This is a genomic window from Flavobacterium sp. F52 (genome assembly GCF_000278705.1).
Taxonomy (GTDB): domain Bacteria; phylum Bacteroidota; class Bacteroidia; order Flavobacteriales; family Flavobacteriaceae; genus Flavobacterium; species Flavobacterium anhuiense.
This window is the reverse complement of the sequence record NZ_AKZQ01000038.1, coordinates 1-115,343: the sequence shown is the minus strand read 5'-3', so window position 1 is coordinate 115,343 and position 115,343 is coordinate 1. Positions and strand designations below refer to the sequence as shown.

The following is a 115,343-nucleotide window of genomic DNA, read 5'->3' as shown; positions in this document are numbered from 1 at the left end:
TATCTATTTCATGAATATCCCATTCGTGCCAAGCGCCTCTATAAAGCCACAACCAGCAATCATCCATGTATGGTTCTGATTTAAGTTCTTTTAACGCGGCAAAAATGGCATTTAAACAAACCTCATGAGTTCCGTGAGGATCTGCAAGATCTCCAGCAGCAAAAACCTGATGTGGTTTTATTTTAGCAATGATATCTTTTACAATAGCAATATCTTCTGGTCCTAACGGATTCTTTTTAACTTGTCCTGTTTCATAAAAAGGAAGATCTAAAAAGTGGGTATTCTCATCTTTTAATCCGATGTATCTTGTTGCTCCGTAAGACTCTCTTCTTCTAATTAATCCTTTTAGTTTTCTTACTTCTAAAGAATCAATCTGATTTTCGGATTTATTATTTAAAAATTCGATAACCGATTTGAAATTGATATCAGCTTGACCTTCTCCGATAAAATCACTGGCAACTTCTGCAAATTTTAGTGCTTCATCATCTGAAACGGCAATATTTCCTGAAGTTTGGTACACCACATGAACATCGTGTCCTTGCTTGATTAATTTTGAAAATGTTCCTCCCATAGAAATCACATCATCATCAGGGTGCGGACTAAAAAGGATTACTCTCTTTCTTGCCGGATTTGCCCTTTCTGGACGAAATGAATCATCTGTGTTTGGTTTTCCTCCTGGCCATCCAGTAATAGTGTGCTGCAAAATATTAAACATGTTAATGTTCATATCATAAGCAGAACCTTCCTGAGCCAATAGGTCAGACATTCCGTTATTGTTGTAATCACGATCTGTCAATTTTAAGATAGACTGTTTTGTTTTTTGGCAAAGCCAAACAATCGCTTTACTTTTTAATTCAGGTGTCCAAAGACATTCGCCAACTAACCAAGGTGTTTTGAAACGGGTTAATTCTGAAGCGGCAGACTGGTCTAAAACAAAAGTTGCATTTGGATGATTTTGCAAAAATGTAGCCGGAACTTCTGAACTGATATCTCCTTGAACAGTTCTTTTGATAATATCTGCCTTATTTTGCCCCCAAGCCATCAAAACAATACGTTTTGATCTCATGATGGTTGAAACCCCCATGGTAATGGCGCGTTTCGGCACATTATCAATACCATTAAAAGCTGATGATGCATCGACTCTTGTGATATGATCTAAAGTGATAATTCTTGTTCCTGAATTAATATGCGAACCAGGCTCATTAAATCCAACGTGTCCTGTACGTCCAATTCCTAACAACTGAAAATCAAGACCTCCAGCGTTTTTAATATTCATTTCATAATCGATACAGTATTGATTAATTTCATCAATTGCCACTGTACCATCAGGAATATTAATATTTTCAGGTTTAATATCAATATGATTAAAAAGGTGCTCATGCATGAAATAATGATAGCTCTGATTATTCTCTTTAGTCATCGGATAATATTCATCCAGATTAAAAGTGATTACATTGCTAAAACTAAGTCCTTCTTCTCTGTGCATTCGCACTAGCTCCTCATAAACTTTGATCGGAGAAGAACCTGTTGCCAAACCTAAAACACAAGATTTATTTTTTTCCTGCTTAGATCTAATAAGCTGCGCAATTTCCTGTGCTACAATTACAGAAGCTTCAATAGAACTTTTGAAAATTTCGTTATGAATTTTTTCAAAACGAGTTTCTTCAAATTTCCCAGCGCTTTTATAACTGATATCAGGTTTTATTTCTAAAGCACTTTTCATTTTTTTCTTTTTTTGTAGTAATTACCCTTTTGGTCTTAAGATATGGTATAGACAGCTTTCACCATCTATACCATACTACTAACCAAACTTAATATTCTTTTTTTTTAGAAGTTTGGAGCTGTTGTGTCCCACCACAACCTTGTTCCTCCATTATCAGGACCATTTAATTTAGCAACTCCTGTTGCCACTCCTCCAGCATTACCAGCTTTCTCAGACTGAACAAAATTGATTCTTCTTACACCTAATTCAGTTGAGATTGTTCCTCCACTATAATTTTTAATAACTGGGAATAGTTTAGGGTATCCTGTTCTCCTATAATCAGACCAAGCTTCTTGTCCTTCTGGAAATCCAGCAATCCATTTTTGAGTAATAATCTTTTGAAGTTTTACCTCATTTGTAGCCGCAGCATCCCATGCAACAGTAACATTATTTACAGCTGGTGAATTGTTTTCTGGAAAATTAGGATCTACATATGCTATTGGAGTCTTAACATTATCAGTAATATAATTTGCAGCACCCGAAACACCTCTTTGCTCAAACGACACTTTAATACCTGTTTCATATAATTCCTGAGCAGTGCCACCCATATTCCAACCTCTTAATGCTCCTTCAGCTCTTAAGAAGTAAGCTTCTGCAGCATTCATAAGGTAGATTTCTTTTGATCTTACAACAGCACCAATTCCAGAAAAATCTTGATGATCTGATTTTCCAATAATATTAATACCTGTACGAACACCTTTGTATTCTCCTGGAAATTGTTTAGAAACATCAAAATAAGAAGCAATTCTAGGATCTTGGTAACCTTTTAGAATAGACTCCATATCAGCAGACATACGAATGTCTAGCCATGCACCACTAATTGTTGAAATTGGATTTGTGTAAACCGGTGAAACGATTTTAAACGAATCGTCATTAACTTTCATTACTCCAAACTTTTGTGCAATAGCTTTTTCTGCTTCTGCCTTAGCTAAAGACGGTTTAACTTTTACAATACGCATCGCTAATCTCAGACGCAAAGTATTAGCAAACCTAACCCATGATTCATACTTTCCTTTGTAACCTGACATATCTGTCGATTCAAATGTAGAAGCCTCTCCAGCATCAATTCTTTTTGTCAATTCAGCTACTGCAGTATCTAATTCAGCAAACATTTGAGTGTAAACTTCCTCTTGAGAATCGTAAGGAATAGTTGCGTCATTAGAACCGAATTTAGAATAAATAATTGGCCCAAAAGTATCGGTCATTCTATGCATTCCCTCCACTTTCAAAATCAATGACAGCGCATAAAATTGATCGTATTTCCCTTTAGATTTATTAGCTATATCATATGCATTAAACATCACATTTTTATAACCATAATCCCAGATAAATCCATTCCATCCATCAACTAATGAATAAGTAGTATTATTAATTCCCCCAGCAAATCCCGTTGGAGTTGACATATAACCAGACCAAATATCGCTATTTAATCCTTGTTGTAATTGGTATACCCACTCAGGACTTAAAACCTGAATATTATTAAACATCGGTGCAAATCCTCCTTTGATATGATTAAAATCTTGCTCAAAATCAGGAAGTGTAATACCATTTGGATTAGTATTAATGTCTTCAAAATTATCTGTACACCCTGCTGCAGTGAGTAACAAGGCACAAATAGTCGCTTTTGTTATATTATTTAGTTTCATGTTTTTAGAATTAGAATGTTACATTTAAATTAAGACCAATACTTCTGGTAGAAGGCAAACCATAAATATCTACCCCTTGTAAACCTTGACCTGTACTTAATGCAATATTTGGATCGAAAGGAGCATCTTTATAAATAAAGAATAAGTTTCTAGCTATAAATGAAATACTCGCTGTTTGAATAAATGGTAGTGTTTTAGGATTAAAATTGTAACCAATAGAAATCTCTCTTAAACTTACATTTGTTGCATCGTAAATATATTCTCCTGTAACTCCTGCTCTTCCCCCAACGGTTGTGTAGTAAGACTGAGCATCCATAGTTGTTACTGGTGTACCATCAGGCATTACTGCATTTATTTTAACACCGCCTGCATTTCTTGCATCACCTGTAGCTTTAGAAACACCAAACGCATCATTTTGCGCTTGAGTTAAACTCATTACTTCTCCTCCAAAACGTCCATCAATTAAAACATTTGCGAAGAAAGATCCCAATTTGAAAGAGTTAGAAAAACCTAACATAAAATCAGGATTTGAATTTCCTAATTCAACAAATTCAGTTTTTTGAATTTTTCCATCGCTATTCAATAAAATTCTTCCTTGATCATCTTTCAACATTTTGTAACCTTCGATAACACCATAAGGTCTTCCCTCTGTCAAAGTATATTTATAACCGTTAACTCCAGGATCTGTTAAATTTACTTTTCCTCCTAATTCTTCAGGAATTTCTTTTACTTTATTCTTGTTTTGTGAGAAGTTAATAGTCGAATCCCAAGTGAATTTATCTCCTCTAATAATTCCTGCATTTAATACAACCTCAAAACCTTTATTTTCTATACTTCCAGCATTTATTCCATAAAAATCAGCGCCTGCACTATTTCCAACTGGAGCAACAACTTGTAAATATTGGTTTTTAGTTTCTGAATTGTAGTAAGATACTTCAAAACCTAATCTATTATTAAACATTCTCCATTCTGTACCAAACTCAAACTCTGATTTAAGCTCTGGTTTTAATGTAGTTCCTGGTTTTGGTGCAACTAAAGGATTGTATTTTGATCCACTTCCGTTAGGATAGTAATTTGTTGGAGTAGAAATGAAAGGATAGATATCATTACCAACTTGAGCATAAGTTCCACGAACTTTACCATAATTAATCCATTCAGGTAAAGTTGCCATCTCGCTGATGATAGCAGTTAAACCTACAGATGGATAAAAATAGCTTGATGTACCTGTATTTACTAAAGTAGATGACCAGTCATTTCTTCCTGTAAGGTCTAAGAATAACATCTCTTTGTAACCAAATGTAGTAGCGGCAAATATAGATTGCACTTCTCTTCTTGAATCGATTGTTTGGTAGTTCCCATCATTATTATTGAAATTATGCAAAGTAAACCAGTTAGCATATTTCAATCCTCCCCCAATACCAGAATCTAATATTGTTTTTTGATTCGTTAAAGTATTCGTTACGCTTGTCCCAATGTTTGCATTGAAACTAAAATCAGATCCGATTTTTGTATTGATCGTTGCAATCAAATCAGCATAACGTTGGGTGCTTAGCGCATTTTCGCTAATATATCGCCCATTAGCATGAGATAATGTTCCTTGTGTAGTAGCAAATATTCTCTTATCGAATAAACTTGTAACTCTATTATAGCTATATCTAGAAGCAATAGATAACCAATTAGTTGCTTTATACGTTAAAGACAAAGCTCCGTTGAAGAAATCATTTTTATCTTCAGATTTGTTTCTGTTGATTGACCAGTATGGATTTTGCATAATATCTCTATTAGTCATCCAATTTTGAGCCATTAAATTTCTTGATGGATCAAACTGCTCATAATTATCTTTATAGTAATTAAAATCATTTCCTCTTGGCATCAAATAAACACCTGTAAGTGGGTTAAAATAAAATCCATTAACTGGCTTGTTTGCAATATTTTGACTTGTATAGTTTGCATTTGCAGCAAATACAAGTTTATCATCAAAGAACTTAGCAGTTTGACGAATACCAAAGTTGTTTTTCTTCAAATTATTTCCAGGAATAATACCGCTTGCAGAAGTATTTGCATAAGAAAATGCTGTAGAAGAATTTTCAGAACCTATTGAATATCCTAAAGAAGTAATTTGTGTTGTTCCTGTAGTAAAAAAGTCTTTTACATGATCTTTAGATTGTCCTTTTGCTCCCCAAGACTCATCAGCACCGTCAGCAGCAAGATAATCTGTTTGGAATTTAGGAAGATAAGCAGCTGTTTCAAAAGTTGTTACAGATGAAAGAGTAATATTTGCTTTTCCTGTTTTTGCTTTTTTAGATGATAATAAAATTACACCATTTGCACCTTGGCTACCATATAATACAGAAGCTGCTGCACCTTTAAGAACTGTCATTCCTTCATAATCATCAGGATTTACCAAAGAAATTACATCTCCTCCATCACGGTTACCTCCTGCTAAACTACCAAATGTATCGTTTGGCTGGCCAGAACCTGAATTCAACATAGGAATACCATCAATTACATACAAAGGCTGGCTATTGGAAACAGAAGAATTTCCACGAATTACAACTTTAGTAGATCCCCCTGTTCCACCAGCACTCTTAGTTACAGCAACACCGGCAATCTTACCTGCAATTGTATTGATAACGTTGGCATCTTTTACACGTACTAACTCATCTCCTTTAAGTTCTTGAGCAGCATAAGTTAAAGATTTTCTTGTCTTTTTAATACCTAAAGAAGTAACCACCACTTCGCTTAAAGCATTAGAGGCAGCCGTTAACATTTTAACATTAATTGTAGCAGCATCTCCTACAACTATCGTCTGAGTTTCTAGTCCTACATAAGTAAATACTAAGCTCTGACCTTTTTGAACTTCAATAGTATACAATCCGTCAAAATCGGTAGTTGTTCCCTTTTGACCTCCTTGTACAGCAACAGAAGCTCCAGGTAATGGCATACCGTCAGAATCTGTAATCACACCTTTGACACTTTTTACTTGTGCAAGCGAAACTTGCGCCGTAAAAACAATCATAAAGATTAAGAAAATTTTTTTCATGTTTATTTTTATTTTGTTAGTTATGAAGTAAAATTATTCTTAAGGCATTGTTAAAAAAAATAAATTAAACCAACAGCAATAAAATTTAAACGAACGACATAAATCATTCAATAATACGCTTTACGAAAACGTTCTAATACAAAAATTAAGCACCAATATCCTTTTTTTGCGAAATTTTATTCAAAAAAATTGGCTCTTTGCAGTTAATTGTTTAAAGTTGCACAATATTTCAATATTGTTAAGAAAAACCAAAAAAACCGTAAAGAACTTAAAGCCAGTTGAAAGAAATTCGAAAAGTTAAATTTGATATTAAACTGCAAAATCATATCTGGTTTTGGGGAGTATACTTTACTTTAAACTTTTTAAGATGGGGCGCTTACTTTAATGATTATCCTTATGCATTCAAATCAAACTTAATCGAATTTTCTCTGGTTATACCTTTAGTATATCTGAATTTATTTGTTTTGGTTCCGAAGTATGTATTGAAGCAAAAATATATTATGTATACATTTTTATTGCTTCTGAGTCTATTTGGAATTTATTTGGCTAAAACTGCGCTTACTTACTACATTATATCTGAAAACATCTGGCCAGAAGCAAATCGAGAATATCATCCTTTTGAAATTAATCATATCGTTGCCGTTTGCATTGGAGAGTTGTATGTACTAGCAATGGCATCATCAGTTTATCTGACGCTGACATGGTTACGAGAAAGAGAAAGAAACAGATCGCTTAGAGAAAACCAATTTAAGATTAAACTTAAATACCTCGAAAATCAAATTCAGCCACATTTTTTCTTTAATACATTAAACAACTTATACGCATTATCATTAGAATCATCCAAAAAAGTTCCTGATGTAATCATAAAACTTTCCAATTTGATGGAATATGTTTTATATGATGTAAAGGGAACTAAATTCGTTCCGTTAATAAAGGAAATCGATTATATCCAGAATTATATCGAAATAGAAAAGCTTCGCTTTGAAAATGTTGAAGTGACCATAAATTTAGAATCAAACATAGATGACGTAGTTGTACCTCCTCTAATTTTTATTTCATTGGTAGAAAATGCATTCAAGCATGGCGGTCTAAACAACAAAAACTTAAAAATAAAAATCAATTGCAGAGTCATCGAAAACAAAACGCTCGATTTTGAAATCTTAAATAATTTTGTACTTTCACAAAATCATAATCCAAAAAGAGGAATTGGTTTAGTTAATACAAAAAAGAGACTGAAACTGATTTACAAAAACAATTTTAGCCTGAAGCATAGCACTAAACTAAATTTCTACATAATCCGATTACAAATACCTACTCAGAATGAAGATTAAATGCGTGTTAATTGATGATGAGCCTTTAGCTATTAAAGTCCTGGAAAATTATTTTACCAATTTTACAGACTTTGAAGTTATAGCAACATTCACTAACTCACTGGAAGCGCTCGATTTTATTAATAGCACTACTGTCGATGCTGTCTTTTTAGATATTAACATGCCCATGATGACTGGTTTTGAACTTATCAGCCTCATCGAAAATAAAACTAAAGTTATCATTACCACTGCTTTTAGAGAATTTGCTGCCGAAAGTTATGATTTGGATGTTCTAGATTATTTGGTCAAGCCGATTCCGCTGCCAAGATTTATAAAATGCATCAATAAAATAACCACCGAATACAATCTAAAAAACAATATTAAGGTCGAAACCGCAAAAGGCGATTCTCATATTTTTATCAAAGTCGATAAAAAAATGATGAAGATTAATATTGAAGAAATTCTATTTGTTGAAGGAATGAAAGAATATATAAAAGTTGTCACGCCAGACAAAACTTATATTACACATAAATCTCTTACATCGCTCTCAGAAGAATTACCTCAAGATCGCTTCCTTAGAATACATAAATCTTATGTAATTGCTCTAAATAAGGTAAAATCTATAGAAGGAAACCGCGTTCAAATTCAATCTTACAACATTCCAATAGGCAGAAACTACAGTAAAGAGGTTAAAAACAAGATATTGGAATAAAATATAATTACGAATTACATTTTCTAAGTGGGTTAAAATTAACACTTTGTTGAAAAAACACAGTCGTTGGTTTAAATTTAACATTATTTATACCTTTTTATTTTTTTTTGATAATCCTAACAAATATATTTACGGTCTTCAAAAAACAATAAAATAAAAAATTAACCTTATTATTATGAGTTCAGAAAATGTGCAAACCAAATGGGGGCAATTTATCTCTTTGATAATTGTCTTCTTCTTTTGGGGTTTTGTTGGTTCAGCCAATGACATCCTGATTCCAGTATTCAAAAAAGTATTTACGTTATCGCAAGTACAATCTCAATTAGTAGCTTGGGCTTTCTATGCTGCTTATTTTGTTGGATCAATCATATTCTTTATCGTTTCTTTAAAAGTAGACGTTTTACAAAAATACGGGTACAAAAGAACACTATCCGCAGGTTTAGTTTTATCTGCCGTAGGTTCGTTTTTATTCGTTCCAGCGGCTACAATTCAAAGTTTCCCTTTCTTCTTAACAGCTTTATTTACAGTAGGATTAGGATTTTCAATTCAGCAGATTGTAGCAAACCCTTTAGCCATTAAAATGGGAAGTCCTGAGACAGGAGCGCACCGTTTAACGCTTGCAGGAGGAATCAACTCTTTTGGAACAACAATCGGAGCTATCTTGTTAGGTATCGCTTTATTCGGAATGGGAGACAACAAAAAAACAGCGCTTTCATTAGAAGATATTAAATTGCCATTCATCATTTTAGGTCTTGCATTTATTGCTGTTGCGGTATTTATGAACTTTTCTAAAATTGAAGATCCTGTAAAAGAGGAAGAAGCAATCATCAAAGACAAACACAGCAGTTTTAACATTCTTGACTATCCGCAATTATACTTGGGGATGTTAGGGATTTTTATTTATGTTGGAACTGAGGTAACTATCATCAGTAACTTGCCTGCTTTATTGCACACACACGAATTCGGAAACGTTCTAGAAGATGCCGTTGCACCATTTATTGCGCTTTACTGGGGTAGTTTAATGATCGGCCGTTGGAATGGTGGAGTAAATGTTTTCAATACTTCTAACTTGGTAAATACAGCTCTTAAATTTATTGTGCCTGCTGCTGCATTTGGAGTAATTATCGGGGCAAATATCTTTGCTGCTCACGATGTTTCTTCATTCTACATCTATCCAATCTGGATTTTACTATTTATTGCTGTAAGTTTTGTTGGTGGTAAAAACGCTGGAAAAACATTAATGCTTTTCGGAATTTCGGGATTAACGATGATGGTTTTAGGATTGGCTTGGCCAGATCCAGAAATCGCAAAATTCTTCTTTATTTCTGGAGGATTGTTCTTATCTATCATGTGGCCTTCAATCTTCGATTTAGCGATTGCAGGATTAGGAAAAAACACAGGAAAAGCATCTTCTTTCTTAATTATGATGATTCTTGGTGGTGGAGTAATTCCATTATTACAAGGAAGCATCTGTGATTTAGACGCTACAAATCCAAACGGAATTTTTGGAATCACATATACACATTTCTCATACATCGTACCACTTATCGGTTTTGCTTATTTAGGATTCTATGGTTTCTATTGCCCTAAAATCTTGAAAAAACAAGGAATCAGCCATATTGAAAGCGCTGGAGGAGGACACTAAAAATTAAAAAATTCCAATATATAAAAAATCCAAATTCCAATTTTACTAATAGGAATTTGGATTTTTTTTACTTCCAAAAAAGAAAAAACTTAGAATCTCAGCATCTCAGAAACTTAGCCTCTTTTACTTCGCATTAATGATATTACTCAAATTCTTCTTAAAAATAGCTTTATTCTGAGCCGATAAAGGATAAACGACATCTTTGTCCGCATGGACGATTATCTTATCAATATCAGCATTTAAAAGCGCTTTCGGATCTTTTATTTTTAAGGTGCAAGCTCCATCAAAGAAACCATCATCTTCTATCGTTTTTCTAGCTTCTATTTTTGTGCCATCGCTTAAAACTGCCGAGATTGTCATTTCACTGTTTAGCGTTTTTGAATAAAATCCGTCCATAACTAATAAAAGGCGATAAGTATTCTTTAATTCTGGGCCTTTAAATTCATGCCTAGTAATATTATACCGAAGACCTTTGGCAAGAGTTTGAAATTTAACCGAACAATCCAGCTCGTAAGTAGCAACATCTCCCGCTTCATTCACCGAAGTAATAACTTTAGCGGCTTGGGCGTTTATCGAAAAACTCGCTGCAAAAAATGACAACATAAATAAGATAACTTTCATATTTAACTATTTAAGATTCAATATAAAAGTAAAAAAAATCGCCTCTTCTCGTTAGAAAAAAGACGATTTTTATTTTATAAGTATCTGAGAATTACTTGTTCCCTTTTTCAAAATCAGCTACGAATTGAGCTAAACCGATATCTGTCAATGGATGTTTCAATAAACCGTAAATTGCAGAAAGTGGTCCAGTCATAACATCAGCACCAATTTTAGCACAGTTAACAATATGCATTGTGTGACGCACTGAAGCTGCTAAAATTTGAGTTTCGTAACCGTAGTTATCATAAACCTCTCTAATCTCTTGAATCAAGTTCAAACCATCAGTAGAAATATCATCCAAACGTCCAACAAATGGAGAAACATAAGTAGCTCCAGCTTTAGCCGCTAAGATTGCTTGTCCTACAGAGAAAACAAGAGTTACGTTAGTTTTAATTCCTTTATCAGAAAAATATTTTGCTGCCATAACACCTTCCTTAGTCATAGGAAGTTTTACAACAATCTGCTCATGTAATTCAGCCAGCTCCTCACCTTCCTTAATCATACCTTCAAAATCAAGAGCATTAACTTCAGCACTTACATCACCTTCAACAAGATTACAGATGTCAACGTAATGCTTAAGAATATTGTTTTTCCCAGTGATTCCTTCTTTCGCCATCAAAGACGGGTTAGTAGTTACACCATCTAAAACACCCAATGCTTGTGCTTCTTTAATTTGAGCTAAATTAGCCGTGTCAATAAAAAATTTCATAATTTATATTATTTAAATTGTGTTGATATATTTTGCGCGTGACCAGATTTGCAAAAGGCGCACCAATCAAACCGCTTACAAGCGCCTTTTTCAAATCTGGTCGGGCTATCCGTACTACTTCGGTAGTTTACTTCTATCCCTCACGCAAACGCAGCTGCAAAATTACGAAATCAATGCCAATAACAATTTCAAAAATCAAATCAATTTGTGATTTAAATCTAAAAACAGGCAATTAATTCCGATTTATAACTTGTAATGATTCATTAACATTTTCTCATACACTTTATCCGGAAGAGCACGTTTTAACACAATCGAAAACTTTTGCATAAATGCACCAACTTTATAGTGTACATTCGGTTTTTTGGTCTGAATGATTTTGTATACCGCTTCTGCCATTTCATTTGGATTACTTCCCGCATCAACATGATCATTCATTGTTGCTAGAACTTCTCCATAAACCTTTTCGTAAGCAGAATCTTTTATAACTGGCGCATGATAACGGCCTGCTGCAATATTTGTAGCAAAATCTCCAGGAGCAACATTGGTAATCTCAATTCCAAAAGATTTTACTTCCATTCTTAAAGCTTCAGTAATTAATTCTAAAGCTCCTTTTGAAGCTGAATAAACACTTCTGTAAGGAAGTCCCATATAACCAGCAATTGATGTAATATTGATTATAAGTCCAGAATTCTGTTTACGCATCTGTGGAAGCGCAGCTTTCATCACTTCGATTGGTCCGAAAAAGTTTGTTTCAAAATTATTTCGAATTTCTTCCGTAGGAATTTCTTCTAATGGCCCAGTAATTCCAACTCCAGCATTATTAATTACAATATCCAATCTTCCAGAAGTTTCAATAATTCTGCTTACAGCATTTTTAATAGAATCCGCATTTCGAACATCTAAAGCCACCAAAGGAAAAATAGAATTGAGAACTTTCTCAGGATTTCTGCTCGTTCCGTAAACAACGAAACCTTTCTGATGTAAAAATTCACCAATAGATTTTCCAATTCCTGATGATCCTCCGGTAATTAAAACGACTTTGCTCATTTATTTAGTTATAAGTTATGAATTTTGAGTTATGAGTTTTGGAGAATGGTAATATTTTGAACATTACATAAAATGCTCAATATTTCACTTTTAACCAATAGCATCTAACTTCAGATTGGGTCAAAAATAAAAAAATCCTCCTGAAAGGAAGATTACAAACTAATTAAATTCTAAAAAAAAAATGGCAAGCGACCTACATCGCACCGCTCAACCACGTACCCTTGCTATGTTCCCATCCTGGGGGAGTCTGCAGGAGCTGGTCGTGTAGGACTTGCCGGTGCAAATATACAACCTTTTTATATTTTTGCAAGACCTTTGTTGCTATAAAAATAACGTCGTATATTGGCATATTGAAATTTTAAACTATGAAAAAATATAACTTCCTAGCTGTCATTTTATTAGGAATCACATTAATTGGATGTAAAGAAAAAAATAAAGGTGAAAATTCTTTATTTAATATCGATGATTCTGCTTTTCCGGCCCATTTTACGCAAAAAGAATCACTTTCAATCGGAGTTTTAAACCCAAATTCGAAAGAAATCGACAGCATTGCTTACTTTATAAACGATAAAAGAGTGGGAGGTACAAAAGGTGCCGAAAAATTTAAATTTGAATTAAAAGATCAAAAATTAGGCTACCAATACCTAAAAGCTACTGTTTATTTTGGAGGAGATTCTTCTGATGCTACTAAAAGAATTGAAGTTGTATCTGACATCGAACCTAAATTATTAAACTATAAAATTGTAAACACTTTTCCACATGATACAACAGCTTTTACTGAAGGTTTAGAATTTCATGACGGAAGACTTTTTGAAAGTACAGGACAAAAAGAAGATTCATACTTCAGAGAGGTAGATTATAAAAACGGAAAAGTAATCAAACAAGTTGATCTTCCGAAAGAATATTTTGGAGAAGGAATTACTTTCTTCAATGGGAAATTATATCAGCTTTCATGGCAGGAAAAAACCGGGTTTATTTATGATGCTAAAAATTTTAAACTGGAAAAAACATTCAAATACGATAAAGATATTGAAGGTTGGGGAATGACACATGATAACCAATACATTTATCATTCTGATGGAACAGAGAAAATCTGGAAAATGGATCCTTCTAATCAAAAACTAATTGATTACATTAATGTTTATTCTGGCAGTTCAAAAATTAAAGCATTAAATGAACTAGAATTGATCAATGGAAAATTTTATGCTAATGTTTGGCAAAAAGACGCCATTGCTGTTGTAGACCCAAAATCTGGTGCAGTTGAAGGAATTATCAATTTATCTGGACTACGTAAATTTGTAAAAAGCAAAAATGCTGAGGTTCTAAACGGTATAGCCTACAACCCTACTACTAAAACCATTTTTGTTACTGGTAAATATTGGGATAAAATATTCGAAATAACAGTTTCAGAATAATCTTTAGAGAAAAAACAATTTTACGAATTTCACAAGTTTTCACACATTAATCCGTGAAAATTTGTGAAATTTGTGTTTTATAACAATTCATATTAATGATCACTTTAATTACAAACATACAAGAGTTACTTCAGGTTCGCGAAACTTCTATTGCTAAAGTTTCAGGTTCTGAAATGGCTAATCTTCCAACAATTAAAAATGCTTTTTTAGTCTTAAAAGACAATCTCATTAAAGATTTCGGCTCAATGGATAATCTTCCAAAAATAAATGCCGACAAAACAATAGATGCAATAGGAAGAGTTGTGCTCCCATCTTGGTGTGACAGCCATACTCATATTGTTTATGCAGGAAATCGTGAGCAGGAATTTGTAGATCGCATTAATGGACTTTCTTATGAAGAAATCGCCAATCGCGGCGGCGGAATTTTAAATTCAGCTAAAAAACTAAACGAAACTTCCGAAGAAGAGATTTATGAACAGTCTAAAATTCGTTTAAAAGAAGTAATGCATTTAGGAACTGGAGCCGTCGAAATTAAATCAGGTTATGGTTTGACGGTTGATGGAGAATTAAAAATGCTTCGAGTAATTAAAAAACTGGCCGAAAACTATCCTATTGCCATAAAAGCTACATTTCTAGGCGCACATGCATTTCCTTTACATTACAAAGATGATAAAGCAGGTTATTTGGACGAAATTATAAACGAGATGCTTCCCGAAATCTCTAAAAATAAATTAGCAGATTATGTAGATGTTTTCTGCGAAAGCGGTTATTTCTCAGTAGAAGAAACCGAAAAAATTATGGAAGCAGGTTTGGCCTTTGGCTTAAAACCAAAAATCCACGTAAACCAATTCAACTCTATTGGCGGAATTCAGGCTGGAGTTAAATTTAATGCACTTTCTGTCGATCATTTAGAAATTATGAATCCAGAAGATATTGAAGCTTTAAAAGGAACAGAAACAATGCCTGTAGCTTTGCCTTCGTGTTCTTACTTTTTAAGCATTCCATATACGCCAGCACGCGAAATGATTAAAGCGGGCTTGCCTTTAGCATTGGCTACAGATTTTAATCCTGGCTCTACTCCATCAGGAAATATGAATTTTGTTGTAGCAACGGCCTGCATCAAAATGAAAATGACGCCAGAAGAAGCCATCAATGCCGCAACCATAAACGGCGCATATGCCATGGGACTCTCTGAAACTCACGGAAGTATTACAAAAGGCAAAAAAGCCAATTTAATCCTGACAAAACCAATTTCCTCTTACTACCAAATTCCTTACGCTTTTGGAAGCAATCTTATTGAATCTGTTTTTGTAGAAGGAAAAATTTTAGAATAATCATTTCAACGATTTAAATATTGCCAGTGGTTTCAACAACGGATAACGTATCGTTTTTCAAACAACAATAAAATTCAAATTTCATACATAAAAAAAGGTCTGTGAAAATCACAGACCTTTAATATCTTAGTGGTATTTTATTCCCTTCGGCAAAATTATCTTAAACTGAAACTAGTTTTAGAAACTAACTCATCATTATCAAAAATATTGATAAAATAAGTTCCTTTTGCAAAATCTTTTCCTGGAAGATCTTCACTAACTTGTACAGTTTTATTTTCATACTTTACTGTAGTCTTAAAGCTGTAAGTTAATGAGTTATCTCCAAAACTTTCTGTCTTTTTCTCGCCTAAAACATTGTTTTTAGCATCGATAACTTGAACATAATACGTTTTGTCACCAGATTTAGCAATTTGGTTTTCAGCAATTGTAAAACTAACTTTTAAAACGTCAGCACGGCTTGCTTTATCTGTTTCAATTTGTTTACCTGAGCTTTTCAATTTGTAAGCTGAAGTTTTAGTATTCAATACAGATAATTTAGAACCTTTTTCAACAGTTTTAGCTAGTTCTTCGTTTTGACCCACTAATACTTCATTATATTTTTTAGATTCTCCTAAAACTACAATAGTACTATCTCTTTGAGTAGTTAAAACACCATTTTGTTTTTTTAACTCATCGTTTTCAGCAACTAAAGTTTTCATTTTGCTTTGCATTGCTTGAACTTGAGATCTGTATTTAGAAACATCTCCTTTAGACTTGTTCAAATCATCCATTAAAGCCACTACTTTGTCTCTTTCTTGGATTAATTCGTCAGACATCGAAGTATTTTCAGCAATTGCAGCATCATAAGTCGCTTTTAACTCCTGTAAATCTTTCATTACAGATTCTTTTTCTGTCAAAGTTGTTGTAAGCTCCGTTTTAACTACTTCTGTATCAGAAGATAATTTAAAAATATACACTAAACTACCGATCAGTAGGACTGCTAAAACTGCGATTACCGCCTTTAGACTTGAATTGTTGTTCTTTGGGTTTTCCATATTTAAATAATTTTCTTTAATAACAAATTTAAGAATTAATATAAGGTAATAACGTAAGTTTCTACAATTATATTATTTTTGGAAAATAAATTTTTTTCATGGAAAAATTAATCCCTTTCACTATAAATGATTTAGCAAAAGTCACAAATCATAGAAGTGGTGAATTAAAGTTCGGAGAAAAGATGATTGTCATTCCGCCAGGAGCTGACAAAGTTACTTTTCTCAAAGAAAGTGAAGCAAAATATGTTCTTTTAGGAATTCCTGAAGATATTGGCGTGCGCGCCAATTACGGAAGACCTGGGGCAGCCTCGGCATGGCAATGTGCCATAAAAAGCATTGCAAACATTCAGCATAATAGGTTTTGTAAAGGAAGCAACATTATTGTTTTAGGGCAAATCAATGTTGCAAATGAAATGCGCGAAGTAGAAAACCTTGATTTTAATGATATAGATGATCGTTCAAAATTAAGTCAGCTAGTTGAAAAAATAGACAAAGAAGTTTCTCATATCATTTTTACTATTATCAAAGCCGGAAAAACTCCAATTATTATTGGCGGAGGCCATAACAATGCTTACGGAAATATTAAAGGCGCCGCTCTTGCGAAAGGAAAACCAGTAAACGCGATTAATTTTGATGCACATTCTGATTTTAGGATTTTAGAAGGCCGTCACAGCGGAAATGGATTTTCATACGCTTATGAAGAAGGCTTTTTAAAGAAATATTTCATTTTTGGGCTTCATGAAAATTACACTTCAAAAAGCGTTCTAGATATTATAAAAAAACTAGAAGACCGCGTTCGATACAATACTTACGACAGCGTCAATATCAGAAAAGAAAAAGATTTTAATCGTGAGATGATTACAGCTTTGGATTTTATTAAAAATGATTCTTTTGGAATTGAAATCGACCTTGATGCAATTCCAAACATTGCCAGCAGTGCCATGACAATCAGTGGTTTTTCTGTGGAAGAATTGAGACAATTTGTTTCTTTCTTCGGCGAACATAAAAACGCCACTTATCTGCATATTTGCGAAGGTGCTCCAGATTTAGACAATTCTCCAAACAATAATTTAATTGGCAAATTAATTGGTTATTTAGTGACTGATTTCATTAAAGCCAATATCGAAAAAGACTGATTTAAAAGTAAGTTCTAAATTCAAAACAAATTGGTTTTGCCAAATAAAAGCTAATTCAAACAAACGATTGACTGAATAAACCTATCTTTGCACGGCATTTTAGAATTAAAGCTAAAATAGTTAATCACTAAGATATGTTATTCGAAGATCTATCACTTTCAAAAAGTATACAAAAAGCCGTATTTGAAGAAGGCTATTTAAATCCCACTCCGATTCAGGAACAATCTATTCCGGTTGTTTTATCTGGAAGAGATTTAATTGGCTGTGCGCAGACAGGAACAGGAAAAACGGCGGCATTTGCCATTCCAATCATACATCAATTACATCGAATTGTTGGCTCATCAAAAAAAGCAAAACAAATTCGTGCGCTAGTTGTTACGCCAACTCGTGAGCTTGCTGTGCAAATTGGAGAAAGTTTTGACACTTATGGCAAATATACCAATCTAACACAATTAACAATTTTTGGAGGTGTTTCTCAAAATCCACAGGTTGAAACCTTAAAAAAAGGAGTCGATATTCTAATAGCCACCCCAGGGAGACTGCTTGACTTACATAAGCAAGGTTTTCTTGATTTGAATCATCTACATACTTTAGTGCTGGATGAAGCCGATCAGATGCTGGATATGGGCTTTATAAACGATGTGAAAAAGATCGTTAAATTAACTCCAAAAAACAGACAGACTTTACTTTTCTCTGCAACAATGCCAATTGCGATTCGTGAACTTGCTGAAATGTTTCTTCAAGATCCAGCAAAAGTTGAAGTTTCGCCCGTTTCATCAACAGCTGAAAATGTAGAACAGCGTGTTTATTTTGTTGATAAAACAGAAAAAAGAAACTTATTATACAGCTTGATTAAAGAGGAAAATTTATCGAACGTTCTTGTTTTTTCGAGAACAAAACATGGGGCTGATAATGTTGTGAAAGCACTTCGTAAGAAAGATATTCCTGCAGAAGCCATTCACGGAGATAAATCACAAAACGCTAGACAACGTGTTTTAGATGCTTTCAAAAACAAAGAAGTTGGCGTATTGGTTGCAACGGATATTGCGGCGCGAGGAATTGACATTGAACAATTGCCATATGTAATCAATTTTGATTTACCGAATATTCCTGAAACTTACGTTCACCGTATTGGCCGTACAGGTCGTGCCGGTAATGGTGGAATTGCGATTTCTTTCTGCGGAAAAGATGAGCTTCCTTATTGGAAAGATATTCAGAAATTAATCAAAGTGGACGTAAAAACAATTGCAGATCATCCGTACCAATGGCATTCTGGAAGTCCAGAAGCTGGGGAAAAACCTAAAAACTCAAACAGAAGCGGAGGCGCTCATAAATCGAGAAAATCAAATAACTCTAAGAAAAATAAAAAACGCTGGTATTAAACAGCGTTTTTTTCGTTTATAAGGAAATTGATTATTTTAAATAATTTAACTGGTTCGAAAGGTTTAATGATTATATCATTCATTCCAGACGAAATCGCTTCATCTGTAATCTCGTCTTTATCGAAAGCAGTTAAGGCCACAATTGGAGTTTCTATGCCGAGAAGACGTATCCTTTTTGTAGTTTCAAATCCGTTCATTAAAGGCATATTGATATCCATCAAAATCAAATCAAAGGTTTCGTTTTCTAAAATTTTAAGAGCCGCAAAACCATCGTCAACCACTTTGCAGGAATAATTATTTTTTTCGATAATCTTTTTCGTAACAAGCTGATTGATCAAATTATCTTCGACAACTAAAATTTTATAAATTTCGCTTGAAGTAAGATCAACTTCAATTTCATCAATAATGCTCTTCGTTTTCGCTAAATCATGTTCGAATGCAATTGTAAACGAAAATGCAGTTCCTTTTCCGAGATCACTATCCAATGTAATGGTACTTCCAAAAAGCCCTAGCAATCTTTTTACAATACTAAGCCCTAAACCTGTACCCTGATAATCTTCATCTCGTCTGCCAACTTGGACAAATTTTTCAAAAATCTTATTCTGATCTGCAACTGCGATTCCGATTCCGTTATCTTTAATTAAGAAATCTAAATAATACAACTTTCCTTCTACTTTATTTAGCTTTACGTTAATTTCAACTTGTCCGTCTTTAGTAAATTTCAATGCATTACTTACCAAATTCATTAAAATCTGAGCAAGACGAAGTTTATCACCAATCAAATATTCCGGAATATTTGAGTCAATATTGGTAGAAATTCTATTATTATTTTTCTGCGAAAGGAAAGAAAGAGAGTTTTTGATTACCGTAATTTCGTCTGAAATATTAAAAGTCAGGTTTTCAAGTACAATTTTGTTTTCTTCAATTTTATTAATCTGCAAAATATCATTTACTAGAGACAATAAATATCTGGCAGAAAATTTTAGAGAACTTAAATGCTGGCTTCTCGAAATTTCTTTATGTTCTTCGAGCAGCATGTTGGTAATTCCGACCACACCATAAAGTGGCGTACGTAATTCGTGGCTTATAGTCGATATAAATTGTGTTTTGAGCAAAGAAGCTTCTTCTGCGATTTCTTTTGCTTTAAGAAGCTCCAAATTGTGTTTCTTCTTATACCGGATATTCTTTATAAGTGTGACAATTAAAATTAAAAGAATGAGAGAAATCAAAATAAAAAGAATCACAATAATTTTTGATTTCCTTAAACTTTGAGACTGCTCTACTTTTTCGCCTTCAACTTTATCAATTTGCCTCTTATACTCATCCAATTCAAGACTTAAACCGGCCTGAGATGCCTTTTTAAGCTTCTTAACATCATATACCTTATCCGAAACTTTATAATGGTTAACCAGTGCATCATATGCTTCTTTGTGCTTGTTGATTTTATTTAAAAAATGCGAATATTCTAAATAAGCATTTGCCAGATCTGTTTTCTCCTGGCATTTTTTTCCTGTTTCAATAGCACTTAAAAAATAAGCATTTGCGGCCTTATTATCATTTATATGGCTAGAATAAATACCATTGAGCATATCAACAATAACTTCTGTTGAACCGTCATTATATTTTATTTTAGTGCTGTTAACATACTTTAAAAAAAGATTTCCCTGTTTATAATTTCCTATATCAAAATAAGCCCAAGCGATATTTACATTGGTAAAATAAACTTCTTTTAGATCATTAATCTTCAAAGCATAGGCTACCGCTTTTTTATAGTACCGAATTCCCTCATCAAACTGCTTTTTTTCAAAGCAGTACATATTCCCTAAATTATTATAGAGATTGCATTTTAAAGTATCGTTGCTGGTTTTATTGGCATAGTACAGTCCTTTTTTATAGAAAAAAATAGCTTTATCAAACTCCGTCAGCTCGTTGTAATTCGCAGCAATAATATTGTACGAACGAGCAATGAGACAATAATCTTTTACTGCTGTCGCCGCATTTAAAGCAGCTCTCGAATAGATAAGTGATTTTTCAAAATTAGATTCTCTAAAATTCAAAAGCGCTTTCTTTACAGTCTTATCAATTTTAGGATCGAGGTTACAATTAGATTGCCCGATTGCCGAATTGGCAAAGCAATTCAGAATTAAAAATAAAAGAAAAAGAATCCGTTTGTGGGGCATTAATCGGCTAATTTGATCAAATATACACTTTAAAATAAAAAAAAGCTGTATTTCATAAAAAAATACAGCTTGTCAAATATTATATCGATAACTAAGATAAAAAAATTAAAATCTCAGTACTATTATTATTCTTTATTGCTCTCCCATTGCCCAACAACAGAAGTAGCCAATGCATTTCCTAGCACGTTCGTAGCACTTCTAAACATATCGCAGAAATGGTCAATTGGAAGAATTAATGCGATTCCTTCAATTGGAATATCAAACATACCGCAAGTTGCTGCAACGACAACTAAGCTTGCTCTTGGTACACCTGCAATACCTTTACTGGTAAGCATTAAAACTAAAAGCATTGCCATTTGCGTTCCTAAATCTAAATGCACATTGTAGAATTGAGCAATAAAAATACTTGCAAAGGTCATATACATCATGCTTCCGTCTAGATTAAACGAATATCCAAGCGGCAACATAAAAGAAACAATTTTATCTTTTACTCCAAAGCCTTCCAATTCTTCTGTTAATTTTGGAAATACAGCTTCACTGCTTGTTGTTCCAAAAGCAATTGCCAAAGGTCCAGTAATGCGTCTTAACAATTCAGTCATTCTTCCTTTAAGGAAAATATATCCTATGGCAATTAAAATAATCCATAAAGTACTGATTCCAATTAAGAAGGAACCGAAAAATTTGAAGTAAGTAATCACCAATTCTTCTGCATCTCGTATGGCAAACACACCTGCAATAGCTCCAAAAACTCCAATTGGCGCAAACTTCATTACATAGTTTACCATTTTCAAAACAATGTGCGATAATTTATCGAAAGCACCAATAATTGGTTTAACAGTATCTCCAAGAGAAGCGGCTGCCAATCCGAAGAAGATTGAGAAAACTACAATCTGTAGAATCTCATTAGTTGCCATTGCTTCGACAATACTTTTTGGCACTATATGCTCAACGAAATTATCAAAAGACAGATTTTGCGTTTTGCCAGTAACTTCTGAAGCTGCTGCCATGTCAACGTGATCTAATTTTAGACCAACACCTGGCTGTAAAATATTGACATAAAACAATCCAATTAGAAGCGAAATAAATGAAGCTGTAAAAAACCATCCAATAGCTTTTCCTCCAATTCTTCCCACAGTTTTGATATCTCCCAATTTTGCAATTCCAACCACCAAAGTCGTAAAAACCAATGGGGAAATAATCATTTGCACCAAACGAATGAAGATGGTTGCCAGCATTTTTATTTTACTGCTAAATGCCTGTGCTGCTTCTGGCGAAATGGTATTGTGCAATATAATTCCTAAAATGGCTCCTAGAACCATTGCAATTATAATTTGCCCTGTTAATCCCGAAAGAAATGATGTTTTTTTAGTTTCTGTAACTTCTTGCATTAAATTATTTTTTGATTATTAAAATATAAGACCCTCACTGTCTTACCTTTTATTAATATGTTTTGTTGATTAAATAGAAATCTGCCAAAACAATTGCTGCCATCGCTTCTACGATAGGCACTGCGCGAGGCACTACACACGGATCATGACGTCCTTTTCCTGTCATGGGTGTAATGTTACCTTTATTATCTAAAGAATCTTGAGTCTGCATAATAGTTGCAACAGGTTTAAAAGCCACTCTGAAATAAATATCCATTCCGTTGCTTATACCGCCTTGAATTCCTCCTGAAAGATTTGTTTTTGTCGTTCCGTCTGGGTTGTATAAATCATTATGCTCACTTCCCTTCATTTCAGAACCAGAGAAACCGCTTCCGTATTCAAAACCTTTTACAGCATTAATAGAAAGCATTGCTTTTCCTAATTCTGCATGAAGTTTATCAAACACCGGTTCTCCTAAACCAACCGGAACATTCTGAATTACACAAGTTACAACACCTCCGACAGTATCTCCTTGTTTGCGGATATCGCGAATATATTCTTCCATAATCGCTGCAGATTTCTCATCTGGACAACGCACTGGATTGCTTTCAATTTTAGAAAAATCCAATTCCTGATAAGGTGTATCTAAATGAATTGGTCCAACAGAAGAAACATAAGCATTAATCTTAATTTCAGGCAACATTTGTTTTGCAATTGCACCCGCTACTACCCTACTTGCTGTTTCTCTAGCAGAACTTCTACCTCCACCTCGATAATCGCGAAAACCATATTTCTGATCGTAAACATAGTCGGCGTGGCTTGGCCTGTAGTTATCTTTTATATGCGAGTAATCGTCTGATTTTTGATTGGTATTTGGAATAATGAAACCAATTGGAGTTCCTGTTGTTTTTCCTTCAAATATTCCTGATAAGAACTGAACGCTATCTGGTTCTTTTCTTTGTGTAACAATTGCTGACTGACCTGGCTTTCTGCGAGCCATATCTACTTCAATTGCTTCAAAATCTAATTGTATTCCTGGAGGGCATCCGTCGATAATTCCGCCTAACGCTTCACCGTGAGATTCTCCAAATGTACTAACTTTATATAGTGTGCCGAAGCTGTTTCCTGCCATTGTGTTTTGTTTTGAGCAAATGTAAGTTTTATGAATTAAATTAAAAAATTTAAAACTGGTATTATTAACGAAACATTAAATGGAATAAAAATCACAATTTGGTAAAATTATCCTCTTTTTAATAACCTTTTAATAAAGTCAGATTTCACAAACTTTCTTTCATTTGTAAAACTTCAAATCAAGAAAAATTGAAAAAAAGAAATGTCGAATTGGTCATTCTTTCTGATGTCCATTTAGGAACTTACGGAAGTCACGCAAAAGAACTAAACAATTATCTTTCAAGCATTAAACCCAAAACTTTAGTTTTAAACGGCGATATAATCGATGCTTGGCAATTTCGTAAATCTTATTTTCCAAAAGCACACTTGCGAGTTATTCAGCGCATTATCGGAATGGCTTCTAAAGGAACAAAAGTGTATTATATTACTGGAAATCACGATGAAATACTTCGAAAATTCAGCGATATGAATATGGGAAATTTTGCTCTAGTCGATAAATTGGTTTTAGAATTAGATGATAAAAAGGCCTGGATTTTCCATGGAGACGTTTTTGACGCTTCTGTTCAGCACTCCAAATGGATTGCAAAATTGGGCGGACTGGGTTACGATTATTTAATTTTAATGAATCGTTTTGCGAACTGGTGTCTGGCAAAATTAGGACGCGAACCGTATTCTTTTTCTAAAAAAATAAAAGCAAGCGTTAAGAAAGCGGTAAAATTTATCTCAGATTTTGAAACCACTGCAACCGATCTGGCTATAGAAAAAAACTACGATTATGTCATTTGCGGGCACATTCATGAACCAAAAATCATGACGAAAGAAAACAAACATGGTTCTACTTTATATTTAAATTCAGGTGATTGGGTAGAAAATTTAACTGCTTTAGAATATCATAAAAAACGATGGAAATTATATTCTTATAAGGCTAGCAATTTTGCAGAAGAAGAAAATCTTTTAGAAATGGAAGACCTGATCACTTCTCAGCTAATTTCATCCATAATCCTAAAATAAACGCCTCAGAAACAGTTTTTTAAGAATTTTAACACGTCAAAATCTTAAAAATGTAAATTATGTAACAATTTTCAAAAATGTTATACGTTTTATATCTGACTGTAATAATACATTTGAAAAAAATTAATTTACCATTTTTATGAAAAAGATACTATTATCTGCCATTATGCTTCTTGGTTTAGCATTTACGGCTCAATCACAAGAAATTTCGAAACACGCTTTAGGATTACGTCTGGGTGACAATAACGGATTTGGGGGAGAAATATCATACCAACTAGGATTGAATCAAAAAAACAGACTTGAATTTGATTTAGGATGGAGAAACAGCAGAGATGTAGACGCAATAAAAGGAGTCGCTCTTTACCAATGGGTTTGGAACATCGACGGAGGTTTTAACTGGTATGCTGGTGTCGGTGGAGGACTAGCTGCTTGGGATCATGATTATTACAACAATAATTACAGATACAATGATAGCGGAACATATGTTTTTGCTGCTGGAGATATCGGTATAGAATATAGATTTAAAGAAGTGCCACTTACTTTATCATTGGACGCAAGACCAGAAATTGGTTCTGGATATTACGACGATGACAATTTTGGATTTGACGTTGGTTTAGGTGTCAAATTTAGATTCTAAAATAAAACTAAAAAATAATTGTAAGAAGAAGCCTGTCGTTTAAAAGCGACAGGCTTTTTTTATGGGTTTCAAAAGAAATTTAAAAAAGGGCTTCGATTCCGCTCAGCCTGACAACTTTGGAATCGTTTCCTAAAAACAATCGATGTCAGGCTGAGCGGAGTCGAAGTCCAGTCTTTATATAATTTTATTTAATAATAATTTCTTTCTTAGAATGGATTTTTACAACCGTATAAGGATATGAAATCACCTGCATAGTCATGGCGTCTTTTGCAGGACTGTTTTCTTTTACTGTTATAATGATGTTTTTATCGGTTTCTTCAACCTTTTCAACATCGATTGTATAACCGCTAGTGTTTTTCTCACCCATGTTAAGAATGACGTAATTATATTCTTGAACATCTGGATCTTTCATTTTATGTGCTAAATTCGGATCGTTTTCAAGCATTTTGATTTCATTTGGCTCGGTCAAAATTTCAAAAAATTTAATATTTCCACCGCCATCAGATTGTTTTGTCAAAACCTCATACAGCGACGCGTTTGAACTTTCAACCTTCTTCACTCCACATGAAATCAAAACAAAAACCGCTAAAACAGAAATTACTTTTTTCATTTTATCCTTTTAAATTAGTGTTTCTCCAACTTATAATCATCAACTGCTTTCTGATATAAAGCTTCATATTTAGGCAAAATGTTTTTAATATCAAATTTTCTTGCTACTTCTAATGCGTTTGCTTTAAATTGACTTAAAACAGCATCATCTTTTAAAATCTTCAATGCATTTTGCGCCATTTCTTCAACATTTCCAACATTGCTCAAGTAGCCAGAAAAACCATCATAATTCACTTCAGGCAGACCACCAGAATTACTCGAAATTACTGGAACTCCACATGCCATTGCTTCTAAAGCTGCCAAACCAAAACTTTCAGTTTCTGAAGGCAGTAAAAACAAATCGGTCATGCATAAGATTTTATCAATCTCATGACTATTCCCAAAGAAAATTACTTTATCTAAAATCCCTAATTCCTGACATAATATTTCTGCTTTTTCTTTTTCAGGTCCGTCACCAACCATCATCAATTTAGCCGGAATTTCTTTCTGAACATTGTAGAAAATCTTAATGATGTCTGGAATGCGTTTTACTTTTCTAAAGTTACTGATATGCGTAATAATGCGCTCATTTTCATTAGCCATTACATAACGATGGCAAGGCGCATTCGGGTCTTTCTTTACTTTGTCCAACTCAATAAAGTTAGGAATAACTTTTATTTTGTTTTTAATCTTGAACAATTTCAAAGTATCATCTTTCAAACTCTGCGAAACCGAAGTCACATAATCAGATTTATTGATACTAAATGTTACCGCAGGTTTATAAAAAGGATGGTTTCCGACAAGCGTAATATCTGTTCCGTGAAGTGTTGTAATCATCGGAAGATTAATTCCTTCATTTTTCAGCATTTGCTTTGCCATATAACCCGCATAAGCATGAGGAATAGCATAGTGGACATGCAGAAGCTCTATTTTGTACAATTTCACCATGTCTACCAATTTACTCGATAGCGCTAATTCGTACGGCTGATAGTGAAACAAAGGATATTCTGGAACATTTACCTCATGGTAATGAACATTAGGATTTAAAAGCGCCAATCTTACTGGCTGACTATATGTAATAAAATGTATTTCGTGTCCTCTTCTGGCTAATTCGAGACCTAACTCTGTGGCTACCACACCACTACCTCCAAAAGTAGGATAACAGACTATTGCTATTTTCATGGATTAAATTTAATTCTACGAAAATACTCAAAAATAGCGTCTAATTAACCGTTTAAATTGTTAGATTTTTGACAAAATTAGATTAATTCTAGTTGATAAATATTTCTAAAAATTGCAATATTTCAGACAAACCTAACATGTTTTAAAAACCTATTAGGTTTCAAACTTGAAACTTGAAATCTAAAACCATAAAAAAAGGCACAAATATAAATTTTATGCCTTTTTAATATTTTAATATTTTTCTCAGAAAAATCTGCTATGCCAGCTGTCGGCTGCAGGAACTTCCCAAGCTTCATTAAACTCTTCAATATTGGTAACCAAATTATTATATACAATTGTATTTGCTGTTACCGCTTTATCTTTAACCATTTTCTTGAAATCAATTAATGGTTTGTGTGCAATATGTTCTCCAAGCTTAAAAGTAACATTCATTTTATCTAATAAATCAACGTCATACTTTTTTTCTAAACTTTGAATAAACTCAACAGAACTATCTATTGAACATCCTGTAGCAGCTTGAACTTCTTGATTTACAGCCAATATAATAAATCGGTTGTATTTTAATAAATAAGAAGCTTCTAAACTTGTGCCATGTGCAGCCCACTGATCAACAAAAGCTTTTAAATCTGCTTCTATTTCAGAAAACTCTTCCTCAGAAAATTTTCTGTTAGATTGGTAAATCCAAACTCTAGATTCACCTGGTAAATTTTCGAAAGGTATATACATTATTAAATTTTGTTTATTTTGTTTGTTTTGTTCCAAGTTTCAAGTTAAAAACTTAGAACCTTAGCATATTAGTAACTTAGAACCTCAGATTACAAATCCTGTGCGTTTGCAATTAATTCAGCAATGTCTAAAACCTTAACCTGACCTTCTTTTTCTTTATTTTTAATTCCGTCTGTCAACATAGTATTGCAAAACGGACAGCCTGCCGCGATAATATCAGGCTGAGTTTCCAAAGCATCTTCTGTACGAAGCACATTTACTTCTTTGTTTCCAGGTTCAGCATCTTTAAACATTTGCGCCCCTCCTGCTCCACAGCATAATCCGTTTGCTTTAGAACGCTTCATTTCGACTAATTCAACGTCTAATTTCTGAATTAAATCTCTTGGCGCTTCGTAAACTTTATTTGCTCTTCCTAAATAACAAGGATCGTGGAAAGTAATTTTTTTCCCTTTAAACTGCCCGCCTTCTACAGTCAATCTCCCATCATCAATTAATGACTTCAAAAATTCTGTATGATGAATAACTTCATAGTTTCCACCTAATTCAGGATATTCATTTTTTAAAGTATTAAAACAGTGCGGACAAGCTGTAACAATTTTTTTTGCTTCATAAGCATTCAAAACCTCGATATTCATCATGGCTTGCATTTGAAACAAAAATTCATTTCCAGCTCTCTTTGCAGGATCGCCGGTACAACTCTCTTCTGTACCTAAAACCGCAAAAGAAACATTCGTACGGTTCAAAATTCGTACAAACGCTTTAGTAATTTTTTTTGCTCTATCATCAAAACTTCCTGCGCAACCTACCCAAAACAAAACCTCTGGTTGTTTTCCTTCGGCAAGCATTTCTGCCATTGTTGGCACTACTAAACTTTCTGACATTTCTCTCACTTTTGTTTAATCGGTAATCTATGAATTGTTTAATTGTCAAAGAAAAAAGACAATTCTATAAAACCCGAAATATTATTTTAAAATCGATTAAACGGTTAAACAACTAACCGATTAAACCATAAATCTTAATTCTCGTTTTTCCAATTTAAACGGTCTTGCTGGCTATACTGCCATGGAGCACCATTGTTTTCAATATTAGTCATCATGGCATTTAATGACATTGGCGCAGCACTTTGTTCCATAACCAAATAACGGCGCATATCCATAATAATAGACAACGGACTAATATTTACTGGACATTCTTCCACACAAGCGTTACAAGATGTACAAGCCCATAATTCTTCTGGTGTAATATAATCGTTTAAAAGTGATTTATTATCTGGAACAAAAACACCTTTATTGGCATCGATATTTTTACCAACTTCTGTCAAACGATCTCTTGTATCCATCATGATTTTACGAGGAGACAATTTTTTACCTGTTTGATTTGCTGGACAAGAAGAAGTGCAACGTCCGCACTCTGTACAAGTATAGGCATTCAACAGCTGAACCCAGTTTAAATCCTGAACATCACTTGCACCAAATTTAGCGGGATGTGCATTTTCATCAGCTGGAGCAGCCGCAAATGGATCTGCATTTGGATCCATCATTAATTTCACTTCTTTAGTAACCGAAGCTAAATTATCAAATTGACCTTCCGGTTTTAAATTGGCAAAATACGTATTTGGGAATGCCAAAAGAATGTGCAAATGTTTTGAAAAGTATAAATAGTTCATGAAAACTAAAATACCAGCAATATGCAGCCACCAAAAGATTTCAAATAATAGGCCCACAACTTCATTGGAAGTTCCATTAAAAATCGGCGCTATAAATTGGCTTATTGGGTAACTTCCCGCTTTATGAAAATGAGAATATCCTCCAGGCACATTTTGCAGATGATAATCTGAAGCATTCATCAACAAGAACAAAATCATTAAAACCGTTTCAAAATACAAAATGTAATTTGCATCACTTTTTGGAAATCCTGTTAAATCAGAATGTATGAAACGTTTTAATCGGATAAAGTTTCTTCTAAGCCAAAAAACTGTAACAGAAAAAATTACAAGTATGGCTAATATTTCAAAAGAGGCAATTAGAACATCATAAACTACGCCTAAATACGGAGCAAAAATTCTGTGCGTTCCAAATAATCCATCAATGATGATTTCGAGTAATTCGATATTAATGATAATGAAACCTGCATATACTATAATATGAAGGATACCTGCAACAGGGCGTCTCACCATTTTTGACTGCCCAAGAGCAATCAATGCCATGTTTTTCCAACGAGCTTTAGGATTATCTTTTCGATCTACATCGACTCCCAGATTAATATTTCGGATGATTTTTTTTACGCTCGCTGCAAAAAAACCGAAACCTGCTATAAGAAGTACTGCGAATAAAATATTATCTAAATAACTCATTTATCATTATTTTTTATCGGTTGAGTTTGTTTCTTCGGTTGGTGCTACGTATGGTTTATTTTTCTTTCCGAAAAGAGAAACGTTTACGTAACGAGTTGGATAAAGGCGAAGATCTTGCAATAACAATTCAAGTTCTTTCGAAGTTTTAGTCAGGTTGTTATATAAAGCCTCGTCGTTAAGTATTTTTCCTGCCGTACCTTTTCCAGAGTTCAGATTGCTCATTAAAACATCTACTTTAGCTAAAGTCTGGTTCAAGTTACGAACGGTTTTACCTAAATCTGCTTTGTTTAATGAATCTGAAATTTTATTGAAGTTACCAGACATTTTATTGAAGTTTGTTACCATTCCGTTAATCTGTCCTTTATTGGTATCCAAAATATTGTTTAGACTTCCTGAAGCTTTATGAAACTGTGTCATTGTCTGACTTAGTTCAGCAATTGTTTTCTTTAGATTTTCTTGAGTGTTTTTGTCTAAAGTATTATTTAATCCTGTAACCAAATTATCAATATTCAAAAGCATTTTATCAAGCTTTTGCTGAATTGGTTCAATTTTTCCTCCTAATGATTCTGTTAGCCCCAGTTCAACGTTCGAAGCCAATTTTTGTCCATCTTCTGCTAATTCTTTATCAGCAAAATTTGGAACAATTTTAATTTGCTTTCCTCCAATTAAACTCGGCGAATAAATATAAGCTGTACTTGTTTTAGAAATTGGAAAATCTGTTTTAAGCTGAAGTTCAACTAGTAATTTACCTGTAACTTCATCAATTGTAATTTTATTTACTTTACCAATCGCTAGTCCGTTAAGCGTTACTGGCGCTGAAGGTGATAAATCTTCAACATTATCATATTCAGCATATAATATTGTATAATTAGTAAAAAGGTCTCTTCCCTTTAAAAAACTATATCCCCAGATAAATAGTAGAATGGATGCGATGACTAAAATAGCCGTTTTAATTTCTCTTGTTAGTTTCAAAATTCTAAGTGTTTGTACAAAATTAATATAAATATTCGAACTTACGCTTATTATTTAATCGCGTCCTGAATACTGATTTTTTCGCCATCTTTAGTTGCCACTAAAAACGCAGCGCCATACCCTTTACTTTTAGCTTCTTGCAAATATTTTTGGGCTGTTTCATAACTCGGAGTTTCTTCGTAGAAATATTTATAAATATTATTTTCGTAGATCATCGTTACATTTTTAAGCCCTTTAAAGTTTTTAGGTTCTAAAGGTGTTTTTTTGATGCTTGCAATAAGCTGCACCTTAAAAAACGTTCCTTTTGGAGCACTTTTTGCCGCGGCAACTGGAGCGGTTGCTTTTGGTTTTGCCTTAGTTGAAGTATCTTTTATGGGCCGACTATCCTCTGACTCAGTTCCTGAACCAAAGTATTCTCTTTTATAACTTAAAATAGCTTCCGCAATTGCTCTTGCAATATCATCCTGACCTTCTTCCGAATTAAGAATATTTCCTTCTGTTGGATTAGACACAAATCCTGTTTCAACCAAAACCCTAGGCATATACGCTTTATGAAGTACCATAAAAGGCGCTTGTTTCACACCTCCATGACGAAGTTTTTTTCCTAATTTTTCAAAGTTCTCTTCGATTTTAGTAGCCAGAGTAATACTATTATCCAAATATTCTTCTTGCATCAAGGTCATACCAATCATAGATTCTGGAGAATTTGGATCGTAGCCTTCGTATTTACGCTTGTAATCTTTCTCTAATGTAATTACGGAGTTCTCTTTTTTTGCAGCCTCCAAGTTTGATGCTACTTTACTTAAACCCATTACGTAAGTTTCAGTTCCATCAGCCGCAGTATTTTTATTAGCGTTACAGTGAATTGAGACAAAAATATTTGAATTTGCTCTGTTGGCTATATTGGCTCTTTCTACCAAATCAACAAAAACATCCGTTTTACGAGTATAAATTACGTTAACATTTGGATTTAGCTCTAAAATCTTCCCCACTTTCAAAACAATAGCTAAAGCAATATTTTTTTCGATTCGCCCACTGTACACAGCTCCAAAGTCATGATCTCCATGTCCAGCGTCAAGTGTCACTTTAAATACATTTGACTGACTATGAGCATAAAAAGAAGATAGCATTAGAAATAAAGCAAATATTACTTTAAATTTGTTAATTCCATTCATAAATCTAAAAGTTAATTTTAATAAAACGCAGCTGTTATAATTTTTAGAATTGATTATTTTTGCCAAAAAATTATATGTAAGTTTGACGTGTCAAAAAACAAGCCATAATTTTACAAAAATAGCATTTAAACCTTTGCATACAAACTTATTTAATATCGTTTTAATATCATTTTTCCTAACTATAGGTTGTGGTAATTTATATTCGCAAGAAATAAAAAACAAAAAAAAGCCTTTACCTGCTGTAAAACAAACAGATAAAGAATCTGTTGCCATTAAAGACACCATAAAACTAGATACTGTTAAACCAAAAAAGACTTTTTTGGACGGAAAAGTTAGATATGTGGCCAAAGACTATGCTAAAATTGACCAGAAAAATAAGCTGATCACACTATATAATGAAGCAGAATTATACTATAAAGATGTAGAATTAAAATCGGGTATAATTGTACTTAATTATGAAAAAGATGAAGTTTATGCAGGAAGGATTAAAGATTCTGCCGGTGTTTTAACGCAATATCCTAATTTTAAACAGGGAGCAAGCGAAGTACAACCAGATTCTATCCGATTTAATTTTAAAACCAAAAAGGCCTTAATTTACAATTCTCGAACAGAACAAGGCGAATTTAAAATTAAGGCTGCAGTTACTAAAAAAGAAAACGATTCGGTTTACTTTTTAAAAGGTGCCCGTTTTACCACTTCAACAGATGTAGATCATCCTGAATACTATTTCCAGACTAGTAAAGTTAAGTTTATACCAGGGAAAAAAGTAATTACGGGTTTGACCAATATGGTAATTGCTGACGTTCCAACTCCTTTGGCATTGCCTTTCGCTTATTTTCCAATGAGTCAGGAAAAGAGCGTTTCGGGTATTATTATTCCAAGCTACAACGATTCTAACACAAGAGGTTTTTCATTGCAGAATGGAGGTTATTATTTTGCTCTTAGTGATAATTATGACTTAACCGTACTTGGCGATTATTACACCAACGGAAGTTACGCCATGCGATTTGAATCTGCGTATGCCAAACGATATAAGTATAGAGGAAATGTCAACATTCGTTTTGAAAATCTAATCAACAGCGAGCGTGGTTATCCTGATTACTCAAAACAAAGCATTTACAATATTCAGTGGTCGCATTCTAAAGACACCAAATCAAATCCAAATTCTACTTTCTCTGCTTCTGTAAACATGGGTAGTAGTAAGTACTTCAAACAATCTATCAACCAAGCCAACATTGGATCGAACTTAAACAACACCTTAAGCTCTTCGATTTCATATAATAAAACTTTTAATACAATTCCTGGCTCACGTATTTCATTATCTGCAACGCACAGCCAGAATACTCAGACAGAAGACATTATTATGACACTTCCATCTTTGCAGGGAAGTATTGATCGTATTTATCCATTTGTTGGGAAAAATGGGGTAAAAAAAGGATTAATTAAAAACATCAACTTACAATATAACGTAAGCGGTAAAAACTATTTCAAAACAAAAGATTCGTTGTTTTTCAAACCTCAAATGTTTAATGATGCACAGTTAGGATTACAACAGACTATACCATTGAGCACTAACTTTAAAATTTTTAAATATTTTAGTGCTGGAGCTTCAACAACTTATCAAGAAACATGGGTTAATAAAACCATCCAAAAAGTTTACGACCCTACTGCCGGACAAACTATTAATAAGACCGTAAATGGTTTTGATGCTTTTAGAACTTATAATTTCAGCACCAATTTAGGAACTACTATTTACGGAACTTTTAATTTTGGAGCTGATAAAAAAATCCAATCTATTCGACATGTCATGCGTCCAAGCATAACGTATGCTTATACGCCAAGTTTTGAGAAATATTACGACACATATGCCGTGGATGCTTCTGGAAGAATTACTTCTGAATACACAAGATTCGAGAACGGATTATACGGTGCTCCAGGAAAAGAGAATTCTAACATTGTTGGTTTTGCTCTGAGCAATACTTTTGAGGCAAAAGTAAGAGACCGAGACAGTACAAAAACAGAGCCTAAAAAAATAATGCTGCTGAACAACTTAAACTTCAGTACGAGCTATAACTTCAACGCTGACGGAAAAACAACATTTGGATGGCAGCCTGTATTGGTTAGTGGTGGAACCCAATTTTTTGATAATAAAATGAATATGAATTTTGGTGCCACATTAGACCCATATGCGATTGACAATGGAGGTAACAAAATTGATAAATTCAACATTGACAATGGCGGAAGTTTATTTAGAATGACAAGCGCAAACGTAACCGTAAACTACTCATTCTCGAATAAAGGAACCGGAAAGGAAAAAAACACGCAAAGCCAGAGGAACGGTGGACGTAGCGATGATTTATTTGGAACCAATACCGATTTAAATGACAGCCGCAACAGCCAATTTGCTAATGAACCTGAAAAAGAAGATGTGATAACAGAATTCTTTAATTCTAAAGTTCCTTGGGATATGACGCTTGCGTATTCGTTAACCTATTCAAACGTAAAACGAGAAAATACTATTTCCGGAAACTCTATCATGGTTTCTATCAATACGGACCTTACTCCTAAATGGAAAGCTGGGGTTTCAACTGGTTACGATTTTGTACAAAAAGGAGTTACCTTTACGCAATTCCGTTTTGAAAGAGATTTGTTAAGCTGGAGAATGGCCTTTAACTGGCAGCCTTTGGGAACAAATTCTAACTGGAACTTCTTCATCGGAATTAAATCTGGTATGCTTAGCGATATCAAATGGAACAAACGCAGCGTTTCTAACAGATAAACTACTTTCGAATCAAAATAATTTCATTATGAAAAAAATCATTTTTACCGAGAAAGCTCCGGCTCCAATCGGACCTTATAATCAAGCTGTATTATCTGGAAATACACTTTATGCTTCTGGACAGATCGCAATCAATCCTGAGTCAGGAGAATTGGTTACAGACAATATTAATGATGAAACTACTCAAGTTATGAAAAACATTGCAGCTATTCTTGAAGCAGCTAACATGACTTTTGAAAACGTTGTAAAGTCAACTATTTTCATCATGGACATGAACAATTTTGGCGCAATAAATGCTGTTTACGGTTCTTATTTTAACGAAAAAACCGCTCCAGCTCGTGAAACGGTTCAAGTGGCTTGTCTGCCAAAAAATGTTAATGTAGAAATATCTATAATTGCAGTGCAATAGCATCTAATAATAATTGTGCCGTTGCTTCATTGGTTGCCAGCGGCACATTATGCACATCACAAACACGAATAAGCATATTGATATCTGCTTCATGAGGATGGCTCGATAAAGGATCTTTGAAAAAGAATACCATATTCGTTATTCCTTCCGCGACTCTTCCTGCAATTTGCGCATCGCCACCCAACGGACCAGAAAGCATTCTCTGCGTTTTAAATCCAGCAGCTTCTGCTTTCCCTCCAGTAGTACCAGTACCGATAAGCCTTATTTTTTCATTGTGTAAAACAGCTTCATTTTTGATTAGGAAATCAATCAAATCTGCTTTTTTACCATCATGAGCAATAATGGCAATTTCCATAAAACCAGAACTATTGATTAGCGACATGGTAAGCAATTAATCCATCAATTGGTCTTCTTAAAACATTCCCTAATTGAAGTTCGTATTTGTTAAATGTCTCTTGTAATTCATCTTTCAAATAAAATGCAATAGAACCAACAAAATGTACTGGAACCTCTTTGCAGTTATCAAATTGTTTGATGTAATTCTTAACGAAAGATTTCATTCCTTTGAAAATGATTTTTCTGCAGAACTCTGTGTCTTTATGCTTAATCAAAAATTTAGCGTAAGTTGCTAAATAAGCATTCGGGTTTGGTTCTTTATATAATTTGTTTTTAATAAAATCAGGATCAACGTCGTACTCTTTTTCAAGTTCAACAGCCAATTCTTTAGGCATTTTATTAAAATAGTATTTTCTAATTAGTTCTTTTCCAAAAACATTACCACTGCAATCATCCATTACGATGTATCCTAAAGATTGAACTTTTTGGTGCAATGTTTTTCCATCGAAATAACTGCAGTTAGAACCTGTTCCTAAGATGCACACTATTGCTTCTTCTCCTTTTGGAGTTGTTGCATAAACAGCAGCATAAGTATCTTCTTGAACGTCTACAATTGCGTTAGAAAAATATTCTTGAAAAATTCTTTTCAGCCACTCTTTCATTCTATCCGTACCACAACCGGCACCATAAAAGAATAAATGCGTAGCATTTTTTTTATTTTGTAAGATATCAAAACGGTCATTCAATCTTTCAATGATTTCTGGCTCGTCTAGAATTTCAGGATTTAATCCTAAAGTTTGTGTTGTGAATAATACTTTTCCATTATCATCTATCGCAATCCAATCGGCTTTAGTAGATCCACTGTCAACTATTAATTTCATTTGTTTAGTTTTTGGAATTAGGTTTTTCTATTTTTAATTTAAAAGTGTGTTTTTTACATTAATTATAGAAGTAACAAAATAAGAAAATCCCGTTATTGTAAAAGTAACGGGATTTTGCAAAAATATATATTATTATTTTAAACCTGCAATATGTACAGATAAATCAATTAATTTGCTTGAGTATCCGTACTCATTGTCATACCAAGATACTAATTTGAAGAAAGTAGAGTTTAATCCGATTCCTGCACCAGCATCAACGATTGAAGTTCTTTTATCTGAGATAAAATCTTGAGATACAACTGCATCTTCAGTATATCCTAAAATACCTTTCATTTCATTTTCAGAAGCTTTTTTCAATACAGCTAAGATTTCTTCGTAAGTAGTTTCTTTTGCTACTTTTACAGTTAAATCTACTACAGAAACGTCAGCAGTAGGAACACGGAAAGACATTCCTGTTAATTTTCCATTCAAAGATGGGATAACTTTTCCAACCGCTTTAGCAGCACCTGTTGAAGAAGGAATGATGTTGATTGCAGCAGCACGTCCACCTCTCCAGTCTTTTCTAGAAGGTCCGTCAGCAGTCATTTGAGTTGAAGTAGTTGCGTGAACAGTTGTCATTAAACCTTCAACGATTTCGAAATTATCGTGGATAACTTTAGCTAAAGGAGCTAAACAGTTTGTAGTACAAGAAGCGTTAGAAACAACTAAATCAGAAGCTTTTGCAGTTTCGTGGTTAACTCCCATTACAAACATTGGAGCGTCAGCAGAAGGAGCAGAAATGATTACTTTTTTAGCTCCACCTTTTAAGTGCTCACTTGCAGTTTCGATAGTAGTGAAGATACCAGTACATTCAGCAACAACATCTACATCAACTTCGTTCCATTTTAAGTCAGCTGGATTTCTTTCAGCAGAGATACGGATATTTCTTCCGTTTACATATAATTTTCCTTCTTTAACTTCTACAGTTCCGTTGAAACGACCGTGAACTGAATCATATTTTAATAAATAAGCTAAGTGATCTACGTCTAACAAGTCGTTGATTGCAACAACTTCTACATTATCTCTATTGAAAGACTCTCTAAAAACGATTCTTCCGATACGTCCAAATCCGTTTATTCCTAATTTTACTTTTGACATTTTACTAAATTTTTTGCTTTTGTTTTTATTACACTATTTCAAAGTCTAATTTCCTCACAATAAACTTCTTTTCTTTTTTAAACTTTTATATTGATTATGTAGACATTATGTCTGACACTCTTAATAATTCTCTATCAATTTCTGATTTTCCTTTGATAGCTTGCTCAAGTGGAGTTAGAACCACTTTATCTTCACGAAGTCCAACCATATAATTAGATTTTCCTTCAATTAAAGATTCTACTGCTTTTACTCCTAAACGGCTTGCTAAAACACGGTCAAAACAAGATGGAGAACCACCACGCTGCATGTGTCCTAAAACAGAAACTCTTACGTCGTATTCAGGAAGGTTGGCTTCAACATAATCTTTTAATTCGAATACATTTTTACCAATTTTATCTCCCTCAGCAATAACCACTATACTTGATGATTTTCCTGACGCTTTACTTTTTTGAAGCGAATCTAAAAGACGATCTAAACCTAGATCTTCTTCAGGAATAAGGATTTCTTCTGCTCCTGCACCAATACCTGCATTAAGAGCAATATGACCAGCATCTCTACCCATAACCTCTACAAAGAAAAGACGGTTATGAGAACTCGCTGTGTCTCTAATTTTATCGATACAGTCTACAACAGTATTTAACGCTGTGTCATACCCTAAAGTAAAACTTGTACCATAAATATCATTATCAATTGTACCTGGAATTCCCATTACCGGGAAACCAAATTCTGAATTAAAAATTAATCCTCCGGTAAAACTTCCGTCACCACCAATAACAACCAAAGCATCAACACCAGCCTTAACAAGATTCTCGTGTGCTTTCTTTCTACCTTCAGGGGTTCTAAACTCAACTGAACGAGCCGATTTTAAGATCGTTCCACCTTTGTTTACAATATTATTTACGCTACGTGGTCCCATTTCTTTGAAGTCACCCTCAATCATTCCCTGGTATCCTCTATAAATTCCGATGCATTCTATATTATGATATGCACAAGTTCGAACAACTGATCGTATTGCAGCATTCATTCCAGGTGAATCTCCTCCTGAGGTAAGAACACCTACTTTTTTTATTGTTTTTGGCATTATTTAAGTATTAAAGTGTAAAATTAGCAAACATTCAGCACTTTTCGGGTTACGATTATCATAAATTAATAAAATCTGTTAAATTCAAACGTTTTCGTTAATAAGTTTTTTCTAGGAAAAAATTTCATTAAAAATAATAAAACGCTATTTTTTTAATTAAATCGTCAAAATTAACAATACCCTAATGAAGTGTTATAAAAATCAGAATTTCCCTCTCACATGGAAAATTTTAAAAGAGTGCCTAAATTTAGCACAAAAAAAACCATTATGAGAATAATGGTTTTATAAAAGGTTATTTTTAACAAAGTGTTAATAATCGTTGTCAGGAATTAATCCTTGATTATTGCTTGGTGTATGTTCCTGTTCTTTTTTCTTCTTTTCTTCCTCCTTTTTCTTTTTCTCTTCCTCTTCTTTTGCTTTTTTCTTGTTTTTTTCTGAATCTTTCTTACTTGAGAAATTCATATACTCAGGAAGATATGAGTCTTGAAGATCATCATGAGAAGAACTTTTTACAGCTTTTTCTATTTTATGGTTTTTAAACAGCTTATTTACAAGCTCACTAAAAGTATCAAAATCTACCTCATAAGAGATACCCACACCTTGCGTATAACCAATTCCTTGTCCTATATAATTAATATCATTTTCTTTATTGAATAAACGAAGGTTCATTGTTCCGTCCTCATTTACACGATACAAAATTTCTATATCTCCAACAATAGCAGATTCATTTACACCTCCAACCGGAACTCCTAGTTTTCCGTTGATGGTAATTCTTTCATTAATTTGAGACGATATATTAGCCACAAACTGACCGTCAACCTCCTGCCCTGTTCTTCTATCTGCAGCAATGTAGTTTAAGTCGATATTTACTTTATCATTATCTGACTTAATAATGCCTCCTAATAAACTTGAAGCGGTTTCTGTCAATGTTCCAGAGAAATCTCCCTGGCTAAATCCGTCGGTACTCATAAACGAACCAGTCGATAACAAATAAAGAGCTTGTGTTTGGCGAATATCTTTATCATCCAGTTTATATTGTATCTCCGATTTTAAAACGTTACTTACCGATGGAAACTGAATATCAAAATTAGGTTCTGGGCTTGCTAAATCTCCTCTTAAACCGATAACCACTTCTACAGGAACTTTTTTGTTGAATGACGAAGTATTATCTAAAAGTACTGCTGGATTGGCTTGCGTTTTATAAACTGCTTCCAAGTTCAGCTGGGCACGCATCGGGTTTCCTTCCCATATAATCGAACCTCCTTTTTTCACGGTAAACTTTTTATCGATAAGTCCACCGTATTTAAAATTATAAGTTCCTTCGTATGCTTGGAAATCTCCCCACATATTAAACTTACCTAAAGTATTGATTTTAAACAAAAGCGATCCATATCCTTTTCCTTTCATACCATGCCCCGAATTTCGATCTAGAATAACTTCAACTTCGGCATCTGGTGTAATGTCAAAATCAAACTCCAGTTCAAGTCCATTATAATCTCTTGTTTTTTCAACAATTCCGTTCTCAAGATTATACTTTTCTTTTGGTGTTACGAAATGGATCCAGCTGCTTTCTCCAACACTTTGCGCATTATTAATTGGGATCTTAACCTCGGTGCCTTTTTCAGATTTTGCATCTACCTTAATAAAAAGACTTTCTACGGGACCTTTTATGCTTGCTGTTCCATTTATAAAAGCTGTTCCGAAATAGGCGGCATCGTCACTGTCTTTTGTATCTAATGCCACCAAACGTTTAGAAGTAATATTTAAATCTAGCTTCCAATCGCCAAAATTATGATGTTCGATACTTCCATTCAGCAAACCTTTCGTACCGTATTTCGTATCCGTTAATTGATTATTTCTAAACAAGAACTTTTCATTCGTCAAATCAATAACCGTTCGATCGCTTAATTCGTAATCGGTATTTAGGTACGGAATTGTCATTCCGGCTTTTTCAACATACAAACGTCCGTTGATTTCGGGTTTCTTCAAATTTCCGATAACAGCAGCATTTCCAGAAACAGAACCTCGCACATTTGACAAAACATCTCCGCCAATCGTTCCTAAAGTAGCCAGATTAAAGCCTTCCAGTTTAAGACTCATGTCCATAATGGTTTCTTTATTCTCTATAGCAAAAGTTCCGTTAGCCCTAAACGACTCGGTAAAACCATTCTGGATTGAGGAGTTAACCGTGAATTTTCTAAAAGATTCATCTCCAGAAATATCAAAATTAAGCGTACCCAATTCTGTATTGTTCATGACAAGATGATCAATTTTTATGGATGCCGTGGGCTGATAAACATTTTTATTCTGCTTATAATTGACATTTCCATTCAAATTACCATTAAATACAAATTTGGAATTTGCGGGCGTAATTTTATTGATGTCAACATCTTCAAAAGTCAACACAAGATCTTTATAATCTTTTCCTTTTATAACTCCGTTTAAATCAATTTTCTGGCTTTCATGAGATAAAACAATATTATCAAATGTAAAGTTTTTAAAATACTGATCGATAACAATCTGATTGTCTTTTTCAGCATCTTCGTTTAAGTACCAGATATAATCCTTAAACTTCATTTCAGATTTCTTGATTCCGACAATATTGTTTTTGTTCTTATCAATTGTATGAAACAAATCGAGATTAAAATAATCTTCGCCTTTATCTCCACCTTTAAACTCCGAACGAACAAAAAGCGTATCTTTTGCCGTAACATTAATCAAATTAAAATCTCGTATCTTATAATAAGGAGTCTTGATGCTATCTAATTCAACATAAGCATTATAAAGCGGATTTTTATTATCAATGTTAATGCGTATATTATCAAATGTGTTTTTATCTGCCGTAATTTTTTTGGATCTGAAACGGAATTTAAACTCCTGCAAATCTGAATCTATTTTTCCTCGTACAACTGTCGACGAATCAATGTTTATTTCTGGATAAAGCATTTCGACTACTTTATCGTAAACACGGAAATTGAAATTCAGGAATTGCCCTTTTCTAACTTTATAAGGTTTATAATTGGTATACAAACTACCTACAGAATTCATAACCAATTTATCCAATTGATCAAATCTAAATTTACCGACAATTTTTCCGTCTACAACATCATTTGAACTAACTGTAATAGTCCTTAAACGGTCAGCATCAAAACTTGAGTTTAGATTGACTTGATCAAAAACATAAGTTGTTTTAGGATTTTGATATTCAGCATCGTTTATAAAAATATCTCCCTGAAGGTTTTCAATAGAATTTCCAGTTAATTGAACTACGACATCTCCTCTAAAATGTGAAATAGAATCGTTTATAAATTTAAGCTTTCTTAAATCTGAGTTTTCAACATTAATATGAAAATCGTAACGATTTTCTCTTTTGCTCAAATCCAACAAACCATCAAAATTTAAATTTAAATTCGGATCGTTTATCGCAATTTGTCCCTTATAATAAGGAAGTTTGAAATTTCCGTTTACTACTATATTATTATAGGTATATTTATTGTAATCTAGTTTCGAGATGTCTCCTTTAATAACGGTATTCAAATATTTCTCAGTAAAACCAACTCCATCTACATCAAGATTCAAAGTAGTTTTTCCAATATCTTTTCTATTTAAAACCGCGCCTACGTCAAAATTGTTTAAGATAATATTTCCAGAATAAGAAGCCTTATCAATAAAATCCATATTATTCAAATGAAGATCAACTTCTCCATTTCCGACATCTGTGGCAATTTTAAAAGCAGTTTCTAATGCTATAGTTGAAACTTTAGCTTTTCCTACAATATTAAATTTACCGATTCGCTTCATTTCTTTCGGAAGCCTTTTACCTAAAACTCCTGGAAGTAAAACCACCAAATCATCATAACTAGAAAGCAGTTTGCTAAACTTTCCATCCATAGAAAACTTCTGCTCTTTGCTGCCCAGAAGATTTCTGAAATTGATTGTTCCGTTAATTTTTGATCCGTTTGTGTCGCTTAGTCTCAATCCTCTAAGCGTCATATTGTTCAACGGCCCGTCTAACTTAGTTTTTAGTTTAAAATGTTGATTTTTACCCAAACCATCATAAAAATGGCGAATATCATTGGTAGCAATAGAAGATGAATCTATTAAAACATCAAATCGAACTTTATCTGTAAAATCAAGAAAATCTGAAGGTTTATAATTTAAAATGGCTACGCCGTAAATTGAAGATCTTTTGGTTTTTATAGCCAGATTTTCGACTTTAATCTGTTTTTTGGTATAACTGAATTTCCCTGCAAAATTGGAAACATACAAACCGCGATGATCCATAAATGAAAACCTATGAATGTTTGTATTTACATCTGGTCCATACAACTTGAACTCACTGATATACGCATTTAACTTTGTGAAATCCAGAAATTTGGGAGTCGTTTTATTTTCATCAACAACAGAAAATCTTCCTTTTTCGATGTAAGCGTTTTTGGCCGTCAACAAAAAATGCTTCGTTGATTTTTTCTTAGGCGTATTTTCTACCTCAAAAGCTTGGATAAACTTATTGATATTATTCTCGTCTTCACCTTTGTAGGTTTTTAAATTAAAAATCAAACCTGTCAAACGTAAATCTCCAAAAATTAAATCTCCGTCTAAAAGCCTACTAAAACTGGCAATATCGGTAGTGATGATATCCGAATAAATCATTGTTTTTTTATGATGATCTAAGATCGTCACTTTCTTCAATTTTACTCCACCAAAAATATTGATTGCCGTTTTTTCAACGTTAATATTAACCTTGTAATCTTCATTTAATCTGTTGGTAACATAATTAGCAATCTGTGTCTGAACCACAGGAAGAGAGAGTATGATAGCCAATGCTAACAAAAGTAAAATCAACCCAATTAGGGTTCTAGATATTATTTTCTTTACTTTTTTGATAGCTTCTTTAATTTTAGTTTCTTTTAAATTTATTTTGAACAGACAAAGAACGGCTGTTTTTGATAAAAATTCTTTAATTTTGGAGCACTGCTTAAATCAAAGAGATAAATTCATTTGATTTGTCAAATATAATTCAAAATTTGTGCCTTTATATGCAAAATCCAGAGGTTTTTATTCTAGCCATCGAAAGTTCATGCGATGATACTGCTGCCGCGGTTTTACATAACGACAAAGTATTGTCAAATGTTGTAGCCAATCAATTAATTCATAATCAATACGGAGGTGTTGTTCCCGAATTGGCTTCCCGAGCGCATCAGCAGAATATTGTCCCAGTGATAGATGCTGCACTTCGTAAAGCAAATGTACAAAAAGAACAGTTAAGCGCAATCGCATTTACACAAGGCCCAGGATTAATGGGCTCTTTATTGGTGGGGACTTCATTCAGTAAATCACTATCACTAGCCTTAAATGTGCCGTTAATTGCTGTAAATCACATGCATGCTCATATATTGGCTCATTTTATTGATGAAGAAGGCTACGACAAACCTGAATTTCCTTTTTTAGCTTTAACCATTAGCGGAGGACATACTCAGATTGTAAAAGTGAATAGTTTTTTTGATATGGAAATTATCGGAGAAACTACAGACGATGCTGTAGGCGAAGCATTTGATAAAAGTGCTAAAATTCTTGGACTTCCTTATCCAGGCGGACCTTTGATTGATAAATATGCGAAGGAAGGAAATCCAAAAGCATTTCCTTTTACAAAACCAAAAGTTCCGGGATTAGATTTTAGTTTCTCTGGATTAAAAACCGCTATTTTATATTTCATTCAAAAAAACAAACAACAGAATCCGAATTTTATTGAAGAAAATCTAAATGATATTTGCGCCTCTATTCAGCATACGATTATCGAAATTTTGATGGATAAAATAAAATTGGCTGTAAAAGAAACTGGAATTACACAAATCGCCATTGGCGGTGGGGTTTCTGCAAATTCAGGAATTAGAAATACTTTGAAGGAAGCAGAAAGCAAATATGGCTGGAAAACTTTTATTCCGAAATTTGAATACACAACAGACAATGCTGCAATGATAGGAATTGTAGGATACCAAAAATACTTATCTAATCGTTTTGAAACTTCTTCTGTGGTTTCTAAAGCCAGAATCGAATTTTAATCATGCAGTTATTTTTTAATCCGAATATCGACGAGACAACTCAAAGTTTTTCTTTTGATAAAGAAGAAAGCCGTCATATAATAAAAGTTCTCAGAAAAAAAGATGGAGATATTCTGCATGTTACAAATGGCTCAGGACTATTATTTGAAACGCAAATTACATTGGCTTCAGACAATAAATGCACCGTTGAAGTCCTTTCGATAAAAAATGCCGAGAAGCCAAAATTTCATCTTCATTTGGCCGTCGCGCCAACCAAAATGAATGATCGTTTTGAATGGTTTTTGGAAAAAGCTACCGAAATCGGCATTCAAGAAATTACACCGATTTTCTGCGACCGTTCTGAACGAAAAGTAATTAATCGCGATCGTTTTGAAAAAATCATTCTTTCGGCAATGAAACAATGCAACGAAACCTTTCTTCCAAAATTGAATGAAGCAATTTCGTTTAAAGAATTCATGAAACAAAAACAAAATGGTCTTCAATTAATTGCTCACTGCGAAGAAACCGATAAAAAGTCTTTGAAAGAAGTTTTAAAACCAAATAAAGATGTAACCATCTTAATTGGTCCAGAAGGCGATTTTTCTGAGAAAGAAATTGCATTGGCATTAGAGAACAATTACAAACCAGTAACTTTAGGAAATACACGTTTAAGAACAGAAACAGCTGCTGTTGTGGCTTGTCATAGCGTTGTTTTTTTTAATGAATAATTACTATACAACTTTATCATTAAAACCTACTAATCATTGTCGAGCTACTTGTGGAGATTTCTCCTTCGTCGAAATGACAAAAATGCGAAGAACACGATATTTAAAACTAACATGAAAAAAATATTCTATTTATTATTACTTTTTTCAATTTCTTCTTTTTCACAAGAAATCGCTTTGCTTAAATACAGCGGCGGCGGCGATTGGTATGCAAATCCAACCTCCTTGCCTAATTTGATCAGTTTTTGCAATGCGAATATTAATACCCGCATTAAGAACAAACCTTCGACAGTAGAACCAAGCAATCCAGATTTGTTTTCGTATCCGTTTGTGCACATGACGGGGCACGGAAATATAGTTTTTAGCGATGCTGATGTAACCAATTTGAGAAATTATTTGACAGCCGGAGGTTTCCTGCATATCGATGATAATTACGGAATGGATCAGTTTATTCGAAAAGAAATCAAAAAGATATTCCCAAATAATAATTTAGTAGAACTTCCGGCAAACCATCCCATTTTTCAAAAGCCATTTCCATTTCCTAACGGATTGCCAAAAATTCACGAGCATGACGGAACACGCCCGCAGGCATTTGGAATTTTTATAGACAATAAACTGGTTTTACTCTATACTTACGAATGTGATTTGGGTGATGGATGGGAAGATGCCGAAGTCCATAACGATCCTGCTAACGTAAGAGACAAAGCTCTTAAAATGGGTGCAAACATCATCAATTATATTTTTACCAATTAAATTCTAGAAAGTGCAGCTAACTCACGAAGAAAATCAATTTGAAAGAAAAACGTTTCCCATTACTTTGGTATGCGATCATATTTACTTTCAGCAGAATATTGGTTCTTTGTTCCGAATTTCTGAGGCTTTCGGAGTTGAAAACATAGTCTTTTTCGGAAAAGATATTCCCCTTACACCTCGTAAAATCAATAAAACTTCTCGCAGCACACATCTTCATGTGCCTCATTCTGTAATTGAAGATTATAGTGAGCTTCACTCCTATTTGACTGATAATAATTTTGAAATTATTGCCTTAGAGATTACTTCAAACAGCAAACCTTTAAAAGAAGTTATGATTCCTTTCGATAAAAAAATCGCTCTTTTGATTGGAAGTGAAATTAACGGAATCTCAGAAGAACTTCTAAAACTCTCGCACCAAATTGTGCATATTACTATGTTTGGCAAAAACAGCAGTATGAATGTGGTACAGGCTGCTAGCATAGCGCTTTACGAAATTACTTCGCTGTAAAAATTCGAACTCTGAAAAATTTCTTTTAAATTTTTACTGAATTTTAAAGTTAAAGTTATCGTTAAACGACAGATAATCACGACGAAATACATTCTAAAAACACAAAAGAAAGAAAATACTTAATAATTTTTTAATGTTGATTTTTGTAGGAATCACTGTTTGTAAGGGATTGTAAAATTTCTCACAAAATTTCTTTTCTAATATTTTGCGAAAAAGGTATTTTGTTATAAAATTGTCGCATTATTCAACTAATCAACATTTTTATAACAAAAAACCCAATTTATTATGAAAAAAGTTATTATTACCACATTTGCAGCATTAATGCTGTTTGCTTGTCAAAATGAACAATCTGATTCTGCTAATGCAGATGCGAGCGTTGCTTCAAGAAGAGGTTGTGCAACACAAGAAGTTTTAGAAGCTCAATTGAAAGCCGATCCAACATTGGCAATTAGAATGAATGAAATCGAAACTTTTACTGCACAACACGCAGGTTCAAATTTTACTGGCCGTTTGGTAAATGGTAAAATCGAAATTCCAGTTGTAGTGAATGTATTGTACAGAACTGCTGCACAAAACATTTCAGACGCACAAATTCAATCACAAATCGATGTTTTAAACAAAGATTTCAATGCTTTAAACTCAGACTACAATAATGTACCAGCATTATTTGCAGGAGTTAAAGCTAACATTGGAATTACTTTTGTTTTAGATCAAGTTATCAGAAAATCTACTACAAAAACTTCTTGGGGAACAAATGACGCTATGAAAAAAACAGCTCAGGGCGGAATTGCTCCAACTTCTCCAACTACAAAATTAAACATGTGGTCATGTGCAATTGGTGGCGGAATCTTAGGCTATGCACAATTTCCTGGCGGTTCTTCTGCAACTGACGGAGTAGTAATTGACTCTCGCTATTTCGGATTATCTGGTTCTGCAAATGCACCATTTAACTTAGGAAGAACAGCTACACACGAAGTTGGTCACTGGATGAACTTACGTCACATTTGGGGAGACGCAACTTGCGGAAGCGATCTTGTTGCAGATACTCCTACTCATAACACAGCAAACTACGGAGTTCCTGCTTACCCACACTATAGCACTTGCTCTGGTACACCTGTAGAAATGACGATGAACTACATGGATTATGTAGATGACGCAGCTATGTACATGTTCTCAACAGGTCAGAAAAATAGAATTGCTGCTATTTTTACAACTGGAGGTGCTAGAGCTTCTTTTGCACAACCATAATAAAAAAAACTTAATTAAAGGCGAGATGAAATCATCTCGCCTTTTTTTGTTTATGTCTAAATTTTAGAATGCTTTTTCCTATATTTATAGTCTAAATTTTAAACATGATCACATCAAAAACTATTTCAAACGGAATATTAAGAGCTTTAGCTACAATCTTAATAATTGGCATCGTTTTATATTTTTTATATGAAATCCAAACAGTAATCGTCTACTTATGCATTTCGCTAATATTGTGTTTAATTGCAAATCCGATGGTCTTGTTTTTAAAAAACAAATTAAAATTCAACAATTCTTTGGCGGCCACAACTACAATTATCTTTTTCATTTTTTTAATTGTGGGCTTCATATTATTGTTTGTTCCTTTAATTATTTCTCAAGCAAATAATCTAGCACTTTTAGACACAGCGCATCTTCAGGCTAAATTTATGGAAACAGAAACCCATCTTGAAGAATACTTTAATATTCAGCATATTGACTTAAATAAAATTATAAAAGATTCTAAGCTTACATCATTCTTAGATTTCAGTTATTTCACTGGCTTTATAAATTCGATTATCAATTTTATGGCCGACATGGGAATGGGATTGGTATCTGTATTTTTTATTACTTTCTTTTTCATTAAAGATCAGGAAATTTTTAAAAATCAAGCAAGAAGAATTCTTCCTGATTCAAATGAAGATAAAATTTTGAATTCAATCACAAAAATTAATCACTTATTAACCCGATATTTTATTGGTCTCTTGCTACAATTAATTGTCGTATTTATTCTTTATCTTGTTGTATTGCTAATCTTCGGAAATAAAAATGCTTTCGTGATTGCCTTTTTATGTGCCATTCTAAACATAATTCCTTACTTAGGACCCATTATTGGAACAACTTTGGCTGCAATTTTAACCATGATCAGCATGATTGGACAAGATTTTCAATCTGAAATCTTACCAAAAACTATTTATGTTGTTATAGGCTTTTTAGTAGTTCAAGCAATTGACAATAACATTAGCCAGCCAATAATTTCGTCAAAAAGCGTAAATTCGCATCCGTTAGAAATATTCTTAGTTATATTAATTAGTGGTATTACATTTGGAATTGTCGGAATGATAATCGCAATTCCAGCATTTACAATGATTAAAGTAATATTAAAAGAATTTTTTCCAGACAATAAAATCGTCTCCGTATTAACCGAAAGAATTTAGTTTTGAACAATCCTATTTTGCATCCAGAAATTCAAGAATATATAATTCAAAATACTGGTGCAGATATAACAAAATTGGCGCTGCAGAAAAATCCGTTTCCAGAAGTGGATTGGATTTTAATTTTAAATCAAATTGAAGCCCGAACAAAAGCAAAGGAAAAACTTCCTACTTGGTTTGCTACCGAAAACATTATTTATCCAAGCAAGATTTCTGTAGAACAGACTTCTTCAGAAAAAACTGCATCTTACAAAGCTTCTTTAATAGCTGGAGAATCTCTTATTGATTTAACGGGTGGCTACGGTGTTGACGATTATTATTTTTCTAAGAAATTTAAATCGATAACACATTGCGAAATAAATGAAGAATTATCTGCAATTGTTTCAAACAATTTTAAAAAATTGCAAGTTGAAAATTGCGTTTTTCATGCTGGCGATTCGACTCATTTTTTAGAAGAAACCAATCAAAAATTTGACTGGATTTATATCGATCCTTCACGAAGAAATGACAGCAAAGGCAAAGTCTTTATGCTGAAAGACTGTCTGCCAAATGTTCCTGAATTGCTTGATTTTTATTTTCAAAAATCAGATTCGATTTTAATCAAGACTGCTCCTTTACTGGATATTTCAGCAGGATTATCAGAATTAAAAAATGTAAAGAACATTCACATCATTGCTCTAGAAAACGAAGTTAAAGAACTGCTTTTTGAAATTCACAAAGGATATACAGGCGAAATAACTTTAAAAACGTCCAACATCTTAAAAGAAAGAATAGAAACTTTTGAATTTGTTTTAGGAAGCGAAACAATATCGCATTCTTATGGTTTGCCTCAGCAATATCTCTACGAGCCCAATGCCGCTATCATGAAATCTGGCGGTTTTGATGAAGTTAGCTCAGCTTTTCATATCAATAAACTGCATAAACATTCGCATTTATATACTTCAGACCATTTAATTGATTTTCCAGGAAGAAAATTTGAGGTTCAAAAAGTCATTTCGTACAACAAAAACGAAATGAAAAATGAACTAGCCAATAAACAAGCTAATGTCACTACTCGTAATTTTCCTGAAACTGTAGAAAACATTAGAAAAAAATGGAAAATAAAAAATGGAGGTAATTTGTATTGTTTTTTTACGACAGATGTAAAAGATAACAAAATAGTTTTAATTTGCACCAAAATAATCTAACACAATGAAACAATTAATTACACTAACTCTTTTCTTATTAACCTTTACCGCATTTGCCCAAAAACCATGTGAATATAGTGTCAATGTAAATGATTCTATCGGATCTTATAAAGTAACAAATGAATATTTAATGAGTGAAAAATATTTTGGCGGAAGCTTTAATTATATTTTCTTCTCTTTAGCACAAACTGATGGTTTGCCTACATTAAACCTTCAATCTATCCAAAAAAGCAAAGATTTTATTAAGGCAAATTGTTTTGATAAAAACTCGAAAATATTCTTGCAATTAGAAAACGGAAAAATTGTAACTCTAATGCACATTAATCAAGAAAATTGCGGTACACTTGTTCGTGATGACAAAGGTTTTGACAACCGAATCAATACTGGGATTTTTATGTTTATGAAAGACAATTATGAAGAGTTGAAAAAATCTCCAATTTCAATAATGCGAATTAAATATCTTACGAATACCGAAGATTATATCGTAAAACGAGAACTTACCTCGGAACTAACTGGAAAAGTGACTAATCCGAATACTTATTTTATGGACAATATCAGGTGCGTCGAGTAATTTTTAATCGCATTTCCATTTCTGATTGGATACTTTATCTTTTAAACCTGTTTTTAAATTATAATGCCACCACTCAGAATCAAAAGAGTTGAAACCATTTTTAATCATGGTCTTTTTTAAATAAGCTCTATTAGAAAGAATTTCTTTTGAAAGCTGTTTAAAATTATGACTCGCCATAATTCCAAAAAAATCAAAAGAAGTTCCCATATCGACTTCTTTTCCTGTTATATCTACTAAAGAAATGTCTACGGCTCCTCCTCTGTTATGAATGGAGCCTTTTTTTGGATCTGCCACATAAATAGGATCCGATACAATCTCCCACATTTTTTTCTGAATATCTAAAGGCCTATAACAATCATATAATTTGATTCTGTAGCCTTTCTTCAAAAAATCCTTATTGGCCGCAATTAAGGCTTTTACAGTTTTTAAACGAAGCATGCATTCAGCGCAATCATAAACTTTAGTTTTTAAGAAATTATCATCTGTGGCATATTTCATATCATAAACAAAATCGTTGCTATAATCTCTTAGATTTACAAACGCAGTATCAGAAATCTTAACTTCTGCAGGAGAAATGTAAACTTCATTCTGAGCTTGTAAAAAACCTATTCCTAAAAGAAAAAAGACTAAAATTTTGAAAGTATGATTCATTGTAAGACAATTTTAAAAATTGAAGTTAAACAAAAAATCTTAAAAATTGGTTCTTATGATAATATCTTAAATTTTTAAGTTTATTTTTTTCAATTCAAAACCCGTCATACATTACTTTCAAAACAAACATTATATTTAATATCTTTATGAAAATTAAACCATTATAACTTTTCAACTAAAATATTCATTCTAAAATCAGTTATATTATGAATTATAGAACCAAATACATTTCAATAGTTATTGCTAGCAGTTTAATCTTGTTTTCATGCAAAAAAGACATTGCAAAAGAAGTTCCTACAACAGATTCCACTTCTATAAAAACTGAGGCTTTAAAGACAGACAGCACTACTATAAATCCGAACGATACTTTATATGATTTAGTAGATAAAAGCGTCGTCGGAACACAGTTTTTAACTAAAAGCAGTTTGGCTCCGAGATTAAAAAAATTGTTAGGATCTGATTACGATCAAATGGTAAAAAACTGGAATGCCGAAACCCCTTTTGAAAAACAAGATAATATACTCCATGCTTGGGGTTGTAAGCAGCACGATTGTGGCACCTATTCTTATGATTTATACATTGACGTTAAAAACAATAAAATCAACGTCTATAAATTTTCAGAATCAAAACTGACCATTTTTAAAGAAGATAATTTTGAGATTGCAATAAAAGGTAACTTCTTGAAAGATCTAAATATCAAAAAAGAGAATACAGAACTTAAAAAATAATTACGATCATAAAAAAAGCGGCTTAAAAACCGCTTTTTTTATTAAATATTTTGAAAACTATATTTCTCCTGTAACTAAAATATTCTCTTTTACACCTTTGTCTTTCAGCATTCTAAAATGAGATCGAACAGCATGATAAAATGGATATGATGTGTAAGGCAGACCGTATTCCTCTGCATAACGTCTTATAATTGGCGTAATATAAGGATAATAGGTATGTCCAACTGCAGGAAAAAGATGATGCGCTACATGGTGTGTAAACCCGCCATAAAGAAAATTAGCCAATTTGCTTTCTGTACTAAAATCTTTAGTCACAATCATTTGGTGCATTACCCAAGTATCGGAAAGATTTCCGTCTTCATCCGCATGCGGAAAATGAGCATCTTCGTCAACGTGAGTTGAAACCAATGCCACTACGCCAAGCGCACTACCACATAAATGCATTGACAGCCACGCAAAAAGCACCATATACCAAGGCTGACTTAACAACATCATCGGGATAAAAAGCAAATAAACAAGATTGATGATCTTAGCAGCAAACAGTCTATACACTTCTTGCCTCGGAATTTTATCTACTACTTTCTTTACATAATTATCCTTAGTTCCAAAGAAATCTTTAAAGTCTCTAATATAAAGCCAATTGAGGCTGTAAAAAGGATAAATAAACCACATGTAAATGTGCTGATACTTATGATAATTAAACAGCGGACTATTTGGAAATATTCTAATAATATCGCTCTGTTTGATATCTACGTCCCAATCTGGTACGTTTGGATACGCATGATGCAGACTTATATGGCGTCGCATCCAAAGCCAGTGATTACTCCCGAAGAGTTCTAAAACATATAAAAACCATTCATTATGCTTTGGCTTTTTAAACAAAGCTCCATGTGCAGCATCATGAAAAGCATTTATAAACAAAACGATCATTGTAATTCCAGACAAAATGTAAAAAAGAAATAAAAAAGGTGTCTGGTTTCCGAAAATTAAAATACAGGCGTAGAACAAAAAAAATACTGCCAGAAGCCCTAAAGACTTCACAACGTTTAATACATACAAAGACGAGTTTTTTAAGACCGTTTCATTCACTTCTAAACGCATCTTTTTAAAAAAATCATCTGCTCCTGGTTTAACATAAACCGGTCGTTTTAATTTTTCCATATTGGTTACTGCTAGAAATTGTTAATCAAATTTAGTAAAAAAAAACTTAAACTGTAAGCGTAGATTTAAATAAAAAAGGGATATTTTAAACAAAAAAACCACTCAAAAAGAGCGGTTTAATTAATACTGTGACATTTTAAATTGTTAGATACTTTTTGGAAAACATTCTATCATTCCTCAAACTTTTTGTCTGCCAGACGAAGGCGAATATTATGAATACGACCTTCAATTTCTTGTAAGTCATTCAAGATATTCTGCTTCTCGTACACTGGCCCAACTTCATTAACCTTATTTTGCTCATCGGCAAAAAGATCATTCAAATCCACATCTGGAAAATTTTTACTTAAGCTAATAATAAATTCAGAACCTATACTAGCTGTTCCGTGCAAATATCTTCCAATCATTGCAGGGCTAAATCCTAAAATTGCCCCTACTTCCTTTTGCTTTAATCCTTTATCCTTAAAGAATTTACTTAGTTTCTCGTGATACATCATTATTAAAATTCAAACAAAATATAGCTATAATATATTTTTTAACATAAAAAAGAATAAATAATATAATATTATTCTTACATTTACACGTAATAAAATACATACAAATAATTATTAGCAAATATATGTCAAAATTAATCAATAATAGCAATTTTAAAGAAGATAATTCTCACAATAAAAAAGCTTATGAATTTATAGATAAGCATTTACCCGTTACGTATGTGGATCTTACAATTGCTTGTATCGTAAAAAAAGGGCAGCCTGCTCCAAGTAAATCATTAATTCGAAACGTCAGAAATAAAACCATACTCAGAAACGACATTTTGCTTGCATTAGTAGAAGTTGCAAACGAGAATAAACTTGCAATAGAAAAAATAAAACTTTTAACCTCGCAATCTTAAAAACATACTACAACCATTTCAACCAAAGCCATTTATGACAACTCATCATAACAACCAAAAAGAAAATAACCTTTCCGAATCTTTTCAAAACCAATTTAAGATCTCGTCCTCAAACGAAAGCAATTTAGAAAACATTCCAAATTTATACGGAATGAGCCTCGAACAGTATATAGAAGGTCTTGAAATTCATTCTAGATGCTTTAATCAAATGGAAAATGTGAAAAGGATAATGAATTAAAAAAGTCCTAATCATTTCATAAAAATCACATCAAATACACATCATAGGTTTTCCAAATACAGTATAAACCCTTATAAAACTTGTTTGTATAGCAAATTTTCTATTTTCAGCCTTAAACTATTCGTCTAAGAAAAAATGGCCCTTTTTTGTAATTTGCTCTTTCTACAAGCGAAAAAAATAAAAAACCATGCTAAAATTTAGAAAACAACTAAGATGCGTCTTAATAGTTTTGCTCTTTTCTATTTCAGCTTATAGCAAAACTATCATCCATGTAAATCAAGTTGGCTTTGATCCAAAAAGCCCAAAAATTGCTATTATTGAACATCAAAGCAGTCTTTTGAATTCAACTTTTGACATTATAGATGCTGATTCTGGAAAAACAGTTTTCACGTCTAAAATTGGAAAAGCAGAAAGTGTCGACGACTGGAAACTGGGTAGCTTTTATTACAAAGCCGATTTTTCTTCTTTTCAAAAACCAGGGAACTACCAAATATCATTTAAAATTGCAGATCAAATTTATACTTCTGCCCGCTTTTCAATTGAAGAAGATATATTGGCAAAACGAACCATTTCTTCTATTGTACACTATTATAACAAACAAAGAGCCAACACTCCTGAAGAACTCGAAGCTGACAAAAACATGTTATTGTTTGGAAGCACAAAAAAAGTAGATGTTCATGGCGGATGGTGCGATGCATCTGGAGATGTGAGCAAGTATTTTTCGCATTTAGCCTACGCTAATTTTGTATCTCCGCAACAGACCCCTTTGGTAACTTGGTCACTTATAAACACATCCGAAAGCATTTCAAAAAAGCTCGTACATTGGAAAATAAAAGATTCTCTCGATAACGAAGCCATTTGGGGAGCCGATTATATGATGCGCTGTCTTTCTGATGAAGATTATTTTTATATGATAGTATTTAGCTATTTTGACAAAAACCCTGCAGCAAGAAGAATTGTTGGATTAAAAGCCAATAGCGTTACTACTGACGAATATCAATCTGCTTTTCGCGAAGGCGCTGGAATGGCAATCGCGTCACTTGCCAGAATTTCAAAATGGAATAAAAACGGTGATTTCACTTCAAAACAATATCTAGACGGAGCGAAAAGAGCTTATGCACACCTTTTAATTAATAATACGAAATATGATGATGACGGAAAAGAAAACATCATAGATGATTATTGTGCTTTGATGGCAACCACAGAATTATGGATAGCCACGAATGAAAATTTTTATAAAGACGAAGCCAGAAAATGGGCTCATAAACTTGAAAACCGAATGACAGACAAAGGTTGGTTTAGAAGTAATGATGCAAATCGTCCGTTTTGGCATGCAGCCGATGCTGGTTTACCTATTGTGGCACTAACCAGATATCTGAAAAAAGAATCTGACAGTAAAGAAAGAATTGCGGCAGAAAATGTTATCAAAAAAGCTTTGGAATACAATTTAGCCGTTACCAACAATGTCACTAATCCATTTGGTTACGCTAGGCAAAGTTTTTTATTTAATGATAAAATTCAAGACGGATTTTTTATTCCGCATGATAATGAAACTGGCTGGTGGTGGCAAGGCGAAAATGCAAGATTGGCTTCATTGGCTACAGCAGCGATAGAAGGCGGAAAAAGCATTTCACTACAAAAAAACAACGCCACAAAAAAATCGCTAGATTTATATGCGTCACAGCAACTATCATGGATTTTAGGTTGCAATCCGTATTCTATGTGTTTTTTGTACAAATTTGGCGAGAACAATGTTCCTTATATGCACTCTAATTACGGTCACGGATCTGAAAAAGGCGGTATTTCTAACGGTATTACGGGGAAAGATGGAAATGGAGACGGTTCTGGAATCGATTTTAAAATGGAAGACAAAGGCAATGAATGGCGCTGGACCGAACAATGGATTCCGCATTCAGCATGGTTTTTACAGGCAATAACTGCAATTGTTGAACCGTAAATTAATTCGATTTACTAAATTATTTCCATGAAAAATTCAATAGCATTTATTTTACTTATTTTAAGTTGTTTCTTTCAGCAGAATTGTCTGGCTCAAAAACAAAAAAAATCACGTTTTAAAGCTTTAGTTTTATATGAAAATGGCGGACATCATCTTCCATTTACCAAAGCCGCAAAACCTTGGCTAAACAAACTCGCCATTGACAGCAGTTTTACCATTGACTATATCGAAAACACCAAAACAATCAATGAAAATCTTTTAAAACAATATCAAGTTTTTATACAATTAGACTATCCACCTTATACGTGGAGCGAAGAATCAATGCAGGCATTTCAGAAATATATGAACGGCGGAAAAGGCGGATGGGTTGGTTTGCATCATGCTACTTTGCTTGGAGAGTTTGACGGGTATCCTATGTGGAAATGGTTTTCTGATTTTATGGGCGGAATCAGATTTGTGAATTACATACCCGATTTTGCAAGCGGAAAAGTAAATGTAGAAGATAAATCTCATCCTGTAGCTAAAGGAATTCCTTCTGATTTCATTATCCAAAAGGAAGAATGGTATACCTATGACAAAAGTCCGAGACCGAATGTTCATGTTTTAGCTTCAGTTGACGAATCGACTTACCAGCCAGATTCAAAAATAAAAATGGGAGATCATCCCGTAGTCTGGACAAACGATAAGTTTCCTTCACGAAACGTTTATATTTTTATGGGACACGCGCCAGAATTATTCCAAAACGAAGCATACACTACCCTGCTTCGAAATTCTATTTTCTGGGCAGCAGGCAAAAAATAATTCAATAGTACATAAAATTACTATTTTTGCCAGTCATCAAAAAATTAAACAATCTAGACTGTGATTCAAAAAGTAAATAAAACAGAATATCCTGAATTGATTTCGGTTTGGGAATCTTCTGTAAAAGCAACGCATGACTTCTTAAAACCTGAAGATTTTATATTTTACAAAGAGCTTATTCCAAACTTTTTTGACAATGTTTCATTGTACTGCATAAAAAATGACCAACAACAAATTATTGGTTTTGTCGGAACTCATGATGAAAGCTTAGAAATGTTGTTTGTAACAGCAGACCAAATAGGAAAAGGAATTGGCAAGAGATTATTACTATATGCAATTAATGAGCTTAAAATCTCAAAAGTTGATGTGAATAAAGAGAACCAAACAGCCACTTCATTTTACAAGCATTTTGGATTTGAAGTAAAATCTACCTCTGATTTAGACGGCTGTGGCAAACCCTATCCGATTTTGCATTTAGAACTAACAAAAGAGCCACTTTAGTTAAGTGGCTCTTAAATTTTATAACAGACTATTTTTATTTTTCCCAGTATTTTAAAAACAGCTTATACAATTCATCTGCATTAATTTCAATTTCTGAAGCCGAATACATTATATTCAATTTCGAATTTTGCTCATCATAAGCCATTTTCCAAAGAAATTTAGAAACCTTTCCGTCATATTTCGATACATTGTCAATTGTTATGGCAACCAAAGTATCACCTCCAACCTTCTTTAATTGCAAATCGGTAACATCTTGCCATTCTATCCTCCCAAAAGCTTTTGCTACAGGTGTTGTTCTCCCAGAAAAAACATTTGAATCTATTTGAATCAATGGAGACTTATCTTTTATACTGGCAAGCATTTTAAATGACAAAACAAACATTATCAAAAGAATAGCACCAGAAGCAATGGATAGTTTTATTTTAAATATTCCATCAAAAGTTCCTATGCCGTATAAAAGCATAATCGCTAATAGAATGTTGACAGCAAAAGCATACAAAAGTAAATTTCTGGTTTTCTTAAAGTTTCGGTATAATTTAATTTCTTCATTCATGGATTGCAGTAAAATTTTATTTATTGTTTAGAATTAAAAATGAAGAAGCAATTTAGTGCAAAATATATTAAAAAAGCAAGAAACGCCGTAGTCATTGACTTTTTAACCAATTTAAACTAAGCATTCCTATTATAGTTTTAAATCAAAGCTATCTGTCTTTCAGCCCGCTGTTTCATTTGACTTATAAAAGGAATAAGCTCAATACCGGTTTCAGATAGAGAATATCCAACTCATGGCGTACATAGTAATTTCTCGCTAAAATGTTATAAAACAAAAAAGCCACTCGATTTGAGTGGCTTATTGTGAACGCAGAAGGATTCGAACCTTCGACCGCCTGCTTAGAAGGCAGGTGCTCTATCCAGCTGAGCTATGCGTCCATTATTTCAATTGTAGTCGGGGTGGCAGGATTCGAACCTGCGGCCTCCTGCTCCCAAAGCAGGCGCGATAACCGGGCTACGCTACACCCCGAGGCAAAATTTAAGCGGAGAGACAGGGACTCGAACCCTGGCGACGGTTACCCGTCGACAGATTAGCAATCTGCTCCATTACCGCTCTGGCACCTCTCCTTGCTCAAGGAATTGCTTCCGTTTTGCGAGTGCAAATGTATAACAACATTCCTTTTCTCACAAGCTTTTTTTTGAGTTTTTTTAGTTTTTTTTCATCTTTTTTCAAAACCGCTTCACAATCAAACAAATAGAATTAACAAAAATTTCACCTTAAATTTAAAATTCACTATTCAATACAAAGTTTGAATTTATTCAAATAAAGAGTAAATTTGCTTACTAACTATTATTAAACAGAAAATGAACAAAAGAGTTGTTATCGTTTCTGCCGTTAGAACACCTATCGGAAGTTTCATGGGCGGGTTATCTACTGTACCTGCACCAAAATTAGGCGCTGCTGCTATAAAAGGAGCCCTTTCAAAAATTAACCTTGACCCAAAATTAGTCGATGAAGTTTTCATGGGGAATGTAATTCAGGCAGGTGTTGGACAAGCTCCGGCACGTCAAGCAGCACTTTTTGCTGGTCTGTCTGAAGAAGTCGCTGCGACAACAGTAAACAAAGTATGTGCTTCTGGAATGAAAGCCGTAATGTTTGCCGCGCAAGCAATCGCATGTGGCGACGCTGAAATTGTAGTAGCGGGCGGAATGGAAAGCATGAGCTTAATCCCGCACTATGTGCAAATGCGTGCTGGAAACAAATTTGGCCCAGCAACTATGCTTGACGGAATGCAGAAAGATGGTTTGACAGATGCTTACGACAACAACGCAATGGGAGTTTGCGCTGATTTGTGTGCCTCTGAATACAAAATCAGCCGTGAAGAACAAGACGCTTTCGCTATCCAATCATACGAAAGAAGTGCCAAAGCTTGGGAGGCTGGAAAATTTGATAATGAAGTTGTTCCTGTTGAAGTGCCTCAAAGACGTGGCGAACCAATTATATTCTCTAAAGACGAAGAATATACTAATGTGAAATTAGATAAAATTCCATCTTTAGCACCTGTTTTTACAAAAGACGGAACTGTAACCGCTGCAAATGCTTCTACAATTAATGACGGAGCTGCTGCTTTGGTTTTAATGTCTGAAGAAAAAGCAAATGCATTAGGTTTAAAACCATTAGCATACATAAAAGGTTATGCAGATGCGGCTCAAGAACCAAAATGGTTTACAACAAGTCCAGCAAAAGCGTTACCAAAAGCTTTGGACAAAGCAGGAATCTCAATTTCAGATGTTGATTTCTTCGAATTCAATGAAGCCTTCTCTGTAGTTGGATTGGCCAATTCAAAAATTTTAAATTTAGATAACAACAAAGTAAACGTAAACGGTGGCGCTGTTTCTTTAGGACATCCTCTGGGAGCTTCTGGAGCACGTATTATTGTAACTTTACTAAATGTTTTAGAACAAAATAATGCAAAAACTGGAGCTGCTGCAATTTGCAACGGTGGTGGTGGCGCATCAGCAATTGTTATCGAAAGAGCTTAAAACAATATCTAAAAAAATCAGGAGTTATAAACGTAACTCCTGATTTTTAACTTTATAATTTTCCTTACATGTTTGGAATTTGCAATCTTGCCATAGTACCCGTTCGAGCTGAAGCTAGTGACAGAAGTGAAATCGTGACACAGCTTTTGTTTGGCGAACACATCGAAATTTTAGAACGCCACAATCAATGGGCTCGAATAAGAATTCAGTTTGACGACTACGAAGGCTGGGTCGATTCTAAACAATATCAAGAAATCACCAAAGAGCAATTTGATCTCTTGAGTAAAGAGTCAATTATTTTGAATGCAGATTTAATTGATTATATCACCGCTCCAAACAATCTACTGCTTCCAATTCCGCTTGGAGCCTCATTGTCTTTTTTAAACAACAGTGAAATCAATACTTCGAACTTTGATTTTGAAGGAACCAAAACTAGCGGCATCAAACCTAAAAGTGCATTAATCAAAACTGCTTTTATGTATTTGAATGCTCCCTATTTATGGGGCGGAAAAACACCATTTGGAATTGACTGTTCTGGATTTACTCAAATGGTTTATAAATTAAACGGCTATAAAATTCACCGAGATGCTTCTCAACAAGCACTTGAGGGTGATCCTTTAAGCTTTATTGAAGAATGCGAACCAGGCGATTTGGCATTTTTTGACAATGATGAAGGAAATATTACCCATGTCGGAATCATAATGGAAAATAATTACATCATTCACGCAAGTGGAAAAGTGCGTATTGACCGTTTAGACCACACTGGAATTTACAATCCTGAATTAAACAAGCATACACACAAACTGCGTGTAATTAAGAAGATTATCTAATTAAGGTTTTGAATTTAAAGTACACGGATAAAACAGATTCGCTTTGCGAAAACGCGGATTTACACGGATTTTTTATTTTTTAGTACTTTCTGTGAAATAAAAAAAGCCTAAGAAATTAGCGTAAATTCGTGAATTCGTGGCAAAAAAGACTTAAGCACTCAATCGAATCGACTTTCTAAATTCAGACGGACTATACCCTTTTTGTTTTCTAAAAAACTTATTAAAGTGGCTTTCATCTGTAAAACCAAACTCGTACGCAATTTCATTAATACGCTTATCGCTGAATTGCAAACGGTGTTCAATCAGTTTTGTTTTATAATTACTGATATACTGTTGCATTGTTTCGCTAGCATGTTTCTTAAAATAACGGCCTAAATACGTATTCGAAATTCCGAAATAATCACTAATTGATTCTGCTTTAATTTTTTCAGGATAATAGATATTGTTCTGAATGTATTGCAGAATATCCATCGCTTTGGCTTCTGTTCCAATATTAACCTGCTCAGGAAGATATTTTGCAATATTTCTGGCCACAATAATAATCAACGTATTCACCAATTGCTGAATCAATTCCTGATTATAAACATCTTTGTCTTGATGTTCACGGCAAATGGCTTCGATCATTACTTTTACCAAACATTTGTCAGGATCATTTTTTAGAATACAACCCGGCTGATGATTCGCATTTTGAAGAATATATTCCAATCGCTGAATGTTTTCGTTCTGCAGACTCGAATTCTTCAAATAAATATCATTAAACCTCAAAAAGAAAAATTTCGTTTCGGTTTCAATGGTAAAATTATGACAATCCTCTGGCGTTAATAAGAACAAATGTCCTGGATCATATTCAAAAATATTCTTATTAATACACTGTCTTCCTGTACCTTGAAGAATATATACTAATTCGAAAAAATTATGACGATCTCCTACATCTGGATATTCCGTAAGCGTCTCAAAAGAAACCGTAAAAGGTTCATATAAGTTTTCTTTTTTCATAATTCCATTTATTTGAAGATGCAAATATACCTAAAAAAGACAAATATATACCAAATAAGAATCATAAAAACAGTATAATTTTGCCTCGTCAAATTAATCAAAATAAAATTACAATCATGGAATATAGAAAATTAGGCAACTCAGAACTTGAATTATCAGCTATTACATACGGTGCATTTGCCATTGGCGGAACCATGTGGGGCGGAACAGAAAAGAAAGACTCCATAGCATCTGTTCAGGCTTCTATCGATCACGGCGTTACTACAATTGACACTGCACCTTTTTACGGATTTGGTTTAAGCGAAGAAATGATCGGAGAAGCTATAAAACCTTACGATCGTTCTAAAATTCAATTGCTTACTAAATTCGGTTTGGTTTGGGACGGAAGCAATAACGGAAAAGGCGATTACTTTTTCGACGCTGACGACAATGGCAAAAAAGTTCCCGTTTACAAATATTCATCAAAAGCTAACGTAATCAAAGAAGTTGAAGAAAGTTTAAAACGTCTTCAAACTGATTATATTGATTTACTGCAAATTCACTGGCCAGACTCCACAACACCAATTTCTGAAACAATGGAAGCTGCTGAAAGCTTAATTCAGCAAGGAAAAATCAGAGCTTTCGGAGTAAGTAATTACAATGTGGCACAAATTCAGGAAGCACAAAAAACAATTCAAGTGGCTTCAAATCAAGTGGCATACAGCATGCTAAATCGTAAAATTGAAGAAGAACTAATTCCTTTCACAGTTGCAGAAAATATCGGAATCATTGCTTACAGTCCTATGGAAAGAGGTTTATTGACTGGAAAATATTTCACTGACAGCAAATTAAAAGAAAACGACCACAGAAACGGTTATTTCAATCAGTTTGATCTTCAAAAAGTAAAAACTTTGGTTGAAGAATTAACTTCTTTAGCACACGCAAAAGAAGCAAGCTTATCACAATTGGTTTTACGCTGGACAACTTTACAAAAAGGAATTTCAATTGTGTTAGCTGGAGCAAGAAACGCAGAACAAGCTATTTCAAACGCTAAAACAATGGATTTTGACTTATCTGCTTCAGAATTAGAATTCATCAATCAGGCGATTGCTAAAATAAAATAATTCTCTTTTTTAACACATAGAAACATAGTCTCACTTTTTCTACAAAAGCGTTCACTTGAGCTATGTATTAGAAACTAGTTTCTTTCCATTCCCTTTTCCAGAAAGAAAAATCTATGTTTCTATGTGTTTAAAAAAAATCTCACAATTAAAATAATTTGGGCGTGTTTCGCCGTGGCGAACCGGGCTATCCGCTAAATCTTTTTCTTTTTAAAGAAAAAAGAAAAAGGATATCGCTCCTATCCCTCACGCGTACATTTTCATAAGAAATAACAATTAAAATGAAAAAGATATTTATAATTAACGGCGGGCAGAAATTTGCTCATTCAGGAGGAAAATTCAATAAAACTGTTCAAGATTGGACAATCGAATTTCTTTCAAAGAACAACGATTACGAAATAAAAACAACGCACATCGAAGATCAAATCGATTTACAAGAAGAAGTAGAAAAATTCGTTTGGGCAGATTTAATTATCTACCACACACCAGTTTGGTGGTTTCAATTGCCAAATCTTTTCAAAAAATACATCGACGATGTTTTCACACAAGGACACAACAACGGAATATACAAAAGCGACGGGAGAAGCCGTGTAAATCCAGACATCAATTACGGAACTGGTGGACTTCTGCACGGACGCAAATACATGCTGACGACAAGCTGGAATGCACCTGCAACAGCTTTTACACTTTCAGGTGAATTCTTCGAAGAAACTTCTGTTGATGACGGCGTAATGTTTGGCTTCCATAAAATGAACAAATTCACTGGAATGGAACGCCTAAACGGATTTCATTTTCATGATGTTGAAAAAGGTGCTACACCAGAAAATATCGTTATCTTTAAAGAGAATTATACGAAACATTTAGAGCAAACTTTTAAAAACTTATAATTATGATTTCGATTACCGCAATTTTAAAAAGTAAACCAGAGCATTTAATTGAAGTTAAAAACCTGCTGACACATCTAGTAACCGAAACTAGAAAAGAAGCGGCATGTATTCGTTACGATTTACACACTTCCGAAAATGTTTTTATACTTTGGGAAGAATGGAAAGATCAGCCAGGATTAGACTTGCATAACAATCAATCTTATTTGCAAGAATTCATAAAAAAAACTGAAAATCTGGTTTCGAGCCCAATTCAGGTTTACAAAACCGCGCAGATTTTATAAGTCCTTGATAGTCACGAATTCACGAATTTATTTTTTAAAATCTATGCGCAAAGATTTTAGATTAATTCGTGAATTCGTGGCGAACAAAACTTATTTAATTCCTCCAAAAGCTCCGAAGCACATGTTTTTATGCAAAATCTCTACTTTTGAAAAACCTACTTTTTTCATTAAATCCAATTGGTAATTCATCGATCTAGGCGAATCTTCTTTTTCGATATAATCCAAAACTTTCTGGCGATATTCTGCCCCTCCTATTCCTTCTAAATATTCGCCATAGCGTTGCCATGTATATTCGTTCAACAATTCGGTGTCTTGAGTAATTAAATCCGAAATCATCAAACAACCTCCTGGTTTTAATAATTTGAATAATTTAGTAAAAGTCGTTTCCCAATCTTCATCATCCCTTAAATGATGCAAAACTGCTCCAGCCAAAATAATATCAAAACTATTTTCTTCTAAAACAATTTCGCGGATATCGCCTTGTTTGATTTCGACTTTTCCGTTCGTTTCTGCCGAAACTCTTTCAAAAGCACGATTTAACATTGGCAAACTCAAATCGACTAACGTACAATTTAAATTTGGCACTTTAGATAACATTTTTAAAGTATAATTTCCAGCTCCACAGCCAACATCCAAAACATTTGTAGCATTTGGGACAATGCGTTTTGAGGCTTCAGTTATTAATTCTAAAGAAATAGTCGCGTCAATTGTTGCAACTTGTCCCGTTTCTAAATTTGAAAAGCGTTCGACATCATTGTCAAATCGTTCTTTGATTTCGGCAATAGTTGATTTTTTCATGGTTTTTGTTTTTTTTTAATTTTTCACGCAGATTTAAAAGAGATTAAAGCAGATTTAAAAATGATTTTCTTTTTTTATTCTTTATTCAGCTTAAATCTGCTAAATCTGCGAGAAAACTTTTTTTCTTTTTCTTTAATCTCCCGCAGATTGAGCAGATTGAGCGAATCTTTTTGCTATTATAATGATTGGATATTATTATGATTAAGATGATTTATCTAAACATTAATAATCTGCCAAATCTGTTTAGATCTGCGAGAGATTTGTTTTTTATTTTTCAAAACTATTCTTTTCACAAATACTTTAAAAATACTATTTTTATCATTTAACAATACTTTAAAAGTATCATGGAATTACGTCACTTAAAATATTTTTTGGCTGTAGCCGAAGAACTGAACTTTACCAAAGCCTCAGAAAAACTCTTTATTTCGCAACCGCCGTTAAGCCGACAAATAGCTGAACTAGAAGAAGAACTGCAGGCAAAACTTTTCATCAGAAACAATAAAAAAGTAGAATTGACCGAAGCTGGAAAATATTTTGAAAAAGAAGTTAAAGCTCTTTTCCAGAATTTGGAACACATTTCTACTAAAACAAAAAAAATAGCAGAAAACGTTTCTGGAGAATTCAGAATCGCTTATATAAGTTCTATTTATTCATCAATAATTTCAGATTTAATCAAACATCTGAAAGCGCAGTTTCCGTATGTCAATTTCAAGCTTTTTGAAATTTCAACAACCAAACAAATTGATGCTTTAGAACAAGGAAAAATCGAAATGGGAATTATTCGATCTCCGATTCATTCGCCAAAAATAAAATCGCATTTATGGTTTAAAGATGGTTTTTCATTGGTTTACAATAAAAAATCTGTTCAGATAAAATCAGAAAATGAGATTTTAAAATTGAAAGACGAAACTTTTGTTTTCTTCAATAAAGATTATGCACCGCATTATCATGAAGTTTTATTAGAACTTTGTGCTTTTTATGGCTTTACGCCGAAGATTATTCACGAAGCAAACAACATCAATTCCATCGTGCAATTAGTCAAAAACGGATTAGGAATTTCGATTGTTCCTTCAAATATTGCTAAAAACAATCAAGATCCTGAAATTGGTTTTATTGAATTGAAGAAAGTAAATCTTTTTACAAATGTTTCGATTATAATTTCAAAAGAAGATAATTCTGATATTACTCGATCTGCTGTTGCCTTTTTATTGCCTCAAAGTCGCTAAGACGCAAAGTTTTTTTTTAAGTAGAAAGAAGCGTATAGTTTGTCATCCTGACAAAAAAATGAACGAAGTCCTTTTAATCCTTTTATCCCGATAGCTATCGGGAATAGAAAAAAACTTAGAGCCTTAGCGTCTCGTGGCCATAACAAAAATTCGTTACAATTTAGTACAGAAATCCGCATAAGAAAAACAGAAGTTTTAAATACCTTAGCAAATTATAATTCTACAATAAAAATTTCAATAAAAATGGCCGAGCAATCTTCAATTCAGTGTCCAAACTGCGGAACTCCTATCGACGTAAATGATGTCTTAAAACATCAATTGGAAGATAGCATTCGTAAAGAATTCCAGCAAAAAGCCAATATTCAAAACCGTGAATTAGAGCTTAAAAACGAACAATTGGAAAAAGCCAAAGCCGAATTTGAAGCGAAGAAAAAACAGGAAAACGAACTTTTTGCAGAACGTTTGGAACGCGAGAAAAAAACAGCGGAAAAAGAAATTTCTGAAAAGCTGAAAGCGAAACTGGAAGAAGAAAACAAGGATCGTTTGCTTTTAATGGAAAAAGAACTCTCTGAAAAATCAGAAAAAATTAGGGAATTAAATAAAATGGAAGGTGAAATCGCCAAATTACAGCGCGAAAAACTGGAAATGAAAGAAGCAATTCAAGCCGAAGCCGAAAAACAATTGAACGCGCAATTGGCTTTGGAACGTGAAAAAATCAGAAAACAGGAAGACGATAAAAACGAGCTGAAATTCAAAGAACTTCAGAAACAGCTTGAAGAACAAAAAAAGCTGACGGAAGAAATGAAACGCAAGCAGGAACAAGGTTCGATGCAATTGCAAGGCGAAGTAATGGAATTAGCGATTGAAGAATGGCTGGCCAACAACTTCCCCCTCGACAGCATTGATGAAGTTAAAAAAGGTGTCAATGGTGCCGACTGTCTTCAAATTGTAAACACACGCGAGCATCAAAACTGCGGTTCTATTTATTACGAAAGCAAGAGAACAAAAGCATTCCAGCCTTCTTGGATTGAGAAATTCAAAAACGACATTAGAACTAAAAGAGCCAATATTGGAGTTTTAGTAACTGAAGTGATGCCTTCTGGAATGGAAAGAATGGGCATGCGAGACGGAATTTGGATTTGTACGTATGAAGAATTTAAAGGTTTAAGTGCAGTATTGCGTCAGTCCCTAATTCAAATTAACCAAGCGGTTCAAGCGCAGGAAAACAAAGGTGATAAAATGTCGATGTTGTATGATTTCTTAACCAGCAACGAATTCCGTCTGCAGATTGAAGGAATTGTAGAAGGTTTTACACAAATGCAAAACGATCTGGAATCAGAAAAAAGAGCGATGCAAAGAATCTGGAAACAGCGTGAAAAACAAATTGAAAAAGTGGTTCATAATACATTAGGCATGTACGGTTCTATTCGCGGTATTGCCGGAAATGCGGTTCAGAGCGTGAAAGCTTTAGAATTGGATTTTATTGAAGAAGAACAAGAAGATGAAGAACCTAAGGAATTGTTTGAATAATTTCGATTTATAAAAATGTAAGCTCTCGCAGATTTTGCTGATTGAGCAGATATTTTTACTGCCATAGATTTTACAGATTAAATAGATTTATTCTGCTTAATCTGCAAAATCTGCGGGAGAAATAAAAAATCAATCGACCTTCTTAAAAACAGCCAATTTTCCAGAAGGATTTGACAAGATCAATTGATTATTCCCAATCGAATAAGTATTCGTACTCTGCAAGGCTTTAGTAAATTCTCCTTCTTTATTTCCTTGCGGACAAGCCATTAAAGTTGAAATCACTTTGGTAAAACGCAAAAGATCTTTTTCGAAAAAGATTTGTCCGGTTATTGAATTGCAACCGCCATATCCCATAAATTTATTTTCAGCCGAGTTAATCTCGATTCTCGGAAATTCCTTTTGAAAATCGGTTGCAAAAACTTTGTAACCGTTTAATTCTTCCAAAACCCAAATATCGTGAAGACGATAATCGGTAAGATATTTTCCGCATCCGCTAAGTTTCTTCGTTTCTAATTCTGAATTATTTCTAATTTCAACTTTTACGCTGTAAGGCGAAATCGCACCAGACATTGAATCTTGACAATCTAATTGCTGAATTGTTATAGTCGCAGAAGTCGTTTCATTATTTACTTTATACATTTTCACATTAGCATCCATTGCTCGAATCGCATCAACGGCAGGAAAAATGATTTTTTCTTTTCCTGGTATTAATGACGTAAAAACGATTTCCTCATTTCCTATTTTGATTCCCCAAAACGGCTCATTTCCTGTTCCTTTAAAATAATATTTTAGATCTTCTTCTGTTGAGCTTACTGAAGATGTTGTGGCAGATTCTTTATTTGCAGTCGTTTTACAGCTTATCATTAAAACTGTTAAAAACAATATTGAAAGTACTTTTTTCATGAGATTTTAGTTTAAAAATGTTCTTCTTCGTAAAACAAATGTAAAATTCTTATGAATTTACGACATTTTTTTGAAACGCTTATTTAGAATCCTTTCAAATTTTAAAAAACCGAATTACTCCAAAATCGTTCAAAACCTACGCTATGTAAAAGATTAAGCCAAAATACGTAGTTCCAAAATACACTTTCTTGCTAAAAAATAAATTATTTACGTATTTTTTATAAGTATAAATACTTATATTTGCGTAGTAATACTTAATTAAAGAAATCATGATTAGAGTAATAGTAGTTGGAAACGGCATGGTTGGTTATAAATTTTGCGAAAAGTTTGTTGCAAAATCAGGACAAGAAAAGTATCAAATCACAGTATTTGGAGAAGAGCCAAGACGCGCCTATGATCGTGTTCACTTAAGCGAATACTTTGGAGGAAAAACGGCAGATGATCTATCATTATCTACGACCGAATGGTACGCAGAAAACAATATTATTCTAAACACATCTGAACTTATTACAGATATTAATCGTGATTCAAAAACTATACATACACATTTAGGCAAAACACATACGTACGACTACTTAGTTTTAGCAACTGGTTCTTCGGCTTTTGTACCGCCAATTGAAGGTGTCGAAAAAGAAGGTGTTTTTGTTTACAGAACAATAGAAGATCTGGATGCAATTATGGCTTACGCTAAAAAAATAAAACAAAAAGGCGCGACAGATGCTGCTGTTTTAGGTGGAGGATTATTAGGTCTTGAAGCTGCAAAAGCTGTTAGAGATTTAGGATTGAATCCGCACGTGGTAGAATTTGCACCGCGTTTAATGCCGAGACAATTGGATCAAGGCGCGAGTGATATGCTTCAATCAAAAATTGAAGAATTAAATATTGGAATTCATCTTAACAAAGCAACGCAATATATTGACGGAAAGGAAAATATAACGGGAATGATGTTTGAAAACGACGAATTACTAAAAGTCGATATGCTTGTGATTTCAGCAGGAATCAAACCTCGCGACGAACTGGCAAGAGTTTCGGGACTTGAAGTTGGCGTAAGAGGCGGAATTGTGGTAAACAATCAAATGCGAACTTCAGATCCTTGCATTTTTGCTATTGGTGAAGCTGCACTTTACAACCAAAACATTTACGGATTGGTTGCTCCAGGTTACGAAATGGCGGATGTTGCTGCAGAGCAAATCTTAAATGGTGATAAAACCATGAGAGAAACCATCGATATGTCTACACAATTGAAATTGATTGGTGTGGAAGTGGCAAGTTTTGGTGATCCTTTTATTGAAAATAATGACGTTACTGCTATTATTTATGAGAATAAATTGAGTGGAGTTTATAAAAGAATCAACGTTACCAAAGATTCGAAAAAACTTTTGGGTGGAATTTTAGTCGGAGATTCTAGCGATTATGGTTCGCTTTTCCAGATTTATATTAATGAAATGGCACTGCCGAAAAACCCAGAAGATTTGATTTTAGGTTCTCGTGATGGTTCTGAAGGTTCTTCTTTAGGAAGTGTAATCGATTTGCCAGACACAGCGGTAATCTGTTCTTGCGAAAACGTTACCAAAGGTGCTATCTGCTGTAAAATCTTGGATGAATCTTGCGCTACACTTTCAGATGTTGTAAAAGCAACCAAAGCGACTTCGGGCTGTGGCGGCTGTAAACCAATGGTTTCAGATTTAGTAAAAGCAACACAAAAATCTTTAGGAAAAGAAGTCAAAGAAGTGATATGCGAACATTTCAGCTACACACGTCAAGAATTATTCGATTTGGTAAAAATCAACAAATACGAGAATTTCTACGATGTTTTAGATCATCATGGAAAAGGCGACGGATGTGAAGTCTGCAAACCTGTTGTTGCTTCTATATTCTCTAGTATTTATAATGATACGGCCAACAAACACATAACAACTCAAGATACCAACGATAGATTTTTGGCCAACATTCAACGAAACGGAACCTATTCGGTTGTTCCAAGAGTTGCTGGAGGCGAAATTACTGCAGAGAAATTAATTGTAATTGGCGAAGTGGCAAAACAATTCGATTTGTACACTAAAATCACTGGAGCACAAAGAGTTGATTTGTTCGGAGCGCATTTAAGTGACTTGCCGAAAATCTGGAAAATCTTAATCGACAATGGTTTTGAAAGCGGTCATGCTTATGGAAAATCCCTTCGTGCCGTAAAAAGCTGTGTTGGAAATGCTTGGTGCCGTTACGGAATGGACGACAGCGCTGGATTTGCCATCGAACTTGAAAATAGATACAAAGGAATTCGTTCTCCTCACAAATTAAAAGGTGGTGTTTCAGCTTGCATTCGCGAATGTGCCGAAGCACGCGGAAAAGATTTCGGATTAATCGCTGTTGAAGGCGGATGGAATTTATACATCTGCGGAAACGGTGGAGCCAATCCAAAACACGCTGTTTTATTGGCAGAAAAAATAGACAAGGAAACCGTAATCAAATACATGGATCGTTTCTTAATGTATTACATCAGAACAGCAGGTCCGCTGATTCGAACTTCAACTTGGTTGGAAAAACTAGACGGTGGTTTAGATTATTTGAAACAAGTAATCATCGAAGACAGTTTAGGAATCTGCGAAACGCTTGAAGCCGAAATGCAGACTTTAGTCAACACTTTCGAATGCGAATGGAAACAAGTGCTAGAAAAACCAAGATTATTAAAACGTTTCAATCACTTTATAAACTCAGACGAAAAAGACGATAATGCTGTTTTTGTTCCGCTAAGAGATCAAAAAATGCCAAAAGCCTGGACTTAAAAAAATATCTTGCCACAAAGACACAAAGACACAAAGTCAAATTACAAAAACTTAAAAAAACTTAGCGCCTTTGCGCCTTAGTGGCAAAACGCCAAGCTCCAAAAAAAAAGAAAAAAATCATTAAACGTTTGCTGTCCTTCTTACCCTCTTTTTTACTGCGCCATCAAATCTCTCTTGATTGTAAAAAGAGGGCTAAGAAACAGGAACAAAAAACTCAATCAAAATGGAAGAAATCTTAAATCAATACGAAACAGTTCATGCGAGCGATGCAACAATTTGGTTCAAAGCAGGTAAAGTAGAAGATTTTCCAACCAATCGAGGCGGATGTATCAAATACAAAAACAAACAAATTGCGATTTTCAATTTCACACGCAGGAATGAATGGTACGCTTGCCAAAACGCCTGTCCACATAAAATGGAAATGGTGCTTTCAAGAGGAATGACAGGCTCTGCCGACGATATTCCGAAAATCGCCTGCCCGATGCATAAAAAAACATTTTCTTTAGTAGATGGCTCGAACTTAAATGGCGAAGAATATAGCATTGCAACTTACCCGATTAAAATTGTTGAAGATGAAGTTTTTGTTGGGTTCGTAGATTAGACTTTTAAGAGGCAAGAAGCAAGAAGCAAGATTTGAAAACCTATATAGTCTTGCCTCTTGCTTCTTTCATCTCACTTTAGACTTTCGACTTTTCCACTAATTCCGTATCTTTGAAATCTATTACTTAACCAAAAAAATGACTACACCTTTTCAAAAAGCAAGCGAATGGATTGATGCTGAAAATGCACAAGATCCGAACATCGAATTATACCAAAATAAAGAATATCCAAAAGAATTACTGTATTCGAACAGGATGTACGAAAGACTGATGCAGTTTGAACCAAATGCCTCAGAAGAAATTCAGATTGCTTCAAAAGCACAGCATATCTGCCGATGGAAAGTCGCTCGCGAATCGTACCCAATGGATCGTGTGGGTTATTTGAAATGGAGAGAGGAATTGAAAAAATTCCACTCTAAAACTACGGCCGAAATTCTGGCAAAAGCAGGTTACGATCAAGCTTTTATCGATCGTGTTTCATTCTTAATTGAGAAAAAACTGCTGAAAAAAGATGCCGAAACTCAATTATTGGAAGATGTAATTTGCCTAGTCTTTTTAGAATATTACTTAGAACCTTTCGTTCATAAACATGATGAAGAAAAGCTGAAAAACATCATCAAAAAAACTTGGGATAAAATGTCGGACAAAGGACATCAAGAAGCCTTAAAAATCAATTATTCTGAAGAAAACTTAAACCTAATAAAAGCTTCTTTGGGATTGTAAAAAGATATGAAAAAAAGCAATCAGGAAGCTGCAGAAAAAATCACTTTCAAAAATTTACGACGTCTGTATTTTTTTGCACTTCTTACTATTGCCTTAACTATAATTATCAGTCAATTTTTAGTGCAATACAATCTGAATCAGCAACTAAGCGATTCTAAAATCATTAATTTTTCGGGCAAGCAAAGAATGCTAAGCCAGAAAATCGTAAAAGAAGTTCTGATTCTACATTACGTTTCTGATTCGGCTACAGCCAAAAAAACTTCGCATTTAAAAGAAGTTTTAGAGCTTTGGAAAAGAAACCAAAACGCGCTGGAAAATGGAAATGACAGCTTAGCTTTTCCAAAAGAAAAATCAGAAACGCTAAATAAGCTATATCTAGAAATCAACCCAATTTTCAATAAAATTGCAAAAACCACGGACGCCTTTTTATTGAATTTACAGCAGAAAAAATCGGCATCTGAAAATCAAAAATTGGTTCAGACGATTTTAGAAAACGAAGGCATTTTCCTTTCAAAAATGAACCAGATTGTAACGCAATACGATCTTGAAGCGCACGAAAAAGTAACCGAACAACGCCGAATAGAATATTGGATTTTCGGATTCACTTTACTTGTTCTTCTTTTGGAATTCTTCTTCATTTTCAAACCAACCAACAAGAAAATCGAACGATTAATCGCCAAGCTTTTATCTTCTGAAAAGAAAGCGCTCAAACTCGCATACGACACCGAAATTCTGAGCGAAATCAAAGAAAACTCTGTAAAAGAATTAAAATCGCTCAATTACGCAATGGAGAACACGTTGCTTTATTGCCGAATTTCGCCAGACGGTTCCATTATTCATATTGGAGAAAAATTCGCTAAACTTCTCAATTACACTAAATTTTCATCCAACAAAAAATTCTCTGAAGTCCTTACTGCTGACGAAAAAGAACAGGTTAATTTTGACCGCCTGATTTTCGAAAAACAGCGCAGTGGCTGGCAGGGCGAAATGAAAATTTTGACCAAAGAAGAAAAAGAAATTTGGCTCGATTTATCAATGGTTCCCGTAATGATCAAAAAAGACGAACTGGAACTTTTGATTGTCTGTTTCAATATCACCGAACGCAAAAAAGCACAACGTGAAGTCGAGCGTTTAAACTTGGAAAACACGACTGAAAAAATCAATCAACAAAAAATTATTTCAAGCAAAATCGTTGAAAATCAGGAAAACGAACAAAACCGAATCGCCAAAGAAATTCACGACGGAATTGGGCAAATGCTCACGGGTTTAAAATTCAGTTTAGAAAGCATTAATTTAGATGACAGAGAAAAATCAGAACAAAAAATTGAGTATTTAAAGAAACTTTCTTTGGATATTATAAAAGGTGTCCGCACGGCCACTTTCAACTTAATGCCCCCAGAATTAAGCGATCACGGAATAGTTTCTTCTTTAGCAAAACTAACACAGGAACTTTCAAAACTTACGGGAAAAGAAATCCTTTTTTATAATAAAACCGATTTCGACCAGCGTTTGGATTCCTTAATTGAAATCAATATTTACCGTTTGACGCAAGAAGCCATCAACAACGCCATTAAATATGCCGAATCGACTCATATTATTGTGCAGCTTTCACACAGCGAAACACTTTTAAGTATCATCGTAGATGATAACGGAAAAGGTTTTGATGTCAATTCAGTCGACAAAAAACGTAACAGCGAATCCGGAATGGGCCTTTTATTCATGAAAGAAAGAATCCAATACATTAACGGTCGCGTTTTCATGAACTCCATTCCAGGCGAAGGAACCAGGATTACTTTTAATATTCCAATTCTTAAATAAGATAATTAGTCAATTAGAAAATTAGATAATTATTTAACGCATTCATAAGAATTATCTAATTGATACATTAACTCATTATCTAATTATCATGGCGAGCCAGTATTAGAAAAAGTGGGCTATCGATCTTTATCTATATTCGCCCACTTTCCCTAATACTGTCGGGCTATCCGCGCTACTCCGGTAGCTTGCTCCTATCCCTCTCGCGAGCACATGTTTTCAGAAGAAGATTTGTTCCATCAATAAAAAGTTCAATTGCCTCTAGCTTTAGCTGGAGGTAAAAAGCAAGTCTTCAAAAGGGCTTTAGCCTAACTTATGCATTTGGCTAAAGCCTCATATCATATCTTCAAAACCTCCAGCTAAAGCTGTAGGCAATTAAAAAGCAAACTTTGTCAAAAAGTTTTAAACTTTTATAAATCTGAGCACATAATCCTTTGGAATTTGGAATTTCCAAGATTAGAAATTTTAATATTGGAATTTATTTTTAAAAAAAGTACGTATATTAGCGTCTTCTTTTTAGATGAATATACGTAAAAATAGAGAATCAAAATTAAGTAAACTATGAGCAATATCATTCGTGTAGTATTAGCAGATGACCATGTTTTTGTTAGAGACGGAATCAAATCTTTGCTTGAAAACGAAGCAAACATCGAGGTTGTAGGCGAAGCGATTGATGGCGCAGATGCGCTTGAAGTTGTTACAGCAACAAATCCTGATTTACTTATAGTAGATATTCGTATGCCAAACTTAACGGGCATAGAGGTAGTAGAAAAACTTAGAAACGAAAAAAACAGCGTAAAAATCATCATGCTTTCAATGCACGAATCGGAAGAATATGTATTGAAATCGATAAAAGCTGGAGCTGATGGTTATTTATTAAAAGGTTCAAGCAAAGAAGAATTCTTAAAAGCTTTACATAGTGTCGCTGCAGGAGGAAAATATTTTAGCGGAGACATTTCTTCTATATTAATTAGCCAATTGACAAATTCATCTGCATCACTAGAACCTAAACAAAATTTAGGCGAAGAAATGATGATTACCAAAAGAGAAAAAGAAATCTTGACACTTCTTTTATCAGGTAAAGGAAACAAAGAAATAGCTGAAGCTCTTGAAATCAGTAAAAGAACTGCTGAAGTTCATCGTTTTAATCTGATGAAAAAATTGAAAGTAAAAAACTTGATGGAACTTTCTAATAAAGCTGCCGAGTATTCTTTAATTTAAAAAATACGTATAAATACGTAATTATTTATCAAAAACTGCGTTTTGGCAGGTTTTAACTAAGTTATAGTACTTATTTTTACTTAAAAATATAAGTGCTATGAAAAATACAAACTCACTATCGCAATCACACAAAATTTTATTTTTGAACACATTGGCATTTACAGTGTGTTTTGCCTGCTGGACATTAAATGGTGTTTTAGTAACCTTTTTGGTTGATAACGGAATTTTCCACTGGAGTGTTGTTCAGGTTGGATGGCTTTTAGGTATTCCAATCTTAACTGGATCTATCATGCGTCTTCCTATCGGAATTTTAACTGATAAATTTGGCGGAAAATATGTTTTTTCACTGTTATTACTGCTTTGTTCGATTCCGCTGTTTCTCCTTCCCTACGCTGACAGTTTCGCCATGTTTGCCTTACTTAGCTTTTTATTCGGAATGGTCGGAACAAGTTTTGCAGTCGGAATTGGCTATACATCAATCTGGTATCCAAAAGAATGGCAAGGCCGCGCTTTAGGAATTTTCGGAATGGGAAATGCCGGTGCCGCAATTACAACGTTTTTAGCTCCTTCTCTATTAAATCATTTTTCAATCAATGATCCACAAAACGGATGGAAAATTCTTCCTGTCATATATGCTGTTTCATTGGTCGTAATCGGTGTTGCCTTTTTAATTTTCGCTCAAAACAAAAAAATAGAAAGTAGCGGCAAAAGTGTTTCGCAAATGCTTTTGCCACTAAAATCACAAAGAGTTTGGCGTTTTGGAGCATATTACTTCTTGGTTTTCGGATGTTTTGTAGCCTATTCACAATGGCTGTTGCCAAATTTTATGAACGTTTACCAAACGAGCTTAGTAATGGGCGGTTTGTTCGCAACCATGTTCAGTTTACCATCTGGAGTAATTAGAGCTTTTGGAGGTTATTTGTCTGATAAATTTGGAGCAAGAAAAGTAATGTATTGGGTTTTGGGTTCTTCTGTAATTTTAAGTGCTTTACTATCAATTCCAAAAATGGAAATTACTACTTCAGGACCAGGAATATTAGCTGCTAAAAAAGGTGTCGTAAATGAAATCAGCGATAAAACCGTAAAAATTGGCGATAAAGAATATCCTATTGCACAAAAAACTGCCAACATGAATGAAAATGCTATTTTCCCAACTTCTACTAGCTGGCAAGATGTTGTAGTAGCTCACAACCAAAGTGTTGCAAAAAAAGAACTGATAGCAAAAGGAGTTACTGTTATTAAATTTGATGCCAATATGTGGGTATTCCTATTTTTGGTAATTCTTATTGGGATTTCGTGGGGAATCGGAAAAGCAGCGGTTTACAAACACATTCCAGAATACTTTCCAAAAGAAGTTGGCGTTGTGGGCGGAATGGTCGGAATGATTGGCGGATTAGGCGGTTTCTTTGGCCCAATTATCTTCGGATATTTACTGACTGAAACTGGAATCTGGTCAAGTTCATGGATTTTTATTCTAATTTTTTCAACTGCCTGTCTCGTTTGGATGCATTACACTATAACACAGCTATCTAAGGAAAAACGAGTTAAAATAAGCAAGACAAAATTAGAACCTGTATATTAGACTTAGATTAAAAAAAAATTAGAAATATGATAAAACATGGCTTTTTCTTATAAATTTACGACTAAAAAAAATATCACCCATGAAACAAATCAGAATTATTTTCCTGTTACTTCTAGGATCTACCGCTGCCTTACAGGCACAAGAATTAGACGTAAATCTTCAAATTAGGCCACGTTTTGAATATCGCAACGGTTACAAAACTTTGCTGCCAGAAGGACAAAAAGCAACTTCTCAAATATCTCAACGTTCGCGCTTAAACATTAATTTCAAACAAGATGATTTAATTGTAAAATTAACTTTTCAAAATACCAGAACATGGGGTGATGTTCCTACTGCAACCGTTGCCGATAAAAATGGTGTAGCTGTTTTTGAAGCTTGGGCACAATATAATTTTACCGAAAAATGGAGTGCGAGAATGGGGCGTCAAGTTCTTTCTTATGACAATCAACGTATTTTGGGTGAAATGGACTGGGCCCAACAGGCTCAAAGCCACGATGCGCTTACCATTACCTATCAGACAGAAAAGCAAAAGTTAGATTTTGGAGGAGCCTATAATTCAACTGCTGAAAATGCAGTTCAAACTCCTTATACAGTTGCCAATTATAAAGCGATGCAATACGCTTGGTATCACAATCAATTTAGCACTGATTTAGGTTTAAGTTTTTTATTGCTTAACACTGGTTACGAATATGCAAACGCAGATGCAAAACTTTTAGTTGATTATAAACAGACTTTTGGACCTTATCTAACTTACAAATCAAGCAAAATAGACAGTAACTTTTGGATATACGGACAAACTGGAAAAAGTACTGATCTGCAAGTAAGCGCTTGGAATGCCGCTGCAAATTTTAATTACAGCATAACAGAATCATTTAAAGCTGGTTTAGGATATGAATTTTTATCAGGAAAAGCTTCAAATGACGGCAGTACCGTAATTAAATCTTTTAACCCGATTTTTGGAACCAACCACGGATTTAACGGTTACATGGATTATTTTTATGTTGGAAATCACTTAAACAATGTTGGTTTGCAAGATGCTTTTATAAAATTGAATTACAATATAAACAAATGGCAATTTGCTCTTATGCCGCATGTGTTTTTAGCAGCAGCTGATGTTGTTACTCCTGCAAATGAAAAACTAGATTCCTATTTAGGAACTGAAATTGATGCAAGTTTTGGATATAATTTCAAAAAAGACATCACTGTAACAGGCGGTTATTCTCAAATGTTTGGTTCTAAAACAATGGAATTTATCAAAAATGGAGATGCAAATCATACCAACAATTGGGCTTGGTTAATGATTTCTGTTAATCCTAGAATTTTTAGCTGGAAAAAATAATTTTTCTTAAAATTTAACTCATATTTTTTACCCTTTTCCTATTTCTGGAAAGGGTATTTTTTTATTTCAAAAATAATGCGGATTATATGTTTAATTAATTATATTTGAAGTGATTATGAACCCCCAATTCTATCCTAATGAAACCATTTCTAAAATTGTCATTGCTGACTTTTATTGTCACGCAAACAGGTATTGCCCAAAAATACGATGATGCCTTAATTTCGAAAAACTCCGAAATTAATTTTGCCAAAACCCAAAAAAGAGGAATCAAAAAAAACAACATGGTTTATTATGTTGAAAATGATCTACAGACCGTTTCTGCCTACAAAAGAAAAAAACTGAAATGGCAAACTAATGTAATTTCGATCTGCGGAAAACCTAAAAAAGGCGAACCTGAAATTAGATATGTTGGTTATAACTCGAACAAACTGCTTATCGTGATTGGAAAACATAATTTTGCTGAAATTGATGTAAATAGCGGAGAAACAAAATTTGTCGGCTAAGATTAAAGAAATCTAAATATATAAATTGCCCTTTTTCTATTTTTAGAAGAGGGGTATTTTTTTTTTGAATCACAAAAATATTCTTCCCTTTAATCATTATATTTGAGTGAGAAATAATTTAATTTTCAAATGAAAATCATCGCTTGGAACTGCAACATGGCCTTCAGAAAAAAAGCAGAATTCATTCTCGCTCATAATCCTGATATTGCTGTAATTTCTGAATGTGAAAGTCCTGAAAAATTAAAATTTCCAACCAAAATACAAACACCAAAAGATATTCTTTGGTTCGGCACAAATCCGAATAAAGGTCTTAGCGTTTTTTCTTATAGCGATTATCGGTTTCAATTATTAGATTGTCATAATCCAGATTTTAAAAATATCCTACCAATAGCCGTTACGGGAGGAAAAGCTGATTTTATACTATTTGCCATTTGGGCAAATAATCCTGCAGATAAAGATGGCGCATATGTAACACAGATTTGGAAAGCGATTAATTTTTACGAAAATCTAATCAAAGAAACCAAAACCATTTTGATTGGCGATTTCAACAGCAATGCCATTTGGGATAAACCACGTCGCGAAGGCAATCATACCACTGTGGTAAACAAACTAGCCGAAAAGAATATTTTCAGCACGTATCATAAATACTTCAATCAAATTCAAGGCAAAGAAGAGCATCCAACTTTGTATATGTATCGACACGAAAACAAGCCCTATCATATGGATTATTGCTTTGCTTCAAATGATTTTGTCGAAGTTTTAGAAAGTGTGGAAGTAGGAAGTTATAAAGATTGGACTTTGTACAGTGACCATAAACCTTTAATAATTAAATTCAATATATAAACCATGAACAACTGGACTCAGCGTTGGGACGACCGTTATAAAAGCGAAGAGTTCGCATACGGCGAAGAACCCAATAACTTTTTAAAAGAACAACTAGAAAAACTAAACCCAGCCTCTATTCTTTTTCCTGCCGAAGGCGAAGGCCGAAATGCCATTTTTGCAGCAAAATTAGGCTGGCAGGTTTCGGCTTTTGATATTAGCGAAGAAGGCAGAAACAAAGCATTAAAACTTGCTGAAGCAAATAACGTTTCGATTGATTATCAGGTTGGCGAATTAGAAACTCTAGATTTCGAAGCAGAACAATTTGATGCAATTGCATTGATTTACGCGCATTTTCCAGCTGAAATTAAATCGGAAATTCACAAACAGCTTGATCAACTTTTACGCAAAAACGGAATTATTATATTTGAAGCTTTCAGCAAAAAGCATTTAGAATATGTAACTAAAAACGAAAAAGTCGGCGGACCAAAAGATATTGAATCTCTTTTTTCAATCGAAGAAATCAAAGCTGATTTTCCAAATTATGAAATCATCGAATTGGAAGAAAAAGAAATCGAACTCAGCGAAGGTTTATTCCATAACGGAACAGGTTCTGTAATTCGATTTGTGGGAAGGAAAAAATAAATATTTGTACGTACAATCATTTTTAACACATAGAAACATAGATTTTAAAATACCTCAAGGGCGTTTCACTTTCATAAATACACATAGCTATGTGTAAAAATCTAGATTTTTAAAATAATCTTTTTCGACAGATTTCAAATTCTATGTTTCTATGTGTTAAAATGCAGACGCATTGCAATGCATCCCCACAATCAGAAACCTTAGCATCTTAGAATCTTAGCAACTTAGAAAATTAAAAATACTTATGCTCCATAATTTCAGCTCGCAAGGTTGAAACTTCCAAAATTCCAACACGCTTTCCTTCCGTTTTAATCAGAGATTCCTTTTTCAGGCTTGATAAGATTCGAATGGCTTGTTCTTCAGTAGTTCCGGCAAAATCAGCAATTTCCTTTCGTGAAAGCTCAATATCAATAAAACCATTAGTTTGTCCAAATTTGCGATGAATGTAAAGCAACAAATCAATCACACGTTCCCGAACATTCATGTGTGCAATTTTGCGGATATTGTTTTCACTTTTGTTCAATTCCTCGGCATAAAACAACATTAAGGCATACGTAAATTCGGGAATGTGCTTTAGAATTTCAATCATTGTTTCATTACTGAAATTGCACAAAACCGTATCTTCCAATGCATAAGCGCCAATCAAATATCGCTTGCTCGTTCCAAATCCGCGAAAACCAATTATATCACCGTTTTTGGTTAATCGAACGATTTGTTCCCGACCGTTAATTCCCGTTTTTACTGTTTTGGCTTTTCCTTTGCAAATAAAATAAAGCCCCTGCAAAGGCGAGCCTTCGGTAATAAACTGATCCGATTTTTTACAGATTATATTCTGTTTTTTAGAAATATAACTTGTCATCTGCTCTAAATGCAAATGTTTCTTGATAAAACAATTTTCATTGGCACAGGAATAACAAACGGTTGGTTCTTCTTTCATGAGTCTAATTTTTAGCCGATTAAAAACTAATTTGTTGTTCCTCATTTATTTTCATCAAAAATAAAAAAATAAATCCAAAAAATACGTATTAATACGTAAAAATACTTATTTTTGCTTACGTACTTTTTCTAAAGTCAAATTATTCAAATAAAGTAGTATCTCTAAATAGAACTCTAATGCAAACTACGAAGATCAAAACTACCTGTTCCTACTGCGGCGTTGGCTGTGGCATAATCGTGACCAACGATGCCAAAAATGGTGTAATGGTCGAGGGCGACAAAGATCATCCTGTAAACAAAGGAATGTTGTGTTCTAAAGGAATGAATCTGCACTACGTAGTCAACGATACTTCTGATCGAATTTTATATCCAGAAATGCGCGGAAGCAAATCGTATCCGCTGGAACGCGTAAGTTGGGACACTGCTCTAGATCGAGCTGCAGCGGTTTTTTCTTCTATCATAAAAAAACACGGACCAGACAGCGTTGGTTTTTATATTTCGGGTCAATGTTTAACAGAGGAATATTACTTAGTCAACAAACTCGTTAAAGGATTTCTAAAAACCAACAATATCGATACCAACTCCAGACTTTGCATGAGTTCTGCAGTGGTAGGCTACAAAAAGACTTTCGGTGAAGATTCTGTGCCAATTGCATATGATGATATTGAATTGGCAGACACTTTTTTAATTACAGGCGCAAATCCAGCTTGGTGCCACCCTATTCTATTTAGACGTTTAGAAAAACACAAAGAGAAAAATCCGAAAACTAAAATAATCTGCATCGATCCAAGACGAACCGACACTGCCGCTTTCGCCGATTTGCATTTGCAGATTATTCCAGGTTCTGATATTATTTTATATCATGCTATTGCCAGACGCATTATCGAAAAAGGTTACGTAGATCATGATTTTGTAAAAAACCACGCCGAGAATTTCAAACCATACAAAGATTTAGTTTTAGGAACTTCACTTGAAAAAGCCTCTAAACTTTGCGGAATTTCGGTAAACGACATTAAACTTGCTGCCGATATTATCGGAAAAGCAAAAGGTTTTATTTCGCTTTGGGCAATGGGATTAAATCAAAGTGCTGTTGGCGTTGACAAAAACACGGCATTGCTGAATTTATCTCTTTTAACGGGACAAGTTGGAAAACCGGGTTCAGGCCCTTTTTCTTTAACTGGACAACCCAATGCAATGGGCGGACGCGAAGTAGGCGGAATGGCAACGCTTTTGGCAGCGCATAAAGATATTGCCAATCCAACGCATCGTAAAGAAGTTGCTGATTTTTGGGGTGTTGACGAAATTTCAGATAAACCAGGCTTAACAGCAACAGAAATGTTTGAAGCTCTAGAATCTGGAAAAATGAAAGCCGTTTGGATCATCTGCACCAATCCGCTAGTCAGTTTACCAGATTCGCGCAGAGCTGAAAAAGCACTTCAAAATGCTAAATTTGTTGTGGTTCAGGATATTTCTCATAATGCCGATACCGCCAAATTTGCCGATTTATTATTGCCTGCTGCTGGCTGGCTGGAAAAAGAAGGAACGATGACCAACTCGGAGCGTCGTATTTCTTATCTGCCTAAAGGAATCAATGCGCCTGGAGAAGCGCTTCCTGATATTGAAATCTTGATTCGTTTTGCTAAAAAAATGAATTTCAACGGCTTTAATTTCAACAGCGCCGAAGAAATCTACAAAGAACATTGCGCGCTTACCAAAAATACCAATATTGATATTTCATTCTTAAATTATAATCGTTTAAAAACCGAAGGAACTTTTCAGTGGCCTGTTCCAGACTACAATCATCCGGGAACTCCAAGATTATTTACCGATAAAAAATTCTATACGCCTTCTGGAAAAGCGATTTTTAATCTGCCTGTTTCGATTGAAAATACGTCGGTGCAACCAAATGATGAATTTCCTTTTATTTTAACCACAGGAAGAATTCGCGATCAATGGCATACGATGACTAAGACTGGAAAAGTATCTCGATTATTAACGCATATTCCAAGTCCAGTTTTAGAAATAAATCCAATTGATGCATTTAAAAACGATATCAAAAATGGTGACATTGTGGTCGTTGCAAGCAAAAATGGAGAAGTTCGCATAAAAGCAAAAGTTACCGATTCGATCAAAGAAAAAGTAGTTTTCCTGCCGATGCATTGGGGGAAACAGCTTGAAAATGATCTTAATAGAACCAATAACTTAACCAATACCGTTGTCGATCCAGTTTCAAAAGAACCTGATTTTAAGTTCACAACGGTTTCGATTAAAAAATATGTAAAACCTTTTCAGAAAATTGCCATTGTTGGTGCTGGAGCAGCTTCTTTTCGATTTATTCAAAACTATCGGGAGTTCAATACAACCGATGAAATCATTGTGTTTTCGAATGAAGTAAATCCGTTTTATAATCGTGTTTTGCTGCCAGAATACATGACTGGAGAATTCAGTTGGGAACAGCTTTTAAAAGTAAAAGACGGAGAAACTTTCAATAAGCTGAAAATTAATATGAAAGCGGGAGTCTCTATTGATAAAATAGATGCGAAACAAAAAACAATTCTAGACAGCCAAGGCGAAATTCATACTTTCGATTCTTTGATTCTTGCAACAGGAAGCCGTCCGTTTATTCCTGAAAATGCACAGCTGCATCTTCCTGGCCGATTTACCGTTCGAAGAAAAGAAGATGCTGATCGTTTGAAAAAACATTTAGACAACACCAATCTTCCTCCAGAAGAACAGCATGTCGTTATTATTGGCGGTGGTTTATTAGGATTAGAATTGGCAGCCGCCTTAAAACATAAAAAAGTAAAAACTACGATTATTCAGCGCGCTTCCCGCTTGATGGAACGTCAGTTAGACCGAATTTCAAGCAAATTATTAGCCGAAGAAGTTCAGCTTCGAGATATTCAGATTTATTTTGATAATGAAGTCAGCACTGTTTTTGAAACTGATAATCCCAACGAAATTGAAATTGCTTTAAAGAGCGGTAAAATCATAACGGCCAATGCCATTGTTTATACAATTGGAACAATTCCGAACATCGAAATTGCACGTGAAAGCGGATTAGCCTGCGGACGTGGCGTAAAAGTAAATCAGTATTTGCAGACTTCAAATCCAGATATTTTTGCAATTGGTGAAATAGCTGAATTCGATAATAAATTATTCGGAATAACTTCTGCCGCTGAAGAACAGGCAGATATTCTGGCTAACTTTTTAGCAGGCGATATCAGCAGTTATTACAAAGGCTCTATCTTAATGAATATTCTGAAATTAGAAGACATCAACCTTTGCAGCATTGGAGATATTACGATTCCAGAAAATGACGATTCGTACGAAGAAATTGTTTTTGCCGATTTGAAAAAACGTTATTACAAAAAATGCATTGTAAAAGATGATCTTTTGGTCGGTGCCATTTTAATGGGCGATAAAAACGAGTTTGCCGAATTTAAAACGATGATTGAAAGCAAAATCGAATTATCAGACAAACGAAATACGCTTTTAAGAGGGAGCACAAATGCAAAACCGGTTTTAGGAAAATTAGTCTGTTCCTGCAGTCAGGTTGGAGCTGGAAACATTGAAGAAACCATTAAAAGTGGTGTAAACGATTTCACAGCATTATGCAAAAATACAGGTGCTGGTTTAGGCTGCGGAAGTTGTAAAACAGAGGTTAAAGAGATTCTTGCAAAGTGCAAAGTGTAGCTTTTCTAATATTGTGTTGATTTAAACGCAAAGTCCGCAAAGGTTTTTCGCAAAGTTTCGCAAAGAATAATATTCTATGCTTAAAATTGTTTTCTAGCGAAAAAAGTTCACAAAGCTATGCGCTAAAACCTTTACCCAAAGCTTTGTGAACTTTGGCAACTCATTATAAAATAAAAAACCTTTGCGGAAAACCTTTGCGAACTTTGCGGTAAAATTTGTGTTCAAAGTAAAGCAACTTGAAACCTGAAACAAAAAGAACCTGAAACAAAAAGAAAAAATGGAACTAACAAGATTAATAGTAAAAGGAGGCGTTATATCGCCAGGAGAATTACGAGAAGTTGTAAACATTGCTTTGGAAGAAGGGCTGGATTCCATTTCGTTTGGTTCTAGGCAGGATATTATTTTTCCAAAAGGATTTAAATCTTTGGACAAAACCACTTTAGGAAAACATCATTTTGTTTATCCCGACCAGAAAAGCGGGAACAATATTGTTTCATCTTATGTTTCGACTGATATTTTCAGAAATACCAATTGGCTGACTGGAAATCGTTTTTTATATATTTTGGAAGAATTTAAAGAACAGCCAAAACTAAAAGTCAATATAACCGATCCGAAACAGCAATTGGTTCCTCTGTTTACAGGGCATTTGAATTTTATAGCCTCAGAACACGAAGATTATTGGTATTTGTATATCCGTCTTCCTAAATGGGAAAAAATGGAAGTTTATCCTGTTTTGCTTTACAGCTGGGATTTGGCAAAGATTTACTATGAAATCGAAAAAATAACCGACGAAGGTTCTGTTGATATTGAAATGCTTTTTACTTTAGTAAGCGAAGCTTTAGACACTAATAACCGAACAATCGACAAACCATTGAACATTCCGTTTTATCCATTTCCTTATTACGAAGGAATGAACAGAATGGGAATCGATCAATATTGGCTGGGATTGTATTGGCGAAACAATCTTTACGATTTAGATTTCCTGAAAGAAATGTGCGATTTGTGTTTTGAATGCAAAATCGGAAAAATCTGTATCACGCCTTGGAAATCTTTCATCATAAAAGGGATTCCGAAAGATCGAAAACTGGAATGGGAAAAGTTTTTAGGGAAAAGAGGCATCAACGTTCGTCATTCTTTATTAGAACTCAATTGGCACTTACCTGTTGCAATGGAATGGGCTTTGAACCTAAAAACGTTCCTCGTTAGAACATTAGATCAATTTGACATCAGTACATACGGATTGAATTTCGGAATTTCAGAATACAATCGCGACGGACACTATTTCACTTCGATTGTCATTGAAAAAAATGAACTTCCAAAGGATTTAGAATCCATTAAGATACGCGATACTTACAATGTTTTGTTCGCAAAGAACTTCGACCCAAATACACGTGAATACATTGTGCATTCGCAAGACATTGACAAACTCGAACTGCCAACCATTTTAATTGAATTAAGTCGAAAATATTTTGAAGAATTAGGAAACACTGCGTCTGAGATTACTGAAAAACAACAGAAAAAAGAAAAACCGCAACAGGATATTTACCAATGTCAGGAATGCTTAACGCTTTATAATTCTGAATATGGAGACGAAACACAGGGAATTCCCAAAGGTCTTTTGTTTGAAAATCTCCCAGAAACGTATTGCTGTTCTCTTTGTGAAGCACCAAAAAGCAATTTTAGGATTTTGGAAACGGTTGAAAATTAATAAGTTCTATTATTTATGTATTCAAAAATTGCGTATATTTAGCTTAACAAAGAATTTATGATAAAGCTGCATACTTCACAAGCTTTATAATCATTTGGTTAACATCTATTACTCAATAAAAAATACCGTTATGATAAAAAGAACAACACCACCTTCTGCTGAAAAAGTTACTGATATTCCCGCAGAAACAGCTGTAGAAAGTACTACAGAAATACAGCCAGAAACCAAGACAACCATTAGAAGAACCACCAGAACGGCTGTAAAACCATCAGCTGCGAAAACTGCAACTACAAAATCACCTGCTGCGAAGACAACAGCTACAAAAGCTCCTGCAGCTACGGTAAAACCTGTGGCAAAAACTCCTGTAAGAGCAGCTTCAAAAGCGACTCCGTCTGCGACTGTGAAAAAAGCAGCAACGACTCCCGCAAAAACAGAACCTATCGTTTCTGAAATCGTAGAAATCAAAACTGATGACATTCCGGTACCTTTTGAAGAAAACAAACCAGTTGTAACGGTTGAAAAAATTGGTAAAGAAAAAAACGATATAAAATCAAAGCTGAAAGCTAAACTTAAAGCCAAAAAAGAAAAAGAAAAGAAAAGAGAAAAAGCAATTAAAGCTGTTATTAAAAAATTAGAAAAAGCTAAAAAAGCAAAACTAAAAGCAGCTGAAAAGAAAAAAGAAAAGGCTAAAAAAGAAAAAGCAAAAGCGAAAGCCAAGAAGCTTGAAAAGAAAGCTAGGGCTCAGAAAAAAGCTAAAGCTAAAAAGAAAAAATAGTTATAAGAAAGGTTTGACTTTATGAGTTGAACCTTTTTTTACACTCCAACGAGTCATTGCGAATTAGGCTTAGGCTTCGCTCAGCCAGACAATTCACAATTAATAATTCACAATTAATAATTAATTTACCCCCCAATCGCAATCATACTACGATTATCTGAATGAAGTGTTGGATCATCAATTTCATTAATGGTAGACATTCCAGCGCGGACTTTCTTTTTATTCTGAATCGATTCTGAAATCAAATCAGTGATGGATTCTCCGTTTCTAAATGCCGTCAACAAATCGGTTTCTGCATTGGAGAAAAGACAGTTTTTAATTTTACCATCCGCCGTCAAGCGGATTCTATTGCAGCTATCACAAAATGGATTTGTAATAGAACTGATAATTCCGAAATCGCCTTGAAAGCCTTTAATTTTATAATTTCTCGAAGTGAAGTTTTTTTCATCTTCCAGTTTTTGAATTTGATCCGATGAAAATTGAGTTTCCACTAAAGATAAAATCTCGTTCTGTGAAACCATTTTACTTCTGTCCCATTCATTTCCTGCAAAAGGCATAAACTCGATAAAACGAACTGAGATTGGCAGAAACTGAGTCAGTTTTACAAAATCGACAATTTCGTTTTCATTAAAACCTTTAATTAAAACTACATTCACTTTTACCTCAAAATCATGATTCAAAAGCAAATGCAAATTATCAATCACTTTCTCAAACTGATTTCGAAGCGTTATAGAGGCAAATTTAGAAGCCACCAAAGTATCTAAACTCAAATTGATTTTTTTGACATTAAATTGCTTTAAAATGTCTATATGACGATCAATTAAAATTCCGTTTGTCGTTATCGAAAGTGAAATATCTAAAGTTGATAATTTAGAAACAATTTCAGGAAAATCCTTTCTCAATAAAGGTTCTCCGCCTGTTAATCTAATTTTATCAACACCATTTTTTACGAAAGTCTGAGCAATTGCAAAAATCTCATCGCCAGTCATTAAACTGGCTTTTGGAGAAAGCGCGATCCCATCCGCTGGCATGCAGTACGTACAACGCAGGTTGCATTTTTCCAGCAGCGAAATGCGCAGATAATTGTGCTTGCGCCCAAAACCATCCGTTAAAATAGTGTTAGAGACTGTCATGATTTTTTCCTTTTAAAATATGAAAAACGTGCATTACATGGGGAAAAACAGCATCCATAGACTCTCTTACTCCGTTTGTTGAGCCTGGTAGCGCCATAACTAGGCTATTACCTAAAGTTCCTGCAACACTTCTAGAAAGCATCGCATACGGCATTCTTTGCTGACCATAATTTCGAATAGCTTCTTCTATTCCAGGAATTCTGCTTTCCAAAATCGGCTCTAAAGCTTCAGGTGTTACATCTCTTGGAGACAAACCTGTTCCACCTGTAAAAATCACCAACTGATTTTCTTTAGCGTAAGTTTTTGTTTTCTCTTGAATAATATCCAATTCATCCGGAATGATTTCGTAATGCGAAGTTTCAACTCCATACGAATCCAGTTTTTCTACAATTGTTTTTCCTGAACGATCTTCTTTATCGCCAGCAAAAATCGAGTCTGAACAAACAAAAACCGCTGCTTTTATAGCATTCGGAAACTTATTTCTAAAAGAAGATTTTCCTCCTTCTTTATTAATTAATTTGATAGTCGAAATCTCAATTTCTTTATCAATTGGTTTCAGCATGTCGTACATGGTCAACGCTACGATAGATGCGCCGTGCATCGCTTCAACCTCAACTCCTGTTTTGTAAACGGTTTTTACTTTGAAAATAATATGAATCTCTAATCCTTCAATTTGATATTCGACTGAAGTAAATTCAATTGGAAGCGGATGACAATCTGGAATGGACAAATGCGTATTTTTTACCGCAAATAACCCAGCCGTTTTTGCCATTTCAAACACGTTTCCTTTTGGCACCAAATTATTGACAACAGCATCAATTGTTTCTTGTTTGCTGACTTTGACAATTGCGGTTGCGGTTGCGACTCTTAAAGTGCTTATTTTATGCGTAATATCTACCATTAACTATTTTGTTTCCATGTGAATGTGTCGTTTTCAAACATTTCTTTGCCAAAAATCGGCACATCGGTTTTGATCCAATTTACAATAGCTTCTGTGGCTTCATACACTTGTTTGCGACGTGTTGCCGATACAAAAACAAACAAACAGATTTCACCTGCTTTTACCACGCCCAAACTATGATAAATATGCATACAGGTCAAATCAAATTTGGCGAAAGCTTTTTCACGAATTGCATATAACGCTTCATTCGCCATGTCTTTATACGCCGAATAATCAATGGCAACGACTGTATTGTCGTGAATAACATCGGCACGGACTTGCCCTAAAAAGATATTATGTGCTCCAATAGTATGTTTTGATTGATGTTTGGCAATCGATTCGGCAATAAACTCAGGAGAAATCGGTCCTTCTACAAATACATTTTTACTCATTTTTTATATATTTTTTTTAGCCGCGAATGCACGAATTATAACGTATTAATTTGTGCAATTATATTTCACAAATTAATTCAATACTTTACGGATAGATTTTAAAAAATAAAATTCGTGAATTCGTGGCTATCCTTTTTTTCTTCTAATAAATTTCGCATTGCTAAAGCGCCACCAGCAATGCTTTTTATATTTTTAAATCGATGCTTTTGAAGCAACTCGAATGCAATTTTACTTCTAATTCCAGATTGGCAGAAAATGTAAATGGTTTGTTTTTTATCCAGTTTTTCTAACTTACTTTCCAAATGCATTAACGGAATCTGAATTTGATTTTTTAAACTGATTTTTGGCGATTCATCTACATTTCGAACATCGAGAAAAAGAACTTCATCGTTATCCATTTCATTCAAAACTGATTCAAAACTTACTTCCTCCACTTCACATTTATTGTATTTTTCTTCGAATGCTTCTCTGGTGATGCTTTGAAAATCATTTTTCTCGAAATCATACTTTTGCTGTTCGTTATTCAGCGTATTACAAACCAATATTTTTCCGCTTAAAATTGCTCCGATTCCGAGAATCATTTTTAAAACTTCATTGGCTTGAAGCATTCCGATAATCCCAACTGAAACGCCAAGCACTCCAGCTTCTTCACAATTTGCCGCCTTTAAATTTTCTTCGGGATATAGACATCTGTAAGTTGGTCCATTTTTATAATTGAATACCGAAACTTGTCCTTGAAACCTGAAAATTGATCCATAAACCATTGGTTTATGAGTTACCAGACAGGCATCGTTTATTAAATATTTGATTGCGATATTATCTGTTGCATCAACTATAATGTCATATTTTTCAAATAATGAAATGGCATTTCTTCCAGATAACTTTTCAGAAATTGCTTTTACTTTAACTAAAGGATTCAATTCAGCAATCATTGCTTTGGCTTCCTTTGCTTTTGATTTTCCGATAGCTTCAGTTTTGTAAATTACTTGTCTTTGAAGATTAGAAATTTCGATAACATCATGATCTACAATTCCAATTTCTCCCACTCCTGCAGAAGCCAAATATGGTAAAATCGCAGCGCCCAAACCTCCTGCGCCAATTACTAAAACTTTTGATCTGGATAATTTTTCCTGACCTTCCTCTCCTATTTCAGGAAGTATAATTTGTCTGTTATATCGGGTTGATGAACTCATAAATCATGTTTTTATCCTCCTGCAAATGGCGGCAATAATGCTACAATATCGCTAGTCTGTAAAGTGTAATCTGAAGTTTTGGAAACTATTTTTTGATTGACTGCAACGCTGAAAGTCAGTGATTCAAACTCGTATTTTTCGTTTAAATCCTGTAATAATTTTTGCAACGAACATTGTTCTGAAAAAGATAATGTTTCGAATTCACATTTTGTTTTTTCAGCGACAGCTCCAAAATATTTAACCTCAATCATTTTTATAAATTTAAATTTTGAAAAATAAATTCGTCATCAAAGTGTTCCTGAAAATACGAAATCCAACTTGATGTAGTTCTAACGACTTCACCGATAACGATAATGGCCGGCGATGATATGTTTTTTTCAGATACCAATTTAGTGATTGTATTGATAGTTCCAATTACTTTTTGCTCTGAATTTTTCGTCCCGTTTTGAATAATGGCAACTGGCAAATCATCATTTCTATTTTCTTGATAAATCGAAATGATTTCGTCCAATTTATGCATTCCCATTAAAATAACAACCGTTGCTGCCGATTTTGATGCCAATTGAATATCTTTTGACAATTTATGGTCTGAAGTTGTTCCTGTAATAACCCAGAAACTCTCTGCTACTTTACGCTGTGTCAAACTGATTCCAACCGAAGCAGGAACTCCTAAAGCAGATGAAATTCCAGGCACAATCGCCGTTTCTATTCCAAAATCTTCTGCAAATTCGATTTCTTCACTTCCTCTTCCAAAAACAAACGGGTCACCGCCTTTTAAGCGAACCACATGCCCATGAGTTTTTGCCATAGAAACAATCAAATCGTTAATCTGATCCTGAGTATAAGCATGGCAACCTAAACGTTTTCCAACAAAAACAATTTCTGCATTTGGTGCGTATTCCAACAAATCTTCATTTACCAGAGCATCGTACAAAACGACATCGGCACTTTTTAAAACTTTAATTGCTTTTAGCGTAATCAATTCAACGTCACCTGGACCTGCACCTACAATAGTCAATTTGGGTGTTTTTAAATCTCGCATAGTCTTTAAGTTAAATTGATATTCAGATCATTTAATTCGTCTGCCGAATTAATATTCGTCAAATGAAAGTTTTCACTTTCTTCTATATTGATAATCTGATGCGGCAATTTAGCCAGCAGATCCATCACTTTAAGCTCATCAGAATCGATCGCTTCTTTTATAACAGAAGCAATATTTTTTGAATAAATCCCAATTAACGGATGTGTTTTGCTTTCGGATGCAAAAACCGTAATTCCAGCCTCACTTGTATGTTTTGAAATTAATTCTTGCAATAATTCGGTCGAAATTAACGGAATATCACAACTCAAAATCAGATTGAATTCGGTTTCTGAATGTGATAATGCAGTATAAATTCCACCCAACGGACCTTTATCTTCAACTAAATCTGCTATTTTTTCATAGTTTAAATAATCGTATTCTTTAGAAGTCGTGATTAATTTTATATGGTTTGTAATGGGCAAAATTGCCTGAATGATATGCTCAATGAATGGTTTTTCCTGAAACAAAACCAATCCTTTTTCTGACTGCATTCTGGAGCTTTTTCCTCCGCAAAGAATAAATACTGTTAGTGTTTTCATAGTTTTCTTATTTCAGGTTTCTTTTGTCTATTCTTGCCACAGATTAAAAGGATTAAAAAGATTTCTTTAAATGCTTTGTTTTGATTTTTTTACCACGAATTACACAAATTTTCACAAATTATTTTTTTAAATATGTAACTGAAATTCGTGTAATTCGTGGCAAAAAAAAATCCTTTTAATCTGTTAAATCTGTGGCAAAACCATATCATTATCAGGGAAAAATCAATTTCACGCTTGCCATTAAAATCACCGTTCCTAATACCATTTTTAATGTTCTGTTGGAGAAAGAGCCGCTTCCGTAAAATCCTCCCAGCATTCCTCCTACAACAGCAATTGGAACGAGATAAAAACTTTCCATCGGAATTGTTTTTCCTCCTAAAAAGAATCCCAACATTCCTGCAAATGAATTTACAAAAATGAATAAACTGGAAATCGCAGCCGATTCTTTTACTGACGCCCATCCTAAAAATAACAGGATCGGACTTAAGATAATTCCACCGCCAATTCCCAACATTCCAGATAATAATCCTATCGCAAAACCAATGGCCAAAGCAAACGAAAGGTTTATTTTTACCTCTTCTTTTTCTTTAAAATTAAATATTCCAAACAGCCTCAACGCTGCAAAAACCAATACAATTCCGAGAATTATTTTATAGATCGCACTATCTAAAGTGATAAAACCTCCTATAAAAGCTGCTGGAATCGAAGCAATAGCAAACGGATAAAACAGCTTGGGTTTGAAATAATTATTTTTATAATAAAACAAAAACGAAATACTCGATACAAACAAATTCAGCAACAAAGCCGATGGTTTCATAATCGAAACCGGAAAAGCAAAAATGCTCATCAAAGCCAAATATCCAGAAGCTCCGCCATGCCCAACGCTTGAATATAGAAATGCAATTATAATTAATGCAAAACTGAATAATAGTATATTTTCGGAACTTAGGAGAATCATTTTGTTTTTTTGTTTTTTGTTTCAGGTTTAAAGTTTCAAGTTTAACAATATATATTTTTTATTTATACTGCGCTTTTGCTACTTATCTTAAAAAATCTTTTCTCTTTAATCTTTTCTCTTTAATCTTTTCTCTTTAATCTTTTCTCTAATCTTTATTCTAAAAACCTAATCAATGGGCAAGATTGTTACTGATGTGCCTTTTGTAATGCTTTCGGTATCGTGTGGCACAATTACCAAACCATTTGCGATAGCAAAAGAATTAAGCATTGAAGAAGCTTGTCCTTCTAAAATGGTAACACTTGTTTCATTATATAATGCTTTCAAAAAAAGTGTTTTTCCTGTGTCATTGACTATGTCGTTTTCTAATTTTCGAACAATTTTTGGCAAATGCGTATTCGAGAATCCCATTTTATTTTTGACTGCAGGATACACATAAATATAAAAATTAGTCAATGAAGAAGCTGGATTTCCTGGCAACGCAAAAACTAAAGTATCTTTTTTAGAACCAAAAAACATTGGTTTTCCAGGTTTCTGATTAATCTTGTAAAAAAGCTCTTCTACTCCATTTTTCAGCAAAGCTTCTTTTACAAAATCATAATCCCCCACAGAAATTCCGCCAGATATTAGCACAATATCATTCTTCTTAAGGATGGGTTGCAGTGCTTTTTTTGTTGCTTTTAAACTATCCTTCACCGTATGAACTTTAACTTTGTTAATTCCGATGGTCTGCAAAGCCGCTTGCAGCATTACAGAATTGCTTTCGTAAATTTTCCCTTTAGAAAGTTTCTTGCCCGGCTTTACCAACTCATTTCCCGTCACTAGAATAGCCACTTTCGGTTTTTTATAAACTGTTATTTCTGTAATTCCTAAACAAGCTAAAAAACCAATTGCTGCTGGAGTTATTAATGTATTGGCATCAAAAACAACATCCTCTGCACTAATCTGTTCGCCTTTGTTTCTAACATTAGCAAAAGGTTCTGGCATTTTTGCAATCAAAATTGAATCCCCATTTACCATTACATGTTCCTGCATTACAACAGTATCTGCGTCATTAGGGACATATGCGCCTGTAAATATGCGTACGGCTTGGTTTTCTTTTAGTTTTACATTGGCATGATCGCCAGCCTGCGAAATTCCTACCACATCAAATTGATGTCTTCTTGAATGAATAAAAGCATAACCATCCATTGCCGATTGGCGAAACGGTGGCATTGAAATCGGCGAGTAAATTGTTTCTGCCAAAACATATCCGAGCGCTTTTTTAACAGAAATTTTCTGAGTGGACAAAACTGAACTGTTTGCAGCGACAATTTCTAAAGCTTCTTTTACTTCTATCATTTCGTTTAATTATAAAACTAAGTAAAAATACTTAATACAAATATAAGTATTTATCCGTAGGTTGATTAAAAAATTTTACTTTTCTTTTATAGTCTATAAAATTACTCTAATTTATTCAAAATCAACTTGAAATTTAAATTTAGATTTTAGATATCCGTGTCAAAAGAGTTTTTTTAGACTCTTTTTATGCTTTTGTAACCATTTAAGTCTATTAAAAGTGCTGTTTTAGAGTTGAAAAATAAGTATAAAATACTACAATTTTAATCCAAGCACAAAATTTATTTTAACATTTATCTGATTACAGAATTCTTTGCGATCCCTTTTAAAATAAGGGACAAACAAGACAAGTCCTTCTTACAGCGCTTCTACAAACATATATTTTTCAAAAAAAACTCCTCAAACTTTTGGTTTTTATTATATAAAATTTAACTTTGTCTATAGGATTAGTAGAGTTTAAAACAGTATTTCAAACTATAAAAATTATTATTGTGAAAACAACAGAAAGCATATCGCGTTACATTCTTCCTAAAAAATACACTTATAGCACTATTTGTTATATGTGTTTCTGTTGTTAATTATCTACTCTTACTTTGTTTGCCTTTAGAATCCATATCGAAGCAAAACATAAAAAATATCACCAAAAATATTTATTGAATTTTAACCAAGAAATCTCTCCAATGCATTCAATTGTATTGGGCAAGGCTCTTGAAACCATACCTATTTATTTACAAATTAAATAACTAACAATTAAAAAGACTAAAATGAAAACAATGCAAACCTGTTGCTTTAAATAAAAAAAGCCATTTCTGCGGCAACAGAAATGGCAAGGCTTAAAGAACATTTATCACTAAATCAAGAACACTTTTAGAGTGCTGTATAAACAGTGCTCAGGGCGTCTTGTTAATTACTTAAAACCAACACAAAGAAATGAAAAAAAAGTTAAACATACACATACTGCTGTTTCTACTCTTCATAACGGCAGGAATACAAGCCCAAAATACCACCCCACTTATTCAATCAAAACTAGATGGAACTGTCGTTGATGCTATTACAAATCAACCTATAATTGGTGCTTCGGTTACCATTAAAGGAACAACCCACGGCGTTGTGACAGATGCCGAAGGAAAATTTTATTTTCAAACGGGACAGAAATTTCCTTACACCTTGATCGTAAGTTACATCGGATATAAAAAACTAGAAATAATTGTTGAGAAAAATCCGGTCATTATTAACCTTAAAGAAGAGCGTCAAGAGCTAGACGAATTGGTAGTTGTAGGTTACGGAACTCAAAAGAGAAAAGACATTACCGGCTCGGTAGCTTCGGTTCCAAAAGCCAACTTATCTCAGGTTACTTCTTCGGCAGACAATCTATTAAGAGGTGCAGTTGCTGGAGTTGTAGTTACACAAAGTTCTGGACGTCCAGGTGCTTCTTCAAGCGTTCGCATTCGCGGAGGAAACTCGATTACTGCTGGTAATGAACCTTTGTATGTTGTTGACGGAATCTTAATTTACAACGATAACAATAACAGTAGCGCAGGAGTAACATATGCGGGTGCGAGTGTCAATGTGCTTTCTACTATTAATCCTGCTGACATCGAATCTATTGAGGTTCTAAAGGATGCCTCAGCAACAGCAATTTATGGTTCTAGAGGTGCCAATGGAGTTGTAATTATTACGACAAAAAAGGGAACCAAAGGACAAGATAATATTTCGTACCAAGGCTATTTCGGATTTCAGAATATTTCCAAAAAACTGAAATTGATGAATGCGAGCGAATGGGCAAGTTTAAGAAACGATGTTCAGGCGAGTATTGGTCAGGCTCCTTCTTTTTCTCCTGCACAGATCGAGGCTTTGAAGACTTCTGGAAACTACGATTGGCAGTCGGCAGCATTTGTAACGGCAGCACCTGTTCAAAGTCATAATTTATCTTTTTCGGGCGGAGACGAGAAATCTAGATATGCTATTTCTGCAGGATACTTTGATCAGGATGGTATTGTTTTAGGATCTGATTTTAAACGTATTTCGCTACGAGCCAACTATGAACGAAATTATTCTCAGAAATTCAAATTTGGCGTAAATGCCAACTATACCAATTCGATTGCAAATGGTGTTGGTACAAATGGAGGCGCGGCGGCAGGAAGAAACCCAAACCCACTTGTTAGTGTAGTTTTGACAGCTCCTGTGGTTCCTATAAAAAATACAGACGGAAGCTATAACGTAACCAACAATCCTTACGCAACTTCTGTAAATGGTTATGTTCCGAACCCAATTAATGATTTGGAAAATACAACGAACGAGACCAAACTAAACAGAATCCTAACTAGCTTATTTGGTGAGTATAAATTCAATAAAGAATTAACGGCTAAAGTTGCGGTGAGCGGCGACGTTTTAAATACGAAACAAAATTACTATGCGCCTTCAAACACCACTACTGGAGCAGGTACAAAAGGATTGGCCTCTATCGGAGAAAGATTAGTAAGTTCTGTTTTGAATGAAAATACGCTTACCTACAATACCAATTTTGGCGAAAATCATAAATTCTCTGCTTTAGGAGGTTATACGCTTCAATACACAAAAGGCGAAGTGGTGAATGCAGGAGCTCAGACTTTTGTTAACGATGCCAATACTTACAATGCACTTCAAGATGGTGTGGCGGTAAAACCATACAGCGAAGCTTATGAAAGTGTTTTGAAATCTTGGCTGGCTAGAGTCAATTATTCTTATAAAGGAAAATACAACTTTACACTTTCTGGACGTGCAGATGGTTCTTCAAGATTTGGTTCTGAATCACTTTGGGGCTACTTTCCTTCTGCTGGATTCTCATGGAATATTACCGACGAAGAATTTGCCAACAATATTAAAGGCGTAACCGAAGCAAAACTAAGAATTACAGCTGGAACGACAGGAAACCAAGAAATCGGAAACTACCTGCCTCTTGCTTCGATGGGATCTGTAAATTATTCTTTTGGGGGAACATTATATACCGGTTTAGCTCCTACCCGATTGGCAAACCCAGATTTGAAATGGGAAAAAACTAATCAATATAATGTTGGATTGGATTTATCATTATTAGACCGAAGAATCAATTTTGTTTTTGATGTGTATTATAAAAAGACGAAAGATTTATTGATCAACGTTCCTGTACCATTGAGTTCGGGTTATGCCACAGTGCTTCAAAATATTGGTGGAGTTGAAAATAAAGGTTTTGAAGTTGGTGTAACAACGGAAAATATAAAAACAGAAAACTTCGCTTGGAACTCCAATATTGTATTTTCTCTTAACCGAAATAAAGTTACTGAGATCGGAAATGGCGTAGATCAGTTTTTCCCAGTAGTGCCAAACGGTTCTTTATTGCAGCAGCAGCCTGTCACAGTAAAAGTAGGTTTGCCATTAGGAACTTTCTGGGGTTATAGAACCAACGGAATTTTCCAGACTCAGGAAGAAGTAAATACACAGCCAAAAATCAACAGTTTGGCCAATACAAAAGTGGGAGACAGAAAATATGTTGATACTAACGGAGATGGCGTAATTACAGCTCTTGACAAAGGCAATTTAGGCACATCTCAACCAAAATTTGTTGGAAGTTTCAGTAATACAGTTTCATACAATGATTTTGATTTAAATTTCTCTTTTCAAGGTGCATATGGCGGAAAAATCTTTAATGCCTTAAATCAGCAATTGGAGATTTCTACTCTTGGAACCAATGCGGCGGCGACTCTAAATGATCGATGGACACCAACAAATCCGAGTAATGAAATTCCGAGAGCTTCTAGTTCTCCTTTAGGAATTGTTTCTGAACGTTATGTGGAAGATGCTTGTTTCTTACGATTAAAATTAATCACATTAGGATACACTTTACCTAAAAGTGTTTCTAAAAAACTGGGAACAAAAAGTGTAAAAATCTACGTCTCAGCAGAAAACCTAATTACATGGACCAAATACACTGGCTATGATCCAGAGGTAAGTTCATACGAACAAAACAACTTATATCCGGGAATTGACTTTGGTTCTTATCCAAACTCCAAAACATTCATCTCGGGCTTGAACGTAACTTTCTAAGTAAAAAAAATATATAATGAAAAAGATAATCATAACATTCCTTTTAAGTGCCAGTCTATTGGTATCGTGCACTGATCTTGAGGTGACACCTAACTCTTTTGTAACCGAAGACAATTACTTTATCACTCAAGATGATGCAGTAGCGAGTGTAACTGCAGTATATGCCTCTTTGAGCCTTGATCCAGGTGAGCAAAGTTTATTTGGTCGAAACCTTTACTTCTTAACCGATATGGGTTCTGATTACGCAACTGCAGGAGTTTCTGCTACAAACCCGCAAGTTAGAGCCATGAGCAGTTTAACACACGATGCTACCAATGATCGTGTTCAGGTAGCATGGAGACAAATTTACAACGGAATCAACAGAGCAAATGTTTCTATTGATAATATTCCGAAAGTTTCAGGTTCAGAAGTTATCAAAACCAGATTGATCAATGAAGCTAAATTCATCCGAGCATTGCTTTATTTTCAAGCAGTTCGTCTTTGGGGCGGAGTCCCGATTGTTTTGCACGAAGCTAAATCTATCAATTTGGGAGATTTAAAAACGAATCGTTCTACAGTTGAGGAAGTGTACACCCAAATCATCAAAGATTTAACAGATGCCGAAGCGCTTCCAAAAACCTATACGGCAGCAGATGCTGGACGTGCCACATCAGGAGCAGCAAAAGCCATTTTGGCAAAAGTGTATCTGACTAGAAAAGATTGGCCAAACGCGATTGCAAAAGCTAGAGAAGTAATTGACGGAGGTTACGGATATGCTTTGTTTGAAGATTTTCAAGATATTTTCACTAAAACAAAAAAGAACGGAAAAGAGCATATTTTCTCTGTTCAGTTTGAACCAAATCAAGCAGGAAACGGATCAAGCGGAAGTACTTTTCAAGCCACTTCTTTTACTGGATTTACAGCAACAGAACCAGCAGATATCATTTCAGACGTTGCTTTATTTTATGACATCTATGCGCCTGGAGACAAAAGAAGAGATGTAAGTTATGCCAAACAATTGCTTAATCCAGCAACAGGTACGCTATACACTTTTCCAAAACCTATTTTCAAAAAATACTTGGATTTGTCTAATCTGGCGACACCTTCAAACGTAGCGATCAACTTTCCAGTTATTCGTTATGCGGACATCCTTCTGTCTTTAGCGGAAGCGATAAATGAACAAGGAGGTCCAACTGCAGAAGCATACGAATTGATTAATCAAGTGCGAAGAAGAGCTTTTGGGAAAGCCATCACAACTCCAGATGTGACTGTTGATTTAGTGGGATTAAACCAGACGTCTTTTAGAGCTGCAATTCAGGAAGAGCGCAAAAAAGAATTTGTTCAGGAAGGACAGCGCTGGTACGATTTGGTAAGATGGGGAACATTGGTTACTGAAGTAAAAAAGGTTACAGCTAAAAACTCAGTTTCAGAAAGAAATAATCTGTATCCGATTCCGCAAAGCGAAAGAAATATCAATCCTGATGGATTGCCACAAAACCCTGGATATTAAAAAATTTAAACGCATAGAAACATAGATTTTAAATTATTAATAAAAAAAGTAAAAGAGAAACTCGTTTCTCCACACATAGTTGCTATGTGAATTGAAATAAGTGAAACGCCTTTTATCAGAAAACAAATCTATGTTTCTATGTGTTTAAAAATAGGAACCATTATTTAAAACCATATAACTAAAAAAACTATAGAAAAATGAAAAATTTAAAAAATAGCATCTCAATCAAAGGCTCTAAGAAGGGGCTTTTGATTACTGCTATCCTGATTGCACAATTGGGAATAGCACAAGACAAACAAGAATTTAAGGGTACAATCGGAAAAACTCTGGCTGATTCTAAAGAATACTGGCCAGATCCTGTAACGGCACCAAAAGGCGCTCCGAACATTGTTTGGATTCTTTTAGATGACGTTGGATTTGGAGCTTCAAGCGCTTTTGGAGGCTTAATCAATACGCCTACTTTTGATAATCTGGCAAATAATGGTTTACGTTATACAAACTTCCATACAACAGCAATTTGTGCTCCTACCCGTGCCGCTTTATTGACTGGAAGAAATTCAGGAAGAGTTCACGTAAGCGGATTTTCTCATACTATTTTATCGGCTGGTTTCCCAGGTTGGGACGGAAGAATTCCTTCTGATAAAGGAACAATTGCAGAGATTTTACGCGACAATGGCTACAACACGTTTGCAGTTGGAAAATATGGTGTTACACCAGATGAAGACGCAACAGATGCGGGTCCGTTTGACAGATGGCCAACGGGAAAAGGTTTCGATCATTTTTACGGATTCTTAGGTTCTCAAACCGACCAATACAATCCTGATTTGGTTGAAGACCAAGTTCACATTAAACCTGACGGACGCCATTTAAATGAATTAATCACAGACAAAGCAATCAGCTACATTCAGAAACAGCAAAAAGCAGCTCCTGGAAAACCATTTTTCTTGTATTATGCTCCAGGAGCGGTTCACGCACCTCATCAGGTTGCCGAAAAATGGGTTGAACCGTACAAAGGCAAATTTGATGAAGGCTGGGATGTTTATCGCGAAAAAGTATTGGCAAACCAAAAGAAATTGGGTGTAATTCCTCAAAATGCCGTTCTGCCAGAACGTAACGCTTTAATTACAGAATGGAAAAAATTATCACCAGACCAAAAGAAAGTATACGCAAGATTCATGGAAGTTTACGCTGGATTCTTAACGTATACAGATTATGAAATTGGAAGAGTTGTAGATTACTTAAAACAAAGCGGACAGCTTGATAATACTTTAATCTTTGTTGCCATTGGAGATAACGGTGCAAGTAAAGAAGGGACTCTACAAGGAACAATCAACCAAAGTTTATTTGCTCAAGGAAAAACCGACGAAGAAAACTTCCAAAGCAATTTGAACAACATTGGCGAAATCGGAACAGCTAAAGGTTTAAATACCAATTATCCTTTGGGATGGGCTCAGGCAACAAATGCTCCTTTCAAAAACTGGAAACAAGATGCTCAGTCTGAAGGAGGAACTCGCAACCCGCTGATTGTTTTTTATCCAAACGGAATTAAAGACAAAGGCGGTATAAGAAATCAATACAGCCACGTTACAGATATTTTGCCAACGACTTTGGATATTGTTGGAATTAAAGCGCCAGAATACATTAGAAATATCAAACAAGATATTATTCAAGGTTCAACTTTCAAAGCTTCTTTAGACAATCCAAAAGCTGAATCATTACATAAAGTGCAGTATTACTACATCTTTGGAAACAGAGCTATTTACAAAGACGGATGGAAAGCTTCTGCTGCGCATTTGCCGGATTCTTTCGCAGTAAAAAAATCTTTAGGAAGCAACGAAAAACCTGCTCCAAGCAACTTCGATACTGATGTTTGGGAATTATACAATCTAAACGAAGATTTTAACGAACGTAACAATCTGGCGAAAAAACATCCTGAAAAACTGGCTGAGCTTCAAAAATTATTCGACGAACAGGCAAAAGAAAACAATCTATATCCACTGATTGACTGGCAGGATGTTTATAACAGAAGAATTCACAATACTGGTGCTGATAAAGGAAAAACAATTTCTGACTTAATCAAACAAGCAACTAAACCAGGAGGAACCAATAATTAATTGCATAACCTGCAAGGTTTTTGAAACCTTGCAGAACATAAAAAGAATAATTATGAAACGAGTAGATTATGAAATCATAGGAAAAAAGATTGTCGTTGGGATAATCTTGTTTTTAGTTCCACTGGCTATACTAGCTGGCGGATTAGCAGTAGTAAATCAATTTTTAAAATAAGAAATCATGGCAATAGTTCAAAAAGAAAAATTAACGAGAGACTTAACTATAAGTTTTTTCATTTATTCATTGCCTGTAGTGGCAATTTACCTGTATTTTAAACTAACTGGTGGAGCTGTAAGCGAATCGCATTTAACATTGCCTCCATTTTTAGAATTTGCACAACCCATTTTTGCTAATATTCGAACTTGGGGATTAACCGTATTTATGATCGTTTTAGGAATTATCGAATTTGCTGCAGGTTTATACGATGACGAATGGACTGGTGAAGAACGCAAAATTGACATTGTTTGTTTCTTAGCTCCAAAATTGATTTTGCCTCCTATCATTGCTTTTTTCAGTTTAACAGCTTTACCTTATTTATTGCCAAATCTGGCTAATTCATTATCATGGGTTCCGTTTTGGGGAGGTTTTTTCTTAATAGCAATTGCTGACGATTTAACGCAGTATTGGTACCATAGATTGCATCACCAAGTTCCATTTTTATGGCGTTTTCACAGAACGCACCATTCAGCTCCGTACATGGGGATGGCAATGGCTTCTAGGCAAAACTTTATTTATACGGTTTTCTTTTCTCAAATTTATTTGACAGCCACTTTAACGTATTTAGGTTTAGGCCTTCCTGCTTTATTTGTTTTAGTGATTAAAAGTTTCATCACTTTGGGAGCGCACTCAAGCATTCCGTGGGATAAACCTTTTTACAAATACAGAATATTGCATCCAATTGCATGGGTTTTAGAAAGATTGATCTCTACTCCTGCTACGCATCACGCACATCACGCAGATACAAGCGGAGACGGTGTTGGGCATTTCAAGGGAAACTTCGGAAACATGTTCTTCATTTGGGATGTTATTTTCGGAACAGGATTAATTACACGTCAATATCCAAAATCATTCGGAACAAAATCATACAAACAAGAAGAATGGTATGCACAGTTTCTTTGGCCGATTTTTAAATCGAAAAAAGAAGGAAGTTCTCTTGCCGAAGGTGTATTATCGCTTCCGCTAAAACCAAAGCCAGTTACAGCCGAAGAAACTCCTGCACCGGTATTAGAACAAGTATAAATGCTTCTTGATATGAAAAATCAAATGTTAAAATCCAGTATAACAGCAATTGCCTTTTTATGGGCAGTTGCTGCTTTTTCGCAAAATGAAATTCACAGCTCATTATCGCTAGATTCATTTTATTCGAAAATAAAAAGCCAAAAAAAACCACAGATTGTTGATGCCAGAACTCCAGAAGAATTTGCATTGAATCATATTGAAGGTGCTGTAAACTTTAATCTCCAATCTGAAAACTATGCGCAATCTGTTGCTAAACTAGACAAGTCAAAACCTGTTTTTATATATTCCATTGGAGCTGGCAGAAGTGTCGCTTTAGAAAAAGAATTATTAAAAAATGGTTTCTCAGAAGCCTATAGTTTAGAAGGCGGAATTGCGAATTGGATTGGAAACGGAAAACCTTTTTATTCTAATCTAAAAAGTAAATTGTCTTTGGCGGAATTCAATAAGATTATTGCTGATAACAAAACTGTTCTCGTAGATATCGGTTCAAAATACTGTGCTCCTTGCAAAAAAGTAAAACCAGTTTTAGAAGACATTAGATCAGAATATGGTTCGAATTTAAAAATCGTAGAAATTGAATTGGAAGACAGTCCGCAAGTTATTGCCGATTTAAAAACCGTAAAAGTTTTCCCGACTTTGATTTTATATCAAAACGGCAAAATTGTTTTTAAGAAAGAAGGAATAAATGACTTGAAGAACGAAGTTGATGTTGCGTTGGCTTCGAAATAAGCACAATCTTTTACACAGTTTCAACGCACAATATTTCATCCTGAGGAACGAAGGATCACACTAGTAATTCCGTAATCAGAGTCGACAATCTTTGTAGAGCTACGTGTGTGATCCTTCGTTCCTCAGGATGACAAAATACTGTCAAAAGCAATGCGAACTAACCAAAAACCAAAATATGGCAACCTATAAAAAAATAACCAAAATCGTAATCCCCATTTTAATAGTGTTTCTTCTTCTGGCAGCATTTTTATTTTGGCCGATTAATACTGAAGCCACTTTAGTCAAAGAAGATCAAAAATTGGCAGAAGGGAAAAAAGAATTTTTAGCCTCAAAACCTAAAGATTCCATTATTGGAAAAAAGACCAATATCATTATTCTGCTTGCCGATGATTTGGGCAAATATGATATTTCGCTCTACGGCGGAAAATCGACTCCTACCCCACAAATCGATTCTTTGGCAACTTCTGGAGTTACTTTTACAGATGGTTATGCATCTGCTGCAATCTGTTCGCCTTCGCGTGCCGGATTAATTACAGGAAGATATCAAGAACGTTTTGGACATGAATATCAGCCCGGAGATCGTTATCCGAAAAACAATTTAGAATATTATGGTTTTAAATATTTAATCAATACAGACGGATGGAGATTAAATGATAAAATCAATTATCCGAACGAGGCTTCCATTAAAACGCAAGGACTCCCAAAATCTGAAATCACTTTTGCCGATTTAGCCAAAAGACAAGGTTACAGCACTGGAATTATCGGAAAATGGCATTTGGGACACAATAAAGGATTTTTTCCTTTGGACCGCGGTTTCGATCATCATTACGGATTTTATCAAGCATTTTCGCTTTATGCTCCAGAAGATGACAATCCTGACATTATCAATCATCACCATAAAGATTTTACAGATAAAACGATTTGGGGAAATGGACGCGTCGGAATTGGACAAATTCGCAGAGATAGCACTATTATTGATGAAAAAGCGTATTTAACCGAAAAATTTGCTGAAGAAGCGGAAGCATTTATTGATAAAAACAAAAACAAACCATTCTTGCTTTACATTCCGTTTAATGCGCCTCACACGCCATTTCAAGTTCGTAAAAAATATTACGATCGTTTTCCGAATGTAAAAGACGAAAACAAACGCGTCTATTTTGCCATGGTCAGTGCTTTAGATGATGCGATTGGCAGAATTCGTGAAAAAGTCAAGAAAGAAGGCTTGGAAGATAATACTTTAATCATTTTTGCCAGCGATAATGGTGGTGCCGATTATACTTTTGCCACAACAAATGCACCTCTGAAAGGCGGTAAATTCTCCCATTTTGAAGGCGGAATCAATGTTCCTTTTGCACTTTCGTGGAAAGGAAAAATCAAACCAAACACTGTTTATAAAAATCCTGTAAGCACTTTGGATATTTTTACAACCATTGCAACTGCAATTGGTTCTGATTTACCAAAAGACAGAATTTATGATGGTGTAGATTTGATTCAAACCGTAAACGAAAATAAAGTAGCCCACAAAGATTTATACTGGCGTTCGGGCGATGCAAAAGCGATTAGAAGTGGTGATTGGAAACTAGTCATTAGCGGAAAAACACACGAAAAATGGTTGTACAATCTTGCCTCAGATAAATCTGAAACAACAGACCTCTCACAAAAAAATCCAGAAAAAGTAAAAGAATTGCAAACTGCGCTGCAAACTTGGGAAAAAGGTTTAATTAAACCGTTGTGGCCTAATTTAACTTATTATGAGTTTGACTTTGGCAAACAAAAATACTTTGTCGATTTGTAACCTATCTACAAACATTACGTACTAAATAATTCCAATATCCTAACAGGTTTTAAAAACCTGTTAGGATAACAAATTAATTAAGAATACAATGTCAACCTCAACAAAATTTACTATTCACGAAGACTGGACAGTCGTAATTCTCGGTTTTCTCATTATCGGAATCTCTCTTTTTATTTTTCTTCCCGAAGTTCCCGTTTTTAAATGGACGAACGGAACAGACTTAATATTCGATGTTTTCGAAATCAAAAACATTAAAATAATTGGTTTTCAGTTTTTTTATTTTATTGTCATTGGAATAATCGGCACTTTTTTAGTTGGAAAATCGGTTAAAAATTTCATTTTTGGATTTCCCGTAGTTTATGTTTTAACGATTCTAGCTTTAATTATTGCAGGAAATACTGAAGTAAAAGCGCTTAATCTAGAAGCCGTAATTTTCAGTTTAGCTATCGGATTGATTATCGGTAATTTTTTCAAACTCCCACAATGGTTTCGTTCTTCTTTGTCAACCGAACTTTTTGTCAAAATCGGATTGGTTTTATTGGGAACAAGCGTCATTTTTTCGGATATTCTTAAAGCAGGTTCATTAGGTTTAATTCAAGCTTTGGTCGTGGTTTTATCCGTTTGGTATTTTGCATTCTGGCTTTGCAGAAAACTAAAAGTCGATGACGAATTGACCATGATGATTTCGAGTGCGGTTTCAATTTGCGGTGTTTCGGCGGCAATTGCCACTTCTGGTGCGATAAAAGGCGATTCTAAAAAATTGTCTTATGTGATTTCTATGGTTTTGGTAACTGCGATTCCTATGATGATTTTTATGCCAATAATTGCCAGTCATTTTAATTTTCCCGAAGAAGTTACAGGAGCCTGGCTTGGCGGAAGCATTGATACTTCTGGTGCTGTAGTGGCATCTGGAACTTTGGTTGGCGAAACGGCTTTAAAAATAAGTACAATCGTAAAATTTTCTCAAAATGTTTTATTAGGATTAGCTGCTTTTGCGATTTCTGTTTATTGGACTTACACGCACAATCAGTCTTCAGAAGTTCAAGAATCTAAGCCAACGCTCCGCGTTATTTGGGAACGCTTTCCAAAGTTTGTCATTGGCTTTATTGTGGCTTCCATTGTTTTCTCTTTTTTTGTTGCGCCAGAAACTCGTGATGAATTAAAGGAAAGTTTAAAAAATCTGCAAGGGCTTTGGTTTGCTTTAGCTTTTACTAGCATTGGTTTAGAAACCAATTTTAAAGATCTATTACAGCATAATAGCAGAAAACCTTTGATTGCATTTTTAACCGCACAATTCTTTAATATCTTTATTACATTGATTATAGCTTTTTTGCTTTTTAAACCTTAAAAACAAAACACACATTCCTGCGGAATATATAACCGCAATTTGATTTCAATTCTAACGACCGAATGTTTGTAGAAATGTATTTCTCTTTTGAACTTTTCAAAAAGTAAAAAAAAACAAACCAAAAATATACTACTGGTAAATTATAAATATGATGAATAAACGAATAAATATTTTACTTTCTGTCCTATTGACGGGAATAATAGGCTCTAACAAAACCGCAGCACAGACTGCATCTGCCAAGCCCAATGTAATTTTGATTCTGGTGGATGATATGGGATATTCTGATTTAGGAAATTATGGGTCTGAAATTAAAACTCCAAATTTAGATCGTTTGGCCAAAGAAGGAACACGTCTTCGCGAGTTTTACAACAACTCGATTTGCGCGCCAACAAGAGCTTCTTTGCTAACTGGACAATATCAGCATAAAGCTGGAGTTGGTTATTTTGATGTGAATCTTGGTCTGCCAGCTTACCAAGGTTACTTAAATAAAGAATCTTTAACTTTAGGAGAAGTTTTCCGTTCAGGAGGTTATAGTACTTTAATGTCTGGAAAATGGCATGTTGGCTCTGAAGATCAGTCACAGTGGCCAAACCAAAGAGGTTTTGATAAATTTTACGGAATCTTGAAAGGGGCTTCTAATTATTTTGACACGAAACCACTTCCTTTCGGTACAACACCTTATCCTGTAAAGATGATTCGAAACAACGAAGAACTACACCCAAAAGACGATTCGTACTATTTTACAGATGAAATCGGGAATAATGCAGTTACTTTTTTAGAAGAGCAAAACAAAGAAAACAAACCATTCTTTTTATACTTGGCATTTACCGCTCCTCACTGGCCATTACAGGCAAAACCAGTTGATATTGCCAAATACAGAGGCAAATTTGATGAAGGTTGGGATATTTTGAGAGAAAAAAGAATTCAAAAATTAAGAGAAAGCGGTATTATACTTCCAAACCAGACTATTTCGCCAAGAGATCCAGAGGTTCCAGAATGGGATAAACTGACTTATGATGAAAAACAATTCTGGAAAGCCAAAATGGAAGTTTATGCTGCAATGGTTGACAATATGGACCAGAACGTGGGTAAAGTTTTAGACAAATTGAAAGCGCTTAAAAAAGACAAAAACACTTTAATTATTTTCATTGCAGATAATGGTGCTCAAGGCGGATTTAATACTTATAATCCATTAAGAAGAGGTTTAGTCCGCAACAACGGGCCTGTAGGCTCTTCTGGTTCTTTCGATTATCAGGAACAAAATTGGGCATATCTTTCTAATACTCCATTGCAGGATTATAAAAATAATATGCATGAAGGCGGATTTAGCTCTCCTTTTATTGCTTGGTATCCATCAAAAATTAAAGCGGGAAGAATCGATAAAGGAACTGGCCATATTATTGATCTTGCCCCTACTTTTTATGAATTGGCAGGAATTGAATATCCTAAAACTTTAAATGGCGTAAATTCTAATCCGCTTCCTGGAAAAAGCTTACTTCCGGTTTTATTTGATAATGCTTCTGAAGTAAATCGTGGAGCTCCTTTATTCTGGGAAAGAGCTGGAAACAGAGCGGTAAGAGAAGGAAAGTGGAAATTGGTTTCAATTTATCCGTCTTATCAATGGGAACTTTACGATCTTGAAGCAGACCGTGGAGAAACGAATAATGTCGCTGCACAAAATCCAGGAATTGTAAACGATCTTTCGGCCAAATATTTTGACTGGGCCGACAAAACAGGAGTTGTAGAATACAGCAAATTCAAGCAAAAAGGAGAATTAATTCCTGGTGCCCCTCAAAAGAAATAATTACTTTTTTTTGATATTTTTAGTAATTATAACAAAAAGCGATTGCTATAAAACAGTCGCTTTTTAAAACAAAAAAATGGTCTATACAAAAAAGCAGCAAGTATACTTGCTGCTTTTTCTATTTTTAATCTCAAAGGACGATTATTTAAACTCACTCAAGGATTTCTCGATAATGTCAAGACATTCTTTAATTTGCTCTTCAGTCATTACCAAAGGCGGAGCCAGTCTGATTTTATTTCCGTGAGTTGGTTTAGCCAATAATCCATTATCTCTAAACTTCAAGCAGATTTCCCAAGCCAAATCAGATTCTTCATCTGTGTTGATTACAATTGCGTTTAAAAGACCTTTTCCGCGAACTAGTGTAATCAAATCGTTTTTATCTGCAATTTTATTTAATCCCTCTCTTAAAATCACCCCTAGACGTTCTGCATTTTCAGCCAGTTTTTCGTCTTTTATCACTTCTAGCGCCGCAACCGCAACTGCAGCGGCAACTGGATTTCCACCAAAAGTAGATCCGTGCTGCCCAGGTTTAATCACATTCATGATTTCGTCATTACATAAAACAGCCGAAACTGGATAAACTCCGCCAGAAATTGCTTTTCCAAGAATTAAAACATCCGGCTGTACATTTTCGTGATGAACTGCCAATAATTTTCCTGTACGGGCGATTCCTGTCTGCACCTCATCGGCAATAAAAAGTACGTTGTGTTTTTCACAAAGTGCTTTCGCTTTCGCTAAATAACCTTCAGAAGGAACATAAACTCCTGCTTCGCCCTGAATTGGTTCAACCAAGAATCCAGCGATATTTTTAGATGAATTTAAAGCATTTTCAAGCGCTTCAAGATTATCATATTCTATTTTAATGAAACCATCTGTAAAAGGTCCGAAGTTTTTGCGCGCCGTTTCATCATTTGAAAATGAAATGATAGTTGTCGTTCTTCCGTGAAAGTTGTTCTCACACACAATAATCTGCGCTTGATTTTCTGGAATTCCCTTTACTTCATAAGCCCATTTTCTAGAAATTTTCAAAGCTGTTTCAACCGCTTCGGCACCTGTATTCATTGGAAGAACTTTATCGAAACCAAAATATTTCGTTACATATTCTTCATAATTTCCTAATTTATCATTGTAAAAAGCACGAGAAGTCAAAGTCAGTTTTTGAGCTTGTTCTACCATTGCATTTACAATTTTAGGATGGCAGTGGCCTTGATTTACTGCAGAATAAGCAGATAAAAAATCATAATATTTCTTTCCGTCAACATCCCATACATATACGCCTTCTCCTCGTTCTAAAACGACAGGAAGCGGATGGTAATTATGAGCTCCATATTTGTTTTCTTTTTCAATCAAAAACTCCGATTTTGATGAAAGTGTTTTTTCTGTACTTATCATAATATGCTTTTTATTTCCACAAAAATATTAAAATTAAACAAATAACAATCCAAAAAACGATATTTTGACTCAAATATAACAAAATAAAAGTCAAAACTTAAATTTAATCACTACGAAAAAGACATATTTATTTTTTCGAGAAATATGATTCGATGGCTGTTTATTAAAAAAAAGAATTACTTTTATGAATCGCAAAAGACTCAATTTTAAAACGATTTTTACTGAATGGAATTATTAGACGAATTTGATATTAGTATCCTTAAAGAATTAGAAAAAGACGGAAGAATGGCTTATTCTGCCATCGCCACTAATCTTAAAATATCAAATACAATGGTGCATCAGCGTATTAACAGAATGATTGAACAAGGCGTGATTGGCGGTATTAAGCCCATTATTCAGGAAAAGAAGATAGGTTACGACTGGGCTTCTTTTACTGGACTCACACTAAACAAAGATTCTGATTCTGAACGGATTATTGAAGCGCTTAAAGAAATTCCTGAGATTACCGAATGTTATTATGTAACCGGCTCTTTTACGCTTTACATAAAAATCATCGCCAAAAATCATGAACACATGCGCCGTATTCTTTATGAAAAAATCGATGGAATTCCGGGTATCGACAAAACCGATTCTATTGTAGAATTAGGCTGCGCTTTTAAACGAAATATATCATTATAAAAAGGAAAAATATTCTTTTATAATATTGGTTACAAACCTCACAAGAATTTACTTGTGAGGTTTTTTTGTAACATAATATTTCTGATATTTGTTAAAAATTGAAGAAATCATGAAAAACTCCATAATCTTTTTATTCAGTGCAATCTTATTTTCTAACCTTATGAATGCGCAGTTAAAACCAGTGAAATATTCAGAAGGAAGCCAACAATTGAATGGCTTATTTATAAAATCTGCTAAAAAGAGCACTAACAATCCAGGCATCTTACTTTTGCCAGCTTGGTTAGGAATTGATAATGCTTCTAAAGGAATTGCTGAAGAATTATCTAAATTAGGCTATCACGTTTTCATCGCTGATATCTACGGAGAAGGAAATTATCCTAAAAACACGGGAGAAGCAGGAAAACAAGCAGGATTTTATAAAACAAATTACGAAGCGTATCAAAAACGTATTGATGCTGCTTTGAAGGAATTGGTTAAGTCTGGCGCAAATGCCGATAATATTGTCGCTATTGGTTATTGTTTTGGCGGCACTGGAGTTCTTGAAGCTGCCCGCGGACATCTGAATGTAAAAGGAATTGCTTCGTTTCATGGCGGTTTAGGAAAAGATGCCAACAGAAAAACAGAACCAATTTCTGCAAAAGTTCTCATTTGCCATGGTGCAGACGATCCGTTTGTTCCTAAAGAAGAAATTGCATCATTCCAACAAGAAATGCGCGATGCTAAAGCAGATTGGGAAATGATTTATTATGCAAATGCTGTTCACTCTTTCACAAATCCTGAAGCAGGAAATGACAATTCTAAAGGCGCAGCTTACAATGCTGTTGCTGCAAAAAGATCTTTTGACCATTTACAGCTTTTCTTAAACGAAGTCCTGAAAAAATAATTTCAAAAAAACTAAAAGACTACCAAAACAAATCAGCATAAACCAATGTCACATAATAAAATTAGAGAAGACAAAACTTGTCTCAACTGCCGACATGTTGTAGAGCTAAAATTCTGCCCCAACTGCGGACAGGAAAATAGCGATAGCCGAAAAACTTTTCATCATTTGTTTATCCATTTCTTTGAAGATTTGACGCATTATGAAAATGCTTTTTGGAAAACCATTCGCAACTTGCTCTTTAAACCTTCAACATTAACCAAAGAATACCTTTCGGGAAAACGCCTATCTTACTTGGCTCCTGTCAGACTCTATATTTTCATCAGTTTTATTACATTTTTATTGATTGCAATGTTTCCGAGCAAAGTAAAAGGCGATATTGATAAAAGTGAAAAAGCTCTTAGCAAAGAACTGGCTAAAAACACGCAAGGGCTTTCAAAAAAAGACGAAGACAAGTATTTCCATTTAAAATCAATGAAAGAGATTGACTCTATTCAGAAATATGGAAAAGAAAGCAGTAAGTTGAATGCTACCAGTTATTGGCTTTATGAAAAAGCAGTCCATGTTACTGAAAACAATACCAAAAGAGAAATTATTGAAAAGTTTGTAGAATCCTTTTTTCATAATCTGCCAAAAATCTTATTTATCATTATGCCATTTTTCGCTTTTTTTCTGTGGCTTTTTCACAACAAAAAAAGGTGGTATTATTTTGATCATGGAATTTTCACACTCCATTATTTTTCTTTTCTTTTATTGATTTTTCTTATTATGTTTATTATTGATCGATTGATTGGTCTGTTAGGAGAAAATAATCCTTTGACTTTTATATCCTCAATTACAACATTTATTGGCACAATCTGGATGTTCTATTATTTTTATCCTGCACATCATCGTTTTTATGGTGAATCTAGAATAGTGTCATTTGTTAAAAGCGTAATGCTGTTTATAATAAACTCACTTTTTATCCTATTTTTACTGACCTTTTACGTTCTTTACACATTTATTAATTTACACTAACTATTTAGAATGAAAAAATTACTCATTTTATTTTTAATTGTTACTGCGTACTCTTGTAAAACAACGCAGTCAACAGCATCTAAAGACAATTCGGATCCTTCAAAATATATTAAGGCTATCAGCGAAAAGGATCTTAAAACAATGCTTTACACTATTGCTTCTGATGAAATGGAAGGCCGTGAAACTGGTTCTAAGGGACAGAAAAAAGCAGGTCTTTACATGATTGAGCAATACAAAAAAAGTGGAATCTCTTTTCCAAAAGGGGCTTCAGACTACTATCAGCCTGTTCCTGCAGCATTTATGAATGCAAGACGTAATCAGAACCTTCCTGATTCTGAAAATATCTGGGCTTATATTGAAGGAACAGAAAAACCAGATGAAGTTTTGGTAATTTCTGCACATTACGATCACGTGGGCATTAAAAACGGTGAAGTGTACAACGGAGCTGATGATGATGGCTCTGGAACTGTAGCTGTTATGGAAATGGCGAAAGCTTTTGCGAAAGCGAAAAAACAAGGCCACGGACCAAAACGTTCAATTTTGTTTCTTCATGTAACTGGGGAAGAGCACGGTTTGCATGGATCTCGTTACTATTCTGAAAATCCATTATTCCCAATTGCAAATACAATCGCTGACATTAATATCGACATGATCGGACGTCGTGATGTAGAGCATTCAAACACAAACAATTATGTTTATGTAATTGGTGCTGACAGATTATCATCTGATTTACATAATGCAGTTGTGGCTCAAAACGAAAAATACATCAAAATGGACTTGGATTTTAAATTTAATGATCCGAAAGATCCAAACCATTTCTACGAGCGTTCTGACCACTATAATTTTGCTAAACACGGCATTCCATCTGTTTTCTTCTTCAATGGAGTTCACGAAGATTATCACGGAAAAGGTGACGAGCCTCAAAAAATTGAATACGATGCTTTGACTAAAAGAACTAAACTGGCTTTTGTTGTAGCATGGGAATTGGCAAATAGAGAGAATAGACCGGTAGTGGATAAGAAATAGTTACAAAGGTTCAAAGTAACAAAGTAACAAAGT

At 34.3% G+C, this 115,343-nt stretch carries 96 protein-coding genes, 3 tRNA genes and 1 other RNA gene (1 of these 100 running past the window's edge); 56 read left to right on the top strand and 44 right to left on the bottom strand.

Features of this window, described 5'->3' with window-relative positions; translation table 11 throughout:
- The 3 genes from nagB to FF52_RS21185 form a co-directional block, all read right to left on the bottom strand.
- Nucleotides 1–1,723: the 5' portion of a glucosamine-6-phosphate deaminase gene (gene nagB, locus FF52_RS21195; RefSeq protein ID WP_008468855.1), read on the bottom strand. The gene continues 215 nt to the left of window position 1, outside the view; only the first 1,723 of its 1,938 coding nucleotides appear in the window; its start codon is at nt 1,721–1,723; the stop codon falls past the left edge of the window.
- A gap of 104 nt (nt 1,724–1,827) precedes the next feature.
- A complete protein-coding gene (locus FF52_RS21190; RefSeq protein WP_008468854.1) occupies nt 1,828–3,408 on the bottom strand; it encodes a RagB/SusD family nutrient uptake outer membrane protein in 1,581 nt (526 codons plus the stop codon).
- Nucleotides 3,409–3,418: 10 nt separating this feature from the next.
- Nucleotides 3,419–6,451, bottom strand: coding sequence for a SusC/RagA family TonB-linked outer membrane protein (locus FF52_RS21185; protein ID WP_008468853.1), 3,033 nt, complete (start codon nt 6,449–6,451; stop codon nt 3,419–3,421).
- 278 nt (nt 6,452–6,729) lie between these two features.
- Here FF52_RS21185 and FF52_RS21180 point away from each other — a divergent pair, with 278 nt between their 5' ends.
- The 3 genes from FF52_RS21180 (at nt 6,730) to FF52_RS21170 (ending at nt 10,118) form a co-directional block, all read left to right on the top strand.
- Nucleotides 6,730–7,782 (top strand): sensor histidine kinase, encoded by a 1,053-nt coding sequence (locus FF52_RS21180; RefSeq protein WP_008468852.1) that lies wholly within the window; start codon nt 6,730–6,732, stop codon nt 7,780–7,782.
- Complete coding sequence (locus FF52_RS21175) at nt 7,772–8,473, top strand: LytR/AlgR family response regulator transcription factor (protein WP_008468851.1); 702 nt, start codon at nt 7,772–7,774, stop codon at nt 8,471–8,473. Before FF52_RS21180 ends, FF52_RS21175 begins: the two co-directional genes overlap by 11 nt.
- Before the next feature lie 175 nt (nt 8,474–8,648).
- The gene (locus FF52_RS21170) at nt 8,649–10,118 is read left to right on the top strand and encodes an MFS transporter (protein WP_008468850.1); all 1,470 of its coding nucleotides are present in this window, start codon (nt 8,649–8,651) and stop codon (nt 10,116–10,118) included.
- Nucleotides 10,119–10,241: 123 nt separating this feature from the next.
- Here the strand turns inward: FF52_RS21170 and FF52_RS21165 are convergent, their stop codons facing one another.
- From FF52_RS21165 to ffs, 4 genes are all read right to left on the bottom strand, one after another.
- Complete coding sequence (locus FF52_RS21165; RefSeq protein WP_008468849.1) at nt 10,242–10,739, bottom strand: hypothetical protein; 498 nt, start codon at nt 10,737–10,739, stop codon at nt 10,242–10,244.
- 91 nt (nt 10,740–10,830) lie between these two features.
- Entirely contained in the window at nt 10,831–11,487 is a 657-nt protein-coding gene (gene fsa, locus FF52_RS21160; RefSeq protein ID WP_008468848.1) for a fructose-6-phosphate aldolase, read from the bottom strand.
- A 243-nt stretch (nt 11,488–11,730) separates the two neighbouring features.
- A complete protein-coding gene (locus FF52_RS21155; RefSeq protein ID WP_008468847.1) occupies nt 11,731–12,534 on the bottom strand; it encodes an SDR family oxidoreductase in 804 nt (267 codons plus the stop codon).
- A gap of 179 nt (nt 12,535–12,713) precedes the next feature.
- An RNA gene (ffs, locus tag FF52_RS23475) (signal recognition particle sRNA small type) lies at nt 12,714–12,811 on the bottom strand.
- 88 nt (nt 12,812–12,899) lie between these two features.
- On the opposite strand from ffs, the gene FF52_RS21150 reads away from it, so the two are divergent.
- Together FF52_RS21150 and hutI are read left to right on the top strand one after the other, a co-directional pair.
- The gene (locus FF52_RS21150) at nt 12,900–13,949 is read left to right on the top strand and encodes a glutaminyl-peptide cyclotransferase (RefSeq protein WP_008468846.1); all 1,050 of its coding nucleotides are present in this window, start codon (nt 12,900–12,902) and stop codon (nt 13,947–13,949) included.
- A 95-nt stretch (nt 13,950–14,044) separates the two neighbouring features.
- Entirely contained in the window at nt 14,045–15,283 is a 1,239-nt protein-coding gene (gene hutI, locus FF52_RS21145; RefSeq protein WP_008468845.1) for an imidazolonepropionase, read from the top strand.
- A gap of 155 nt (nt 15,284–15,438) precedes the next feature.
- On the opposite strand, the gene FF52_RS21140 is transcribed toward hutI, so the two are convergent.
- A complete protein-coding gene (locus FF52_RS21140; protein ID WP_008468844.1) occupies nt 15,439–16,317 on the bottom strand; it encodes a hypothetical protein in 879 nt (292 codons plus the stop codon).
- Between the two features lie 98 nt (nt 16,318–16,415).
- On the opposite strand from FF52_RS21140, the gene FF52_RS21135 reads away from it, so the two are divergent.
- Nucleotides 16,416–17,453: a formimidoylglutamase gene (locus tag FF52_RS21135; RefSeq protein WP_008468843.1), complete on the top strand. Its 1,038-nt coding sequence runs from the start codon at nt 16,416–16,418 to the stop codon at nt 17,451–17,453.
- Nucleotides 17,454–17,587: 134 nt separating this feature from the next.
- Nucleotides 17,588–18,835, top strand: coding sequence for a DEAD/DEAH box helicase (locus tag FF52_RS21130; protein ID WP_008468842.1), 1,248 nt, complete (start codon nt 17,588–17,590; stop codon nt 18,833–18,835).
- Here the strand turns inward: FF52_RS21130 and FF52_RS21125 are convergent.
- The 3 genes from FF52_RS21125 to aroC all read right to left on the bottom strand — a co-directional run bounded on the left by FF52_RS21125 (nt 18,832) and on the right by aroC (nt 23,514).
- A complete protein-coding gene (locus FF52_RS21125; protein WP_008468841.1) occupies nt 18,832–21,015 on the bottom strand; it encodes a response regulator in 2,184 nt (727 codons plus the stop codon). The genes FF52_RS21130 and FF52_RS21125 overlap by 4 nt on opposite strands.
- A 125-nt stretch (nt 21,016–21,140) precedes the next feature.
- Complete coding sequence (locus FF52_RS21120; protein WP_008468840.1) at nt 21,141–22,403, bottom strand: dicarboxylate/amino acid:cation symporter; 1,263 nt, start codon at nt 22,401–22,403, stop codon at nt 21,141–21,143.
- A gap of 52 nt (nt 22,404–22,455) precedes the next feature.
- Complete coding sequence (gene aroC / locus FF52_RS21115; RefSeq protein ID WP_008468839.1) at nt 22,456–23,514, bottom strand: chorismate synthase; 1,059 nt, start codon at nt 23,512–23,514, stop codon at nt 22,456–22,458.
- Between the two features lie 188 nt (nt 23,515–23,702).
- Between aroC and FF52_RS21110 the strand changes: the two genes are divergently transcribed.
- Both FF52_RS21110 and FF52_RS21105 read left to right on the top strand, forming a co-directional pair.
- Nucleotides 23,703–24,524, top strand: coding sequence for a UDP-2,3-diacylglucosamine diphosphatase (locus FF52_RS21110; protein WP_008468838.1), 822 nt, complete (start codon nt 23,703–23,705; stop codon nt 24,522–24,524).
- Between the two features lie 139 nt (nt 24,525–24,663).
- Nucleotides 24,664–25,161, top strand: a complete 498-nt coding sequence (locus tag FF52_RS21105) for a hypothetical protein (RefSeq protein ID WP_008468837.1) — start codon at nt 24,664–24,666, stop codon at nt 25,159–25,161.
- Nucleotides 25,162–25,345: 184 nt separating this feature from the next.
- On the opposite strand, the gene FF52_RS21100 is transcribed toward FF52_RS21105, so the two are convergent.
- The 7 genes from FF52_RS21100 to FF52_RS21070 all read right to left on the bottom strand — a co-directional run bounded on the left by FF52_RS21100 (nt 25,346) and on the right by FF52_RS21070 (nt 32,157).
- Nucleotides 25,346–25,771: a protease complex subunit PrcB family protein gene (locus tag FF52_RS21100; protein WP_008468835.1), complete on the bottom strand. Its 426-nt coding sequence runs from the start codon at nt 25,769–25,771 to the stop codon at nt 25,346–25,348.
- A 14-nt stretch (nt 25,772–25,785) separates the two neighbouring features.
- Nucleotides 25,786–26,931 (bottom strand): N-acetyl-alpha-D-glucosaminyl L-malate synthase BshA, encoded by a 1,146-nt coding sequence (gene bshA, locus FF52_RS21095; RefSeq protein ID WP_008468834.1) that lies wholly within the window; start codon nt 26,929–26,931, stop codon nt 25,786–25,788.
- 243 nt (nt 26,932–27,174) lie between these two features.
- Nucleotides 27,175–27,657, bottom strand: coding sequence for a hypothetical protein (locus FF52_RS21090; protein WP_008468832.1), 483 nt, complete (start codon nt 27,655–27,657; stop codon nt 27,175–27,177).
- Between the two features lie 89 nt (nt 27,658–27,746).
- A complete protein-coding gene (locus FF52_RS21085) occupies nt 27,747–28,538 on the bottom strand; it encodes a (Fe-S)-binding protein (RefSeq protein ID WP_008468829.1) in 792 nt (263 codons plus the stop codon).
- A 134-nt stretch (nt 28,539–28,672) separates the two neighbouring features.
- On the bottom strand, nt 28,673–30,010 hold the full coding sequence (locus tag FF52_RS21080) for a (Fe-S)-binding protein (protein ID WP_008468827.1): 1,338 nt from the start codon (nt 30,008–30,010) through the stop codon (nt 28,673–28,675).
- 6 nt (nt 30,011–30,016) lie between these two features.
- Nucleotides 30,017–30,982, bottom strand: coding sequence for an MlaD family protein (locus FF52_RS21075; protein WP_008468826.1), 966 nt, complete (start codon nt 30,980–30,982; stop codon nt 30,017–30,019).
- A 50-nt stretch (nt 30,983–31,032) separates the two neighbouring features.
- On the bottom strand, nt 31,033–32,157 hold the full coding sequence (locus FF52_RS21070) for an N-acetylmuramoyl-L-alanine amidase family protein (protein ID WP_008468824.1): 1,125 nt from the start codon (nt 32,155–32,157) through the stop codon (nt 31,033–31,035).
- Nucleotides 32,158–32,239: 82 nt separating this feature from the next.
- On the opposite strand from FF52_RS21070, the gene FF52_RS21065 reads away from it, so the two are divergent.
- Nucleotides 32,240–34,936 carry a putative LPS assembly protein LptD gene (locus FF52_RS21065; RefSeq protein ID WP_008468823.1) on the top strand — a complete coding sequence of 899 codons (2,697 nt, stop codon included), beginning with the start codon at nt 32,240–32,242 and terminating at the stop codon, nt 34,934–34,936.
- Between the two features lie 28 nt (nt 34,937–34,964).
- Nucleotides 34,965–35,345, top strand: coding sequence for a RidA family protein (locus tag FF52_RS21060; protein ID WP_008468820.1), 381 nt, complete (start codon nt 34,965–34,967; stop codon nt 35,343–35,345).
- On the opposite strand, the gene FF52_RS21055 is transcribed toward FF52_RS21060, so the two are convergent.
- From FF52_RS21055 to FF52_RS21035, 5 genes are all read right to left on the bottom strand, one after another.
- Nucleotides 35,326–35,700 carry a methylglyoxal synthase gene (locus FF52_RS21055; RefSeq protein WP_035692130.1) on the bottom strand — a complete coding sequence of 125 codons (375 nt, stop codon included), beginning with the start codon at nt 35,698–35,700 and terminating at the stop codon, nt 35,326–35,328. The genes FF52_RS21060 and FF52_RS21055 overlap by 20 nt on opposite strands.
- A gap of 10 nt (nt 35,701–35,710) precedes the next feature.
- A complete protein-coding gene (locus tag FF52_RS21050; RefSeq protein WP_008468817.1) occupies nt 35,711–36,562 on the bottom strand; it encodes an N-acetylglucosamine kinase-like protein in 852 nt (283 codons plus the stop codon).
- Nucleotides 36,563–36,694: 132 nt separating this feature from the next.
- The gene (gap, locus tag FF52_RS21045; protein WP_008468814.1) at nt 36,695–37,699 is read right to left on the bottom strand and encodes a type I glyceraldehyde-3-phosphate dehydrogenase; all 1,005 of its coding nucleotides are present in this window, start codon (nt 37,697–37,699) and stop codon (nt 36,695–36,697) included.
- A gap of 94 nt (nt 37,700–37,793) precedes the next feature.
- The gene (gene pfkA, locus FF52_RS21040; RefSeq protein WP_008468812.1) at nt 37,794–38,780 is read right to left on the bottom strand and encodes a 6-phosphofructokinase; all 987 of its coding nucleotides are present in this window, start codon (nt 38,778–38,780) and stop codon (nt 37,794–37,796) included.
- 309 nt (nt 38,781–39,089) lie between these two features.
- Nucleotides 39,090–43,625: a translocation/assembly module TamB domain-containing protein gene (locus FF52_RS21035; RefSeq protein WP_008468811.1), complete on the bottom strand. Its 4,536-nt coding sequence runs from the start codon at nt 43,623–43,625 to the stop codon at nt 39,090–39,092.
- A gap of 194 nt (nt 43,626–43,819) precedes the next feature.
- On the opposite strand from FF52_RS21035, the gene tsaD reads away from it, so the two are divergent.
- The 8 genes from tsaD (at nt 43,820) to FF52_RS20990 (ending at nt 51,006) form a co-directional block, all read left to right on the top strand.
- Nucleotides 43,820–44,842 carry a tRNA (adenosine(37)-N6)-threonylcarbamoyltransferase complex transferase subunit TsaD gene (tsaD, locus tag FF52_RS21025; RefSeq protein WP_008468807.1) on the top strand — a complete coding sequence of 341 codons (1,023 nt, stop codon included), beginning with the start codon at nt 43,820–43,822 and terminating at the stop codon, nt 44,840–44,842.
- 2 nt (nt 44,843–44,844) lie between these two features.
- Nucleotides 44,845–45,549, top strand: a complete 705-nt coding sequence (locus FF52_RS21020) for a 16S rRNA (uracil(1498)-N(3))-methyltransferase (RefSeq protein WP_008468805.1) — start codon at nt 44,845–44,847, stop codon at nt 45,547–45,549.
- Between the two features lie 111 nt (nt 45,550–45,660).
- On the top strand, nt 45,661–46,299 hold the full coding sequence (locus FF52_RS21015; protein WP_008468803.1) for a DUF4159 domain-containing protein: 639 nt from the start codon (nt 45,661–45,663) through the stop codon (nt 46,297–46,299).
- A 10-nt stretch (nt 46,300–46,309) separates the two neighbouring features.
- Nucleotides 46,310–46,807 (top strand): TrmH family RNA methyltransferase, encoded by a 498-nt coding sequence (locus FF52_RS21010; RefSeq protein WP_008468801.1) that lies wholly within the window; start codon nt 46,310–46,312, stop codon nt 46,805–46,807.
- 285 nt (nt 46,808–47,092) lie between these two features.
- Entirely contained in the window at nt 47,093–48,055 is a 963-nt protein-coding gene (locus FF52_RS21005) for a zinc metalloprotease (protein WP_008468799.1), read from the top strand.
- A 104-nt stretch (nt 48,056–48,159) separates the two neighbouring features.
- Entirely contained in the window at nt 48,160–49,251 is a 1,092-nt protein-coding gene (locus FF52_RS21000) for an AI-2E family transporter (RefSeq protein ID WP_008468796.1), read from the top strand.
- A 2-nt stretch (nt 49,252–49,253) separates the two neighbouring features.
- Nucleotides 49,254–50,435 (top strand): THUMP-like domain-containing protein, encoded by a 1,182-nt coding sequence (locus tag FF52_RS20995; protein WP_008468794.1) that lies wholly within the window; start codon nt 49,254–49,256, stop codon nt 50,433–50,435.
- Between the two features lie 4 nt (nt 50,436–50,439).
- Entirely contained in the window at nt 50,440–51,006 is a 567-nt protein-coding gene (locus FF52_RS20990) for a hypothetical protein (protein WP_008468792.1), read from the top strand.
- A 3-nt stretch (nt 51,007–51,009) separates the two neighbouring features.
- On the opposite strand, the gene FF52_RS20985 is transcribed toward FF52_RS20990, so the two are convergent.
- Complete coding sequence (locus FF52_RS20985) at nt 51,010–51,657, bottom strand: M15 family metallopeptidase (protein WP_008468789.1); 648 nt, start codon at nt 51,655–51,657, stop codon at nt 51,010–51,012.
- A gap of 206 nt (nt 51,658–51,863) precedes the next feature.
- Here FF52_RS20985 and FF52_RS20980 point away from each other — a divergent pair, with 206 nt between their 5' ends.
- On the top strand, nt 51,864–52,385 hold the full coding sequence (locus tag FF52_RS20980; RefSeq protein ID WP_008468787.1) for a hypothetical protein: 522 nt from the start codon (nt 51,864–51,866) through the stop codon (nt 52,383–52,385).
- 57 nt (nt 52,386–52,442) lie between these two features.
- Here FF52_RS20980 and FF52_RS20975 read toward each other — a convergent pair whose 3' ends face one another.
- Nucleotides 52,443–53,546, bottom strand: a complete 1,104-nt coding sequence (locus FF52_RS20975; protein WP_008468785.1) for a fatty acid desaturase family protein — start codon at nt 53,544–53,546, stop codon at nt 52,443–52,445.
- A 170-nt stretch (nt 53,547–53,716) separates the two neighbouring features.
- Nucleotides 53,717–54,040, bottom strand: a complete 324-nt coding sequence (locus FF52_RS20970) for a helix-turn-helix domain-containing protein (RefSeq protein WP_119792011.1) — start codon at nt 54,038–54,040, stop codon at nt 53,717–53,719.
- 122 nt (nt 54,041–54,162) lie between these two features.
- Between FF52_RS20970 and FF52_RS20965 the strand changes: the two genes are divergently transcribed.
- From FF52_RS20965 to FF52_RS20950, 4 genes are all read left to right on the top strand, one after another.
- Nucleotides 54,163–54,438, top strand: coding sequence for a hypothetical protein (locus tag FF52_RS20965; protein ID WP_008468781.1), 276 nt, complete (start codon nt 54,163–54,165; stop codon nt 54,436–54,438).
- Nucleotides 54,439–54,863: 425 nt separating this feature from the next.
- Nucleotides 54,864–56,633, top strand: a complete 1,770-nt coding sequence (locus tag FF52_RS20960; RefSeq protein ID WP_008468779.1) for a glycoside hydrolase family 9 protein — start codon at nt 54,864–54,866, stop codon at nt 56,631–56,633.
- A gap of 27 nt (nt 56,634–56,660) precedes the next feature.
- On the top strand, nt 56,661–57,434 hold the full coding sequence (locus tag FF52_RS20955) for a ThuA domain-containing protein (RefSeq protein ID WP_008468778.1): 774 nt from the start codon (nt 56,661–56,663) through the stop codon (nt 57,432–57,434).
- A 60-nt stretch (nt 57,435–57,494) separates the two neighbouring features.
- Nucleotides 57,495–57,935 carry a GNAT family N-acetyltransferase gene (locus tag FF52_RS20950; protein WP_008468776.1) on the top strand — a complete coding sequence of 147 codons (441 nt, stop codon included), beginning with the start codon at nt 57,495–57,497 and terminating at the stop codon, nt 57,933–57,935.
- Nucleotides 57,936–57,969: 34 nt separating this feature from the next.
- Here FF52_RS20950 and FF52_RS20945 read toward each other — a convergent pair whose 3' ends face one another.
- The 4 genes from FF52_RS20945 to FF52_RS20930 all read right to left on the bottom strand — a co-directional run bounded on the left by FF52_RS20945 (nt 57,970) and on the right by FF52_RS20930 (nt 59,054).
- Nucleotides 57,970–58,488: an STM3941 family protein gene (locus tag FF52_RS20945; protein ID WP_008468773.1), complete on the bottom strand. Its 519-nt coding sequence runs from the start codon at nt 58,486–58,488 to the stop codon at nt 57,970–57,972.
- Between the two features lie 303 nt (nt 58,489–58,791).
- Nucleotides 58,792–58,865 (bottom strand) — tRNA-Arg (locus FF52_RS20940).
- A gap of 16 nt (nt 58,866–58,881) precedes the next feature.
- Nucleotides 58,882–58,956: transfer RNA gene (locus FF52_RS20935), tRNA-Pro, on the bottom strand.
- A gap of 14 nt (nt 58,957–58,970) precedes the next feature.
- Nucleotides 58,971–59,054: transfer RNA gene (locus FF52_RS20930), tRNA-Ser, on the bottom strand.
- Between the two features lie 237 nt (nt 59,055–59,291).
- On the opposite strand from FF52_RS20930, the gene FF52_RS20925 reads away from it, so the two are divergent.
- Entirely contained in the window at nt 59,292–60,470 is a 1,179-nt protein-coding gene (locus FF52_RS20925; protein ID WP_008468771.1) for an acetyl-CoA C-acyltransferase, read from the top strand.
- Between the two features lie 68 nt (nt 60,471–60,538).
- The gene (locus tag FF52_RS20920) at nt 60,539–61,300 is read left to right on the top strand and encodes a C40 family peptidase (protein ID WP_008468770.1); all 762 of its coding nucleotides are present in this window, start codon (nt 60,539–60,541) and stop codon (nt 61,298–61,300) included.
- Nucleotides 61,301–61,450: 150 nt separating this feature from the next.
- On the opposite strand, the gene FF52_RS20915 is transcribed toward FF52_RS20920, so the two are convergent.
- Nucleotides 61,451–62,296, bottom strand: coding sequence for an AraC family transcriptional regulator (locus FF52_RS20915; protein WP_008468767.1), 846 nt, complete (start codon nt 62,294–62,296; stop codon nt 61,451–61,453).
- Nucleotides 62,297–62,412: 116 nt separating this feature from the next.
- Between FF52_RS20915 and FF52_RS20910 the strand changes: the two genes are divergently transcribed.
- The 3 genes from FF52_RS20910 (at nt 62,413) to FF52_RS20900 (ending at nt 64,564) form a co-directional block, all read left to right on the top strand.
- Nucleotides 62,413–63,399, top strand: a complete 987-nt coding sequence (locus tag FF52_RS20910; RefSeq protein ID WP_008468765.1) for an aldo/keto reductase — start codon at nt 62,413–62,415, stop codon at nt 63,397–63,399.
- Nucleotides 63,400–63,677: 278 nt separating this feature from the next.
- Complete coding sequence (locus FF52_RS20905) at nt 63,678–64,283, top strand: NAD(P)H-dependent oxidoreductase (protein WP_008468762.1); 606 nt, start codon at nt 63,678–63,680, stop codon at nt 64,281–64,283.
- A 2-nt stretch (nt 64,284–64,285) separates the two neighbouring features.
- On the top strand, nt 64,286–64,564 hold the full coding sequence (locus tag FF52_RS20900; RefSeq protein WP_008468761.1) for a putative quinol monooxygenase: 279 nt from the start codon (nt 64,286–64,288) through the stop codon (nt 64,562–64,564).
- Nucleotides 64,565–64,654: 90 nt separating this feature from the next.
- Here FF52_RS20900 and FF52_RS20895 read toward each other — a convergent pair whose 3' ends face one another.
- Nucleotides 64,655–65,362 (bottom strand): class I SAM-dependent methyltransferase, encoded by a 708-nt coding sequence (locus FF52_RS20895; RefSeq protein WP_008468759.1) that lies wholly within the window; start codon nt 65,360–65,362, stop codon nt 64,655–64,657.
- 344 nt (nt 65,363–65,706) lie between these two features.
- Here FF52_RS20895 and FF52_RS20890 point away from each other — a divergent pair, with 344 nt between their 5' ends.
- Both FF52_RS20890 and FF52_RS20880 read left to right on the top strand, forming a co-directional pair.
- Nucleotides 65,707–66,588, top strand: a complete 882-nt coding sequence (locus FF52_RS20890) for a LysR family transcriptional regulator (RefSeq protein WP_008468757.1) — start codon at nt 65,707–65,709, stop codon at nt 66,586–66,588.
- Between the two features lie 243 nt (nt 66,589–66,831).
- Complete coding sequence (locus FF52_RS20880; protein WP_008468753.1) at nt 66,832–68,118, top strand: DUF2130 domain-containing protein; 1,287 nt, start codon at nt 66,832–66,834, stop codon at nt 68,116–68,118.
- A 129-nt stretch (nt 68,119–68,247) separates the two neighbouring features.
- On the opposite strand, the gene FF52_RS20875 is transcribed toward FF52_RS20880, so the two are convergent.
- The gene (locus tag FF52_RS20875) at nt 68,248–69,021 is read right to left on the bottom strand and encodes an META domain-containing protein (protein ID WP_008468751.1); all 774 of its coding nucleotides are present in this window, start codon (nt 69,019–69,021) and stop codon (nt 68,248–68,250) included.
- Between the two features lie 269 nt (nt 69,022–69,290).
- Between FF52_RS20875 and nirB the strand changes: the two genes are divergently transcribed.
- From nirB to FF52_RS20825, 10 genes are all read left to right on the top strand, one after another.
- A complete protein-coding gene (gene nirB, locus FF52_RS20870) occupies nt 69,291–71,804 on the top strand; it encodes a nitrite reductase large subunit NirB (RefSeq protein ID WP_008468750.1) in 2,514 nt (837 codons plus the stop codon).
- Nucleotides 71,805–72,027: 223 nt separating this feature from the next.
- The gene (nirD, locus tag FF52_RS20865) at nt 72,028–72,405 is read left to right on the top strand and encodes a nitrite reductase small subunit NirD (protein ID WP_008468748.1); all 378 of its coding nucleotides are present in this window, start codon (nt 72,028–72,030) and stop codon (nt 72,403–72,405) included.
- 136 nt (nt 72,406–72,541) lie between these two features.
- A complete protein-coding gene (locus FF52_RS20860; RefSeq protein ID WP_008468746.1) occupies nt 72,542–73,126 on the top strand; it encodes a DUF4202 domain-containing protein in 585 nt (194 codons plus the stop codon).
- A gap of 6 nt (nt 73,127–73,132) precedes the next feature.
- Nucleotides 73,133–74,944, top strand: coding sequence for a type IV pili methyl-accepting chemotaxis transducer N-terminal domain-containing protein (locus FF52_RS20855; RefSeq protein WP_008468744.1), 1,812 nt, complete (start codon nt 73,133–73,135; stop codon nt 74,942–74,944).
- A 558-nt stretch (nt 74,945–75,502) separates the two neighbouring features.
- Nucleotides 75,503–76,162 (top strand): response regulator transcription factor, encoded by a 660-nt coding sequence (locus FF52_RS20850; protein ID WP_008468741.1) that lies wholly within the window; start codon nt 75,503–75,505, stop codon nt 76,160–76,162.
- Between the two features lie 97 nt (nt 76,163–76,259).
- Nucleotides 76,260–77,744, top strand: a complete 1,485-nt coding sequence (locus tag FF52_RS20845) for an MFS transporter (protein ID WP_008468739.1) — start codon at nt 76,260–76,262, stop codon at nt 77,742–77,744.
- A gap of 79 nt (nt 77,745–77,823) precedes the next feature.
- Nucleotides 77,824–79,083 (top strand): alginate export family protein, encoded by a 1,260-nt coding sequence (locus FF52_RS20840; protein WP_008468737.1) that lies wholly within the window; start codon nt 77,824–77,826, stop codon nt 79,081–79,083.
- A gap of 137 nt (nt 79,084–79,220) precedes the next feature.
- A complete protein-coding gene (locus FF52_RS20835) occupies nt 79,221–79,586 on the top strand; it encodes a hypothetical protein (RefSeq protein WP_008468735.1) in 366 nt (121 codons plus the stop codon).
- Between the two features lie 129 nt (nt 79,587–79,715).
- Entirely contained in the window at nt 79,716–80,429 is a 714-nt protein-coding gene (locus FF52_RS20830; RefSeq protein ID WP_008468733.1) for an endonuclease/exonuclease/phosphatase family protein, read from the top strand.
- A gap of 3 nt (nt 80,430–80,432) precedes the next feature.
- Nucleotides 80,433–81,053, top strand: a complete 621-nt coding sequence (locus FF52_RS20825) for a class I SAM-dependent methyltransferase (RefSeq protein WP_008468730.1) — start codon at nt 80,433–80,435, stop codon at nt 81,051–81,053.
- A gap of 232 nt (nt 81,054–81,285) precedes the next feature.
- Here FF52_RS20825 and FF52_RS20820 read toward each other — a convergent pair whose 3' ends face one another.
- Nucleotides 81,286–81,990 (bottom strand): Crp/Fnr family transcriptional regulator, encoded by a 705-nt coding sequence (locus tag FF52_RS20820; protein ID WP_008468728.1) that lies wholly within the window; start codon nt 81,988–81,990, stop codon nt 81,286–81,288.
- A gap of 176 nt (nt 81,991–82,166) precedes the next feature.
- On the opposite strand from FF52_RS20820, the gene FF52_RS20815 reads away from it, so the two are divergent.
- The 3 genes from FF52_RS20815 to FF52_RS20805 all read left to right on the top strand — a co-directional run bounded on the left by FF52_RS20815 (nt 82,167) and on the right by FF52_RS20805 (nt 88,168).
- A complete protein-coding gene (locus FF52_RS20815; protein ID WP_008468725.1) occupies nt 82,167–85,685 on the top strand; it encodes a nitrate reductase in 3,519 nt (1,172 codons plus the stop codon).
- 277 nt (nt 85,686–85,962) lie between these two features.
- The gene (locus FF52_RS20810; RefSeq protein ID WP_008468723.1) at nt 85,963–87,393 is read left to right on the top strand and encodes a rubredoxin; all 1,431 of its coding nucleotides are present in this window, start codon (nt 85,963–85,965) and stop codon (nt 87,391–87,393) included.
- A gap of 130 nt (nt 87,394–87,523) precedes the next feature.
- Nucleotides 87,524–88,168: a hypothetical protein gene (locus FF52_RS20805; RefSeq protein ID WP_008468721.1), complete on the top strand. Its 645-nt coding sequence runs from the start codon at nt 87,524–87,526 to the stop codon at nt 88,166–88,168.
- 125 nt (nt 88,169–88,293) lie between these two features.
- Here FF52_RS20805 and moaA read toward each other — a convergent pair whose 3' ends face one another.
- The 9 genes from moaA to glp all read right to left on the bottom strand — a co-directional run bounded on the left by moaA (nt 88,294) and on the right by glp (nt 95,742).
- Complete coding sequence (gene moaA / locus FF52_RS20800; protein WP_008468719.1) at nt 88,294–89,301, bottom strand: GTP 3',8-cyclase MoaA; 1,008 nt, start codon at nt 89,299–89,301, stop codon at nt 88,294–88,296.
- Complete coding sequence (gene moaCB / locus FF52_RS20795) at nt 89,288–90,202, bottom strand: bifunctional molybdenum cofactor biosynthesis protein MoaC/MoaB (RefSeq protein WP_008468717.1); 915 nt, start codon at nt 90,200–90,202, stop codon at nt 89,288–89,290. Before moaCB ends, moaA begins: the two co-directional genes overlap by 14 nt.
- Nucleotides 90,202–90,633 (bottom strand): molybdenum cofactor biosynthesis protein MoaE, encoded by a 432-nt coding sequence (locus FF52_RS20790; protein WP_008468715.1) that lies wholly within the window; start codon nt 90,631–90,633, stop codon nt 90,202–90,204. Before FF52_RS20790 ends, moaCB begins: the two co-directional genes overlap by 1 nt.
- Nucleotides 90,634–90,731: 98 nt before the next feature.
- On the bottom strand, nt 90,732–91,826 hold the full coding sequence (gene moeB, locus FF52_RS20785; protein ID WP_008468714.1) for a HesA/MoeB/ThiF family protein: 1,095 nt from the start codon (nt 91,824–91,826) through the stop codon (nt 90,732–90,734).
- An 11-nt stretch (nt 91,827–91,837) separates the two neighbouring features.
- A complete protein-coding gene (locus tag FF52_RS20780) occupies nt 91,838–92,077 on the bottom strand; it encodes a MoaD/ThiS family protein (RefSeq protein WP_008468713.1) in 240 nt (79 codons plus the stop codon).
- Nucleotides 92,078–92,079: 2 nt separating this feature from the next.
- Complete coding sequence (cobA, locus tag FF52_RS20775) at nt 92,080–92,868, bottom strand: uroporphyrinogen-III C-methyltransferase (protein WP_008468712.1); 789 nt, start codon at nt 92,866–92,868, stop codon at nt 92,080–92,082.
- Between the two features lie 5 nt (nt 92,869–92,873).
- Nucleotides 92,874–93,446: a molybdenum cofactor guanylyltransferase gene (locus FF52_RS20770; RefSeq protein ID WP_008468711.1), complete on the bottom strand. Its 573-nt coding sequence runs from the start codon at nt 93,444–93,446 to the stop codon at nt 92,874–92,876.
- Nucleotides 93,447–93,657: 211 nt separating this feature from the next.
- A complete protein-coding gene (locus FF52_RS20765) occupies nt 93,658–94,404 on the bottom strand; it encodes a sulfite exporter TauE/SafE family protein (protein WP_008468710.1) in 747 nt (248 codons plus the stop codon).
- 165 nt (nt 94,405–94,569) lie between these two features.
- Nucleotides 94,570–95,742, bottom strand: a complete 1,173-nt coding sequence (gene glp / locus FF52_RS20760) for a gephyrin-like molybdotransferase Glp (protein WP_008468708.1) — start codon at nt 95,740–95,742, stop codon at nt 94,570–94,572.
- A 927-nt stretch (nt 95,743–96,669) separates the two neighbouring features.
- Here glp and FF52_RS20755 point away from each other — a divergent pair.
- From FF52_RS20755 to FF52_RS20720, 8 genes are all read left to right on the top strand, one after another.
- Nucleotides 96,670–99,801: a SusC/RagA family TonB-linked outer membrane protein gene (locus FF52_RS20755; protein ID WP_008468706.1), complete on the top strand. Its 3,132-nt coding sequence runs from the start codon at nt 96,670–96,672 to the stop codon at nt 99,799–99,801.
- A 16-nt stretch (nt 99,802–99,817) separates the two neighbouring features.
- On the top strand, nt 99,818–101,290 hold the full coding sequence (locus tag FF52_RS20750; RefSeq protein WP_008468704.1) for a RagB/SusD family nutrient uptake outer membrane protein: 1,473 nt from the start codon (nt 99,818–99,820) through the stop codon (nt 101,288–101,290).
- A 197-nt stretch (nt 101,291–101,487) separates the two neighbouring features.
- Nucleotides 101,488–103,404 (top strand): arylsulfatase, encoded by a 1,917-nt coding sequence (locus tag FF52_RS20745; protein WP_008468702.1) that lies wholly within the window; start codon nt 101,488–101,490, stop codon nt 103,402–103,404.
- 178 nt (nt 103,405–103,582) lie between these two features.
- Nucleotides 103,583–104,641, top strand: coding sequence for a sterol desaturase family protein (locus FF52_RS20740; RefSeq protein ID WP_008468700.1), 1,059 nt, complete (start codon nt 103,583–103,585; stop codon nt 104,639–104,641).
- Between the two features lie 12 nt (nt 104,642–104,653).
- The gene (locus tag FF52_RS20735; RefSeq protein ID WP_035692125.1) at nt 104,654–105,370 is read left to right on the top strand and encodes a thioredoxin domain-containing protein; all 717 of its coding nucleotides are present in this window, start codon (nt 104,654–104,656) and stop codon (nt 105,368–105,370) included.
- A 175-nt stretch (nt 105,371–105,545) separates the two neighbouring features.
- Nucleotides 105,546–107,165 carry a sulfatase-like hydrolase/transferase gene (locus FF52_RS20730; RefSeq protein WP_008468697.1) on the top strand — a complete coding sequence of 540 codons (1,620 nt, stop codon included), beginning with the start codon at nt 105,546–105,548 and terminating at the stop codon, nt 107,163–107,165.
- Nucleotides 107,166–107,253: 88 nt separating this feature from the next.
- Nucleotides 107,254–108,513, top strand: a complete 1,260-nt coding sequence (locus FF52_RS20725) for a YeiH family protein (protein ID WP_008468696.1) — start codon at nt 107,254–107,256, stop codon at nt 108,511–108,513.
- A 148-nt stretch (nt 108,514–108,661) separates the two neighbouring features.
- Nucleotides 108,662–110,317 carry an arylsulfatase gene (locus FF52_RS20720; protein ID WP_237718568.1) on the top strand — a complete coding sequence of 552 codons (1,656 nt, stop codon included), beginning with the start codon at nt 108,662–108,664 and terminating at the stop codon, nt 110,315–110,317.
- A 141-nt stretch (nt 110,318–110,458) separates the two neighbouring features.
- Here FF52_RS20720 and rocD read toward each other — a convergent pair whose 3' ends face one another.
- On the bottom strand, nt 110,459–111,709 hold the full coding sequence (gene rocD, locus FF52_RS20715; RefSeq protein ID WP_008468694.1) for an ornithine--oxo-acid transaminase: 1,251 nt from the start codon (nt 111,707–111,709) through the stop codon (nt 110,459–110,461).
- A 225-nt stretch (nt 111,710–111,934) separates the two neighbouring features.
- Here rocD and FF52_RS20710 point away from each other — a divergent pair, with 225 nt between their 5' ends.
- The 4 genes from FF52_RS20710 (at nt 111,935) to FF52_RS20695 (ending at nt 115,310) form a co-directional block, all read left to right on the top strand.
- The gene (locus FF52_RS20710; protein ID WP_008468693.1) at nt 111,935–112,387 is read left to right on the top strand and encodes an Lrp/AsnC family transcriptional regulator; all 453 of its coding nucleotides are present in this window, start codon (nt 111,935–111,937) and stop codon (nt 112,385–112,387) included.
- A gap of 109 nt (nt 112,388–112,496) precedes the next feature.
- Nucleotides 112,497–113,270: a dienelactone hydrolase family protein gene (locus tag FF52_RS20705; RefSeq protein WP_008468692.1), complete on the top strand. Its 774-nt coding sequence runs from the start codon at nt 112,497–112,499 to the stop codon at nt 113,268–113,270.
- Between the two features lie 45 nt (nt 113,271–113,315).
- Nucleotides 113,316–114,284: a DUF3667 domain-containing protein gene (locus tag FF52_RS20700; protein ID WP_008468691.1), complete on the top strand. Its 969-nt coding sequence runs from the start codon at nt 113,316–113,318 to the stop codon at nt 114,282–114,284.
- Between the two features lie 9 nt (nt 114,285–114,293).
- On the top strand, nt 114,294–115,310 hold the full coding sequence (locus FF52_RS20695) for a M28 family peptidase (RefSeq protein ID WP_008468690.1): 1,017 nt from the start codon (nt 114,294–114,296) through the stop codon (nt 115,308–115,310).
- The last annotated feature ends 33 nt before the right edge of the window (nt 115,311–115,343 follow it).

Coding starts and splice junctions, on each gene's coding strand:
- FF52_RS20695 (WP_008468690.1), top strand. CDS start 114,294: ATGAAAAAATTACTCATTTTATTTTTAATTGTTACTGCGTACTCTTGT.
- FF52_RS21105 (WP_008468837.1), top strand. CDS start 24,664: ATGAAAAAGATACTATTATCTGCCATTATGCTTCTTGGTTTAGCATTT.
- bshA (WP_008468834.1), bottom strand. CDS start 26,931: ATGAAAATAGCAATAGTCTGTTATCCTACTTTTGGAGGTAGTGGTGTG.
- FF52_RS21170 (WP_008468850.1), top strand. CDS start 8,649: ATGAGTTCAGAAAATGTGCAAACCAAATGGGGGCAATTTATCTCTTTG.
- glp (WP_008468708.1), bottom strand. CDS start 95,742: ATGATAGAAGTAAAAGAAGCTTTAGAAATTGTCGCTGCAAACAGTTCA.
- tsaD (WP_008468807.1), top strand. CDS start 43,820: ATGCAAAATCCAGAGGTTTTTATTCTAGCCATCGAAAGTTCATGCGAT.
- FF52_RS21190 (WP_008468854.1), bottom strand. CDS start 3,408: ATGAAACTAAATAATATAACAAAAGCGACTATTTGTGCCTTGTTACTC.
- FF52_RS21175 (WP_008468851.1), top strand. CDS start 7,772: ATGAAGATTAAATGCGTGTTAATTGATGATGAGCCTTTAGCTATTAAA.
- FF52_RS20825 (WP_008468730.1), top strand. CDS start 80,433: ATGAACAACTGGACTCAGCGTTGGGACGACCGTTATAAAAGCGAAGAG.
- FF52_RS21140 (WP_008468844.1), bottom strand. CDS start 16,317: ATGGAAAACCCAAAGAACAACAATTCAAGTCTAAAGGCGGTAATCGCA.
- FF52_RS20710 (WP_008468693.1), top strand. CDS start 111,935: ATGGAATTATTAGACGAATTTGATATTAGTATCCTTAAAGAATTAGAA.
- FF52_RS20820 (WP_008468728.1), bottom strand. CDS start 81,990: ATGAAAGAAGAACCAACCGTTTGTTATTCCTGTGCCAATGAAAATTGT.
- FF52_RS20770 (WP_008468711.1), bottom strand. CDS start 93,446: ATGAAAACACTAACAGTATTTATTCTTTGCGGAGGAAAAAGCTCCAGA.
- FF52_RS20910 (WP_008468765.1), top strand. CDS start 62,413: ATGGAATATAGAAAATTAGGCAACTCAGAACTTGAATTATCAGCTATT.
- FF52_RS20790 (WP_008468715.1), bottom strand. CDS start 90,633: ATGAGTAAAAATGTATTTGTAGAAGGACCGATTTCTCCTGAGTTTATT.
- FF52_RS20780 (WP_008468713.1), bottom strand. CDS start 92,077: ATGATTGAGGTTAAATATTTTGGAGCTGTCGCTGAAAAAACAAAATGT.
- FF52_RS21135 (WP_008468843.1), top strand. CDS start 16,416: ATGGAAAAATTAATCCCTTTCACTATAAATGATTTAGCAAAAGTCACA.
- FF52_RS20955 (WP_008468778.1), top strand. CDS start 56,661: ATGAAAAATTCAATAGCATTTATTTTACTTATTTTAAGTTGTTTCTTT.
- FF52_RS20850 (WP_008468741.1), top strand. CDS start 75,503: ATGAGCAATATCATTCGTGTAGTATTAGCAGATGACCATGTTTTTGTT.
- FF52_RS20700 (WP_008468691.1), top strand. CDS start 113,316: ATGTCACATAATAAAATTAGAGAAGACAAAACTTGTCTCAACTGCCGA.
- FF52_RS20840 (WP_008468737.1), top strand. CDS start 77,824: ATGAAACAAATCAGAATTATTTTCCTGTTACTTCTAGGATCTACCGCT.
- FF52_RS20835 (WP_008468735.1), top strand. CDS start 79,221: ATGAAACCATTTCTAAAATTGTCATTGCTGACTTTTATTGTCACGCAA.
- nirB (WP_008468750.1), top strand. CDS start 69,291: ATGATTAGAGTAATAGTAGTTGGAAACGGCATGGTTGGTTATAAATTT.
- FF52_RS20765 (WP_008468710.1), bottom strand. CDS start 94,404: ATGATTCTCCTAAGTTCCGAAAATATACTATTATTCAGTTTTGCATTA.
- FF52_RS20735 (WP_035692125.1), top strand. CDS start 104,654: ATGAAAAATCAAATGTTAAAATCCAGTATAACAGCAATTGCCTTTTTA.
- pfkA (WP_008468812.1), bottom strand. CDS start 38,780: ATGCCAAAAACAATAAAAAAAGTAGGTGTTCTTACCTCAGGAGGAGAT.
- fsa (WP_008468848.1), bottom strand. CDS start 11,487: ATGAAATTTTTTATTGACACGGCTAATTTAGCTCAAATTAAAGAAGCA.
- FF52_RS20890 (WP_008468757.1), top strand. CDS start 65,707: ATGGAATTACGTCACTTAAAATATTTTTTGGCTGTAGCCGAAGAACTG.
- FF52_RS21100 (WP_008468835.1), bottom strand. CDS start 25,771: ATGAAAAAAGTAATTTCTGTTTTAGCGGTTTTTGTTTTGATTTCATGT.
- FF52_RS20740 (WP_008468700.1), top strand. CDS start 103,583: ATGGCAATAGTTCAAAAAGAAAAATTAACGAGAGACTTAACTATAAGT.
- FF52_RS20990 (WP_008468792.1), top strand. CDS start 50,440: ATGAAACAATTAATTACACTAACTCTTTTCTTATTAACCTTTACCGCA.
- FF52_RS21150 (WP_008468846.1), top strand. CDS start 12,900: ATGAAAAAATATAACTTCCTAGCTGTCATTTTATTAGGAATCACATTA.
- FF52_RS21165 (WP_008468849.1), bottom strand. CDS start 10,739: ATGAAAGTTATCTTATTTATGTTGTCATTTTTTGCAGCGAGTTTTTCG.
- FF52_RS20880 (WP_008468753.1), top strand. CDS start 66,832: ATGGCCGAGCAATCTTCAATTCAGTGTCCAAACTGCGGAACTCCTATC.
- moaA (WP_008468719.1), bottom strand. CDS start 89,301: ATGACAGTCTCTAACACTATTTTAACGGATGGTTTTGGGCGCAAGCAC.
- FF52_RS21125 (WP_008468841.1), bottom strand. CDS start 21,015: ATGCCCCACAAACGGATTCTTTTTCTTTTATTTTTAATTCTGAATTGC.
- FF52_RS21060 (WP_008468820.1), top strand. CDS start 34,965: ATGAAAAAAATCATTTTTACCGAGAAAGCTCCGGCTCCAATCGGACCT.
- FF52_RS20905 (WP_008468762.1), top strand. CDS start 63,678: ATGAAAAAGATATTTATAATTAACGGCGGGCAGAAATTTGCTCATTCA.
- FF52_RS20845 (WP_008468739.1), top strand. CDS start 76,260: ATGAAAAATACAAACTCACTATCGCAATCACACAAAATTTTATTTTTG.
- moeB (WP_008468714.1), bottom strand. CDS start 91,826: ATGAGTTCATCAACCCGATATAACAGACAAATTATACTTCCTGAAATA.
- FF52_RS20900 (WP_008468761.1), top strand. CDS start 64,286: ATGATTTCGATTACCGCAATTTTAAAAAGTAAACCAGAGCATTTAATT.
- FF52_RS21085 (WP_008468829.1), bottom strand. CDS start 28,538: ATGTCAGAAAGTTTAGTAGTGCCAACAATGGCAGAAATGCTTGCCGAA.
- FF52_RS20750 (WP_008468704.1), top strand. CDS start 99,818: ATGAAAAAGATAATCATAACATTCCTTTTAAGTGCCAGTCTATTGGTA.
- FF52_RS20965 (WP_008468781.1), top strand. CDS start 54,163: ATGTCAAAATTAATCAATAATAGCAATTTTAAAGAAGATAATTCTCAC.
- FF52_RS21120 (WP_008468840.1), bottom strand. CDS start 22,403: ATGCAAGAAGTTACAGAAACTAAAAAAACATCATTTCTTTCGGGATTA.
- FF52_RS21050 (WP_008468817.1), bottom strand. CDS start 36,562: ATGAAATTAATAGTTGACAGTGGATCTACTAAAGCCGATTGGATTGCG.
- FF52_RS20730 (WP_008468697.1), top strand. CDS start 105,546: ATGGCAACCTATAAAAAAATAACCAAAATCGTAATCCCCATTTTAATA.
- FF52_RS20875 (WP_008468751.1), bottom strand. CDS start 69,021: ATGAAAAAAGTACTTTCAATATTGTTTTTAACAGTTTTAATGATAAGC.
- cobA (WP_008468712.1), bottom strand. CDS start 92,868: ATGCGAGATTTAAAAACACCCAAATTGACTATTGTAGGTGCAGGTCCA.
- FF52_RS21055 (WP_035692130.1), bottom strand. CDS start 35,700: ATGGAAATTGCCATTATTGCTCATGATGGTAAAAAAGCAGATTTGATT.
- FF52_RS20720 (WP_237718568.1), top strand. CDS start 108,662: ATGATGAATAAACGAATAAATATTTTACTTTCTGTCCTATTGACGGGA.
- FF52_RS21005 (WP_008468799.1), top strand. CDS start 47,093: ATGAAAAAAGTTATTATTACCACATTTGCAGCATTAATGCTGTTTGCT.
- FF52_RS20945 (WP_008468773.1), bottom strand. CDS start 58,488: ATGAATGAAGAAATTAAATTATACCGAAACTTTAAGAAAACCAGAAAT.
- FF52_RS20920 (WP_008468770.1), top strand. CDS start 60,539: ATGTTTGGAATTTGCAATCTTGCCATAGTACCCGTTCGAGCTGAAGCT.
- FF52_RS20960 (WP_008468779.1), top strand. CDS start 54,864: ATGCTAAAATTTAGAAAACAACTAAGATGCGTCTTAATAGTTTTGCTC.
- FF52_RS20970 (WP_119792011.1), bottom strand. CDS start 54,040: ATGATGTATCACGAGAAACTAAGTAAATTCTTTAAGGATAAAGGATTA.
- FF52_RS20815 (WP_008468725.1), top strand. CDS start 82,167: ATGCAAACTACGAAGATCAAAACTACCTGTTCCTACTGCGGCGTTGGC.
- FF52_RS21090 (WP_008468832.1), bottom strand. CDS start 27,657: ATGTATATACCTTTCGAAAATTTACCAGGTGAATCTAGAGTTTGGATT.
- FF52_RS20855 (WP_008468744.1), top strand. CDS start 73,133: ATGAAAAAAAGCAATCAGGAAGCTGCAGAAAAAATCACTTTCAAAAAT.
- FF52_RS20805 (WP_008468721.1), top strand. CDS start 87,524: ATGATAAAAAGAACAACACCACCTTCTGCTGAAAAAGTTACTGATATT.
- FF52_RS20745 (WP_008468702.1), top strand. CDS start 101,488: ATGAAAAATTTAAAAAATAGCATCTCAATCAAAGGCTCTAAGAAGGGG.
- FF52_RS21080 (WP_008468827.1), bottom strand. CDS start 30,010: ATGAGTTATTTAGATAATATTTTATTCGCAGTACTTCTTATAGCAGGT.
- FF52_RS21000 (WP_008468796.1), top strand. CDS start 48,160: ATGATCACATCAAAAACTATTTCAAACGGAATATTAAGAGCTTTAGCT.
- FF52_RS20860 (WP_008468746.1), top strand. CDS start 72,542: ATGACTACACCTTTTCAAAAAGCAAGCGAATGGATTGATGCTGAAAAT.
- FF52_RS20980 (WP_008468787.1), top strand. CDS start 51,864: ATGAATTATAGAACCAAATACATTTCAATAGTTATTGCTAGCAGTTTA.
- hutI (WP_008468845.1), top strand. CDS start 14,045: ATGATCACTTTAATTACAAACATACAAGAGTTACTTCAGGTTCGCGAA.
- FF52_RS21020 (WP_008468805.1), top strand. CDS start 44,845: ATGCAGTTATTTTTTAATCCGAATATCGACGAGACAACTCAAAGTTTT.
- FF52_RS20985 (WP_008468789.1), bottom strand. CDS start 51,657: ATGAATCATACTTTCAAAATTTTAGTCTTTTTTCTTTTAGGAATAGGT.
- FF52_RS20725 (WP_008468696.1), top strand. CDS start 107,254: ATGTCAACCTCAACAAAATTTACTATTCACGAAGACTGGACAGTCGTA.
- FF52_RS20975 (WP_008468785.1), bottom strand. CDS start 53,546: ATGGAAAAATTAAAACGACCGGTTTATGTTAAACCAGGAGCAGATGAT.
- rocD (WP_008468694.1), bottom strand. CDS start 111,709: ATGATAAGTACAGAAAAAACACTTTCATCAAAATCGGAGTTTTTGATT.
- FF52_RS20705 (WP_008468692.1), top strand. CDS start 112,497: ATGAAAAACTCCATAATCTTTTTATTCAGTGCAATCTTATTTTCTAAC.
- aroC (WP_008468839.1), bottom strand. CDS start 23,514: ATGGCAGGAAACAGCTTCGGCACACTATATAAAGTTAGTACATTTGGA.
- FF52_RS20830 (WP_008468733.1), top strand. CDS start 79,716: ATGAAAATCATCGCTTGGAACTGCAACATGGCCTTCAGAAAAAAAGCA.
- moaCB (WP_008468717.1), bottom strand. CDS start 90,202: ATGGTAGATATTACGCATAAAATAAGCACTTTAAGAGTCGCAACCGCA.
- FF52_RS20925 (WP_008468771.1), top strand. CDS start 59,292: ATGAACAAAAGAGTTGTTATCGTTTCTGCCGTTAGAACACCTATCGGA.
- FF52_RS20810 (WP_008468723.1), top strand. CDS start 85,963: ATGGAACTAACAAGATTAATAGTAAAAGGAGGCGTTATATCGCCAGGA.
- nirD (WP_008468748.1), top strand. CDS start 72,028: ATGGAAGAAATCTTAAATCAATACGAAACAGTTCATGCGAGCGATGCA.
- FF52_RS21185 (WP_008468853.1), bottom strand. CDS start 6,451: ATGAAAAAAATTTTCTTAATCTTTATGATTGTTTTTACGGCGCAAGTT.
- FF52_RS21130 (WP_008468842.1), top strand. CDS start 17,588: ATGTTATTCGAAGATCTATCACTTTCAAAAAGTATACAAAAAGCCGTA.
- FF52_RS20755 (WP_008468706.1), top strand. CDS start 96,670: ATGAAAAAAAAGTTAAACATACACATACTGCTGTTTCTACTCTTCATA.
- FF52_RS21155 (WP_008468847.1), bottom strand. CDS start 12,534: ATGAGCAAAGTCGTTTTAATTACCGGAGGATCATCAGGAATTGGAAAA.
- FF52_RS21070 (WP_008468824.1), bottom strand. CDS start 32,157: ATGAATGGAATTAACAAATTTAAAGTAATATTTGCTTTATTTCTAATG.
- FF52_RS20895 (WP_008468759.1), bottom strand. CDS start 65,362: ATGAAAAAATCAACTATTGCCGAAATCAAAGAACGATTTGACAATGAT.
- FF52_RS20915 (WP_008468767.1), bottom strand. CDS start 62,296: ATGAAAAAAGAAAACTTATATGAACCTTTTACGGTTTCTTTTGAGACG.
- FF52_RS21015 (WP_008468803.1), top strand. CDS start 45,661: ATGAAAAAAATATTCTATTTATTATTACTTTTTTCAATTTCTTCTTTT.
- gap (WP_008468814.1), bottom strand. CDS start 37,699: ATGTCAAAAGTAAAATTAGGAATAAACGGATTTGGACGTATCGGAAGA.